The following is a 115,343-nucleotide window of genomic DNA, read 5'->3' as shown; positions in this document are numbered from 1 at the left end:
GGCAACTGCACGAGAATGATGTCAAATCGCTAGCGGCATTTGGAAAGAAAGTTAGAAAAACTTTTGAGAATAATTTAGCGCAGGGAGCGCAGATCAAAGCATCTACGATTCGTGGAAATGCCGTTAAAGATTACGGAACGCAATTCCTTTTAGATGAAGATCGCTACAGCTATTGGGCAACAAATGATGCTGAGCATCAAGCTACCTTGGATATTAAATTAAAAGGGAAACAAACTTTTGATATTGTCCAGATAAGAGAAAATATAAAACTCGGACAACGCTTGGATAGTGTAATTGTGGAGCATAAAGTTAATGGTCAATGGAAGTTATTAGCTAAAGCGACCAGCATTGGAGCGAATCGCTTGATGAAATTGGAAAATACAATTACAACAGATGAATTGCGTATGCACTTATTTGCACCTGTATCGATTACCCTAAGTGATTTTGGCTTGTATAAAGAATTTAATGAACCATTTGCTTTTGAGCATACAGGCTTAAAGAAAATGAATGCAAATCAATACATACCCGCTGTTTTTGCAGAATCAGCAAAAGCAATTGATCATAATGAGCAAACTTTTGCCTCTGTACCTGCTTATGAAGGAGGTTTTATCTTCGAAATAAAGGATGATGTCGATGGGTTTGGCTATTTGCCACGTCAAGATGGACAGACAGCAGGGATTGCTACCAAATATAAAATTTATACAAGTGACAATAATCAACAATGGAAACTCCTGAAAGAGGGTGAGTTTTCGAATATCAAAGCCAATCCAATTTTGCAACAAATTGTTTTTGATCAAGCAACGAAAGCTAAATACATCAAATTTGTGCCAACGGAAACACTGACTAAAAACGTATTCACAGTAGCAGAATTCGAATTATACTCCAAATAAAAAACCGAAGCTATCATAAGCGTATATCAGCTCGCAAACCGAGTTAGATATTCGGCTTATGATAGCTTCATTGACATAAAAACTGAGCACAGCAATAAAATTAAAGCAAGCATTATTAACACAAATTATTCTAATGAAATTTATATCTAAATCAGTATTGTTTTCGTTGTTAACCATCACTGCCTTTCAAGCGCAAGCCCAAAAAAGAGATGGTTTAACGATGTGGTATGATAAACCAGCCGTAAGATGGGAGGAAACGCTTCCACTAGGAAATGGGTTGATAGGCATGATGCCAGATGGGGGAGTACAGTCAGAATCTTTGGTTTTAAACGAAATATCCATGTGGTCTGGATCTGCCGAAGATCCCAATAACTACGAAGCCTATAAAAGCGTAAATGCAATCCAGCAGCTATTGATGGCAGGGAAAAATAATGAAGCAGAAGAATTGGTCAATAAGAACTTTGTATGTAGCGGACAAGGCTCTGCATTTGGAAACCGGAGCCAATGCCCCATATGGTTGTTATCAGAATTTCGGTTATCTGAAATTCAATCATGCGATCCAAGCAAAGGATATTTCAAAATATGAAAGGTCCCTGCAAATCGGAAATGCAACTGCGAACACTTCATTTTCTGCCGATGGAGTAGATTACAAAAGAACGTATTATACCTCCTTTGATAAAAATGTGGGTGTTATTCACTTAACGGCCTCGAAGAAAAAAAGCATCAGTTTTTCGGTTGCCCTAGAACGAGCAGAGAACATCGACTCTTACCAGATCAAAGATGGTGAAATCGTTTTGCTAGGATCTTTACCTGATGGTAAAGGTGGTAAAAACTTGCAATTTGCGAGTAAGGTAAAGATTGTTTTCAAGGGCGGTAAATTAACAGATGATGGTAAACAATTGCTATTAAAAGATGCCGATGAAGCAACTGTTCTTTTTACAGCAAGTACGAATTATTATGGGACCAATCCTCAAGAAGTAATAGCACGTAATATCGAAGCGATTGAAAAAATAACGGAAAAAAAGCGTTTTAGCAATCATACAAAAGCTTATGCGAAAAAATTTGATCGTGTTGCCCTAACGATTGCAGATGATCAGGCTAAGTTTGATATTCCGACAGCGCAGCGCTTGCAACAATTTTTTGAAACCCCGGCGTTGGATAATGGCTTAGCGGCACTTTATTTTCAATTTGGCCGTTACCTAAGCATTTCAAGCACTGCACCAGAACAAGTAAATGCGCTTCCTCCTAATTTACAAGGGCTATGGGCCCATCAGATTCAGACTCCCTGGAATGGAGATTATCATTTGAACATCAATGCACAAATGAATCACTGGGGTGTGGAAGTCAGTAATTTATCGGAATACCACAATCCTTTTATAGCGATGATTAAACGTATCGCAAAAACAGGAGAGAAAACAGCTAAAGCATACTATAATGCACCAGGATGGGTCGTGTATATGATGACAAATGTTTGGGGTTATTCAGCACCAGGAGAGAACGCCTCTTGGGGAGCGAGCACAGCCTCAGGTTGGTTATGTAATCACCTTTGGGAACATTACTTATTCACGCAGGATAAATCCTACTTAAAGGATGTATATCCAGTTTTGAAAGGTGCAGCAGAGTTTTATAACCATATCTTGGTGAAAGATCCAAAAACAGGATGGTTGGTTACTTCACCATCAGTATCACCAGAGAATGGTTTCCGTCTTCCTAATGGTAAAGGAGCTTCGGTGGTGATGGGACCTACTATTGACAATCAGATTGTAAGGGAACTCTATGAGAATTTAATACAGGCCGATAGTCTTTTGAATCTGAATGATCCTTTTGTTCAGCAGTTAAAAGGTAAGTTGAGCCAGATCCCACCTGCGGTAGTCATCAGTAAAAGTGGTCGTGTACAAGAATGGTTGGAAGATTATGCGGAAGTAGAGCCTCAGCATCGACATGTTTCGCACTTATACGGCTTGTATCCTGCGAATTTCATTTCACCGCAAAAGAATAAGGCTTGGGCAGATGCTGCTCGTAAAACGCTGGAAGTACGTGGTGATGAAGGTACAGGATGGTCACGCGCATGGAAAATTCTATTTTGGGCAAGGTTGCAAGATGGTGATCATTCTCTAGAGATTTTAAGACAATTGCTAAAACCAGCATTTGTCAATGAAACAACTTATCAAGGGGTAGGGGCAGGAACATATCCAAACTTGTTTTGTGCACACCCGCCATTTCAAATAGACGGTAACTTCGGTGGTTCGGCAGGTATTGCAGAAATGCTTCTTCAGAGTCATGCAGGCTTTATACACCTACTGCCCGCTTTACCTAAAGCTTGGAAAGATGGAGCAGTAAAAGGTTTGAAAGCAAGAGGGAACTATACCGTCGACATTTCATGGAAGGATGGTAAGGTGGTCGATTATAAAATAGCTGGACCAAACAAAGCGCTTGTTAAAGTTTTGATTGGAACGGAATACCAAGATTATCAAATAAAATAATTTATAAATAAAATTTTGTAAATTGGTTGTCAGTATATTTTGTACTGACAACCAATTTTTTATTTGTAATGAACCTGACAATCACTTATTATACCCTTTTTTTCGTCCTTTTTTTTAGTTCTTGCCAGTCAAATTCGCCGCAAGAGAAAACAGGTATGCCCATAACCTATAAAATTACAGGCTCCATAGAGCCAGAGGGTCATGGGACGGTTTATTTGCAAGATCATGAAAATCCGATGCAGCAGTTTCAACGAGCTGAGGTGAATCAAGGCAATTTTATTTTAGAAGGGGAGTTGGCCATCGATGCATTTTATGACCTCATCATCAAGTCAGATTCTGCTTCTGAACAGTCTTTTAGGTATATGTATCCGCTTTATGTAGAAGGTGGAGTAGATTATGCTATAACCGTTAAGCAAAATGGTGATAGCTATGACGTTGATGTGAAAACCAACTCTTTGACTACAAATGAACTGATTGCGTTCAATAAAAATAAAGAAAAGCAAGTTCGGGACCTAGATAAGAAATATACAGAAATTCGAAATGAAATTGGTGACCTCAATGCTAAACTAATGACCATTACCCGCGGACAAGAATCTATTTATAATCAAACGATAGATAGACTCGAAACATTGTCAAAGCAGTCGGCTGATATTAGAAGGAAAAAAGATGATAAACAGCTGTACGCAGATTATGTCTTAAATAGTAATCAAAAAGCATCTTTTTTGATTCCCTATTCCTTTAAATACATTGATGTGAATAAGGAGAATTACGAGCGCTATGAAGAAATTTTAGCAACATTAGATCCTACAATTCAGAAACACCCGCTGGTAAAAGCCGCTATCGCTAAAGTGGAGGAGGTGAAAGATTATTATGGAAACATGCCCGCTTTTCCAGAAATTACACCTCGAAATTTACAGGGTGATTCTCTGAAGTTTGACCAGTTGAAAGATAAGAAAATGATTATTGTTGCGGTCTGGTCAAGTAAGGGCAAAAATTCAAAAATGGATTTACCCGTTTTGGTTAAAAAGGAAGCTGAATTAAATAAACTTGGTGTGGAAATTGTGTATCTGACAGATGATGAAGACTATGAGCGCTGGCGAAGAAGTAACCAAGCTATCGGATTAGGCTCCAATAGTTATTTGTTAAATGTGACCGATCGCGATTTTATTAAGAATAGCTACAATATCGCATTAACCCCACGCTATCTTTGGGTCGATCCAAAATCTAGAGCCATTATAGAGCTCGCGGGAGAGGATCCAACATTGCCAGATTTTATTCAAAAGGTTAAAAATAAATTATAATACGATTTACGTTTATTGTCTACTATATTGTTTAAATTTGAATAATTAAACAATATCTGTTTTTTTTGTAGCTATTTTGGAGGATGAAAGTTGTTCAGTTTACCGTTCCTGTTCCCAACCAGGGCTCAGTCTGTGTGCAAGAGGATTTGTTGGTCGAGTTTTACAGCAACTACCATCGACATAAAGAAATCCAACTGACTTACATATTAAAAGGGGAGGGGACCTTCCTGATTGGCAATTTCACACATCATTTCAAACAAGATGAAATCTATATTGTGGATGCCGATGAACCGCATATGTTCAAAAGGTCCGAATTGATTTCGGATCCCCCCTTAAAAGAGCAAATTCATGCCATCCATATTTTCTTCGATTATGCTCGGTTTAAGGATTTTCTCCAATTACCAGAATTGGAACAGGTACGCTTTTTTCTAGAAAACATCAATGTAAGTAAAAAACTGGATGCCAGTTCAAGCCTTGCTATTAGACGTAAATTCTTGCAAATTAATGAAGAAGACGGCTTAGGTCGATTGACTGCATTTATAAGCTTAGTAGATTATTTAGCAGAGAAAGTTGATCTATGGACCTCCCTTTATACAGGTATTCCTCAAAAGAAATATTCAGATGCGGAGGGAATTCGTATCAATGAAATCTTTCAATATACATTTAAACACTTTGCAGGAAAGATATCATTAGAAGATATCTCGAGTATTGCACATATGACCCCCCACGCATTTTGTAAATATTTTAAAAAACATACTCGGAAAACTTATATTACTTTTCTAAATGAAATCCGTATTGAGCAGGCTTGCAAGATGCTGATTCATGATCTTTCTGAGAATGTGTCGGATATTGCTTTTAAAACAGGATTTAATAATGTGGTGAATTTTAATCGGGTATTTAAAAAAATCACTAAGATGTCACCCAGTGAGTACCTGGTACAGCATAAGATTAAGGACATGAATTAATCATATACTAATAACTTTTAAATGAAGATCTACTTACAAGCTTTACTTTTTAGCTTTCTCTTTTTACAACTCTCTCTTCCTATTTGTTCTGCACAACAGTATGCTATCGATACGTTACAATATCAAGGAACGGACCAAAAGGTCGTTAATCTCGTAATCCTTGGAGATGGGTATACCGAGGATGAATTGGTTTATTTTGAAGAAGATGCAAAACGTTTCACCGATTATTTTTTTCAGACAGAACCTTTTCGTCAGTATAGCAATTATTTTAATGTTTTTGCAATTAAAACACCATCTCCAGAATCTGGTGCTACACATGTTGGAAATGCAAGTGACTGTGTTCACGGGGATATGGATTTAAGTCAGTATCCAGCAAGGTATAATATGTTTACAAAAAAGTACCCTGTTCCCATTGCTTCACCCAATACCATATTTGGGAGTAGTTTTGATAACGGTGGTTTGCATCGTTTGGTCGTTCCCCAAAAATATGATGTTATTGAAAAGGTGTTAAAGGATCATCTGCCCAATTATACACAGGTCGTAATTTTGGTGAATTCCCCATTTTATGGGGGTTCAGGAGGTAAATATGCGACTGCTACCGTTAATTTTATGAGCAATGATATTGCAGTTCATGAGATTGGGCATTCCTTTGCGATTTTAGCTGATGAATATTGGGCAGGTAATCAATATGCTATTGAAGGACCCAATCGGACCCAGGAAACCGACCCTACAAAAGTCCCTTGGAAACAGTGGGTCGGCACACAGGGTGTTGGTGTGTATTCCTATGGTGGTGAAGGATCAAAATCCAACTGGTTTAGGCCACATGAGTTTTGTAAAATGCAATATTTAGTTGCACCTTTTTGTGCAGTTTGTCAGGAAGTATTTGTCGAGACAATCCATCATAAGACGAATCCAATAGTAGGTGCCAGACCTGAAAACAAGACAATAACGGATACAGATAGTCTATCGGTTTTTGCATTGAAATTGTTAAAGCCATCGCCCAATACACTCACCGTGAAATGGTATCTGAATGATGACCTAATTGCTGAGCATATAGATTCTATTTATTTGAATATAGGAATGCTTGGTTTAGGGGCGAATCAATTAAAAGCTGTGGTGAGAGATACGACTTCATTGGTCCGCATTGAAGCACATGAGCAGCATGTATATGAGACCAGTTGGTCAATTGTGAACCCTATGGTACGTGAGTTGACAGCGCCTGAATCCCAATGGGGAAATCGTTTGGAAACCTGTTTTAACGGTGGACAGGTATTGACTGTTAAGCATGCTAGTCGCGGATTGCAATATAACTGGTATACCGACTCGTTAGCTGGAACTCCTTTTGCGACAGGTGCGAATGTGCGTTTAAATCATATAAAAGAGCAAAAGACATACTTTGTGGAAAGCGTTTGGAAGAATAAGAAATCTACCAAAAGTAAAATTGTAATTCACATATTTGATCAGGTTGCAAAACCTGAAATTAAACGTATAGCATGGGATAAGAAGTTAGATAAAATCCGTATTGAGCTGAAAGACAGGTCGGATGATCGTTACAATTACCTATGGTGTAACGAGAATGGTACACAGCTCTACGAGTGGGATGATTTTAATGGTGAATATGTTCGTCCAGAAGGTAATAATAATGTTTTGTTGATGAAAAAATCAAATCATCAAACAAAAATATATGTGGTAAAAGTTAATAAATTGACGACCTGTCAAAGTGAAAAGTTGGAAATTATCGTCCCGAAGTTTTGATATACACTTGAAATTATTATGTTTAGGTTATATATTAATCTAAATAATTAATTTTTATGAAAAAGTGTTTCAAATCAAATTGGATCACCTTTTCTTTCCTATTCATTACTTTATTAGCCGCTACCTCGTCATGTCAAAAAAACAAGAAAATTTCAGATGAATTAGAAGGAGATGTGTTTTCTGTAAAGTTCAAAATTAAAAATTTTGAAAGTATTGTGACTCCATTACAAAAAAAGGCTGGAGTTAAAAAAGCAGCTTCAACAACTACCAATGGTAGTTTGAAAGAAGAAATCTTATTTCAATGGGACTTTGATTTAAGTAACGTAGAGCCAATTATCGCCTTTAACCCTTCCCCTATTATTGATTATAATAAAGGCTTGGTAGATTACAGCTTCACAGCTGGATGGCCTACTACGGGTAAAGCAATTAGTTTTAGGGCGGCGCAGTCTATCTTTTTTAAACTTCCAGTTGCAGGTATCGAATCGCTCGGCAACTTAACAATGGATGTCAATAGTTCGGGGACAGGGCCGCGGGCATTATTGATTGATTATTCTCTCGATAATGGCTTGTCTTATGAATCGCTCTCAGATACGATACATTACCCGCTTGATTTGGCGAGCTCAGGTGCTTCGAAATTATCGCTTGTCCAGTCTTTGACTGGAGTTCCCATTTTAGGCAAATCGGAAGTTTGGATTCGACTTCGTCCTCTTGAAGGAAAACGCCCCCCAGGGAATAATTTTAATCCGACAAGCGGTAGTTTTAAAATGGATAATTTAAGGATTACGGGTATTGCAGATGGGGATGCTGTGCAAAATAAATTATACTATCATATCTATGATTCCGAAAGCGATGTGCTGGTGAAGCAGGGAGGAATCTCTGCAGAAGAGGTATTTGCTATTGATCTACCGATTGGGACTTATTATCTGAGCGTACTCACAAAAAATGCCAACAGCCCCATTAGTTTTGTAAATAGTACAAATCGAAATGGATTCTATCTGAGCAATTCGTTTCAAGAAAAGGAATCTGAGCTATATGCCGTAAGAGATACATTTGAAGTCACCCAATCTATTGAAAGAACGTTGACATTAAATCGGATTTATAGTGAGATTAAAGTAGAATTTACCGATATACAGAACCTCAGTACAATTGATAGCATTCGTATTCAGCAAAAACATCCGAGCTTTTACTATTATCCGTTTAGCAATAGCAGTAATAGTCAATTGGACGGCAGTATCTTAACGATAGAGCCTAATTTTACGGTGGAGAATAAGAGTTTTTATTTTAATCAGTTTATGGGATTCCACGATACGAATAAGGCAATCAAATACGAATTACAAGTGTTTGAAAAGGGAACTATAATTCGAACTTTTGTGCTGGAGTCTGAAACTAAGAATAATATGCAGGTATTATTTAAAGGATTGTTAATAGAAGGGGGTAATCCTGGTCAGGGATTTACGATTAGAAAAAATGAAATTTGGAAAGGAAAAGTAGATGTTGATTTTTAGCGTTATTTTTGAGGTGTAGTTTACAGTCCCTAATGTGTTAAGGCCATAAAAAAAGATTGGGTTCGTTTCTATGAAACGAACCCAATCTTTTTTTTATATAAGACTATATAAGTTTTTTTAGCAAGGTGTTCCAACCGACTAAATCAGAAACAAATTTCTCTAATTCAGCAATTGCGATACGCTCTTGTTGCATCGAGTCACGGTGACGAATGGTAACCGTGTTGTCTTCCAATGACTGATGATCTACTGTGATACAGATTGGAGTACCAATAGCGTCTTGACGACGGTAACGCTTACCAATCGAATCTTTCTCATCATATTGTACATTGTAGTCCAATTTCAATACGGACATGATCTCACGTGCTTTTTCCGGTAAACCATCTTTCTTAGTCAAAGGTAAGATAGCTGCTTTTACAGGAGCAATTGCAGGTGGGAATTTCAATACTACGCGAGAATCTTGTTTTTCTGCTGTAGAAAGATCTTCTTGAACCAAAGAATTACATAAAACCGTTAAGAATAAACGATCCAAACCAATAGAAGTTTCCACTACATATGGGATATAATTCTGGTTGATTTCGGTATCAAAATATTGTAATTTTTTACCTGAGAATTCTTGGTGTTGTTTCAAATCGAAATCAGTACGCGAGTGGATACCTTCTACTTCTTTAAATCCGAATGGGAAGTTGAATTCGATATCTACTGCAGCATTAGCATAATGTGCCAACTTATCGTGATCATGGTAACGGTAGTTGTCAGGATTGAAACCCAAAGCTAAATGCCATTTAAGACGAGTTTCTTTCCACTTATTGTACCATTCCATTTCTGTTCCTGGGCGAACAAAAAATTGTAATTCCATTTGTTCAAACTCACGCATACGCATAATGAATTGACGTGCAATTACTTCATTACGGAAAGCTTTACCGATTTGAGCAATTCCGAAAGGAATTTTCATACGGCCAGATTTTTGAACATTTAAGAAGTTAACAAAAATACCTTGAGCAGTTTCAGGACGTAAATATACTTGCTCAGCTCCGTCAGCCATGGCGCCCATTTGTGTGGCGAACATTAAATTGAACTGACGTACATCCGTCCAGTTTTTTGTACCTGAGACAGGACAAACAATATTATGATCTTCAATAATAGTTTTTAAAGCAGCTAAATCATCTGCATTTAAAGCAACATTAAACTCTGCCAACAAAGCAGCAGCTTTTTCAGTTTTACCATCAGTTTCGTAACGTGCTATTTTATCTTCGATCAATTGATCGGCACGGTAACGTTTTTTAGAATCCTTGTTATCGATCATAGGATCGCTAAATCCATCAACGTGTCCCGAAGCTTTCCAAGTCATTGGATGCATAAAAATTGCAGCATCGATGCCTACTATATTTTCATTCAATTGCACCATTGATTTCCACCAGTAAGTCTTCAAGTTGTTTTTCAACTCAGAAACCTAACTGACCGTAATCATAGACAGCACTTAAGCCATCATAGATTTCACTCGATTGGAATACAAAACCATATTCCTTGGAGTGGGATACTATACTTTTAAAGAAGTCGTCTGTTTGTTTGCTCATAAGTAGCAAATATAATTATTAGTATTTAGATTTTAGATAGTAGTACCTAGATATTGCTAATTCGTATTCAGGGAGTAAGTTAAATATAACTCTTATTTAGCACCTAGCAATGCGTACATAAAAACTGTCATTACGAAAGGTGTTGTTTTTCCCATCATAATTAGCAGAAAATAACGGCAGCTATGCGATATTGCTGTTGTCGCATAGCTATAGCATCCGTTTATTTTAAGAGATCACGTATTTGTTGTGAAGCATTTTTATTGTCCACTTTTTTGATGATGTGTGCTATATTTCCCTGTTCATCAATTACAAATGTCGTCCGTGCCGTTCCCATATATTTTTTACCGTACATGTTTTTCTCTACCCATACTCCATAGTCATTGACGATTTTTTGGTCTTCATCTACCAACAATTGAAATGGTAATTCATGCTTGCTGATGAACTTTTGATGCGAAGCTTCGCTATCGATACTGACACCAATAATTTCGAATCCATCTTTCTTTAGGGATTGGTAGTTATCTCTAAAATTGCATGCTTCTGTTGTGCAGCCTGGTGTGTTGTCTTTTGGGTAGAAATATAAAATGACCTTTTTACCGATGTAATCCGATAAAGAGATGTTTTCTCCATTTTGATTTTTAGCCGTTATTTCTGGAGCTTTTTGTCCTATTTCGAGTGTTGCCATATGCGTTGTTTTTATTCTACTATCCAAGATACAGATTATCTTGTGAAACTCGCCTCATAAACTCTTACATTATCTTTCCAGTCTTTGACCTCTAGCTTAAAACTGTGTTTTCCGCCCTTTAAATTGGACTCGAAGGTATGCCATAGATGTTTGTTTTTAGAATCATACTGCATCAATACCCATGCACCATCTATATAAGCATTGAAGGATTGGATGCCCGATAGGTTATCTGAAATAGTGAAATCAATCTGTCTTTGTGCAGCAACATTTTTGTTGTTGACAAGATTACGTGCCGTGATTGTGGGCGCTACCGTATCTACGGCGATATAGAAATCACCAAAACTGCGTACCGTGGCGGTTACTAAGCCGTTTTCATATTTACCACCCTGTGAACCACCATCTTTCGACACTAAAAGTGCCTTACTAAAGAGTGCTGCGGATAATTTTTCATTTGGTCGGATACTCAAGCTGTATGAGCCAAAAACAGGGGTAAATATATTATGTATTCGATGAAGTTGAGAGTAGGCATTCACTGGCCCCTCAGTTTCACTGTATGTAAAGTTTAAATTATCGTAAAGTGTGTTTTTGGGTATTGTAATCTTAGCATTCTCAGCTTGATAAACATTGTCCATAAGGTAATTGAACGATTTTCCAGAACTGGAAGGGGTGTTTCGTACCGTATAATTTGCATCTCGCTTTACTTCAAAATTTATTTCTGTAGTATTTCCTTGTACATCTTTTACCACATAACGCACTTGGTGCAGCTGGTCATCTTTGAGCTCCATGATGCCATTGTTGTCCAAATTTTCATAGATTTCGATTGGGTTACCAGGCTGCTTGAAACTTTTTTGAACACGTACTTTTGATTTTTTCCAATACGGATAATCGATGTATGAATGGATAGCACGTGTTTTATCGAAAGGAATAGATTCAAATAATACTGTGCTTATTTTTTTATTATCTAAAAATAGTTCAATCGAATATACACCGTAGGTAAATGAAACGCCCTTGCGTCTATCGACCGTATTGATCCCCAATCCAAACTTGCCATTGACGGAAATGGGTGTATTGACAGTTAAACTATAATTGCCATTTGCCAATGCTTTAACAGTCTGATGCCTTCTGGGCGTATTCTCATCGAAAATAGGATCTGCCAGATCGTATACTGTCAATCCCCGAATAATCGGTTTTGTTTCATCGGGGAAGGTGAGTCCAAATAATTGGGTATTAAAAGGAAGCTGCTGTTTGGTGTCACGAATTTCGAAATGAAGATGTGGACCAGCAGAACCTCCTGTATTTCCCGAATGAGCTAAAAGTTGCCCCTTCTTTAAGGTAAACTGGCCAGGCTTCAAAAAGACATCAACATCAAAACGCTGTTGCTTATATTGCTCCGCTTTAATTAAAGCGTTGAGCTCCTCGTTGAAACTTTCTAAGTGTAGGTATACGGAAGTATAGCCGTTAGGGTGGTCGAGGTAGACGGAGTTCCCACCACCACCAATCTGTACACGTATGCGCGATACAAATCCATCAGCAACTGCATATACTGGGATATTGATTTTTTGCTGGGTACGGTAATCATCACCACCATGAAAATGTGTTGCTCTCAATTCCCCAAATGAACCAGAGGCCTGTGGAGCAATATCCATGGGACGTCTAAAGTAGTTTTGTGGAAACTGACGGTGTTTGATGATGTCCTGTGCTTGTATGGTCGTTAAAGGCAGCACAAGCATACTGATTATAAAACTTAATTTTTCCATTTTGATCTTACTTAATCGTGCAGCTAAACATTTTCTCTTCACCTATATACCCCGCTAATGTATCGCCAATGACTACAGGACCCACACCTACTGGTGTGCCTGTATAAATTAAGTCTCCCTTTCGAAGGGTGATGAACTTCGAGATATATACGATCAGGTCTTCATAGGAGAAAATCATATCTTTTGTATTTCCCTTTTGTACGATTTCTTTATTTTTTTTTAATGAAAATTCAAGATTTTTAAGATCTCCTAAAGTTTCTTTTGGTAGTAGGGGGCTAATGACTGCAGAACCATCGAAGGATTTGGCCAGCTCCCAAGGAAGACCTTTTTCTTTGTGCTTTTGTTGAATATCTCTAGCTGTGAAATCAATCCCCAATCCGATTGCATCAAAGTAAGTATTTGCAAATTTATGACTCACGTGTTTTCCTTCTTTACAGATACGAATGACCACTTCTGTTTCATAATGAATATCAGTTGAAAATTCTGGATAATAGAAGTCTTTATTGTCTTTTAGTAAGGCTGTATCGGGTTTCATGAAGACAACAGGTTCTTGTGGGATGGGGTTGTTCAGTTCTTTAGCGTGGTCTACATAGTTGCGGCCTATAGCAATGACTTTCATCTTGATCTTTCTTAAAGTAAAGCACCTGGAAACATGCGTTGTGGGTGCGGAATATACAAACTTAGTAAATGTAGAAAGTATTTCAAATTGATTCGGATTAAATCAATATTATCTTCGGTATTAATATAGGTTTTATAGGGAGATAATAGGGGGTTTATAGGGGGTTAGTAGGGGTATATCCCTATTAACCCCTTATAAAGGCTAACTAAAGCGTAAACTACACCTAAATTAATACCGAATTTTGTATATATTTGGTATTGAGTAGGATAGGTGTTGTTTTGAAACCAAGAAATAAACGAATTAAACTGATGGCAATTCAAGAAAACGGTCCTAATGGACTATTTAAAGGTAAAGTGGGCTCAATATATGGTTATGAGCTCAATGGTCAAAATATTATTAGGGGTGCGCGAAATAGTAATAAGAAACCTCCAACTGAAGCAATGTTAATGAATCAACAGAAAATGAAAGTTGCGAATAACTTTATTGGAACGATAAAGGCTCTTCTGCAATATGGATACCGTAATCTCGCTCCAAAAGGAAGTAGGATTGGGCCTTTTCAGTTGGCACAGCGGCATATTTTAAAGGAAACAATGGAATTGGATGCCGATTGTCAATATTATGTTAATGTCGAAAAACTATTCATTTTTAGAGGTCCTCTTGCTCCACCAGTCGGCTGTTCTGTGGATAAGCAAGGGAGTACGTTGCATTTGAAATGGGGAGTTATGCCTCATTACGCAGATAAGATATATAAAATGAATTTTGCATTTTTCAATATGAAGGACTTTATTCAGCTTGAGATTGGACCTACAGAAGTTAGTCAGGGTTTCTGTACCATACCGTTAATCGGACATTTTGATGTGGGGATCCCGATTCATGTGTACTTTGGAATTTGGGATTCCTATCATGATTTACTTTCTGATTCAGTCTATTGTGGCATAGTTGAATAGGAATTGCTCTTTGGTTTGTCTATTTTTAAAGCATGAAAGATTTGAAAGCCGTATTTTTTGATTTTGATGGAACCTTAGTGGATTCCGAACGTTTTTATTTTGAAGCATGGAAACCTATTCTTAAGTATCATTTTGCAATTGATTTAAATTTTGAAACCTGGATTCAGCATTTTGCTGGGCACACTTTGGCCCGCAATTTACTCACGATGAAAGAGCTTTGGGATGTAGAGGTAAAGGAAGAATTTATGTGGAAAACCACAAGGGAAAATTACGCTAAACAAGATATGCTAAGCATACCGCTGATGCCACATGCTCGAGAATTGATTGATTTCTTGGTTGAGCAGGATATTCAGATTGGATTGGTGACTTCCAACTTTCGGCCGACTGTGGACCGTATGTTGACACATTATAACTTACACGAGCATTTCTCCTGGTTTGTAACCCGTGAGGATGTAGTCGACCCCAAGCCGAATCCTACCTGTTATCAAAAAGCATTAATGCTTTCCGGTTTTAACAAAGATGAAGTTGTAGCGATAGAGGATACCGCAACAGGATCGAGAGCAGCTATAGATGCCGGATTGAAATGCATTGCTGTCACTAAACAAAAAGCTGAGCGGGATCGTTTGGATTTTGTGACACATCTTTTTTTAGACTTAAAGGAGGTTCATGATATCCTGAGATAGCTTTTTGCATTTTTGTTACAAAAAATTAATCGTTTTAGCTTTGTTATTTTTAATATTATCTTTAATATTACAGCAGTAAGAACACCTTATTATGATGAATCGAAGAACCCTTGTTAAGCAATTATTTATTATTGCCGGAGGAATTGCTCTATTGCCATCCTGCCTGAGAGAAACAGGGGGGAGCATCTATCGTGCTACAGAATATTAAGATAGCTGCCGCAGATGAAGATTTCCTAGCGAAGTTATCCGATATACTTATTCCTAAAACAGACTCTCCAGGAGGCCGTGAACTTAATTTACATTTGTTTGTGATGAAGATGGTAGACGATTGTGAGAGTCCTGAAAAGCAACAGGAATTTGTGAAAGGCATGCAGGTATTAAAGGATCAATATGAATCATTTACTCCAGAACAAATTTTAAGTGCTATAACCGTCTTGGAAAAAGGAAAAGAGCGTGATGAGGTTACTTTTTTTAAGATATTCAAAAGTCGGGCTATTCAAGGATATTTAAATTCTGAATATGTGATGACGAACAAATTGATTTATAAATTGATTCCAGGGCCTTATCAAGCTGCGGTAAAATTGAAAGCATAAATGGCAAATATTAATATAGACAGTCAAAAAGATAGAACATACGATGCTATTGTGATTGGCTCCGGTATCAGCGGTGGTTGGTCTGCGAAAGAGTTATGTGAAAAGGGATTAAAAACATTGGTTTTGGAGCGTGGTCGTGATGTTAAGCACATTAAAGATTATCCAACAACGAATATGAATCCTTGGGAATTTGAGCATCGTAATGAAATGCCTTATGCGGTAAAGCAAGAAAACCCAATTGTAAGCAAGTGTTATGCTTTTCATGAGGATGCAGCTCATTTTTTTGTGAAAGATAAAGAGCACCCTTATGTGGAGGATAAACCCTTTGATTGGATACGTGGCTATCAAGTAGGAGGTAAATCTTTGTTATGGGCGAGACAAACGCAACGTTGGTCAGACTTCGATTTTGAGGGTCCGGCGCGTGATGGTTTTGCTGTCGATTGGCCCATTCGTTATGCAGATTTAAAACCTTGGTATGATTATGTCGAACGATTTTCAGGTATTGCAGGCGATAAAGATGGTTTACCCGAACTGCCAGATGGTGAATTTCTGCCGGGTTATCCATTGAATATGGTTGAAAAATATTTCAAGCAATCCATCGCATCTAAATACCCTGAAAGGAAAGTGATCTCCTCACGTTGCGCTCATCTTTCCAAACCAAAGCAGATTCACTTTGATCAAGGCCGAGTGCAATGTCAAAATCGTACCTTATGTCAACGTGGCTGTCCGTTTGGTGGGTACTTCAGCTCTAATGCAGTGACATTGCCATGGGCTGCGAAAACAGGTAATATGACACTGCGTCCTTTTTCTGTTGTTCACTCGATCTTATACGATGAACAAAAAGGAAAAGCAGTAGGGGTTCGTGTAATCGATACGAATACTAAAGAAGAAATAGATTTTTATGCTCGTGTTATTTTTGTAAACGCAGCAGCAATCAATACGAATTTAATCTTATTAAATTCCAAATCCAATCGTTTCCCTAATGGGTTAGGTAATGACTCAGGGGTATTGGGTAAATATGTTGCTTTTCATAATTATAGCGCACGTATTTATGCCGAATATGAAGGATTGTTAGACTATACCACAGAGGGACGAAGTCCTGCAGGTGGAGGTTATATCCCGCGATTTAGAAATCTACATAAACAAGAGACTGACTTTCTTCGAGGATATGCTGCAGGTTTTGGAGCTAATCGAAGTAAAAATACCGATCGTTCGGGTGCTGGTGAATCATTGAAGGATAATTTGTTGAACCCTAAGTTGGGCAATTGGCAAGTTGGCTCACATATGATGGGCGAGACGATACCAAAAGAGTCTAGTCAAATCACATTAGATACAAAGAAGACAGACGATTGGGGAGTTCCATTGTTGCATATTGCAGTTGATTATGATGACAATGATGCCAAGATGAAAAAAGACTATCTTGATACGATGGAAGATATGTTCCAAACTGCTGGGTTTACGAATATCCGGCGTGACGACGGTAGTCAAGCTCCTGGACTTGATATCCATGAAATGGGTGGAGCTCGTATGGGCTTAGATTCAAAAACATCTATGCTCAATAAGTGGAATCAAATTCACTCGGTGCCCAACGTTTTTGTTACAGATGGCGCTGCCATGACATCAACATCGACACAAAATCCCTCATTGACTTATATGGCTTTTTCTGCTCGTGCAGTAGATTATGCGGTGTCAGAAATGAAAAAAGGGAATATATAAGCAATTTTAAAGATGAAGTTTTTTATTAAAAAAACTTCATCTTTAAAATTAAAAAACTAAATTTAAACCTGTCTACCTAATCTTATTTAGGATCCAATAAACCATAAATAACATTTTACAGTATCATCTTAATGGGGATGTATTGATTTGTTTTTTATAAACTAAAACGTTTTAAAAAAAAATTATGATGTAATGAATTAAATTTGCCAAATTTTCCTTTAGGGAATTGAATGCCCTGAGAGAATAATAATCAAATAAACCAAACCAAAAAACTTGTTTTAGAATATTTTACGGAAAGCTTAATGCGGCTACATTTTTCTTTAAAATAGCTAAAACGATTAAACAAATCTAAAATCACTTTAAAATTATGAACAAATTTGACGCAAGAACATTTTTGCAGTTAAAGAAAAGATCTAAATTATTTTTTTCATTAGCTGTTGTTGCCGGGGCAATGCAACAGGTCAATGCATCGACATCCACTTCTTTAGGAGTATTGGGTGAATCCGGTGTAAAAGAACTTGTTGCTATTCAAGGTCAAGTTAGCGGTAAAGTAATAGACTCGAGCAGTGGAAATCCTGTCTCTGGTGTAACAATTTCTGTTAAAGGAACTGCTGTCGGAACACAGACATCGGAGAATGGTAGTTTCAGTATTAGCGCTAAAACAAGTGACGTATTGGTCATCTCTTCAATTGGTTATCAGCCGACAGAAGTAAAAGTAACGGGTACATCTGCATTAACAATTCGATTGGTATCTGCACAAGATCAATTGGATGAAGTAATCGTTGTGGGGTATGGTACGCAGAAGAAAAGTGAGGTAACCTCAGCAGTAGCATCCGTGAAGGAGAAGGATTTTAACCAAGGTGGAATGCGTAGCCCGATGGAGTTGATTCAAGGGAAAGTTTCAGGATTGAATATTACACGTACTCAAGGAAGCAACCCAAACTCTGGGACGAGTATCCAATTAAGAGGGATGGCATCTTTAAAAGGTACGAATTCTCCTTTAATTGTCATTGATGGTATCCCAGGAGGTAGTTTAGATTTGGTTAAGCAGGGGGATATTGAATCCATTGATGTCTTGAAGGACGGTTTCTGCTGCAGCTATTTATGGTACACGTGGTAATGGGGGAGTAATTTTAGTCACGACCAAGAAAGGTAAGGCTGGTACACCTCAGTTTGAATATTTGACTTATGGACAACGCGAGTTTGTAGCGAGAAAACCTTCTATGCTGAGTGCGGATCAATTTAGAAGTTATATAGTAGATGGTTTAAATAAACCTGAATACGATTTGGGTTCATCAACAGATTTATTTGAGGAATTAATTGACAAAAATAATTTCTCACATTTCCATAACTTCATAGCAAGTGGTGGGGCTGAAAAGTCCAATTACCGTGCTTCTATAAATTATGAGGAAGCAAATGGAATTGCAAAGAAAAATGGCCGAGAACAATTTGGAGGGCGTTTCAATTTTACACAAACAGGTTTACAAGATAGATTGACCTTTGCAGCAAATATTGCAGCAAATTTTAATAAGGCTAATATGTTAGGTGGTAAAAAAGAAAATGATAGCGAGAATGTTCCAGATTTTGAACAAGCGATCCAAAGAAATCCTACAGCACCATTATTTAATCCTGATGGAAGTTATTATCAGACACAAGAATTTAATAATTACAATCCAATGAGTCGTTTGGCTTATCGTACTGATGAACGGGATCAACAGACTTTTTCAGGAGATGCTAGGTTGAAATTAAAGATTATTGAACCACTTAGTATTTCTGCATTTGGGTCTTATGTGCGTGACAATTGGAATGATCGCCAGTATCGTTCAACCCTAGATTGGGATCAGAGGTTGAACTCAGATTATCGGGGTATGGCTTATGCCTTTAAACGAAATGAGTTAAATTGGACCAAAACTTTTGAATCGACCATTGATTATAATCAAACTTTTAATGATAAACATAATGTTACGGGATTATTAGGTTATAGTTACCAGTATAGTACCTATGAACGATTCGATATGTCGAATAATGGCTTAACGACAGATGGTTTCTTGGATTGGGATATAGGTTCAGGTACAGCACTGACCAATCCCCAATTGCCTAGACCAACATTAGGTTCATTTAAAGAGGATAACACTTTAATCGCGTTTTTTGGACGGGTTAATTATAATTATGATAATAAATATTTTGTTAGCGCTATTTTAAGGCGAGAAGGTTCATCACGTTTCGGATCGAATCATAAATGGGGTAATTTTCCCGCAATATCCGGAGGATGGAATGTCACAAATGAAGATTTCTTCTCAAATAAAGACGTTATCAATAATTTGAAAATCAGAGTTGGCTACGGAGTGACAGGTAATCAAGGTATTCCAAATTATCAATCTTTATTACGTTTAGGAACAGGTGGTGTTTACCCTCAAGAAGGAATATTTTATCAAACATATGGACCATCTACTAACGCTAATCCAGATCTTAAATGGGAACAAAAGGCTGAATTAAATTTAGGAATCGATTTTGGGTTGTGGAATAATAAGATTACAGGTGCTATTGATATCTATAATAGAAAAACTAAAGATCTATTGTATGAATATTCTGCGCAACAACCATCTTATGTGCAATCTTCAATTTGGTATAATGTTGGAGAAGTTAGTAACAAAGGTATTGAATTACAACTTTCAGCAAAGGCTATACAACGTGATGATTTTTCATGGAACATAGATTTTACAGGAAATTATCAAAAGAACAATTTGAATAAGCTGTCAAGTGATATATTTCAAAGTAATTGGTTAGAATTTGGAGGTCTTCCATCTCCTGGAAATTTGGGTAATGCAATCCGGTTGGAAGAAGGTGGTGAGATTGGATCTTTTTATGGGAAAAGATTTGCAGGTTTAACAGATGATGGTAAGTGGTTGTTTTTTAAAGCTGATGGATCAACAGGAACTGCTGCAGAAATGAATGATAATGATAGAGCTTATATTGGTAATGGTGTCCCTAAGTTTCAGGCATCTTTGGGAAACCGTTTTTCATATAAAGGGTTTGACCTCACCATATTCTTTAGAGGCAAATTTAAGTATGATATTTTAAACACATCAGAAATGTTTTTTGGAAATCAAAAATGGTTGCCAAATAATGTGTTTGAAAGTGCTTTTACAACCCATGCTAATTTAAAGGACGATCCACAATATTCTGATTACTATCTAGAGAACGGTAGTTTTGTTAAGCTAGATAATATCACATTGGGATATAATTTCAAACTAAAAACAAGTTATGTGCGGAATCTCTATGTATATATGACAGGCAGAAACCTAGCAACTATTACAAGCTACAGTGGCTTAGATCCTGAACTTCAAGATACTGGATTTAGTAGTGGTATTGACTCAAGAGGATTTTATCCGAGAACTCGTTCTTGGTCTATTGGTCTAAATGTTGGATTTTAATATAAAAAAAATGAAGATTATCAATAAATATATAGCACGTGTTTTTCTCTTGTCAGTAGGGTATGTAGCCCTTCATGGTTGTACTAAATTAGATGAAAATCTGTATAGTACTTTAAAGAAAGACTCATTTTATAAAAATAAACTTGAAGTTATGCAAGCTGCTCTGCGTCCATTTACGCATATGCAGGCTTGGTTGGCACCAACAGGGGGAAGTGGATATTATTATCATTCTGAATTAAGTTCTGATCAATTAGCATGGCCTCAAAAAGGTAGACATGGATATGATGGTGGAGATCACTTTAGACAACATTATCATAGTTGGACTGCTAATGAAAGTCGAATGAGAGACGCATGGAAATTAATGTGGGGGGGTGTTGGATATGTTAATAATGCACTAAAAGATATCGAAGAAATAGATATTACTAAAATTGACATGACACAAGAGGAAATTAACGGTGTCATCGCTCAGTTAAAAGTTCTTCGAGATTTCCATTATTTAAGGATAATGGACCTTTGGGGGAATGTTCCAATTTCTTTAGAAGTTTCTATTACACCTAGCAATCCTGAAACAAAATCTCGTAAAGAAGTTTTTGACTTTGTTAAAGCAGAGCTTTTAGAAAATGTAGAAAAGCTTCCCCTGACTTCAGCAGATAATATTGGACAAGTATCTAGAGCAGCCGGATATGCCATGTTATCTGAGCTGTATCTAAATGCAGAGAAATGGACTGGAACAGCGATGTGGGACGAGTGTATTGCTGTATCGGATAAAATTATCCAAGGTAAAGGTGGTGGTGTAGGAGGAACTCCCAAATTGGCTACCGATATCAATTCATTGTTTAGTAATACGAATGATGCAAATCCAGAATCACTATTCCAGTTTCAATTCAGTAAAAGAGCAGGATTTACATTTGATTGGGGAGGTTTCTTTATGAGTTATGATTATATGAAAGAGGTCCTGGATGTCGGTTATGGAGGTTGGAATGCCTTTGTCGTTATTCCTACGGCTTTTGATGCCTATGCTGCTAATGATTTACGTAAAAAAGATTGGTTCTTGTTTGGTCCACAGTATAAGTATGGAACAACCACGCCGGTGCTAGGTACTGAAGAATATGCAAAAAAACCCTTAGTTTTCGTCAATTCAATCCGTAGGGAGTCTGAGGGTGACAAAACAAGTGAAGGAGGTATGGCTAAAGGGGAGGAAAACTCAGGTGCTCGTTTTAATAAATATAAATCTGGAAGACTCTCAGATCCCAATTATCAAGAGAATGATTATATCATCTATCGTTTGACGGAGATCTATTTCAATAAAGCAGAAGCTTTGATGCGTAAGAATGGAGGGGTGGCGAATTCTGAGGCTGTTGAATTAGTCAATGACTCTAGAAAAAGATCGTTTTCTAATGCTGATTGGCCTACTGCGCAATATACCAACTCAACGCTATCATTGAATGAATTATTGGTTGAACGTGGCCGTGAATTTATCTTTGAAGGGAAAAGACGGACTGACTTAATCCGATTTGGAAAGTATATTTCAGGATCATGGTGGGATCATAAAGCAACAAATGATGTAAACAAGGAATTATACCCTATTCCTGATAATCAATTGTCTATTAATCCTAACCTTAAACAGAATCCGGGTTATTAGAATTTAATAAAACAATAGTAGGTCTTTTCAAAAAAACCTACTATTGTTATCCATGAAATGGGGGGCTCGTATGGGTTTAGTTTCAAAAATATCCATGTTCAATAAATGGAATCAAATTCCCTCGGTGCCCAACGCTTTTGTTACAGATGACGTTGTCATGACTTCAACATCAGAACAAAATCCCTCATTGACTTATAGGGCTTTTTTAGCTCGTGCGATAGATTATGCGATGTTAGAAATGAAAAAAGGAAATATGTAAACCATTTTAAAGATGAAGTTTTTTAACAAAAAACTTCATCTTTAAAATTAAAAACCTAATTTTAAGCCTGTGTTCCTAATCTTATTTAGGATTCAATAAAACCATTAATTACATTTTCCAGTATCATCTTAAATAGAGATATTTGGATTTTTTATAAAGCTAAAACGTTTTAAACTATTATGATGTAATGGAATAATTATACTCGAATTTTCCTATAGGGCATTGGATGCCCTGTGTGGATATTAATCAAATAAGCCAAACCAAAAAACTTGTTTTAGAATAGGTTACTGAAAGCTCAATAAAGCTGCATCTTTCAGTAAAATTGCTAAAACGATTAAATAAATCTAAAATCATTTTAAAATTATGAACAAATTTGACGCAAGAACATTTTTGCAGTTAAAGAAAAGATCTAAATTATTTTTTTCATTAGCTGTTATTGCGGGGTCAATGCAACAGGTCAATGCATCGACACCCACTTCTTTGGGAGTATTGGGTGAGTCCGGTGTAAAAGAACTCGTTGCTATTCAAGGTCAAGTTAGCGGTAAAGTATTAGACTCAAGTACAGGAAACCCTGTTTCTGGTGTAACAATTTCTGTTAGAGGAACTGCTGTTGGAACACAGACATCCGAAGATGGTAGTTTCAGTGTTAACGCTAAAATAGGAGATGTATTGGGTGTTTCCTCTATTGGATACAAACCCATTGAAGTAAAAGTAAGCAGTACATCTGGGTTAACGATTCGCATGGTATCTGCCCAAGACCAATTGGATGAGGTAGTCGTAGTAGGTTATGGAACCATGCGTAAATCAGATGTTACAGGGTCAATTTCGATGGTTAAAGGTGCGGACATGATTAAGGATCAGAACTTTAGCCCTTTAGACAATTTAAGAGGTAAAGCATCTGGCGTTAATATCTTTTCAAATTCAAGTCAACCTGGAGCCTATGGTAATCGTGTTGTGATTCGTGGTGTCGCAACAATTAATTCTTCATCAAATCCGCTGTATGTGGTAGATGGTGTGGTGATGGAAGATTTTCAATTGCTCAATCCCAATGATATTGAAAGTATTGAAGTTCTGAAAGATGCTTCTTCAGCTGCTATTTATGGTGCTCGTGGAGCAAATGGCGTTATTCTGGTTACGACAAAACGGGGTAACAAAGATGGAAGTCGTACAATTAGTTACCAAGGTTCTGTTGGTATAAGTTCTGCGCAGCGTTATATGGATCTGTTGAATGCGCAAGAGTGGACGGACGCATTTATGATCGGTCTTGAAAATGAAAATAAATATGCTGCTGATTATTTTTTAAATAAAGATGATAAATGGAAACCTTGGTCTTTAGATAGAAAAGACTGGTTTAATGATAAAAATTATTTTGATTCAAATGGAAATCCGCTGTATGATACGGATTGGCAACGGGAAGCTACGCGAACAGCTGTTTCTAATAACCATCAGTTGAATATTCAACAAGGAGATGAAAAATCGTCAGTAGGTGCATTTTTAAATTTCACGGACCAACAAGGTATCATGAATAATACTTGGAATAAGCGGGTAAATGCGAAAATGGCATATGACTCAAAGCCTCTGGATTGGTTATCTACATCTGTTAATTTAACTGTTAATCACACTTGGGGTCGCTATACTCCTGAAGACGGTGGTGGGCAGGATGCTCGTCGTACGATGATCGAAATGTTACCATGGTATCCTGTAAAGGATCAACATGGTGAATATACATCATCTTCATCTTCTACAGTATCTGAAACGCTGGGATTTGAAGGTATGTCCAATCCGGTTGCAATTTTAGATTTACAAAAACGGATGCGTTACAATACGCAAATCTTTGGAAATGCGGCATTGACATTCCATCTAGCAGATGGATTAGATCTGAAGACTCAATTGGGTATTGATAACCATCAAAAAACCTATAGGGGATACTCTTCAGTATTGCTGAATAATATTTCACGACCAAATGGCTGGGCGGAGATGAATCATACGAATACGCTATATTGGCAGGAAGAATCTTATTTGACTTACAATAAAGAGTTTGATAAGCATCGTATAAATGCTATGGCTGGTTTATCGTGGCAAGCACGCACCTACGATTATGATAATTCAAGAACGGAGGGTTTTCAAGATGATTTTTACGAATATTATAATATGGGTGTAGGAACTCTTCCTTCCGCACCTGGGTCTAATTGGAATAAATGGGCTATGAATTCGTATTTCTTGAGATTTGCCTATTCTTATGATAATCGTTATTCAGCTACGGTAACAAGTCGTTATGATGGATCTTCTAAATTTGGGAAAAACAACAAATACGCATTTTTTCCTTCTGCAGGTCTAGCATGGAATGTATCTAATGAAGATTTTCTTACAGGAAATGAAACTATTAGCAATTTGAAATTGCATACCAGTTATGGTTTGACTGGTAACTCTGAAATTGATCCTTATAAATCACTTGCCAATGTTACTGCAGGTACATACCTGTTAAATAATGTTAGAACACCATATTCATATATAGGTAATATTGCTAATCCTGATTTAAAATGGGAGAAAAGTGCGCAGTTTGATATTGGAGCTGAGTTAGGCTTATTTCAAAATCGATTGAATTTCGATGTGTCCTACTACCATAAGAAGACTACTGACTTATTGTTAGACGCACCTCTACCTACTTCTTCAGGATTCAGTACTGTGATGAAAAATATTGGAGCAGTACAGAATCAAGGTTTGGATATAATGATTACCGGTACAATTGTAGATAATGAGAATTTCAATTGGAAGTCTTCATTGAATATGAACTATAATAAAAATAAAGTCCTCAAATTAGGTGATAATAATGAGGATATTTTGATGAATGATTGGGTTGGAGGGGCTAATAGTATTATTCGCGTTGGAGAGAACTTAAATAGTTTTTATGGTTACCGAAGATTAGGTGTCTTTACACAGGCTGATGTTGATGCGGGAAATGCGAAATTAGAAGATATAGGTCGCGCTAAACGTACAACAGAAAAAGAGATTATCGGAAAGGGTCTTCCAGATTGGACAGGAAGTTTTATCAACAATCTACGTTATAAGAATTTTGATTTCACGTTAGATCTCCAATTTGTAAAAGGGGTGGAAGTGATGCAACAGTTTTTCCATTCTACTTATGATCGTTTTGGAATTACAAACGGTTTGAAAGAGGTCTTGACAGATGCTTATAATGGAACCAATCCAAACACGATGCAACAAGCTATATATTTAAGTAATAGTAATCATAGGGGACAAGATACGAATGTTGATGACGCTTGGATAGCAGATGGTTCTTATTTGCGCGTCAACTTGATTCAGCTGGGATATAATTTTAAAGCTGATGGATTGAAAAAAATAGGAATGTCTGGATTACGTGTTTATGCAAATGCCAATAATCCATTTTTATTTACTTCAAGTGATTTTAAAGGCTATGACCCAGAAAGTACATCTCAAGGTGATAGCAAATTTGGACAAAACATGACCTTTTTCGCTTATCCAAGAGCAAAAACATTTTCATTGGGAGTCAATGTTACATTTTAATTCGTAGAACTTAACAAAATGAGAAATAGATTATTTATGTTGTTATTGGCCGGAATGGTAGTGACAACTTCATGCAATAAATTTTTAGAAGAGAGCCCAAAGTCAGGTATTACCCTGGATAGTTATTACAAAACTCAGGCGCAGGCTACAAATACGGTGACCTCACTTTACCGAATGGGAGCTCCAGAACGTTACGCAGTCGCTGCAAGTGCATATGTAGGACCTACTGCTTCAATTAGCACTATGTTAACAGGTTATTTCACCAATAGCTATGAGGGGCAAGAAAGGATTTGTCAATTTTCTCGAGAATTAACCAGGCAGAATAATACGGGTTTGGTTTCCAATACGATGAATACGATTTGGACAGATTCCTATAAAGCAATCAACATCGCTAATGCAGGATTGAAATATATTCCACAAATTAATATGGATGAAGCTTTAGCAAACAGTTTAATGGCTGAAGCTAAGTTTTTTAGAGCTTATAATTACTTCTATTTAGTGAAAACATTTGGTGCTATACCATTTTACACTACGCCAAATGAGTCTTTGGAGGATGAGTTATATCTAGATCGTACGGAGACATCTAAAGTTTACGAATTAATAGAGTCTGACTTGAAGAATGCTGTGGAAGTACTTCCTGCGACTAAATTTGCGAGTAATGGTCATCGAATTACGAAGTATGTAGCTGCAATGACATTGGCGAATGTCTATTTGCAACAAGGTAAATATGCTGATGCAGCTAATGCGGCGAAAATAGTAATAAACTCTGCCCATGGTATGACATTAAATACGGACCTTGGGATGAATAGTGCTTATAACAAACTGCGTACTACGGACAATTTGGACGAAGTGATCTATTCACAAGAATATAATGCTGATATTAGAGATGGAAGTTGGTGGCCATCCTATGCTTTTAATTCATCAGCTGTATCTCTTTTTAAAACATATTCTATTTTCGAACGTGTCTATGGTCCTACAAATCAATTTTTAAATGTTTATGATAAAAAAGATTTAAGGATTCAACCTAATCAGTTTTACCATTGGGAATATACGAATCCAAAAAATGGGTTAAAATGGAAATCTGCTGATGCAGGAATTTGGTATTTTGTTGATGAAGAGGCATTATTGAATTCTGGGAAAGCGACAAAAGATTGGAATCTTTACCGATATCCAGAAGCTTTATTGATTGCGGCAGAAGGTCTTGCTAAAAGTGGAAGTGTAACAGCTGAGGCAGCTGGGTATTTGGCGCAAGTTAAAGCTCGTGCGAATACCGAAAATAAGTCAATTGCTCAATTCACATCCGAGCTACAAAGTTTATCAATAGATGACTTTGTTAAGGAATGTTGGATTGAAAGATTGAGAGAATTCCCGTTGGAATTCAAGATGTGGGATGATATTTTAAGAACGAAGATGTTCCCTGTTATTTCTACTACTGATGCTGGTAAGGTTGATTTTGTTCCGCTTATTGGTGCTAAAAATGGATCTGGTGCTATATTCAAGGAGTCCGATTTACTTTGGCCAATCTCTATAGAAGAGCTACAGAGAAATAAGAAATTGACACAAAACGAAGGTTATAAATAGCATAGAAAAGGCTATCCATCTGGATAGCCTTTTTATTTTATAATACATTGATTCTTTTTCCATCCCATCCAACGGCTTTGACTTGTGTCGTCCCCGTAGGAGTATGTACAATCGTCTTAGAGACGTCTTCTGACCCAGCTCCAACAAATGCTACTTTTATCAGTTTATCGCCTGCAAAGGTCTCGAAAGCAACCGCATTTCTCCACGCATCATTTTGTATGATAATGCGGTCTTCTTTTTTCTCAAATCCAGCTCCTGCTATTCCACTTACTGCTAATTTATTTTTATAGCTATCAATACTATTTGCGGTAATATAATGTAATACCGGTGTTGTCGATTTCTTATATTTTGCTGCATATTGTTTTACAGCTGCAATGTCTGATGCTGTTATGGTCATTTGTGCACAGGTATAATCATCTACCCAGAGATCGATTGGGATAAGCATGCCTGACTGTTCAAAGAAATCGGTTAAGTCTAACTTTGCGGCATCACATGCATTTTTGATGAATTCCATTTGGTAGTAGGAATCTTGCTTGTCTGCTGTTTCTGCTGCGTTGATGGCCTTTGTGAAGATATCGCCATAAAAGTTTTTATTTTCCCAAGTATTTCCTTTTCCAGCTACATTGAAATACAATTGTAACTGCCAAAGAGGTACTAATTTTACGAAGTGATCTCCACCCCAATCACGGGGACGTTGACGATCCCATCTGTCAGGTCCAGCTTGCGTCAACCAAGGTTGACGGTGTACAAATGCAGACTCCATATAAGCGGTGATTCGACCGCCGATTTTGGGCTCATCATAATCCTTTAAACGTTCTCTTTCTAATTTTGGACTGTGACTATTGTAGCTATACTGTGTCCATACCGAATAAATGTTATTCGTTACTTCTGTTGTACCTACCCATTTCATGTTTGGACGCACTTGGTTGACATGCCCAAATTCGTGTGCTACTCCCCAAGAGTTTTTCCTAAGGTTAGGCACGTTTGCTACATCTTTCATCGTATTATCATGGAATGCAGCACCAATTCCATCGGCATGCATAAAACCTTCCCAGATTACCCGGCCAAACATCCTGTTCTTAGGAACTCTTTTTGTTTGTGCCAACCCCATGATCTGATGTTGTATACCAATAATAGAATCATATAATTGGATAAGTGCAACTCCTTGATGCGGAGCATTTTCTTTTAGTGATTGAACTGCATAGGCGAGCTGCACCTGTTTTCCGACAATGTCTAATATAGGCCCTGCAGCATTTGCTAACATTTTGTCCCAGTCTTTGTCGTTATGCTTGCCCAACTCGAATACGTCGTTTATTTTCCCTCCAAGTATATGGATAGAAATCTTTTTGGAGGAAACTTTGTCTTCAGAGAAGTATTGGATGTAAGCGTTTCCTTTATTTTCAATCTTTAAAGTATTATAGCCTTCTTTTAGGCTGTAGTCTTTTTGTTTAAAATTTTTATCATCCCAATTCGTTACGCGAAGTGCAATTGGCGCTCCATTAGTTTTTCCGACCCAAACAATAGCTTCGTCACCTTCGGAGAAATAAATACCTGTAGGGTTTTCATATTGCGAATAGGGGCTTGTTTTGAGTTGTTTACTCAAGTTTTTTGGCGAAAGATAATTTGTATAGGCACGAAGACGTTGTTGAATAGGGTAGGAAACCTTCTTTTAGTTGTCTTGCGGCTTGTTGTAAAGTGGCGTTATTAATATTCGCAATGTCTTGATCTTTGACATTCTTTTTTACTTGACTGTAATCGTCTTTAGTAAATACCTGACTATACTGTTGCTGGGCGTAAGATTGCACACATATAGCAGATAATAATAAAAAAGTAAATACTTTATTCATTGAATTGGATTAATGGTTAACCTCAAATATAAGCGAATAGACCTTATTTTTTAGGTATTGCTTTTAAGCAAACGATTGTGTAATAGAGGTTTTACTTGTGGGTTTTGGAATGTGGTGTTTTTCTATAAATAAAAAATTCCCTTTACGTTTCTGTAAAGGGAATCAATCTGATGGTTCAGTATTCTTATACGTTTACCGTTGCATCCATTTTGAAGTCGTCATCTTTTAGGTGTACGATCTCCATTGATTTTTCGTAGTTTGTGGATTTCTTTGAGAAGAAGTCATGTTGTGTCGTTTCTGTATTTAAGCCATTTAAAACGATCGGGTTCACCTGTTTCACTTCGAAAATAGGGTCGAAGCCAAGATTCATCAATGCTTTGTTTCCATTGTAACGAACATATTCCTTTACTTCAGCTGTTAAACCAACTTCGGTATAGATTTCTTCTGTATATTTCATTTCATTGTCGTACAATTCATTCAACAAATTAATGAACTTTTGTTTTACTTCTTCTTGATTTTTTATTTTTTTGAAGACCTCTTGTGCCATTAGTCCAACGAAAACACCGTGGATGGATTCATCGGCAACAATCTTCTTAATGATATCTGCAGAAGCAACCATTTGGCCTTGACCACATAGCCATAATGGCAAGAAGAAACCTGAGTAGAATAAAAATGACTCTAGGAGTACTGAAGCTCCCAATGTCATGAATAACTCCTCATTTGTTGGATTTTCCTTATCCAATACACGGTAGTAAGAATCAATCGTAGACGCCTTGAATTGCAAAAATTTATTTTGTTCAACCCAACCGAAGATATCATTGATTTCGTTTGTAGTAGATACTGTTGTAAAAATAGTTGAATATGATTTTGCATGGATTGCTTCCATCATACACATATACGATAATACGGCCTTATTTTGCAATGAATCCGTATGGTCGATGATTTTTGGCATTCCTGTATGACTTTGTAGTGTATCCAACAAAGTAAGTCCGCCTAATGCTTTTTTGTAGCATTCTTTCATCTCCCAACTTAATCCTTTCCAACTATCAATATCTTTTGAAGGGATATATTCGGTGTCAATCCAGAATTGTCTAATATTTTGCTCCCAAAACATTAAAGCATAATCATTATCTGGCGTATTCCAGTTTACAGCAGTATATTTTTTACTCATTATTTTTACAGCGAGAATTATTGAATGTTTTTGTTAATACAGCTATCCAAAGTTTTGAACCCCCTTTGAATAGCTTATTGATTTTCTTTGAATGAAGTTTATGCCGAACAAGAAACACAGTCTTCAATAGACGATTTACGTGTACGTGTGTAGTACAATGATTTCAAGCCTAATTTATGTGCATAAATGTAGTATCTCGATAAATCACGTGTATTATCTTTTGAATTTGTATGTAAAATCGTACTTACACCTTGGTCAATATGACGTTGGATAACGGAAACTAATTTTAGTACCTTGAATTGGTCCATGTCATAAGCCGATTTGAAATAGAAGTAATTGTCATTTGTCAAATAAGGCATTGGGTAGTAGGTCGTACTATCTCCGTATTCACGAACTTCGATGATGTCCACAATCGGCATAACCGAAGCTGTGGCATTCATGATATAAGAAGTAGATTGATTTGGTGCGATTGCTAATCGATAAGCGTGATAGATACCATGCTCTTTAACATCCGCTTTCAATTTTTCCCAATCTTCGATGGTTGGTATATGTACGCCTGCAAATAATTCTTTAACCTTATCCGTCTTTGGTAAATAGTCTCTTTCTGTATAGCTATCGAAGTAAGTGCCGTCTGCATAAGCAGATTTTTCAAATCCTACGAAAGTTCTTTTACGCTCACGTGCGATTTCCATGGATGCTTCTAGCGAATAGAAGTTCATCATCATGAAGAATGCATTTGCAAAATCTAAGGCTTCATCCGATTCATACATGATAAAGCTTTTTGCTAAGTACCCATGTAGGTTTCATAGCACCAAGCCCTACTGAATGGAGTTCTTTGTTTGCTTTTGCAATGGAAGGAACCATTTTAATATCTGTCACATCAGATACCATCGTTAATGCGCGCATGGCCAATTTCACACATTCTTTAACGCGCTTATTGTCCATTACAGTAGCAATGTTCAAGGAACCTAAGTTACAAGAGATGCCGTATTTGATATGATCTTCTTCACCATAAATGTTGATCTCTGAAACCTCAGATACCTGCATGATCTCTGTACATAAATTCGAGAATTTCACTTTACCTATGCCATTCAATGCGTGAACGCGGTTGGTGTTCTCTTTATAGAAGATATAAGGATATCCGGACTCTTTTTGTGTCTGTGCAACCTTCACTAACATGTGACGGGCGTTGATTTTCTTCTTCTTGATATTTGGATTGGTAATCAACTCTTCGTACATCTTGTCCATATCCATTTCGTCTAATGGTATGCCATACTCTAGCATCACGGTATGTGGATAGATGAGGTAACAAGCTTCGTCTTTTTCTGCTAATTCCATGAATTTATCAGGAATAATGATACCGATCGAAAGCGATTTGATACGTACTTTCTCATCCACGTTGATTTTTTTACAGTCTAAGAATTCTTCAATATCAGCATGGAAAATATTTAAATATACGGCACCAGCACCTGGTCGTTGTCCCAATTGGTTGGCATATGAAAAAGTATCTTCCATGATTTTCATGATTGGAAGAACACCTCCTGCACGACCTTCTACACCTTTAATTGCTTCACCACGGGCACGAATTTTTGAAATATTGAATGAAACACCACCTCCGATAGAAGATAACTTCATTGCTGAGTCAACAGCATAGCCAATTCCATTTAGATTGTCTCCAATTTCATCTAAGAAACAAGATACCAATTCACCTGAGCGTTTTTTACCCGCATTTAAGAATGTTGGTGTCGCAGGTTGATATTCTTGGTTTATAAATAATTCGGCGTAAGAAATTGCTTTGTCAATACCTTCATGACGTGCTAAGAATAAAGCTACTGCCACAACACGGTCTTCATAACGTTCCAAAAACTTTTCACCAGAATCATCTCTTAGTGCATAGTTTTGGAAAAATTTAAACGCAGCCATGAAAGAGGCAAAGCGGAATTTTTTTGAAAAAACAAAATTATATACGGTCTCCATTTCTTCGAAAGTGAACCATTCGTAGAAATTGATATAGTAATCGTGTTCAATTAAGTAATCGATTTTTTCTTTTAGTGTATAGAAGAATACCGTATTCTTATTTACATACTCTAAAAAATAGGCACGTACAGCCTCTTTATCTTTATGTAAGCTAAACTCGTCCTCATGTTTGATCATGATTTCGTTGTTAAGCAATATCCAGTTTTTTGCTACCTCGTTTGCTACCATCGCAGTTGTTCTTTATGATGTCAATAAATTGGTTAATATCCTCCATTGTACCAGACAATTCAAATTTGAAAGCCAATGGAATGTCAAAGTCAGCTGAAATCCGATCAGCGGCTAGTCCGAAATTCTGCCCCCAATTGCGGTTGCCACTTGAAGTAACCGAATAGATTTTTGAAGCGTTGGCTTTCATAAATGCTAAGGTCGTTTCAGGCATTTGTCCGAAATTAGTTGTAAAAGTCACGAGATGCCCCGATTCTTCAGCAACAAGATCGGCAGTTATTTTATGTATTTGCCAACCTGTGAACTGGGTGAGCTTGTCCATAAAACGTTGCACATTTCCTGTTTTGCTATCGTAATAAATATGTATCATGGATTATAAAAATTTGATACAGCATTAATTATAATGCGATTGCCCCTAATTCTTCAGGTTTGAATCCGATGATGCGGTGTTGAATTTCGTCATTTTCCAAAACGATTACGGTCGGAAACTGTGCGTACTTTAAATTTTGCAGCTAAATCAGGTTGGTCAAATGGGTTGATAGACTCATATTTGATACCTTTTTGATCTAGATATGCAGATACTTGAGCACAAGGTGCACAATCGTTTTTCTCGAATTTGATGATTCTTGCCATGATTATACTTTAATTTAAAACCGCGCTTCCTAAAAGAAGGCGAGTTGAGTTGAATGATTTTAATAAGTTTTGAGAAGCTGAATTCCCCAACTCTAACAAATATCACAAATTAAATCTGAAGCGTTAATTTGACTTTTCCACATTGGTGGAAAAACTTGATCGATATACGGCTTTGCGCATTGTGAATGCTTGTATTTAGCTGGTAATCAATGCTTATTTAATGTGGATAACTTTAGTCGGGTTATTTGTAGTGCTAAAACTACAATTTATTTTAATGAAAATACCGTGACAAATTGTTCTGCAAAAGTACAGCTTTTGTGATGAAAAAAATAGTAAATTAAATAGCTTTTTTTTAAGTTCTAGATTTAGTGGCTACTCACTACTAGGGGGGATGAGTTAGGGATATTGAAGCTTAAATGATTAGCCTTATAAAAGCGATATTGTCTGAATCGCTAACCCTAGTGATTGTATGTTGTATGAAAAGAAGGGGCTTACTGTTGCTTAGTAATAGAAAGCTCTTTGATTTTTCAAAAAGCTTTCTTTTTTATAACGTATCTTGTTAAACCGTACTTGGTCTAAGTAGTTTTTTGGATACCGCTTATTGATCAATAGGGCATGTGGTATATGAACTACTTTGCAGCTTTAATTTTTATAGGAAGTAAATAATCACCCCAAGTTAAGATTAGCTTACCCGATTTATCGATATCGATCTTAAATTGCTCTTCTGGCGAATTGCTCGTTTCATTGCGTACATTTATGCGCAGTGCATCTTGATTCTGATCATATTTTGTTCCCCACTGGTCCCATACTTTATTGAAAATAACAGTCGTTTCTTGTTCTCCAGGAAGGGTATATAAACCATATTTGCCTTGAGGTAAGCTTTTCCCTTCGATGAGGACATTTTTATCAAACGCTATAGTGGTTGCTTCATTTGCACCTGTGCGCCATATTTCACCGACCTTAACAATGTCTATTCCTATTTGACGTCCTTTTAAATATGGGCGGCTGTAATGGATATCTACTGTTACTCCGTCGTCAGTAGTGACTTTAACACTATCGGGTGGGCTTGGTCTTTTACTTTTATCAGTTTGTCCAAATGCCGTGGCACAAATGATTGTAAACATGAATAAAATAGCTGTTGTTTTCATAATTTTTTTTAATTAAATATACATAAAAAATTGATATCAAGCTTTTTAAAATGTTGTATTGGATATTTTTTATAAGATTTTTTGTTATTTATTGTAGAGGTTCATCGGAATGGGAAGAGCATTGTTTTCAATTTATCTACAATGTCTCTCATGTCTAAAGATAAGATTTAGGGGCGCTAGTCAAGCGTCTATAACTGAAAAGAGCTAAATCCGGATCTAGATTTTTTAGGAGCAGCTCTTGGACAACGGTAGAAAAAATACAAGTAAGTTATGGGCCCATGAATCAAATATGCATCGTTTATTACTTTTAAAACGACGATAGGACGCTTGGATGTCTTATAATAAACTAATTATATTGCAAAAAAAAGGGGATATATAGTTGCCTATTTTCCCCTTTTTTACTTGTTTATCAAAGGTATCTAAACCAAATACTCAAATAATGTTTGGTCTTTATTTAATTCGATATATTCAAATTTATTGTCTGTCATCCTTTGTAACAAAGATTGGTAATCTTCCGGATCGTTTAATTCGATACCGATCAAAGCAGGACCGCGTTCGCGTTCTGTTTTTTTGATGAATTCAAAACGAGTGATATCATCTTTGGGACTTAGTACTTCCGAGACAAATAATTTTAAAGCTCCTGGACGATTCGGGAAACGCACGATAAAGTAATGCTTATATCCTTCGTATAGGAGCGATAACTCTTGAATTTCACTCATGCGGTTAATGTCATTATTACCACCCGAGATGATACAAACGACTTTCTTCCCTTTTATTTCATCTTTATGAAATTCCAATGCCGCTACTGAGAGGGCGCCTGCAGGCTCAACAACGATTGCATCCTTGTTATAGAGTTCTAATATGCAGGTACATATTTTTCCTTCTGGAATCGAACGTATATCATCTAAATATTGACGACTGATCTCGAATGTGAGGTCGCCCACTTTTTGAACAGCGGCACCATCTACAAATTTATTGATCTTTTCAAGCTCAACAGGTTTTCCAACCGTAAATGCAGCTTGCATAGAGGCGGCACCTTGAGGTTCGACACCATAACATTTAATATTGGGATTTTTATTTTTCAAGTAGTAGCTCGTTCCTGCCGAGAGACCTCCGCCACCAATTGGAATAAAAACAGCGTCTATATCTGGTAAATCTTGTAGGATTTCGACAGCGACTGTTCCTTGACCTTCAATCACCTTTGGGTCATCAAAAGGTGGAATAAAAGTCATGTTATTTTCTTCGGTATAGATGCGTGCGGCTTTTTGGCAATCGTCAAAGGTATCACCCGTCAATATAATTTCGATATTGCCGTTTCCCCACATTTCCGTTTGTGTTATTTTTTGTTTTGGTGTAGGACCAGGCATAAAAATAACTCCCTTGATATCGAGTTTTTTACACGAAAAGGCAACACCCTGCGCATGGTTGCCCGCGCTAGCACATACCACGCCGCGTTGCTGCTCTTCTTCGCTCAGGGAAATTATTTTGTTATAAGCACCTCTTAGTTTATAGGATCTGACGATTTGTAGGTCTTCTCGCTTTAGATAGACATCAGCGCCATATTTCTCAGAAAGATAAGTGTTGTATTGCAAAGCTGTCCGATTAACGACGTCCTTGATACGATGATAAGTGCTTTCTGAGTCGATTTGTAAATTAGAAAAATCTAAACTCATTTTGTTTACTGTGATTAGGTGATTGATTTTTTTTAATAAAAAAACGTCATCTCGACTTAGAATAAAAGTAATTAAGTTTTTTGACTTTTTACTTGAAAATTTATCCTTTGTCAAAATGACGTTTTAATAAGTTTTTCTTTTATTAAACGCGCTCTGCGAATAAACTTCTTAAATCATCATCGCAGATATCTTTCTTTGCATCTGCTATGATTAAGAAACGTTCATAGGTTTGTGATAGTGCTTCTTTCTCTAACGTGTAACCGAGACGTTCCAAGTGGTACTTTAATGCATGGCGACCAGAACGTGCAGTTAGGATAATACCTGCTTCCTCTAAGCCGACATCTTCAGGACGAATGATTTCATAAGTCTCACGGTGCTTTAGGAAACCATCTTGGTGAATACCCGAACTATGTGCAAAGGCATTACGGCCAACAATTGCTTTATTCGGTTGTACGGGCATATTCATCATTTCACTCACTTTGCGTGAAAGGTAAGTGAACATTTTACTGTCAATGTTTGATGTTAAACTACCAAAAGCTTGATTGTGAACTTTCAGAATCATGGCTACTTCTTCCAATGAAGTATTTCCGGCACGTTCACCGATACCATTGATGGTACATTCTACTTGGCGTGCACCATTTTGAATTGCGGCAATTGAATTCGCAGTTGCTAATCCTAAGTCATTGTGACAATGTGCAGAAATAATCGCTTGGTCGATGTTTTTAACATTTTCTTTTAAGAATTTTATTTTTGCGCCGTATTGATCAGGTAAGCAATATCCGTTTGTATCTGGGATATTAACAACAGTAGCACCTGCAGCAATAACTGCTTCTACCATCTGTGCTAAATAAACCAAGTCGGCACGACCTGCATCTTCGGCATAGAATTCTACGTCCTCAACATGAGATTTAGCGTACTTTACTGCAGCAACAGCACGTTCTAATATTTCTTCACGAGTGGAATTGAATTTGTATTTGATATGCATGTCTGAAGCACCAATACCGGTATGGATACGCGGTCTTTTTGCATATTTCAGCGCTTCAGCAGCGACTTTAATGTCATTCTCATTGGCACGGGTTAACGCACAGATAATCACATCATTTACCGCTTTTGATAACTCAACTACGGACTGGAAATCTCCTGGACTAGAAACTGGGAAACCGGCTTCAATAACATCGACACCTAGTTTCTCCAAATCTTTTGCAATGTCGATTTTTTCAGGAGTAGTTAATTGACATCCTGGGACTTGTTCGCCATCGCGAAGCGTAGTATCAAAGATGTATAGATGATTTGGATCGTGTAACATAGCTTTACGTTTTTATATTAGAAACTCTGTTCAGTCTATTTAATAAATTCTAACACTTTAGCACCCATTTCTTGCGTGCCTAATATTTTATCCGATGGTGTATCTGAATTAGCAATATCACCTGTTCTCCAACCTGCTTTCAATGTCGCAGCAACTGCTTCAGTTACTTCTTTTGCCTCAGCCTGTAGACCGAAACTAATATCTAAAAGGAGGGCTGCAGATAAGATAGAAGCTAATGGATTCGCTTTGTTCTGTCCTGCAATATCATGTGCAGATCCGTGAATAGGTTCAAAAAACCCTGTACCATCACCGATGGATGCTGAAGCAAGCATACCCATAGAGCCAGCAATCTGTGAAGCTTCATCAGTTAGGATATCACCAAATAGGTTTGCGGTCAATACAACATCAAATTTCTTTGGGTTTTTCACTAATTGCATCGCTGCGTTGTCGATGAACATATGCTCGGTCTCTACATCAGGATATTCTTTTGCAATTTCTTGAACAACTTCTCTCCAAAGGCGGGAGGTCTCCAATACATTTGCTTTATCGACCGAACATAGTTTTTTAGAACGTGTACGCGCAGCTTCATAGGCTTTGTGTGCGATACGTTCTACTTCATATCGGTTATAGTTCATTAAATCCGAAGCGAAGTTATTGTCTTCCGAACGATTCTTTTCTCCGAAGTAAACATCACCTGTCAACTCACGAAAGAAAAGGATATCTGTGCCTTTTAAGATTTCAGGTTTAAGACTTGAAGCATCTAAAAGCTCATCAAATAATAAGATAGGGCGTAAGTTTGCATAAAGACCTAACTCTTTACGGATTTTTAATAATCCCTGCTCTGGACGAACTTTCGCAGAGGGGTCATTATCATATTTAGCGTGGCCAATTGCTCCAAATAAAATTGCATCACTTGATTTTGCTTTATCTAAAGTTTCGTCAGGCAAAGGGTTTCCAGTGGCTTCAATAGCCACGTGTCCCATGATTGCTTCGTCAAAGTTGAAATCATGGCCATATTTTTGTCCAATTTTTTCTAAAACTTTTTTACCCCAAATCGTAACTTCTTGTCCTATTCCGTCACCAGGAATAACGAGTATATTTTTTTTCATCAGAATTATTTTTCTTTTAATGGTGATGAAGCTATCATGAGCATTTTTACTTCAGTTTGTGAGTAGAGCGCTCTTGATGGTTTCATGTTATGCGTATTGTAAAATATCTTCAATGGATTTAACCATTCCCTTTTCTAATATAATTTTCTTTTCAAGGCAAGTTGGGAGTTGTGTTTCAAAATGACCTACATAAATTAATGTTTTTCCATAGGTACACAGTTCATCTACTACTGCATTGAAATGTTGTGTTTGTTCGTAGTCAAGACCCTGGCAAGGTTCGTCCAAAATCAATAATTCTGGATTCTTAATCACTGTCCGTGCTAATAATGCAAGACGTTGTTTCCCTAAGGGAAGGGTGTTGAGTAGTTTGTTTTTATCTTCTTTTAAATCAAAAAAGTCCAATACCTGATTTAGTAATTGTTGTTTTTCAAAGCTTAAATTGCGAAATAATCCAACGGAATCAAAAAATCCTGAAGCGACACTTTGCCAGACTTTAGCTGTTGGATCGAAGTACCAGTGCATCTCGGGAGAAATAATGCCCAAGTGCGATTTGATGTCCCAAATACTTTCTCCAGATCCTCTTTGTTTTCCAAAGAGGATGATATCATTGGCATATGCCTGGGGATGGTCTCCATTGATTAAACTCAATAGGGTAGACTTACCAGAGCCATTATGGCCTTGTAATAACCACTTTTCTCCTGCCTTCACTTCCCAACTGATATCTTTTAGGACTTCTTTTTCTCCATATTTGACATCAACTTGAGACATTTTAACCATCGTTTCCGAAGAAATCTGAGGGGCTTTTTGTAAAAAATGGGGAAGTACTTTTCTTGCACGTTCTTTTTCTCTTGAAAATTCAGCTTGTGAAGAGACTACTTTTAATTTTCCTTGTTGTATTTCAGCAAAATGACGGATACAGGTAGGTGTTGTTTGATCGTTACTGATCAATATTAAAGTAACTCCTGCTAATGCAAGATCATCAAATGCTTGGTTGAGTTCTTGGCGAGATTGTCGATCAAGACCTGTATAGGGTTGATCAATAATCAATACCTGAGGTTTCAACCATAGCGCCTTTAACAATTGCAGTTTTTTATGTTCTCCACTCGATAACTCGATGAGCTGTGCCGTTTGGACATCTTCAAAACCAAAAGTTTCGAGGTAGGGTTTTATAGCATCAAATTGCAAATGTTTTTCTTTTGCAAAATGCATGAATTCTGCCTGTACTGTTAAGGTATCATTCGCTTGGTGCTTGTTATACCGTTGTTGGTAATAGAAATTTTTATCACCTTCTAAATTGGTGAATTGATACCAATTTGGGACATAAAAAATTTCTGCTGGAAGAGGAGAGTTATTGTCAAAGTTGACATTAAGAAGCCCGTTGTACGGAATATGACCTGCAATTGCTTGTGCTAAAGTAGTTTTTCCAGTACCGCTTCTTCCACCTATCAACCAGTGTTGTCCAGGTTCAATTTGCCAATTCAAGTCCTGCAACACCACATGATATTGGTGCTGGACAGTTAAATTGGCAATATGGACGACAGGTTCTATCATTATCTCGTTTGTTCGAAAGTTTCAATTGCAGCTTTGTTGTCTAGGATGAAATCAATATCATCATAACCGTTAATGAGGCATGATTTTTTGTAAGGGTTGATTTCAAAAGCTTGTTGAGCACCGGTTTCAGACAAGGTGACTGTTTGGTTTTCGAGGTCAACAATAATCTCCGTGTTTGGATTTTTGAATACCGTATCAAAGATAGTTTCTAGGAACTCTTCTGTTACCTGAATAGGTAATACGCCATTGTTCAAAGCATTTCCTTTGAAAATATCTGCGAAAAAACTACTGATAACGACATCAAACCCATAATCTTGGATAGCCCAAGCAGCATGTTCACGACTAGAACCGCAACCAAAATTTTTACCTGCCACAAGGACTTTTCCTTTGTAGGTAGCATCGTTCATTACAAAATCAGCTTTAGGCTGATTGTTGCTATCAAAGCGCCAGTCACGGAATAAGTTGTCACCAAATCCTTCTCGTGTAGTCGCTTTCAAAAAACGAGCAGGAATAATCTGATCGGTATCTATATTTTCAATCGGTAAAGGAACTACCGTTGTTGTTATTGTTTCAAATTTTTTCATCCAAATAATTATTTACGAGTGTATGTTCTTAATTCTATAAATGAACTCATTTCACTCGGTTTGTTACTTAATGGTGATGAAGCTATCATGAGAAGCGTACTAATCTCTATTTGTGAGTCACTTTAAGCTCATGATGGTTTCATCCAATTCATTATTTATGAGTGTTAGCTTTTAATTGTATTATTAAGCTCGTTTCACTCTGTTTAATGGTGATTGCTAAATATTTGTGTTTAAAACTGCCCTAACTTCTCTTAGTTTCATTGTCATACTGATAGCCGACTCATCTGCCCAATCGTTATAATCTTTAATGGCATCTAAACGTTCTTGATCACTGACATATCCTTCATCTACCATTTGTGTAGAGTTGGCTACCTTGGACCATATTTTTAGTTTGTCTAGGTGCAATGGATTGCTATGCTCATAATGTTCGTCGGCATTAAAAACTTCTATCTGACCAAAACCGTGCTCTTCAAAGATGTCTTCCAGATCATAGCCAATTCTATTATTCATACCTGCATCATTTCTCCACATTAAGAACATGTGATAAAAATGTTCCATGCTCCTTGGTATTTTAGGATTCCAATCTATCGCTTCATGATTATAATCTAATATCGATACTTGCCCATTGGGTTTTAATAACGTTTTCAATTTATCAATTGCTTTATCTAATGTTGAAATCCATTGGAACGTTCTTGCTGATACAATTAGATCAAATTTCTCCAGATTTTCAAAATCTAGTAGATCGCAATGGATCAATTCTAGATTGGGTATATGAGCAAATAGACTTTTTCCTTCCGTAATAAAGGTTCCCGTATTATCAATTCCAACGACAGAAACCAGAAGGACCGACGATCGCGGCAATATCTTTTGTGATGGCGCCTGTTCCACATCCGATGTCCAAAACTCTTAATCCGGGTTTTAGAGCAGATTTCAGCGTATGATAATCCTGGTCCAAAGTTCTTTGGTTAAAGATTGTAGAAGCATTTTGTGCTTCTCTATCGATTACTTTATTTTCGGTGACTACTACTGTCTGACAAATTTGGCACATTTTTAAATGTATTAAAGAACAGCTATTATTAGCATTTAGATTATATCAACTCTCTAACATCAGTAATGACACCTGTTACGGCGGCTGCAGCAGCTGTTAAAGGTGACACGAGCATCGTACGGGCATTGGGGCCTTGACGGCCTTCAAAGTTTCTATTTGATGTGGAAACACAGTATTTACCTGCAGGAATCTTATCTTCATTCATTCCTAAACAAGCTGAACAGCCTGGCTCGCGTAATTGGAAACCTGCAGATTCAAAAATTTTATCTAAACCTTCTTCGATGGCTTGTTTTTCTACTTGTTTTGAACCCGGTACGATCCATACTTCTACTTGTTCTGCTTTTTGTTTTCCTTGTACAAAGGCAGCTACTTCACGTAAATCTTCTATACGGGAGTTGGTACAACTTCCGATAAACACATAGTCTACTGGTTTTCCTAAGATTGGAGCATCATCAGTAAAGCCCATGTAATTCAGTGCTTTTTGGTAAGATGGTTGTTCTGATTCTGGTTGTGCTTGTGTTGCAGGAACATGTTCGGTGATACCCATTCCCATTCCTGGATTGGTTCCGTAAGTGATCATCGGTGCGATGTCTGCAGCATCAAATTCTAGAACCGCGTCAAATTGTGCATCATCATCAGAATATAGTGTTTTCCAATACGCTAATGCTGTATCCCACTCTTCTCCTTTTGGTGCAAATTCACGGCCTTTTACATAATCGAAAGTAGTCTGATCAGGAGCAATTAAGCCCCCACGAGCCCCCATTTCAATACTCATATTACAAATGGTCATTCTTGCTTCCATACTTAATGCACGGATTGCAGAACCAGCATATTCAATAAAATAGCCTGTACCACCTGCTGCAGAGATTTTTGCAATGATGTATAAGATAATATCTTTTGCTCCTACACCTTTTTGCAAATCACCATTTACTTCGATTTTCATCGTTTTTGGTTTTTGTTGCAATAAGCATTGTGTTGCAAAAACTTGTTCCACTTGAGAAGTACCTATTCCAAAAGCAATCGCACCAAACGCGCCATGTGTAGAGGTATGGCTATCTCCGCAGACCATTGTTTTACCAGGTAAGGTAATCCCTAATTCTGGACCAATAACATGCACAATACCTTGGTAGGGGTGACCTAGGCCATATAAATTGATGCCAAATTCAGCACAGTTTTTAGTCAACATATCGACTTGGTAACGCGATAATTCCTCTTTTATGGGAAGGTGTTGATTTAGAGTGGGAACATTATGATCCGCTGTTGCGACAGTCTGGTTTGGACGAAATACCGGTAAGCCTCTTTTTCTTAAACCATCGAAAGCTTGCGGTGAAGTTACCTCATGAATAAGGTGTGTGTCTATATAAATAATATCTGGAAATCCTTCTTCACGTTTAACGACATGCGCATCCCAAATTTTTTCTACTAATGTTTTTGACATTTTCTTCTCTAATGTTAATTTTTTCAATTAAATTCCATTGTTTTAGGGATTTCCTAAAAACAATGGAATTTTGGTAGTCTAAATTACGAAAATTTAAACAGTTTTTATAGCTTTCATAGCAGTCATTGCTTGACGTAATTTACGACCTACAATTTCTACTTCATGATTACGTAAAATGTCATTGATCTCTACTAATTGTGCATTATCTACTGAACCATCTTTACCTGCATTGTAGTTTTTTCCTACTAAATCAGTTTGTACAGTTTTCATGAAATCAGCTAATAAAGGTTTACAAGCTTGATCAAATAAGTAACAACCGTATTCAGCCGTATCAGAAATCACACGGTTCATTTCGAATAATTTTTTACGTGCAATCGTGTTCGCGATCAAAGGAGTTTCGTGTAATGACTCGTAGTAGGCAGATTCTGGTTTAATTCCAGCTTCAACCATAGTTTCGAAAGCCAATTCAACACCAGCTCTGATGAAAGCAACCATCAGCGTATAGTTGTCGAAATATTCTTGTTCTGCAATTTTTACATCACCAGCAGGTGTTTTTTCAAATGCTGTTTCACCTGTTTCGGCTCTCCATTTTAATAGATTAGCGTCACCATTAGCCCAGTCTGCCATCATCGTCTTGCTGAATTCGCCTGAGATGATATCATCTTGGTGTTTTTGGAATAAAGGACGCATGATATCTTTCAATTCTTCTGATAATTCAAAAGCTTTGATTTTAGCAGGATTGCTTAAACGATCCATCATACCACTTACGCCACCATGCTTTAACGCCTCAGTGATTACTTCTACACCATATTGTACTAATTTAGAAGCGTAACCTGCGTCGATTCCTTGTTCAACCATTTTATCGAAAGATAAAATAGAACCTGTTTGCAATAAACCACATAAGATGGTTTGCTCACCCATTAAATCAGATTTCACTTCAGCTACGAACGAAGATTTCAATACACCAGCTCTGTGACCACCTGTACCTACGCAATATGCTTTTGCTTCAGCCCAGCCTTTACCTTGAGGGTCATTCTCTGGGTGAACAGCGATTAGGGTAGGGACACCAAAACCACGAACGTATTCAGCACGTACTTCAGATCCTGGACATTTAGGCGCTACCATGATTACCGTGATGTCTTTACGAATCTGCATTCCTTCTTCTACGATATTGAAACCGTGAGAATAGGATAATGTAGCTCCTTCTTTCATCAATGGCATTACTGCATTGATAACAGATGTATGCTGTTTATCTGGAGTTAAGTTGATCACTAAATCTGCAGTAGGAATTAATTCTTCATAAGTTCCAACTGTAAAATTGTTATCTGTAGCATTTTTCCAAGAATCTCTTTTTTGCTCAATAGCTTCTTTACGTAATGCATAAGATACATCTAAACCACTATCTCTTAAATTTAGACCTTGGTTTAAACCTTGTGCGCCACAGCCTACGATTACGATTTTTTTACCTTTTAAAGCATCTACACCGTCAGCGAATTCACTGTTGTCCATAAAATCTGCTTGACCTAATTGATGTAATTGATCTCTAAGTGGTAGTGTGTTGAAATAATTTGCCATTGTTGTTGTTAATTTCTTTATTGATGGTTTGTTGATTATTCTATTTATTGTTTTTGATCACTCTGCGTTGTGCTTGGGCATATCCCCAATGTAAATTGTCGTGCGAAAGTGTCGCTATTAATACTTCTTCGATGGTGTTCATCTCAGAACCGTATGTTGCCGTCGAATAGGGTGTAATGGTGTTGAATATACCTTTGTCATAATCACTTTGAATCTGTTCAATAGTTGATAATGCCAAGGTTTTAAATTCATCCACTTCTTCCTGGGTTACAGTGCGTGTTGGTTTGGTATCTTTTTTATAATCTTCATTGTACTTTACTCCCGAAGTATCTGCTCGGATGCCTGTGCGAACATAGCTCAAAGTTTGCGTAGAAACAACGATATGTGCAAAATTCCAAAAGATATTATTATTGAATCCGTCAGGTATCTGATTTAATTCTTCTAAACTCAAATCATCTATTAAACGTAAAAATCCTTTACGGCTATTGATGATAAATTCAAATATTTGCTGTGTCATTTTTGTGTTTTCTAAATCTCTTCGTTAAAAAAGATCTTATTGTTAAAGGGGTCATTTACCTCCACGCACCAAGTATTATAACCTGTCTTTTCTAACCCTGGCTTGTTGTATTTATACTGTTTATCGAGTAATGCTTTGTGATATGCTTTGATACCTGTGCAATTTACATGTATATGTGTACCCGGTGTTCCGTCGCCATGATGCTCGCTTAAATGTAAGCTCATTCCCGAAAATGAAACTTGCATATAGATAGGCGCATGTTTGTCAAATTGATGCTCCCAATCTATAGTGAAGCCCAACCAACCCACATAAAACTCTATCGCTTTGTTATAATCGAAGATTCTGAATATGGGAATGGTTTGGATACATTTCATTGTAATCAATCAAAGTTAGGAAGTACCGTTTTTACATGGTAAAAACACCATCTCCTTTTTCTAAGTATTCGTTTTCAACGACATCTTCAGAAGGTTCTCTTCGTTCAAATTCTTTTAATTTCGCATGAAATCCTGCGCTCTCTTTAATGATAGCTATACGTGCGCCACGTACAAATTCGATTAAGTTGTACTTGGTTAACTCTTCCGTTAACTTATCAATCTCTTCTCGGTGTCCAGCGGTTTCAAAGACCGTATAATCTTTACGGATCACCACTGCTGATGCGCCATATTGACGTAATAATCGCTCTACGTATACTTTTTCGGTAATGATATCTGTAGGAACTTTATATAACGCCTGTTCTTGCCAGATCACTTCATCATTGGTATTGTAGTATGCTTTGAGTACTTCTACCTGTTTTTCGATTTGACGACACAATTTGCGTACAACTTCTTCAACTTCCGTGATTAATATCGTGAAACGGTGAATGCCTTCGACTTCTGATGGCGAAGTGTTTAAGCTTTCGATATTGATTTTTCTTCTTGAGAATATTGTTGATATTCTACCGATCATGCCGATAGAATTTTCTGTATATATCGTGATTGTATATTCTTGTTTTTCCATTTTACTTCAATCTAATTTCTGAAACACTTGTTCCTTGGGCAACCATCGGGAATACATTGTTTTCTTTGCCAACCATTACTTCTAGGAGGTAAGCTCCATCGTGATCTAACATTGTTTTTAACGCCGTTTTCAAATGATCTCTTTCTGAAACTTTTTGTCCGTCTATATAGTACGATTTTGCTAAAGCAACAAAATCTGGGCTGGTGATATTCACAAAAGAATAACGTCTATCATTAAAAAGTTGCTGCCATTGGCGTACCATCCCTAGAAATTGATTGTTCAGGATCAATATTTTCACTTTAGCACCAAATTGCATGATGGTTCCCAGTTCTTGTAGGGTCATTTGGAATCCACCGTCACCGATAATTGCAATAACATCGCGATGTGGAGCGCCATACCATGCTCCTATAGCTGCAGGAAGACCGAAACCCATGGTACCTAGACCACCTGAAGTAACATTGGATTTAGATTGATTGAATTTTGCATAACGACATGCTACCATTTGATGTTGACCCACATCTGTTGTGATGATGGCATCTCCACCAGTCAATTCGTTTAATAAATGGATAACTTCACCCATCGTTAGCACATCGCCTGTAGGATGGAGTTCATCTTGGATGACTTCTTTAATTTCTTCTTTTTCTAACGTTCTGAATTGCGCTAACCAATCTGTATGGTCATTTTTAGTGATCAATTCGGTCAATTGTGGTAATGTTTCTTTACAATCCCCCCAAACAGCAACCGTTGTCTGTACATTTTTATCAATTTCAGCAGGGTCAATATCCAAATGGATCACCTTTGCTTGTTTTGCATATTTGTCAAGACGGCCCGTTACACGGTCATCGAAACGCATACCGATAGCAATTAAAACGTCACATTCGTTGGTCATGACATTTGGTGCGTAATTACCGTGCATACCCAACATACCCACATGTTGTGGATGATCAGTTTCAAGTGCGCTCAGTCCCATTACTGTTGCTGCGGCAGGAATACCAGATTTTTCTAAGAAATCTTTAAACTCTTGTTCAGCTCTCCCTAAGATTATACCCTGACCAAATAAGATAAATGGTTTTTGAGCACTATTGATTAAAGCTGCAGCCTCCTGTACATACTCTTTTCTTACGATAGGAGATGGACGATAAGAGCGAATGTGCGTACACTTTTCGTAACCTAAATAATCGAATAATTCCATTTGTGCATTTTTGGTAATATCGATAAGTACAGGGCCTGGACGGCCAGTACTTGCGATATGAAATGCTTTTGCTAATGCAATAGGAATTTCTGAGGCCTCTGTCACTTGATAACTCCATTTAGTGACAGGAGCTGTAATATTAATAACGTCTGTTTCTTGAAAGGCATCTGTACCCAATAAACTTGCGAACACTTGTCCGGTGACACAGACGATAGGGTTACTATCGATCATAGCATCAGCTAAACCAGTAACCAAATTTGTTGCTCCAGGACCAGAAGTTGCAAATACAACACCGGTACGGCCAGAGGTTTCTTGCATATCCCTGTGCAGCATGGATACCACCTTGCTCGTGACGGACCAAAATATGAGTCAATTTTTCATTGTAATCATATAATGCATCATAGATCGGCATGATTGCTCCTCCAGGATATCCAAATATAGTATCAACACCTTCACACAATAAGGCTTCTAATACCGCCTGCGAACCTGTTAATTGATTAATAGGTTGAGGTTGCTTTGTACATTCCTTACTTTCAGTTTTTTCCAGCGTACTCATTATTTTTAATTTATTCGATTTGTAATTCTTTTGTTTTTGTTGATTATTCGGTCTTTTGCTCTTATAGATCTGTTACACAGCCATCAGAAGCGTCGGAGACAGTTTTTGCGTATTTGTAAAGCACACCTTTCGTTACTTTTAGTGCGGGTTGTACCCATTTTGCACGTCTTGCAGCGATTATTGCTTCATCTACTTTTAAGTTTAGTGTGTTGTTGACGGAATCGATTTCAATGATATCTTCATCTTCTACCAATCCGATCAAGCCTCCTTTGTACGCTTCAGGGGTAATGTGTCCCACGACAAAACCATGCGTTCCTCCAGAGAATCTTCCATCGGTGATTAATGCAATTGATTTACCTAATCCTGCACCAATAATAGCCGCAGTCGGTTTTAACATTTCAGGCATTCCTGGAGCTCCAACAGGACCTTCATTTTTAATAACGACTACATCACCTTTTTTTACGCGACCAGAAGAAATACCAGCGATTAAATCATGCTCTCCGTCGAATACTCGAGCTGGACCTGAAAATTTTTCTCCCTCTTTTCCTGAAATTTTAGCAACGGATCCTTTTTCGGCTAAGTTTCCATACAAAATCTGTAAGTGACCGTTTGCTTTAATTGGGTCGGCTAATGTATGAATGATTTTCTGGTCGTAATCAATTACTGATTTAACATCAGCTAAATTCTCCGCCAACGTTTTTCCTGTTACAGTTAAACATTCGCCGTGCAACAAACCTTCGTTCAATAAATATTTCAAAACAGCAGGGATACCACCGTACTGATGTAAATCTTGCATTAAGTATTTTCCAGATGGCTTAAAGTCTGCCAATACTGGTGTTTCATCAGACATGCGTTGGAAATCGTCTTGTGTGATGTCTACACCTACAGACTTACCGATGGCGATAAAGTGCAACACAGCATTGGTACTTCCACCTAAGATAATGATCGCACGAATAGCATTTTCAAAGGCTTTACGAGTCATGATATCTGATGGTTTGATATCTTTTTCAAGTAGGATATGGATGTATTTACCTGCTTCTAAGCATTCCTCTTTTTTCTCTTTTGAAACGGCGGGATTAGATGATGAATAAGGCAAGCTCATTCCTAAAGCCTCGATAGCTGCAGCCATCGTATTTGCGGTATACATTCCACCACAGGCACCAGCACCAGGGCAGGTATTGCGGATTACACCATCGTAATCTTCATCGGAAATATTTCCGCATATTTTTTGTCCTAAAGCTTCAAACGCGGAAACGATATTTAAATCCTCGCCTTTATAATGTCCTGGTGCAATCGTTCCACCATAGACCATAATCGCTGGACGATCTAATCGGCCCATGGCGATAATAGCACCGGGCATATTCTTGTCACATCCTGGAATAGCTATCAAACCGTCGTAATATTGACCACCACAAATGGTTTCGATACTATCGGCAATAACATCTCTACTGACTAAAGAATAGCGCATACCGTCGGTACCGTTGCTCATACCATCGCTGACACCAATAGTACCGAATGTTAAACCAACCAAGTTGTTTGCCCAAACTCCTTTTTTAACGATTTGTGCTAAATCATTTAAATGCATGTTGCAGGTATTACCATCGTAGCCCATACTTGCGATGCCCACTTGTGCTTTCTCCATATCCGCATCTGTAAGACCGATACCATATAGCATCGCTTTTGCTGCAGGTTGTGTTTCGTCTTGTGTGAATATACGGCTGTATTTATTCAATATTTGTTCCTTATCAGATGATGACTTCATAGTTCTCGTTCTCTAATACTAAATTTTTATATCTTCTTTGAATCGAAGCACCTATTGTATGCTCCCAATCTTCTTTATATACAATATGATCGACTTGTTTTATTCCTATTATCTCCGCTGCTGTTCCTGATAGAAAAGCAGAATCTGCTTCATGAATTTCTTGAACAGTTAAGTGTTTTTCAATTAATTCAATTCCTAGTTTTTTACAAATAAGAATTACGTTTTTTCGCGTTATACCAGGGAAAATATTCTGGATAGGCGGGGTGTAGATTTTGAAATCTTTTTCTATGAACAAGTTTTCACTTGAAGCTTGTGCTACAAAACCGTCCTGATCTAATAATAGCGCTTCATCAAATCCATTTTGGATCGCTTTACTGCTCGCTAAAATGGAGTTGATATATTGTCCCGATATTTTGGATGAAGTTGGAAAGGCTTTTGAGCTTGGACGCAGAATATCTGAAATCTCTACCTTCAACAAATTTTGACCTAAATATGGTCCCCATTCCCATGCTGCCATCATGATTCGTGCTTCAGTTGCTGAAGTCAAATGCATGTTTGAACCAGAGAATACCAATGGGCGGATATATGCGGAGCGTAAATTGTTTATCGCTAATAATTCGTATGCACGATCTATTAACTCACGATTGTCCCATGCATAAGGAATGTTAATCGCTTCACATGATTTTTGTAGACGTTCGAAATGTTCTAGTGCCTTGAAAATACGAGGTCCATTATGGGTGTTATATGCCCGTAGACCCTCAAACGCTCCATAGCCATAGTGTAATGCTTGCGTATACAAGTCGAGGCCTGTAGCAAAAGCTTTCACGTATGATCCGTCTAAGTAAATTAATGTGTTCTCGTCGTAATATTTCATAAACTTGGTATCTACCCCCGTTAGTAAAAATTAAAAAATAAACTGCTTTTGTTTCCCTGGGTAAATGTAATTTTTCGCGGTAGAATGTGCCGCTCAAATTATTTCTTTAAGTTACTCCGAATAAAAATAATTGGCAATAGCCTTACCTAACTTTTTTGATTTAGTATATAATTTGGTTATATTGTTTTTTACAAAATTATATTTTAATATATTCAATTATATTGATATTTTAAAATGAAGTAAGTAGACCGTATTTAAAATCGGTCTACTTGAGTTGAGGATGAGTTTTTCTGTTTTTATCGAAAATTCTTCTTAAAAAATGATAATGTGATGATTTTTTGTTTTTATGTGCCTGATTTTTTCTTCTTTTTAATTACATGATTGTGCTGCAATATTGTCCGAAAATTGAAGGTGAAATTTTAATTTTATTATTGCTTACAGTCTGTTATACTTATCGTTGTTATAAATCCTATTTCGACAGTAAGCTGAAATTATGGATGGGTTGGTTTTATCAACATTTTGTGGATAACATTTGGTTTTTTGAGAGTTTGACTTATAACTTTCGGGTAAGAGTATTAGCGTAGCCTATTATTATGGCTTTTATTTACTACGGAGGATATATCTCTGAATAAGATTAGGGGTATTGGATACTGCTGTTGAAAACTTAAGGTATAAGGGAGATGGAAAATGGATGGCTCCTAATTTACTTGTGCTGGCTTTATTGATGGAGTTTTCTTTTTCAACATGTTCTATACATCTGTTGAAAAAAAGTCTGTAATTAGGATTTGGGATATAGTGCTGTTAAATTTTGGAGCAGGTATTTCCTGAGTTAGGTGTTCTTATTAACATATTGTTAGTAAGCTCTGAAAAACTTAAGAAGTACTGTATAATTGATACTCTGAGATAAGCTGATTTGGATATGTTATCAACATCGGGTATATGCTGTTGATAACTCGGAGGGTATCATCTATATGGGGAGATGCTGACTTTGTAATTTATATCTTTTTTAGCTTTGTTCAAAATTGTACGATTTTTTGTGCTAAAAGAAAAGCCTCTTATTATTAATAAGAGGCTTTTACTATCATCAAAAGATGATTATGCTTCAATAATTCCTTCGGCTAAAATGGTAACGACATTATTTTTAGCTTCTACCACACCACCTTTGATGTTTAAGGTTTGCTCGTCTTTACCTTGCTGAATAATTACTTTTCCGTCTTCCAAAGTAGAAATGATTGCAGCGTGATCTTTCAAAATTTGAAAAGATCCTGAAGTACCTGGAACAGTTACTGCAGTTGCATCACCTTCAAATACTATTTTGTCTGGAGTGATAATAGATAATTTCATTTTATATAATAGTATTTAGTAGTTCGTATTAAGTACTTAGACTTTACACCGTATTTAGTATGACGTATTTAGACTTTTGCTATCGATTAGCATCTAAAACCCTCATATTAAGTTTTTGAGATCTAAATACTAGCTACTAAATACTAACAACTAATTTAAACTGCTTCAGCTAATAATTTCTTACCTTTTTCGATTGCTTCTTCGATGTTACCTACTAAGTTGAAAGCTGCTTCAGGATATTCATCAACTTCACCTTCAAGAATCATATTGAATCCTTTGATTGTATCTTTGATGTCTACTAATACACCTTTTAAACCTGTAAATTGCTCAGCAACGTGGAAAGGTTGAGATAAGAAACGTTGAACACGACGTGCGCGTTGTACTGTTAATTTATCTTCTTCAGATAATTCATCCATACCTAAGATTGCGATGATATCTTGTAACTCTTTATAACGTTGTAAGATTTCTTTAACACGTTGTGCTGTATCGTAGTGTTCGTTACCTAAAATTGCAGGACTTAAAATACGAGAAGTTGAATCTAATGGATCTACTGCAGGATAAATACCTAACTCAGCGATTTTACGAGATAATACTGTTGTTGCATCTAAGTGGGCGAAAGTTGTCGCTGGAGCAGGGTCAGTTAAATCATCGGCAGGTACATATACCGCTTGTACTGAAGTAATTGATCCATTCTTAGTAGATGTAATACGTTCTTGCATTAAACCCATCTCCGTTGCTAATGTTGGTTGGTAACCTACTGCTGAAGGCATACGACCTAATAGCGCGGATACTTCAGAACCTGCTTGTGTAAAACGGAAGATATTGTCAATAAAGAATAATACGTCCTTACCTTGTCCGTCACCTTCACCATCACGGAAATACTCAGCGATAGTTAAGCCAGATAAAGCAACACGAGCACGTGCACCTGGAGGCTCATTCATTTGACCGAATACGAAAGTACATTTTGATTCTTTCATTAATTCAGTATCAATAGCATCTAATGGCCATTGACCTTTCTCCATCTCTTCCATGAAGTGATCACCATATTTGATAATACCTGATTCCAACATCTCACGCAATAAGTCATTACCCTCACGTGTACGCTCACCAACACCAGCAAATACGGATAAACCACCGTGACCTTTTGCGATATTGTTGATTAATTCTTGGATTAATACAGTTTTACCTACACCGGCACCACCAAATAAACCAATTTTACCACCTTTAGAGTATGGCTCTAATAAATCGATTACTTTAATACCTGTGAAAAGTACTTCAGTTTCAGTCGATAAATCTTCAAATTTAGGTGGAACATTATGAATCGAACGACCATTAGTTTTATCTAAATTTTTGATTCCGTCAATGGCATCACCCACTACGTTGAATACACGACCTTTAATTTCTTCACCAATAGGCATCTTGATTTGAGCACCTGTGTCTACAACCTTCATTCCACGAACCAAACCTTCGGTTGCATCCATAGAAATTGTACGAACACGTTCCTCACCTAAGTGTTGTTGAACCTCTAAAACGACACGCTGACCATTTTCTCTTTCGATAATCAAGGCATCGTAAATTTTAGGTAGATTTTCATTGTCGGCGAAGTTGACGTCAACCACTGGGCCGATAATCTGCGCTATTTTACCAATATTGGGCATATTATAGGGACTAAATATTTATTAATCAATTTTATAAAGGCAATATTAACCGCCTCTTTTTGGTCAGCAAAAATAAGGTTATTGTCGCTGAAAAACAAATAGAAATTTCAATTAAATTCTTTTTTATTTAAAAATGTCAATTTGTTATTCATTCTAATTCTATTGGATCTTGTGAAAAAATAATTTATAGCTAATATAATGGCTTCATGCTTCTTAATGGCCTTATTACTAGTTTTTTTCTTCCTGTTGGTGAAGATTAATAAAATTGAGGGATAGGGGAGAAGTAATCAGCAATTCTTATAAAAAAACAAATAAATCCTATCCTTTATAGCGCATAAAGCTTAGTATTTGAATTAATTTCACCGTTATTTGTGTGATTAGGCTTCCTGATTTACGTATAATTTAATAAAAGAGGGGCAACTACATGTTGTAATTGCCCCTCTTTTATTAAAAGGAAATCATTAAGATCTCTTATTAAGTTCATCTTGTAGCTGACGTTTCAGTGCTTGTTCTTTTTCAAGTGCTTTTTTACGGAATAGGGCTAACTCTTCTTGCGCCTGATCTGCAGTTTTTTGATATTCATCGGTATTCACTTTTGCTTTGCGAAAAGAGAATAAGAAAGTAACTGTACTGATCAGAAGTCCCGCAATGATTAACCAAACTATCGTATTGTAGGTTGATTTACTCGTGCTGATACCTAAGAAAGAAAAGCTATCTACTTTTTCTTGTTCTTGGGCTAGTTGATCTTGTAATATTTGGACACTATCCTGTAAGCCCTTTGTTGTGGAACCGTAGTTTGACGATGCTGATTTTAATGTGTTGATTTCTTTTTGAAGTTTGCTGACCGAATCAACTACATTTTTTTTGATGATATCAAGATTCGTTTTGCGTACCATCTTGTAATCATAGTTGTTTTTTGAAATGTAATTCAAATGGTCAAACTGATTTGCAAGAGTACCTTTACGTAGACCTTCTGCACTAAATTTATTTACATTCGTTGTTGCTCCTTGAGTGACTGGTGTTTGAGCTAAAGTGAAATGCTGTTGCGCACATAAAAGCGATACGGTTATAACTAGTGATTTTAAAATATGCATATATGAATAAACGTTACAAATTTTTTACAAAAATAATGATTGCTTCTAATATATACTAAAAAGTTAAGATTTTAGCTTTTAAAGTTGAAATTTATTTATAAAATGGATATTTCTCTGGGGTATATTAGGGAGAAATGAAGTCGTTTTCTACTTTTTTCACCCTATATCCTTCATTAAAAAAGCTTCATCGTGTGCGCTTTTATAATGAAGGTTTTTATAGGAGGTTAGTTTTTGGAAATCTTTAATTATCTATTGACCAACTTGGTAAATAGCGTAAGAAAGACATTATCTTTTCTTTGTAGATTTCGGTGTTTATTTTGAAATAATAAGCTCCTTTTTTTGAATTCTCTTTATCTTTTTCTTTTAATTTGATAATTAATCCCGATGATAGGAGTTTTCTGCTAAAATTTCTTTTATCCAATTCCATATTATAGACTGCTTCGTATAGCGCAGCAATTTGTGGAATTGTGAATTTTTCGGGTAGTAATTCAAAAAGGATAGGATATAATGCGGCCTTCATCCTAAGTCTATTTTGCGCTGCACTGATCATCTGATTATGATCAAAGATTAAATCTGGATGATCTCGGAGTGGAAACCAATGCGCTTCATAAGCATCGTTTAATATATGTGTATATTGATTTTTATCAATTAAGGCAAAATAACTTATACTAACAACTCGATTGGTTTTTTCTCGATTAGGTTCGCCGAAGACATTACTCTGTTCCATATAAACATTCTCTAATCCAGTTAGTTGTTTTAATACTCTGCTGGCGGCTCCTTCAGGACTTTCATTGGTTTGCACAAAACCACCCATGAGACTCCATTTATTACGTTCTGGTTCAAAATCTCTTTTGATGAGTAGAACTTCTAATGATTCGCCTGTAAATCCGAATATTATACAATCCACTGCTAATAATATTCCTTGGTCATTTTTATAAAATTCCATCCATATAAATTTTTAAAACTAAAAATGTCATTTTTCAATTCTTGTAACTACTTCTAAATTATAATCTATTACAGCTTTATAAAAGCATCAGGTTTGCTATACACAGCATAATTTATTATAAATATCACATTTTAATCCTCTCATTTCAGTTGTATTTTCCTCTTTACAAACTGTTTGTCTTTACATCATTTTGTTAAATATGAAAAAAAAGTTTCATATTTAATAATTAAATGTTAATTTGACATTAATTATAAACCTGCGTACTGATATTGAAGTAATATACTTGATTGTATTCAATTATAAAATTATAAACCAAATTCAAAATATATCATGAATAAATCTTATGTCATCGGCGTAGATTATGGCAGTGATTCTGTTCGCTCGGTGTTAGTTGATGCTAGCAATGGGGATGAAATAGCTTCTTCAGTTTTTTATTATCCGCGATGGAAACAGGGGCATTTTTGTGACAGCACATTGAGTCAGTTTCGTCAACATCCTCTCGATTATATAGAAGGACTAGCCTATACAATAAAGGAATGTTTAAGTAAATCTGGAAATATTGATAGTTCTTCCGTAAAAGCGATATCAATCGATACGACTGGATCAACTCCAATTGCTGTCAATAAGGATGGTGTACCACTAGCTTTGTTGGATGAGTTTGCTGATAATCCAAATGCCATGTTTGTTTTGTGGAAAGATCATACTGCTGTTCGAGAAGCAAAAGAGATAAATGACCATGCGAAGGAAAGTGCTATTGATTATTTAAAGTATGTAGGTGGAATATATTCATCTGAGTGGTTTTGGGCAAAGCTCCTTCATGTATTAAGGGATGATAAAAAAGTAAGGGATGCCTTATACACTTGGGTAGAACATTGTGATTATATCCCTTTCTTGCTTACTGGAGGAGAAAAAGCTGATGAAATAAAACGGAGTGTTTGTTCGGCTGGACATAAATCATTATGGGCCGAAGAATTCGGAGGGCTTCCTCCCAACTCATTCTTCAATGCTATCGATCCTTTACTAGATGGAATTACTGAGCGATTGTTTACGGAAACCTATACGGCAGATCAGTCAGCCGGCTACCTTTCATCGGAGTGGGCTGCAAGATTGGGGCTCAGTACAGATGTTCAGGTTGGGATTGGTGCGTTTGATTGTCATATGGGTGCAGTGGGAGGTCAGATTGAACCTTATTATTTAAGTAAGGTTATGGGTACTTCTACCTGTGATATGCTTGTCGCTCCTCCTGAAGAGGTTCGTGACAAGTTGGTAAAAGGAATATGTGGACAGGTTGAAGGTTCGATAATACCGGGTATGATTGGTATGGAGGCTGGGCAGTCTGCTTTTGGTGATTCTTATGCATGGTTTAAACAGGTATTACTTTGGCCTACTCAAAATTTACTCAAGGAGGTGGTAGGTATATCTGATGTTGATCTAGACAGGATAAAAGCTTTATTAGCCGAAAGGCTGCTTGAAAATTTGAGTTTGGAGGCTTCAAAAATTCCTGTGACTTTAACTTCGGAATTAGCGATTGATTGGTTCAATGGACGACGTACTCCTGATGCAGATCAAACATTAAAAGGAGCTATTCAAGGACTTGACCTAGGGTCTGATGCTCCTCGTATATTTCGAGCTATTGTAGAGGCTACTTGTTTCGGTGCTAAAAGTATTGTCGAGCGTTTTGAGGAACAGGGAATCCCTGTGAAGGGCTTGATTGGTCTGGGAGGAGTAGCAAAAAAATCTCCTTTTATAATGCAGATGATGGCGGATGTCATCAACATGCCCATTCGAATACATAAAAGCGAGCAGACTTGTGCTATTGGCGCGGCGATGTTCGCAGCTACGGTCGCAGGGATTTATACACGTGTAGAAGATGCAATGACTGCAATGGGCCAAGGTTTTGAGAAAACCTATTTTCCACAAGTAGAAATGGCAAATATTTATGCCGCCCGGTACAATCGTTACAAGAAATTGGGTGGGTTTATCGATACTAGATTATAACGTTTCTTATTCAACATTTTCTATTTAATTTTTAATATAACATGTACAGTTCAATTAAAGAAGAAGCTTATCACTGTAATATGCAACTACCAAAATTAGGTTTGGTGCTTTTTACCTTTGGAAATGTTTCTGTTTCGGATCGTGACAAAAGCGTATTCGCCATTAAACCTAGTGGCGTTCCTTATGAAGAATTATCACCAAATGATATGGTCATAGTGGATTTTGATGGTCGTATTATTGAAGGAAACCTACGACCATCTTCTGATACGAAAACGCATGCGGTTCTTTATAAACATTGGGATGGAATCGGTGGTATTACCCATACACATTCGACCTATGCAACTGCTTGGGCACAAAGTCAACGTGATATTCCAATTTTTGGGACTACTCATGCGGATCATTTGACTACCGATATTCCTTGTGCTCCGCCAATGGAGGATGATAGAATAGCTGGAAATTATGAATATGAAACCGGAATTCAGATTTTAGACCATTTTAAGAACCATAATCTTGATTATAAAGAAGTGGAAATGATGCTAGTAGGCAATCATGCTCCTTTTGCATGGGGGAAAACGGGACTAAAATCAGTGTACAATAGCGCAGTTTCTAGAGCAAGTGGCAAAAATGGCTTTTCTCACAGAACAGATTAATCCTGGTGCTCCAAAACTTAAAGATGCATTAGTGAAAAAACACTATGAAAGAAAACATGGCCGTAATGCCTATTACGGACAGTAAAAAATAATATATAAAAACAATTGTAAATAGACTGAAAATATGAATATCAATTTAAAAGAGCTTGAGGTTTGGTTTGTTGTCGGTAGTCAGGATCTCTATGGCGAAGAGACACTTCGAAAAGTTGCAGTTCATGCTGAAGAAATTGCCCATTATTTATCTTCACATGAAGTAATCCCTGTACAAATTATTTATAAGCCAATCGTTAAGAATACGGATGAAATTTATGAAACTTTAGTTGCTGCGAATCAGGAAAAAAATTGTATTGGTATCATTACTTGGATGCATACTTTCTCGCCAGCAAAAATGTGGATCAGAGGATTAAAAGCTTTGCAAAAACCATTATTGCATTTGCATACACAATATAATAGAGACATTCCATGGAGCAGTATCGATATGGATTTTATGAATCTAAATCAAAGTGCTCATGGTGATCGTGAATTTGGACATATCGTGACCCGTTTAAATATCGGTAGAAAGGTTGTTACCGGGTATTGGCAGGACGAAGAGGTTTTGGAACGTATTAGTGTTTGGTCACGTGCTGCTGCTGGTTGGCACGATTGGCAGGGAGCTAAATATGCTCGATTTGGGGATAATATGCGGTATGTAGCTGTTACGGATGGAGATAAAGTAGAAGCTGAATCTCAATTTGGTTTTTCTGTGAACACCTATCCCATTGGTGACTTGGTAGAAGTCATCAATGCAAGTACTTCTGAAGAAATAGCGGCTTTATTGAACGTATATGAGGAAACTTATGATTTAGCCGATAATGTCAGAGTTGGAGCTGAATTCCATGATAATTTGATTGAAGCTGCCAAAATCGAGATTGGCTTACGTAAATTTTTGGAACGTGGAAATTTTAAAGGTTTTACGGATACTTTCGAAGATTTACATGGTATGGTACAGTTGCCTGGCCTATCGGTACAACGACTGATGGCAGAGGGTTATGGTTTTGCTGGTGAAGGAGATTGGAAGACTCCGGCTTTGGTTCGTGCTTGCAAGGTAATGGGAGCGGGGTTAACGGGAACAACAGCATTCATGGAAGATTATACCTATAATTTTGATCCCCAAAATGAAATGGTTTTAGGTTCTCATATGTTAGAAGTAGATCCAGCTTTAGCAGCTGATAAACCACGTATTGAGGTCCATCCATTAGGCATAGGTGGTAAAGCAGCTCCTGCACGGCTTGTTTTTAACGGTCTAAGCGGTTGTGCATTGAACGCTTCTTTGGTAGATATGGGCACACGCTTCCGTTTAATTGTTAATAAAGTGGAAGGTGTGGAAGTGAACGAACCTTTACCAAATCTTCCAGTAGCCCGTGTACTATGGAAACCTCTGCCGGATATGAAAGTGGGTTGTAGTGCTTGGATTATTGCGGGAGGAGCGCACCATACAGCTTATAGTTTAAGTTTAACTCCTGAATATTTAGAAGATTTTGCTCGTATAGCAGGTGTTGAATTTGTGTGCATCGATGAAAAGACAACACTGAACAATCTTGAAAATCAATTAAAATGGAATGAATTGTATTATTTGTTGAAAAAATAATAAATTGAGCGTTCCTTTCAATAGCAATTTGAAGGGAACACTTTTCAACTAACCGATTTGGGAAATTATGGAAAAATTTGCAACGGTAGATTATCTTATTTTTATAGTCTACTTTTTTGTCGTAGCTGGCTACGGCTACTGGATATATCGTAAAAAGACAAATAACACAAGTAGTAGCAAAGATTATTTTTTAGCTGAGGGCTCTCTGACTTGGTGGGCTATTGGAGCTTCCCTCATTGCTTCTAACATCTCTGCAGAACAATTTATAGGCATGAGTGGAAATGGTTTTGAGGTGGGAATAGCTGTGGCCGCTTATGAACTTATTGCTGCGGTAGCCCTTATCATTGTCGCGGTCTGGTTTATTCCGGTGTATTTGAAGAATAAAATCTTTACAATGCCTCAGTTTTTGAATAATCGTTATAATGAGACAACGAGTTTAATTATGGCCATCTTTTGGTTGTTCCTTTATGTCTTTGTTAATCTGACATCCATATTATATCTCGGAGCTATCGCAATATCGAGTATGGCTGGTGGTGGAGATAGCTTTCATATGATTATGGTCGCATTAGCTGTATTTGCTGTTATCATTACACTGGGTGGTATGCGCGTCATTGGTTTTACAGATGTTATACAAGTGGTCGTGTTGATTATTGGTGGTGTGGCAACAACCTATGTTGCATTGACTATGGTCAGTGAACATTTTGGGCTTGGTCAGAATGTTTTAGCAGGGTTTAATAAACTTATGGAAGATTCACCCAATCACTTTAACTTAATCGTGGATAAACCAGGTCCCGGAGCCTCACAAGAAGATGTCAATAAGTATCTGATGTTACCCGGGATAGGAATGTATCTTGCGGGTATCTGGATCGTTAATCTAAATTATTGGGGCTGTAATCAATACATTACGCAACGTGCTTTGGGTGCGGATTTGAAAACTGCTCGTACGGGTATTCTTTTCGCAGGATTTCTTAAATTATTGATGCCGATTATCGTCATGCTTCCTGGAATAGCTGCTTATGTACTTTATAAAAATGGTGCATTGCAACAAGAGATGGCTCCTGGAGGAGTTTTTCATGCCGATAATGCTTATTCTGCTATTTTAGGGCATTTACCTAATGGGATGAAGGGCTTGGCCTTAGCGGCACTTACTGCTGCTATTGTTGCTGGTCTTGCAGGAAAAGCCAATAGTATAGCGACTATATTCACCTTGGATATTTTTAAAAAGTATATCGATAAAGAGGCCAGTGAATCCAAAATGGTTTGGATTGGAAAGATTACTATTGTTGTTTCTATATTGATTGCAGTACTATTTACTTGGAGTGACACGTTAGGTATTGGTGGAGCGGGGGGATTTACATTTATTCAAAAATATACAGGATTTATCAGTCCAGGGGTATTCTCCATGTTTTTATTAGGTATGTTTTGGAAGCGTACTACAGGCGCTGCAGCAATTACGGGTCTAATTACGGGATTTGTTCTGTCCATCTTTTTTAATGAGTTTGCAACAAAAGTTTTTGGAAATGAAACCTGGATCTATACTGCATATCTCAATAAAAATGGTGTATATGAAATCCCTTTCCAAATTTGTATGGGATTGGCTTTTGCCTTTACTATGATTGCGATGATATCAGTCAGTTTGTTGGGACCTAAAATTAATCCAAAGGCCTTTGTACTCGATAAGACCATGTTTAAATTAGAACCTTCAGTTATAGCCATGATTGTATTGACATTGCTTTTGGTAACAGTAGTATATGTACGATTTTGGTAGTTTTAAAACTAAACAGTTAATTTTAAATTAAATAAATATGTATAAGAAAGTTTATGGAATCCTCTTTGTCATGTCGGCACTCACGATGTCATGCCAATCTGGAAATAACAAGGAGGCTTCGAAAAGCACAGACACGACGCAATTGAATTCTTTTGATGGGACGATCGATGCAAAATCAGTTAAATTATATACCCTTCAAAATGGGAAATTGACGGTTACGTTAACCAATTATGGTGCTCGATTGGTGAGTATTGTTATTCCAGATAAGGACGGACATCCTACTGATGTCATTTTGGGTTATGATTCGGCTGAGGAATATAAAAAGAATGCGAATAATTTTTATGGAGCAGTAGTGGGTAGATATGGTAATCGAATTGGAAAAGCTTCGTTTAATTTGGATGGTAAGACTTTTCTGTTAGAAAAAAATGATGGTGAAAACTCATTACACGGTGGTACAAATGGAGTCTATAATAAGGTGTGGGATGTAGTTCGTAATACAGCAACATCCATTACTTTAGCTTATAGTTCACCAGATAAAGAAGCGGGTTATCCTGGGAATGTGAACATGGAAGTTACTTATTCTTTAAAAGATGATGGGGGGCTAAATATAGATTATGAAGCGACAACTGATAAAGAAACCATTTTAAATTTAACCAACCATGCTTACTTTAATTTAAATGGTGCGGGTGACGCAACGATCTTGGATCACCAGCTTCAAATCAATGCTAACGCAATTACGGAAGTTGATGGCACACTTATTCCTACTGGAAAAAGCTTACCTGTAGCGGGTACTGCTTTTGATTTTACCAAACCACAATTGATAGGTGCAAAAATAGATGATAAAAACAATCAATTGGAAATAGGTAAGGGTTACGATCATAATTTTGAATTGAACAAATCTGCAGAATTTGAAAAAGTAGCTTCTTTGTATGCTCCAAAAACAGGTATTGCAATGGAAATCTATACAACTGAACCAGGATTACAATTCTATAGTGGTAATTTCATGACGGATCAAGATCCTAAAGGTAAAAATGGTCATACTTATAGTTTTAGGGCAGCTTTATGTTTAGAAACACAACATTTTCCAGATGCACCTAATCATGCCAATTTTGCATCTACTGTGCTAAGTCCTGGACAAACATATTCTTCAAAGACTGAATATCGTTTCTTAACAAGATAGGGCTGACTTGGCTATCTAGCAATCTGTCATTTTGAAAAATTGACAGATTGCTAGATTCTAAGCTTGTACTACCCTAGCAGATTGTTTGTGAATTTGAATTTTATTCCCAATTGAAAATTATGGATGGTTTTGAAAATTTCTTTTAAAGTTGCTTTTTCAATTTTAGTAAGACTATCGATTCGTATATAATTATCGGGATTAGATTTTGTTGTTATGATCTCATTCGCTTGATTTTTTAATCGCAGCGCCATTAAGTAATAATAAGATTGGTGCAATTCTTCGTACTGTGACTGGTTGAAGACTTCAAGTTCGACCAATCTCTTAAGTCTTTCGCCGGTGTTTTCTTCGTAAATTCTGTTTTTTAGTGCGTATACTCGGACTAGATCGACAATTGGAGTCATCGCTTTTTTTATGTTTAGAAATTCGGAAGCACCAATGGTTTGTGTTTTAATCGCATTAAAAAATGTTAGTGGTGGTTCATACTGCAAAGCATTTTTCGCGATAAATGAAAAAAAGCGGTCATTTGGCTTTTGTAACTCCTCATTTAAAAATGACTTAAGTTGGTCTATAATTCCTTGGTCGCCATATAGTCTTCTACAATCAAAAAATGTTGAAAATTTAATTGCATTTTCAGGTATGGTGTCTTCAATCCAACTTTTGTAATTGTTTTTCCAATGCGATAAAGAATGTGTCCACTCGGGGTTACTAGCCATATATCCACCAGTGCAATAGACAAATCCAATTTTATTTAAGTCGTCGGAAACACGGCTCGCAAATTTAAGGAAATAGCTTCTAACCAGTTCACGGTGTTCATTGGCTTTATCTTCATAGATAATGGCGTTATCTTGGTCCGTTTTTAGTGTTTGTTCCTTTCTTCCCTCACTTCCAGTTACCATAAAGACGAACTTAGCGGGTGGCTTGCCCATTTCTTGGATAACTTTCTCGATCACCTTTATGGCAATGGTATCGGCTATTGTCGTTATGACTTGGTTTGTAATGGCAGCGTTTACTCCTCGACCTAACAATTGATTGATAATTTTAGGCACCTTTTCCCATTTTTCCTGCAATTCAGTTAATGACTCTGCTAATTTTACAGATTGTATAAAAACTAAAGGAGATTGTCCTTGTTCACTCAACAGGCGGTTACGACTCAAAAAGCCAACATATTTCCCTTCTTTTTCAACTAAAAGATATTTTGTTTTTGTTCGAAACATCATCAATACTGCTTCATAGAGAAAAGCTTGGTTAGAGATACTGACGATGGGATTGTCCATGACAGAAACCTATGGCCTGTGTAACGTTTATTTGTTTTCCAATAACATTATCACGAAGTGTCATATCTGTTGCGTAGCCAACAATATGATCTTTTTCTGTAATGAAAATGCAGCTCACCTTATTTTGGGACATCGTTTTTGCTACTTCATAAATAGGAGTATTGTAGGCTATAGAAACAATATCTTTATAAATGATATTGTCGATCTTACGAGAATAAAGCTGATCTGCGGCATAATAGCTTTCTTCAAATGACGCAGGTGATTTCACAAAATGAGAAAATTCTTCTTCAAGCATTTTACGTCCGAATGCATTGGTGAAGAAATGGAAGAACTCCTCATTGACATTGCAAAGTTCAATAAAATCTTTACGAGGTAACCGATATATGATGGTTCCTTTTTTGACCATGACGGATTTTAATGCTTTTTTACGATTTAAAAGCACTGAAATACCTCCAAAACAGTATGGGCTTTCATGTATTTCGATTGAACGTTTGTTCTCTACCGTATCGAGAAAAAATGTTTCATATTGCCCTTTATAAATAAGGTCAACTCCGTCAATATCAGTAATACCTTGTCTATAGATAAGTGCTTCTTTTGAGAATGTGAACCTCGTCATTAGGTCAACTAGACTTTTTTGTACAGATTCTGGTAGAACATGAAAAGGTGCCGTAGTTTTTAATAGCGCTAAAATAATGTCTGGATTATTCATAGAAACGGAATTAAGGTTGAAGTAAATTTACAAATCTTATTTGTTGATTTTCAATATCTTCTGTGGAAAGTTGATTTCTGTTAACCATTTCAAAATAACACTTTGCAGTTATTTCTGCATCCTTTTCAGCGTTATGTAGATCTTTAGGTATTTCTGTAAATAGGGTTTCATGAAGGTGGGATAGATTCATATGGACCATATTGGGATTTCTTACATACATTTTACTATGCCATAGTGTACAAAAATAGATGAGCTGTTCAAAAGGTATATTTAATTTTGATCTAACACATTCAGCTGCGATAACTTGCAAGTCGAATGCTAAAAAATGACCAACGATCAACGGCTGATATTTTTTTAAATCATGCGCTAATTTCCGTAGAACATTTTTTTTGTTCTCCCCATGTTCTCTTAAAAATTGTGGTGTTAGTCCATGAATTTGTTCGGATTCTCGACTTATAAAAATAAAGGGTTCGTAAATGTACTTGTTTGTCCGTTTGACTTCATTGAAATCTGCATCAAAAATAATCCATGATACTTGAAGTACATGTGGCCAATTTTGTGTATCACTATACCTTTTGTCCCATTTTTTTGGAAGTCCTGATGTTTCTGTGTCAAGGAATAATATATAATTTTTCAAAAGAATTGCTCGTATTTTCGTTACTAAAATTAGTGATTATTGAATAAATTATCATCATTTAATCAGCAAATATGTTGATATCTGGCGCTTTATTGATTGTTTTTTGTGTTAAATGTGAATAAGGTTGGTTTGCAAATGAGTATCTAATCAATTGGATACAGCTCATAATAGATAAGCTATAATGTGGGAATGACGGGTTTTATCCTATGGTATACGATAAAGCATTTATCTTCACCAGGTGTTTGCAATACGGCATTATGTCCGGTTCCGTAAATACCTAGTTCTGGATTTTTAGTTAAAATTAGGTTATTATCAGGTATCTGAATGGAGCCGGTTGGTGAGGTTGACGTTCCATATCGTACACGATAGTCTTCGCTTCTGGTGTCATCTTCAGACCAAAGAAAGTAATAGATGTCTTTTCTATAGAAAACATAGAATCCTTCGCGAAAGGCGCTATCTGGAGTAATTACTTTTATGCTTTCTTTGTTGATGCCCAGCATATCATCATTTAACTCTTCAACAGCAGTGTATCCATTCCCCCAGTAGAGGTAGTGTTTTCCAGTCTTCGGGTCTCTAAAAACATCAGAATCTATCTCCTGTCCATGTGTGATGTTGAATGGTTGTTCCTCTTTAATATCGTTTGCTAAAAAGTAGGCAAATATATAGGCGACGTGATCTTTTTCTGCAGGGGTGTTGTCTTGAGCAGTTGCGCATAAATAACATAAGAGAAAGGTTATTGACAAAATTTGTTTTCTCATTTTTTAAGTAAATATTAGTTAGATAAATAACTTGTTATTCCCTTTGTTCGTAAATATGAATGTGTTATTGGGTGAAATCACTTGGTTTAAATTGATTTCTTTTTTAAAGATATATACTATTTTTCAAATAAATGTAAAAGAAACATTTATTTGAAACTTTCTGTGCTAATGCAACTTAAACAAAAGAGTTATAGAAATGAGTCCAGGCTAAATACAAGCTGAAAACAGATTAGAAAAAATTAAATTCGTGAAATGTCTCCATTTTACACCTTGAATAAGCCCCAATTACACACTTGATATATCCAATTTGATTAGCTTTGGCTTAACCAATTTTAGATCTGACCAACTTTGATAATGTTATTATTTAGAGAAAGTAAGCGGAAATAAAAGAACAATTTCTAAAATATTGAAAGCAGATTTCCACTTATAACTGCATCGATCTGTATTTGGATGCTAAGCTGTTATGTATAACAGTGCATAACAGTGCATAACAGTTTAGATGTGGAAATCATTTAATTTAGTTCATGTAAAATACCTAAAAAGATAAGTATGAATGCTATTTTCGGAGTAATATTCCATTTCATCGGCGGTTTTGCGTCAGGAAGTTTTTATGTTCCTTATAAGAAAGTGAAAGGATGGTCATGGGAGTCCATGTGGATCTTAGGCGGTCTTTTTTCTTGGATTATTGTCCCACCAATTGCTGCATGGTTAACTATTCCTAATTTTTCAGAGATTATCATGCATGCTCATGCTGGTATTTTATCCTATACTTTTTTATTCGGGATGTTATGGGGTATAGGTGGGCTTACTTATGGTCTTGGGGTACGTTATCTTGGTGTTTCGTTGGGTAGCAGTATTATTTTAGGTTTAAGTATGGTATTTGGGTCATTGATGCCCAGTATTTATTATTTTTTTAATAAAACGACAGGAAAGCACGGAATAGATTACTTCTTTACTACTCAATCTGGCATTTGCATATTAATAGGTTTGTTGATATGTGTCTTAGGGGTGTGTCTTTGTGGCAAGGCAGGTGTGTCAAAAGAAAAAAGTTTATCAACACTGTCTGGTGATGCAAAGTCTGATTATAACTTCACGCTTGGCATTGTAGTGGCACTGGTTTCCGGAGTACTTAGTGCTTGTTTCAATTTTGGCATTGAGGCAGGAAAACCGCTTGCTGATGTGGCAAATTCCGTGTGGAAGAGTAGTAATCCTAACGATGGAGAATTTCTATATCAGAATAACGTTACTTACATCATTATCCTGTGGGGGGGCTTTACTACAAACTTTATTTGGTGTATCTATCTTTTATTTAAAAATAAAACCTTTTCAGATTATACTAAATCCGATGCTCCCAAAGCTAAGAATTTACTTTTATGTGCCCTGGCTGGTACGACTTGGTATTTACAATTCTTTTTTTACGGAATGGGAGAGAGTCGTTTAGGTAACGGTGCCAGTTCGTGGATTCTTCATATGGCGTTTATCATCTTGATTTCAAATGCTTGGGGAGTTGTATTAAAAGAATGGAAAGGGGTGAACCAAACTGCTTATCGTTCCATAATAGGTGGAATAGTGCTCATCATAATTTCTATTTGCATCGTAGGATTTGCAAGAACTTTAGAAAATTAATTTAATATATATGGCAGTGAAAACGTATAAACATGTAAATTACTTGTGGGACGATCAAAAAGCGAAATCATTGGAAGGTGATGAGGTTGCGTTATTATTATATCGTTCAAATATTTTAGGTGCAGATCTAAGAATTACCAATTATGGTGGTGGTAATACCTCTTGTAAGGTTTGGGAGAAAGATCCTCTTACGAATGAAGATGTTGAAGTAATGTGGATAAAGGGGTCTGGAGGGGATATTGGTACATTGAAAAAATCAGGACTTGCAGCATTATACCTGCAACGTTTGCGCAATCTTGAAAATGTCTATAGGGGGATTGCATATGAAGATGAAATGGTGGAACTATTCAACCACTGTATTTTTGATTTGAGTTCCAAAGCACCTTCAATAGATACGCCCTTGCATGGTTTTTTGCCATTCAAACATATCGATCATTTACATCCAGATGCTGCTATCGCAATAGCAGCTGCAAAAGATGGAAAGAAAATAACGGAAGAACTTTTCAATGGTTCTATCGGTTGGGTTGATTGGCAGCGTCCTGGATTTGATTTGGGCTTACAGCTGCAGTCCTGTCTAAAAGCAAATCCAGACATCCGAGGTATCATGTTGGGATCGCATGGTTTATTTACTTGGGGAGACTCTGCTTACGATTGTTATCTAAATTCATTAGATGTTATTGAAACATGTGCAACATATTTAGAACAAAATTATGGTAAAAAAAGTCCTGTATTTGGAGGGCAAAAGAATGAAAGCCTAAATAAAGAGGAAAGAAATGCTCAAGCTGCAAAATTAGCTCCTATATTACGGGGTTTTTGTTCAAGTGAGCGTCATATGATTGGACATTTTACAGATGATGACCGTGTATTGGAGTTCATCAACTCAAATGATCTAGAACGATTAGCTCCTTTAGGGACGAGTTGTCCGGATCATTTTTTACGCACTAAAATTCAGCCTTTGGTACTCACCTTATCCAAGTCTGAAAACTTAGATAATGTGGAAGAACTGAAAAAGAAGTTGGAACCATTGTTTGAAGGCTATCGGGAGATGTACGCGCAATACTATGCAAATTGTAAACATGAAAATAGTCCGAGCATTCGTGATAAAAATCCCGTGATTGTCTTATATCCTGGCGTAGGATTATTCTCATTTGCAAAAGATAAACAAACCGCTCGTGTGGCAGCTGAATTTTACACTAATGCAATCAATGTGATGAAAGGTGCTGAAGCTATTAGCGAATATACGGCCTTGCCACGTCAAGAAGCTTTTGATATTGAGTATTGGTTGTTGGAAGAAGCTAAGTTGCAGCGTATGCCAAAACCTAAAGCACTTTCAGGTAAAATAGCGTTGGTGACAGGAAGTGGGGGAGGTATTGGTAAGGCTATTGCAAAGAAGATGGCCCAAGAAGGAGCTGTCGTGGTGTTGAATGATATTAATGCTGAGCGACTTGCTGCCTGTGAGAAAGATTTTGTAGCAGAATTTGGGAGAGATGCGGTTATCACCACAATTCTTGATGTAACCAATGAAGCGCAGATTAAACATGCACTCAATGATGCTGTATTGGCATTTGGTGGAATTGATATTATTGTTAATAATGCTGGATTATCAATTTCTAAAACGATTGAAGACCATACGCAAGAGGATTGGGATTTGCTCTATAATGTCTTGGTAAAAGGTCAGTTTTTGGTTATTCAAGCTGTAGCTCCAATTTTAAAAGGGCAAAACATAGGTGGTGATATTCTTAATATTGTGAGTAAAAATGCGCTCGTTAGTGGCCCCAACAATGCGGGATATGGTAGTGCAAAAGCTGCTCAATTACATCTAAGTCGTCTGTGTGCTGCAGAACTAGGGCCAGCAAAAATACGAGTGAATGTTATCAATCCCGATGCTGTAATTTCCGACAGTAATATTTGGGCTGGCGGATGGGCCGCGGGTCGCGCAAAAGCATATGGAGTAACCATCGAGGAGTTACCGGCTTTTTATGCGAAACGTACTTTACTGAACGAGATTATCCTTCCAGAAGATATTGCTAATGCATGTTTCACTTATGTTGGTGGCTTGTTGAATAAATCTACAGGCAATGTTTTGAATGTCGATGGAGGCGTTGCAATGGCATTTGTTCGCTAATTTTTATATCTTAGATGTCGAGTGATGATGTGAAAATTCACTCGATATCTATCTACGTTATCAACCATTAACCATTTTAATTATGATTTTAGACAAGCAGCTAATAGATGCGCATAATAGTCAATTAAGAGATAAACACAAGAGAGATTTTGCATATATCTCACAGGATATTGCAGCTGTTGAACAGGTTTTAGAGAAGCTTCAGAAATTTCAAATAGCAATACCAAGCTGGGCATTGGGCACTGGAGGAACACGTTTTGGACGTTTTTCTGGTCCGGGAGAGCCCGGTACTTTAGAACAAAAGTTGGAGGATGTTGGATTATTGCATGCGCTCAATAAATCTAGTGGTGCTATTTCCTTGCATATTCCTTGGGATATCCCAAAAGATGCAGATAAGATTAAAGCATTAGCAAGTTCTTTAGCGATTACTTTTGACGCCGTTAACTCCAATACTTTTCAAGATCAAGCTAATCAAGAACATAGTTATAAACATGGGTCGTTACACCATGTTGACCCATTGGTACGCAGGCAGGCCATTGATCATAACATTGAAGTGATTCATTACGGCAAGTCATTAGGGTCCAAATCTCTGACCGTCTGGTTAGCTGATGGTTCATCTTTTCCTGGACAACTGAATTTTCGTGAAGCATTTCAAAATACTTTATCCAGTTTGCAAGAAATTTATAAACATTTGCCAGAAGATTGGAAATTGTTTGTGGAGTATAAAGCTTTTGAGCCTTATTTTTATTCGATGACTATCGGAGATTGGGGGCAATCGCTGCTCTTAGCGAATAAGCTGGGACCTCAAGCATTTACTTTAGTTGATTTGGGTCATCATCTACCCAATGCTAATATCGAACAGATAGTCTCTCTGTTGTTGATGGAGGGTAAGCTAGGTGGTTTTCATTTCAACGATAGTAAATATGCCGATGATGATTTAACAGCTGGAAGTATAAAACCCTATCAACTCTTCCTTATTTTTAATGAGCTCGTTGATGGCATGGATTTGAATGGAATGGACCATGCAACAGGTTTGGGGTGGATGATTGATGCTTCGCATAATCTCAAAGACCCCCTAGTGGATTTATTGCAATCTGTAGAAGCTATAAAAATTGCCTATGCACAAGCATTATTGGTCGATCGTGCTGCACTTAAAGAAGCTCAGCAAATGAATGATATTGTGAAGGCACAAGAAATTCTTCAAGATGCTTTCCGTACTGATGTACGACCATTAGTTGCCGAATCGCGATTACGGAGTGGTGCAGCCTTGAATCCTGTATTGCTATTTAATGAGGAGAAATTACGGGATAAATTAATAAAAGAGCGAGGTTTAAATACTATTGCAACGGGATTATAAAAGTTAAAGAATGAATAACGATAAAATTCCAGTAGTTGCTATTTTCGACGTAGGTAAAACTAATAAAAAGCTTTTTCTTTTTGATGCAAACTACCAAATTGTATTCGAGCGTTCTGCAAGATTTTTAGAAACTGTGGATGAAGATGGAGATCCGTGTGAGAACCTTGAAAGTTTGAGATTGTCAGTTTTCGACTCGCTTCATGAAGTGTTTCGGAAGAATGAATTTGAGGTTAAAGCGATTAATTTCACCTCCTATGGAGCTAGCTTTGTATATATCGACGATGATGGTAGACCTTTGACTCCTTTGTATAATTACCTGAAAGAATTCCCAGTTGCCCTTCAGCAAGATTTGTATAATAAGTATGGTGGAGAAGAGGCCTTTTCTTTGGCAAGCTCTTCGCCTGCATTGGGCAGCTTAAATTCGGGCTTACAGATTTTGCGATTAAAAAGGGAACAGCCAAAAATTTTTGAACGCGTTAGGTTTGCTTTACATCTGCCACAATATTTAAGTTTTTTAGTTTCAGGAAAGGTGTACTCTGATATGACGAGTATAGGTTGCCATACTGCTTTGTGGGACTTTAATAAAGATGAATATCATCAATGGGTACAGGAGGAAGGAATACAGGGGATATTAGCGCCAATTGTAAAGGGGGATGAGGTTTTTGATGGCGCATTTCCAGGTAGCCCTTATCGGGTAGGTGCTGGACTTCATGATAGTTCTTCTGCTTTAATTCCTTATTTGCTTAACTTTAATGAACCTTTTGTTCTTATATCTACAGGAACCTGGTGTATTTCTTTCAATCCATTTAATCATAGTGATTTAACTGTAGATGAATTACGGAAAGATTGTTTGTTTTATCAGTCTTATGCTGGTAAGCCAGTTAAAGCTTCCAGATTATTTGCCGGATATGAGCATGAGGTACAGTCTAAACGGATAGCTGATTTTTTTCATGTTACTACAGCCAAGTTTCGTAATATTCAACTCAATCCTAGAATAGTAGCTAAATTAGCTAAAGAAAGTATAGCAGGGGATTTGAAAATTTTTTCAAAGGTGGATTTGGGTCGCTATCATGATTATGAAGAGGCTTACCATAGTTTAATGCTACACTTGATCAAGGCTCAAGTTGAGTCGACAAGGCTTGTTTTGGACGCTAAAAAGGTATCTAGAATTTTTGTAGATGGAGGGTTTAGTAAAAACCATATTTACATGAATCTCTTGGCAAAAGAATTTCCTGAGGTAGAGGTTTTTGGTGCCTCCATGGCACAAGCGACAGCATTAGGTGCTGCACTTGTTATCCATGAACATTGGAACGAAAAACCTATTCCAAATGATATAATTGAATTGAGATATTTTAGAGGAAATTGATGTGTAGAAGAATAAGCTTTCCTTAGGATTGATTATAATGTTGCACTCGTATGGACATGGTATCGGAAAGAAAGTGTTGAAAAAAGGCTTTCAAACGGGGAGAATGAAAGCCTTTTAAAAAACCAATTAATCTTAAATTATGATGAAAAATAACACACTGTTCGATTCGATATTTATTATAAACACCTAGTCAAACTGTTTGCTATCAATTTATTGATGCAAGTTAAGTGTAATTTAATTGGTACTCATCCTGTGCCGTTATGGTCGTAATTAATGGTGTACTTACCAAGCAAAAGCAAGAAAAAAGAACTGTTTTATATCCCAATACCTTTAGATCTAGGATAAGTTTTTCTAAAATTTTAAGATATGATGTTTCATACATATCCTAATTAATTGTTATTTTTAATGTTCAATCTTAATTATAAAATGACCGATTCAAGCGCTCAGTTTTTACAAAAACTAGAAATTAGTGATTTCTCTGCAACTCCTAAATATTTGCAACTAGCCAATACCATCATTGATGCAGTAAAGAATGAGGTGCTTAAAAAAAATGAAATGCTACCCTCAATAAATGAGTGCAGTGCTTATCTTGAAATATCTAGAGATACGGTTGAAAAGGCCTATCGGTATTTAAAGAAGTACGAAGTTATCGCATCTATTCCTGGAAAGGGGTATTATGTCAATAAAAGTGACCTACAATCAAAATGCAAAATAGCTTTGTTTTTAAATAAGTTAAGTGTTCATAAAAAAATAGTTTATGATTCATTTGCCAAAGAGCTTGGTGACTTTGCTAATTTAGATCTGTTTGTTTATAATTCGGATCTTTCTTACCTAAAAAATTTACTCTCCAACCTGACTAAGACCTACGATTATTATGTGCTTTTTCCACATTTTAAAGAGGGCCGAGATAAAGCTCCAGAGATTATCCGTAGGATTCCAACTGATAAACTTATGTTATTAGGGAAATTTATAGATGATGTCCCAGGAGATTTTCCAGCGGTCTATGAAAACTATGAACAGGATATTTATTTAGCATTAGAGCAGGCTAATGAGGCATTAAGTAAATATAAGATGTTGAAATTGGTATTTCCAGATCATAGTGATTTTCCAAAAGCGATTATAAAGGGTTTTTATAAGTTTTGTCAGCAATATGCTTTTGATCATGAACTGGTATCTGAATTAAATAAGGAAAAGGTGGCGGTAGGTACCTGCTATATTAATATTATCGAAGATGATTTGGTTAAATTACTGAATAAGATTCTGCAAAAAAAATTGGTAATAGGCAAAGATGTTGGTATCATTTCTTATAATGAGACTCCACTAAAGAAATTTATTTTGAATGGAATCACTACGATATCGACTGATTTTGAAATGATGGGGCGTATGGCTGCAGATTTGATCAAAAACAAATCAAAAGACCGAGTTGAAGTTCCGTTCCATATCAAAATTAGGGCCTCGATATAAGTGAAATTTTACAACAAAAAAAGCCATGAAATTTTTCATGGCTTTTTTGTCATCAAGAAATTATTTTTTCAATGTAGTAGGATATTGCTTAAATACTCCTTTTACTACTTTTGCAATATTTGTAGTTGCTTTTTCAGGACTATTGACTTCACCTGAGCCTCGTGCTTGCCAAACCACTTTATTTGTTCTACGGTCTATAGCTTCCACAATTAAGTGGCTATAACGATAACGTTCTTTAGCGACAGGGTATGTAGCATATCCATAATAAGGTGAAAACCATGGTCTATACCAGCTCCAAGGTCCGCCATACGCGTACGAGGTCCCATACACTAAACGACTCTTGTTATTCACAATAGTAATATAACGAAATAACAAGTCTGGATTATCTTTACTATAAGTAAGTCCCTTTGCTTGAAGTTCGTTATTACTAGCGTCTAATATATTTGTTCTTGCGATATCGTTATCAAAATATGATTTAGAAAGGGAGTCTACAGGCGGTAACCATCCATATGTATGGTACTGCGAAAAATCTACCTTTTCGTCACGCATCGTATTATATTGATAAGATGCACAGGAAGCAAGAATTAAACTTGCAAATAAGAAATAAATTATTTTTTTCATGACCAATAGGATTTATGTTATTTTCTTAGGGTTAGACAAATAGAACTGATAAAAGTTTAATAATATGTATAAAAAATTATTGATATAAGGCAACTAACGGCATGGAACGGCCAGGGCCAAAGGCTTTTGGGCTTACACGTAATATAGGTGGAGCTTGGAATCTTTTAAACTCCGAATTATTGACAAGTTTAATTACTTTATTGACCGTTGTTTCATCTATTCCTGATGCAATAATTTCTTCTTTTGATTTTTGAAGCTCGATGTATTGGAATAATATGGCATCTAAAATATCATAAGGAGGCAATGAATCTGAGTCTTTTTGATCAGGTCTCAATTCGGCAGATGGTGCCTTTTCAATTGTATTTATTGGAATTATTTCACGATTACGGTTAATATAGCGCGCAAGGTCGTATGCTTTGGATTTATAAACATCTCCAATGACCGATATAGAGCCTGCCATATCGCCGTATAAGGTGCCATATCCAACCGCAGCTTCACTTTTGTTGGAGGTATTTAAAAGAATATGACCAAATTTATTGGATATAGCCATTAATAATGTTCCTCTGGTACGGGCCTGGATATTTTCTTCTGTTGTATCTGCTTGATAGCCTTCAAATAGGGGAGCTAATGTTGCTTCAAAAGCTTGTGTTATATCTTTTATGGGAAGGATGTGATGCTTACATTGTGTGTTTTTTACCAGATCTAGAGCATCTTGAATGGAATGGTCCGAAGAGTAGATGGATGGGAGTAGTATTGCAAGTACATTTTCAGGTCCCAGTGCTTCACATGCGAGTGCGGCTACTAGTGCGGAATCCAAACCGCCAGATAGACCTAAAATAGCCTTTTTGAAACCAGATTTATTAAAATAATCACGTAGACCCAATAACAATGCATCGTAAATGAGTGCTATTTCTGGTTGATGCTTTTCTTCGTATGGCGTGTTTGTCAGAATTGTATTGTTTGTGAATGTCACAAGCTGCATATCTTCTTCGAACTTTTTCAGTTCACAGCAAATATTTCCGTTTTCATCAAAGGCTAGCGATCTACCATCAAAAATTAGATCCATATGTGCTCCAACTTGGTTAACGTAGATTAACGGACATTTGGCTTTTACAACTTGAGCTTTTAAAACTGAAGTACGGCGCTGGTGATGAATATAAGAAAATGGTGAAGCTGCGATATTGATAAGCAGATCTGGATTTTCTTTATTTAGTTCCTGCATTGGATCGCCGACGTAAGAATTATTTCCTAAATCATCATCCCACAAGTCTTCACAAATTGTAAGGGCTATTTTGGTGTTTTTATAAGTGAAACAAGTAAACTTACGGTTAGGTTCAAAATATCGATATTCGTCGAATACATCGTAAGTTGGGAGCAGTCCTTTTTTACTGATATGTGTTGTTTTTCCATTTTCTAGGCAAACTGCAGCATTATAAAGGGCTTTCCCTTCTGGGTCAGTATTTGGAATGGGGGCACCTATAACGCATAAAATATCTTGACATACCAAAGCAATAGCAGACAGGGACTCTTGGCAGTGTTGTAAGAATGTTGTATTTAGTAATAGATCTTTCGCTGGATAGCCTCCAATTGCTAATTCAGAAAAAACAATAATATCAGCTTGTTGAGCTTTTGCATTTTCGATTGCTGCAATGATTTTTGTGGTGTTAGCACTGAAATTACCGATATGATAGTTTAACTGGGCTAGCGCTATTTTCATGTTACGATGTTGTTTAAAATAAGATTCTGATAAGAAGACCAAGATAAGAAGTTTTTTAGACTACTTTTTGTTTCGGAATATATTTTTTTCTTAACAGGTACTCAAAAAAGGCTCTTTTCATCGTAAAGATCTATTAAACATATAATGAAGAAAGATTGTAATGTTGACCCTCCCTATGGTTCCTTTTGCAAGATGAGGTTAAGTGTTTCTCTTGAATGCTAATTGCTTGTAAAATAAACCAGGCTTATTATAAATTAATAAGCCTGGTTTTGTTATTTGTTATTAGTTATTAATAGAGATAACTTCAATTTCAGAATATAAAGGAGAGTTTTTAGGAACCTTCTCATTTGCAGTTTCATCATATCCGTAAGGGGATGGAGCAACAGCTTTTATTTTGCTTCCTTTCTTTAATCCTTTTAGTGTTAATCCACCTATATTTATTTCTTGACCTTGGAAAGATAACTTTTTTGGAAAAAAAGCTAATTGCCAGAAAGGGATAACGTTACCTGTTGAAAACCTCGCAGGAGTACCCTCTTTAGATTCATCAACAAGTGCTCCAATGTTTTCACCATTTAATAACGTTACTTTATAATTTACCGTAGTAATTGGGAAGATGAGTCTGCCATCAGAGTAGAATTGGTAAGTATAAGAATCAGCTTCACCTTCTGCAATTAAATCATACCAGATCCCTGTTGCAGAGTCTATTTTTGGATTAGCAAAACTTTTAATCGCAAAAGATTTCAATTGGGGAGCCTGTTCTGCTTTAATTCTTTCAATACGAGCATTATTGATTGAATCTTTAATTCTTTGTTCTTCAGCTACTTTTGCATAGTCGTCAGATTTACTACAAGATGCGAAAGCAATAATAACTGCCAACATTGCAAATAGTATTTTTGTAAAATTTTTCATAAAATTTAATAAATAAAGTTTTTTTTATAAAACGTGTGAGATTACTGAATTGCTACAAAATGTAAAAGTAATGAAAATTAGAGATATCATTTAGTATCTATTATGTGCTAATTTAATCATCCTACATTTTCTTTTGTGGGTTGATTTTCAATATGCTAAATGTGTTTGATTCTGTAGCATTCGTATTTTAAAATAAAATATCCTGTAAATTAGCAATTCTTGTTAATTATAATTATAAAACTTATGTTATTGTTTGATACAAAAAAAGCCATTTTTCATAAATGAAAAATGGCTTAAATTTCTTAAAATAATTGAGTTAGTTTGTTGTAGCTGTTCCAAGTGCTGTAACTTCAATTGTATATACAACAGGAGTGTTTTTAGGAACTGTTACCTTTTCGCTACCTTTCGTGTACTCTTCTTGATCGAAAGTATAGTATGAAGGTGAAATGAAGCTAATTTTATCACCCTTTTGTAAACCTTTAGCTAATAATCCTTCGAATCTCACATCATTACCTTGAATATTAACAACTGTAGGTATAAATGCTTGAATCCATGCTTGTTTATAAACGGTAATTGCTTGGTTGATGTTGCTGTAATTTTTCGGAATTCCGTCTGAACTTTTGTCAAATACTTTACCGTCCATCAACTCACCTTTGAAATTTACACTTGCTGACCAAGAATTTATTTGTGGTCCATAGTAACCTATGGTACCTGTATATGCGAATGGCGTGTCGTTTCCTGTAGCTAACTCTTTAACAAACCAAATGCCTGTAGAGTCGGAATACTCTGCTTTATCACCCCATTTGTTAATTGCAAAGTCTCTTAAAATTGGAGCTTGTATCTTTTTTAAAGAGTCGATACGTGCTTTTTCTATTCTGTTTCTTTCAATTTGATCTTTTTCAGCTTGCTCATAATCGAAGTTATCTTTATTACAAGATGCGAAAACTAAGCCTATGCATAAAAATGCAAGTAAAATTTTTGTAAAATTTTTCATAAAATTATGTACGTATTAATTTGATTATATAAACTTAAACGTTCCATCACTAAAATGTGCTACAAGTTCATAAAGAAAAATTTGACATTATTGTAAATGTGTTATTAAAAATAGTGATTAGTTAGCCTTTTATTTCCTCAAAAAAAACCTCTCGATGGAAGAAACTACCCAAAGAGGCATTTATGTATCCAAAATACTAGAACGCATGGTTAATGTATTTTTAATAAGTCAAGCAATTTTTTACTGGATAAATAGGAGAATTTACGTTTGATCACTCGAAAGTTTTTATCAAAAATTAAAGTTGTGGGAAAAGCAAATCCTTCTCTTCTAGATGCTAATAGAACAACAATTTCATGTAATGATGCTTTTGATTGCAGGTTGCTGTTTTTGAGTAATTGTCCATCGAAAATAAATGACTCCTTACTTTCTGCATCAAATTTTACGGCATAAAATTGATTGTTCAATATTTTAATTACTTCTTTATTTGTGAATACATCTTTCTCCATTTTTCGACAATAACTGCACCAATCGGTATGAAAAAATAAGAATACGGGTTTTGGATTTACATCTAAAGAGTCTGAAAGTTGTGGGAATGATAGCCATTCTATTTCTTGCGCCTGTATAGGTAGGCGCAAGAAAATGAATAGTATTATTGTAAAGAAGATACGCATTAGTGAAAATGTCCAATTTTAATACCAAATGTAATCGTTCGCGGCTTTGTTGGTCCATAAACATAATTAGAATCGCGATTAGCACCACTGTCAAAATCTTTTTGAAAAGCATTGAACATATTTTGAACCCCAGCAAATAGTTCGAGATTAAAATCTTTATGTACTGCAAATGTGTACCCCAATCGTGTATTGAGTTCCATAAAATCAACCGTGTTTTTTAAGCTCATGATTTCTTGTTGTATATGCGAGATTTTCATTTTACCGGTATAAACCCCCGTTACATCAACAGCGAATTTTTTTGTTGCTTTCCAATTGGCATTTAAATAGCCATATACATTTGGTGTACGTAAGAAATCTTTGGACAAGATTGCTTCTTGACCAGTTTTAGCTTCGGCAATCAATTGTGCTGATTGAAACTGTGACCGTTGAATGGTTTCCTCCAGCTTGAAAGGTAAATACTCCTGATGGCGCAATGTTAAGTTCTAGGTTTGTACCAAAAACATGAGCATCTGTTCCATTTCGCATTTCCTCAATCATGATATCATTGGATTCAGATGTCAGAATCGTGGTAAATGGATTATTCAATTGTGTGTAGAAGCCTTCAACTAGAAGACTTGTTTGTGTCGTACCAAAGTTTTTATTGAAGTTCAATGAGCCCGTATAGGCATTAGAGTATTCGGTTTTTAGATTTTCACCAATTAGGACAAAAACTTGTTTTCCCCCAATAGAAGTTACATGCATATCCTCATTAAAGGCTTGTGGAGCTCGGAATCCACGAGCATATCCACCACGGAATTGAATGCTATTATTGATGTCGTACAAGATAGTTAAACGTGGATTCCACGAACCAAAATTCTTTTTGCTGCTACGTTCTACGTCTTGCAAATGGTATTGACCGTCGACAAATACGTGATCGTATCGCATACCAATTAATGCTTTAAAAGCAGCTAATGGTTTCCACTCGTACTGCGCATAAGTTCCTAAACCTTTTGTCTTTTGGTCGATGATACGTTGATATCCTGGAATCTGATCATTCGTGTTGTTGTAATTGAATTCGATGCCAGCAGTGAATACATCATCTTCAAAATTATTGGTGTACTGGGTACCAGTCACGAAGGATGCATCATCCGTATTGCCATAAGAATTGGCTGCTCTTAAGCTATCTACTGCTGTAGGAGACTCACCTAATCCTCCATAGAAACTTTTACGTGTTGTCTTTTGACCTGATGCATAAACTGATATTTTTTGTTTATAGTCTGCGAGATAATGATCATAGGTCAACCCTCCAATAAGCGAATTGGTCTCTAATTGTTCTGTAATTGCTGTAAAATGTGGCGATTTATTGAACTGGTCACCACCTCTTCGAAACTCTTGAACGGTACTAAAATCTACGGTTATCTTATTGACATCCGATGGCTTGAAGAATGCTTTCGTTCCGAAAGTGGTATTATTAAGTTCTGTAATCTCTGAAAATCCATCCTTATTTTTATCATAGGGCTGGCGATTGCGGTGCATGCCGTAGAAAGTGACTCCTGTCTTTAAGTCTTCGTCCACGTATGAGGTATTGAAGTCCACTGTGTTATCCCAGCTGCTGCCACCTATCAACGAATTGGTGGACTTAATTTGCCAATCATTTTCGACAGGTTCTTTCGTAATGATATTGATTGTTCCAGCAATCGCATTTGCCCCAAATAGGGCTGACCCTCCACTACGAAACCACCTCTATACGGTCAATCATACTGGTCGGAAGTTGGTCTAATCCATATACGCTATTCAATGCACTGAATACCGAACGACTGTTGATCAGAATTTGAGAATAAGCACCTTCTAAACCGTTAAGACGGACTTGTGAAAAGCCACAGTTTTGACAATTGTTCTCCACACGTACCCCAGGTTGATAGTTTAAAGTTTCGGACATAGCAACTGACTGTGTGGCTTGAAAAAGTTTAGGTCCTAAGACTTGTACGATAACCGGGGCTTCTTTTTTACTTACGCCATAGCGTGTTGCACTCACAACAACTTCATTGAGATGCAGGTTGTCCGTGTTTAAGCGGAAATGAACGGTAGAGTCCGTAAGGAATATCGTTTGTTTTAAGGTTTGATAGCCGACTGCTTTGAATTGTATACTTTGTCTTTGTTTATCTAGTTCTTGGAAGACAAAGTTTCCTGAAGTGTCAGAAAAGGTTATCTGATCACCGTTTTCGATGCTGATGGTTGCTCCAGAAATTGCTGTTCCTTCATTATTGATAACCTTACCTTTTAATGTATGTTGCGCATAGGAATGCATATTGATCATGATCATTAAGAGGATCAATAAGTTGATATTTTTCATTAGAATATAGTTGTTTTAATGATGCGTGTTAGCCCCATTGTTTTATTGGGCTCATTGCACTCGGTTTTAAATGCATGAAGCTATCATGAGCAGGTTTTTTAATTCCCGGTAATGAAATAAAGGCATAGTTTGTCTATTTCATTGCTGTTTGCTCTTGAAGGTTTCATCATTTCGTTTGAAATTATGAATATGGCATAGCAGGCCGTTGTGCGACATACTATTGCACGACGAATAACATTCATCTTAATTGGAGATGAATGCAAAATATTATATTATTTCAAGAAATTTTTGGGGGTCCCCGAAGAAAAGCATGATTGACTATACGATTGTAGGATACGGGCGTATAGACTTGATAGCTATATACATGAAAGATAGTTCGAATAGGTTCTTCAAAAACTATAAATTCACTTTGAACAAAATTTTGATGGTAGACAACATTTAGGAAATCAATCTGGTCATCGGATTCTTGCTGTCTAGGCTGATCGTTTGTAAAATCGTAAGGGTGATTGTGCATGACAATCTCCCCGTTTGATTTTACCTCTTTGTGCATAAAAATAACACCAGAAATAATAATCAAGCTGATCAATGCAAGTTGCATTGATGCTAAGATATTCCTGATATTTGTTTTATTCGACATGTAGATAATAAAAAAGCACTCGCTTAATATGAGTGCTAAATTATTGAAAATAAACGTATCTTTCTATTGAAAGTTTATTTTTAAGAGTTTATTTTATAAGTTGATTGTTGTCATCTGGAAAAACTAAGCTCGGAATATGTTTCTTGGCCTCTTCCATCTCCATCTGTGCATATGATATGATGATAACGATATCACCTACCTGAACTAATCTTGCTGCAGCTCCATTTAAACAAATAGTACCAGACGCTCTTCTTCCAGGAATAACATATGTTTCTAAACGAGCACCATTATTATTGTTAACGATCTGAACTTTTTCATTTGCAATAATATTTGCTGCGTCCATTAAATCCTCATCAATTGTGATACTACCAACGTAATTCAGCTCGGCTTGAGTAACCCGAACACGGTGGATTTTAGATTTCATTACCTCTATAAACATGTGACAAAGTTAGATTTTTCTTGTAAAAATGTAAAGCTAATAAGTATAATGTGACAATTAATTCAAAATCATATTATCAATAAGGCGTACATCCTCTACGCGTGCTGTTACAAGCGCCACATATTTTTTATTTGCGTCAATTGTATCGGCCTCCTGTAACGTGGTCGTTTCACATATAGCAAGATATTCCAATGCGATACCATCGCTTGCTTCTAACTGTTCAGTAGCTAGTATTTGTATTTCATGTAAGGGTTTGCTTGTAAAATTGTTTTTGATAAACTGGAGTGTTCGGAACAAAGCTAAAGCTTGATACTTACCTTTTTCAGAGAGGCGCATATTTCTAGAACTTAAAGCAAGTCCATGTTCATCTCGGATGATAGGGCAGAGTGCTATTGTAATCGGTAATTGCTTTACTTTAATCATATGTTCAATGACCATCACCTGTTGAAAGTCTTTTTGACCAAAACAAGCAATATCGGGTTGTACTAAACTAAATAATTTATAAACAACTTGGGTAACTCCCTGAAAATGTCCAGGTCTCATTTCACCTTCCCAAATTTCATCAAGTCCAGCTAAATTGATATGCCATTGTTCGTCTGGATCGGGGTACATTTCTTCGACGGAAGGTAAAAATAGCACATCGCATTTGGCAGCTTCTAATAAAGCAATATCTTGCTCTAATGGTCTTGGATATTTTTCTAAATCTTTGGGATCATTGAATTGCGTAGGATTTACGAAAATGCTACAAACTGTGATTTCGGATAACGGTTTTGCGTAATCCAATAACGAGATATGTCCCGCATGTAATGCACCCATTGTCGGGATAAGAGCTATTTTTTGCTTGTTGATTCGCGCTGTTTCCAGGTAATCTTGGAGCTCTTTTTTAGTCTTGAAAATTCTCACTTTTAGAAATTTTAATACAGGGCAAAAGTGGGGAATATATTTGTGATTATAAAACGATGATTTGTAATGAATTGCATAGTCGGGATATTTTATGTATCTTTGTAGACCGATTTTACTGTTCTAATAAAAAATAAAATAAATAAAAACTGGAGATGGCAAAAACGAAGATATTGTTTATAACCCACGAGATGTCGCCTTTCCTCGAATTAACTAAAATTTCTGAAATCACGCGTCAATTGCCACAGGCTATGCAAGAAAAAGGATTTGAAATCCGAATTCTTATGCCTCGTTTTGGTAATATCAATGAGCGTAGAAATCGATTGCATGAGGTGATTCGTTTGTCAGGCTTAAACATTGTGGTGGATAACAATGACAATCCGCTAATCATTAAGGTAGCTTCATTGCCTGCGGCACGTATGCAGGTTTACTTTTTGGATAATGAAGACTATTTTCAGCGGAAAAAAGTTTTTCGTGATGAGAATGGAGAATTTTTTAATGACAACAATGAGCGTTCTGTGTTCTTCTGTAAAGGAGCATTGGAAACGGTTAAGAAATTAGGTTGGTCACCGGATGTGGTACATTGCCATGGATGGTTCTCAGCGTTAGTTCCGGCTTATTTAAAGACAACATATAAAGATGACCCTACTTTTAAGGGAGCCAAAGTGATGTATTCATTGTATAATGAGGAGTTCTCAGGAACTCTAGGCGATAGATACAGAGAAATAGCTCCTGAAGGTGCGTTGACTAAGGATGATGTTGCCCCTTATGGAGATGGTAGTTATGTGAATATCTATAAAGGAGCGTTGAATTTTACAGATGTTGCAGTTATAGCAGAAGCTGGTGTAAACCCAGAGATACTTGCGTATGTAAATGAGAAGGGTATTCAAGTTTTCGAACCAAATGGTGATGATGACTATGAAGCTTTCAATGATTTGTTTGATCAATTTGCTCCTGTAGAAGAAGAAACTACAGTCTAAGGTAGCGACCATTATTGAAATTTTTAAAAGCGTCTAAGAAATTAGACGCTTTTTTTTGCTCTTTCGCAATGATGGATATAGTCCTATGTTGTAAAACATGCGGGTATAGGTCATGTTTTATTTAAAATTAGGTTATAAAATTGATGGAAGCACAGCGTATTGATGTCTGGTCTTAGAGATTTATGGGTATGCATATATGAGTATACAAATTGTTTTGGTAACCGAGTTTATGATGAGGAAGATAATTTAAAGTGTTACCTTAGCTATTATGAAAATTAAAGTTGGTTTTGGCTTTGATGTCCATCAAATAAAGGAGGGACATCCGTTTATATTAGGTGGTGTTGAATTGGATCACCATGCCGGTGCATTTGGTCATTCAGATGCCGATGTTTTAGCGCATGCAATATGCGATGCACTATTAGGTGCAGCTAATTTGGAAGATATTGGTTATCACTTTCCAAATACTGATGTGCAATGGAAAGGAATCAGTAGTTTAATTCTATTAAAGCATTGCGTTCGATTAATCGGAGATAAAGGTTATACAATTGGAAATATAGATGCAATGCTTTGTTTGGAAGCTCCAAAAATCAAGCCTTATATTGGCCAGATGAAGGAGAAGATCGCGGAAGCTGCGGGTATTTCCGTTGATGATATTTCCATCAAAGCAACCACCAATGAAACGATGGGATTTATCGGAAGACAAGAAGGTGTAGTCGCTTATGCAGTTTGTTTAATTGAGAAAGTTTAATTCTTCGTTTTATTTCTGAAAAAGAAACAGGCGACAATAAAACTTATTGCAGTGAGTACAAACCCCAAATAGAAAGGAGCTCCGGGTATATAGAGAGCTTCTTTTTTATCGGTAAAATGTGCAAATAGCCAACTCATTACCGGTGGACCAATGATGGCAGTAAGACTGATTATACTCGTCAGTCCGCCTTGTATCTGGCCTTGTTCATTTGCTGGTGTTTCATTAGAAACAAGACTTTGAATTGCTGTTCCTGTTATCCCAGCAAAAACGTAGGGGACAATGGCAACGAAAAGTAGCCAGGGAGCATATGCAGCTCCCATTAATGGCATTGCTATCATGTAGAGGGCGGATCCAATGAGAATGCTTTTTTCTAAACCCAGTTTTGGAATAATGATGCGTAGTAGTCCAGCTTGAACAATCGCAAGTAATGTCCCTATAAAACCTAATGATAGACCAACCATTCTTTCATCCCAATGATACCTTTCCATCGTATAATAAGACCATGTGCTTTGTACCGCATGAGCTGCAATATTAATTAAAAAGATACAAATAAACAGTTGTTTCAAGTGGGGGAATTTAGCGAGTTGTTTGAATGCACCAACTGGATTGGCATTTTTCCACTTGAAAGGTCTTCTATTTTCTTTCTTAAGGGATTCAGGAATGAAAAAGTAACCATAGAGAAAATTCATAAAACTAAGAATAGCAGCAGCATAGAATGGTATTCTGGCGCCATAATGCCCCAATACACCTCCTAATAATGGTCCAATGATGAACCCTAAGCCAAAAGCTGCGCCCAATAGACCAAAGTTTTGAGCTTTCTTTTCGTGCGAACTGATATCCGCAATAAAAGCAGCAGCTACGGTATAGCTCGCACCTGTTATACCTGCGATGAAACGGCCTATAAAGAGCCAAAGTATCGTAGGTGCCAACCCCATTAATAGATAATTCACTGAAAATCCTAGAAGCGAAATTAGGAGTATCGGTCTTCTGCCAAACCTGTCACTGAGATTCCCCAATACGGAAGCAAAAAAAAACTGGGTTAATGCATAACTAAACATCAGCAAACCGCCATAGCGTGATGCATCGCTTAGGGTGCCTCCAATTAACTCTTCAATTAATTTGGGCATCACTGGGATGATAATCCCCAAGCCAATAATGTCTATTAGTACAGTTGAAAAAATGAAGAATAAGCTTTTTGACGTGTTGACCTGCATACTGTTTTGTTATGGTTTTGAATAATTTAGAATCAAATCCTGAAACTTAATAAGTTAAGTATTCCTATTTATATCAATCTAAAGATAGCTGCCATAATTTATTTTTAAATCTAAACTAAATTTCTGAAATAACAAGCTAAGACTATATTCCAAATTATTATGGAGGAGAGTTGATATGGGATTTGAAATTTCGTATTTCTTATATTTATGCTTGTCTTATCGATGGGAGCCAGTTTATCAAATAATGGACACTATTTTTCAATGAAACAATGAAATCTTTTTTTGTGTTTTTTTGATGGATGTGGTGCCGAATGAAGATTCCTCAAAATATTTGTAATATCTTTGTTGTCATACATATAATCTTTGGCACATTATCTGATATTGTAGCGGGGAGTATAATTCATGAGATTTATTAAAAAGTAAAATTGAGAAAGAATAAGGTTCAATGAAGAGAGAATCAAAAAAAAACCAACTGCAACCAGAAGATATTAAGCGATACACACGTAACTTCTGGAAATTTATTATTGGAATAGTAGCTTTTGGATTTCTATTTATATTTAGTGTGCGACTGGGCTTGTTTGGTAAATTGCCATCTTTTAGTGATCTCGAAAATCCTAAAAGTAACTTAGCTTCAGAAGTTATAACAGAGGATAATCAGGTCTTAGGTACATATTACGTACAGAATCGTTCTAACGTGAAATACAGTGAGCTGTCTCCTTATTTAATACAAGCTTTGATTTCTACGGAAGATAAACGGTTTTATAATCATTCGGGAATAGATTATACACGTACTATTACAGTTATTTTCCACACATTGACAGGTAATAAACAGGGTGCTAGTACGATAACACAGCAATTGGCACTCAATTTATTTTCAGAAGGTCGGGCTAAAAGTGCCCCTAAACGTATTATACAAAAATTTCAAGAATGGATTACTGCGGTCCGCCTAGAACGTAATTATACTAAGGAAGAAATCATCACGATGTATTTTAATACTGTGGATTTTGGTGCATACAATACCTTTGGTATCAAATCAGCAGCACGTACTTATTTTAATACCACTCCAGATAAGTTAACTGCTGATCAGGCAGCTCTATTGGTTGGTATGTTAAAAGGCCCTGGGGTATACTCTCCAGTAAGGTATCCTCAAAACGCGCTAATACGTAGAAATACAGTTTTAGACAATATGAATAAAGAGAATTTCATCTCGTTAGAAGAGGAGGCCAGTGCTAAAGCTAAACCACTAGGATTAAAGTTGAGGATAGCCAACTATGGAGAAGGATTGGCACCTTATTTTCGTGCTGTACTTAAGGAAGAAATCAAAAAGGAATTTGCACGATTATCCATTACAAGGTCTGATGGTACGGCTTATGATTTGGATAGAGATGGGTTGAAAATTTATACAACGATCAATATGTCGATGCAGCAATATGCTGAAGAAGCGCAAAAAGAGTGGATGAAGTCTTTGCAGGTGAAATTCGATGCCCAATGGAAAAATAAGGATGCTTTTAAAGGGGATAAGGCTAAGCTTTTGACAACGGGAATGCGACGATCAGAGCGCTATCGCGTATTGAAGGAAAGTGGTCTTTCTGAAAATGAAATAAAGAAAGCATTTCAGGTAAAAGTACCGATGTCAATTTTTACATGGAAAGGTTCGGTAGATACAGTGATGACACCAATAGACTCCATTAGATATAATAAGTTGATGTTACGTAATGCGATGATGTCCATGGAGCCAAAGACAGGGCATATTAAAGCTTGGGTAGGTGGAATAAATTTTGAACACTACAAGTATGACCAAGTAAAGATGGGTACGCGACAAGTGGGTTCAACAGCTAAACCGTTTACATATGCCGTTGCCATTGATAATGGCTATTCTCCATGTTATAACATTCCTAATTATCAACAGACTTATGGGAAACTGGACACCAAGAGGGACCGCTGAAGGGGGAAACCCAATTACTTTGGCTAATGCGTTGGCTTTATCACAAAACTATGCTACAGCTTATCTAGTGAGTCAAGTAACCCCAGAGGCAGTTGTGGCATTAACGAAAAAAATGGGTATTACGAGTGAAATACCCAATTACCCATCCATTTCTCTTGGCGCATATGAAGCTTCGGTATTTGATATGGTGGGAGCCTATTCGGCTTTTGTTAATCATGGTACTTGGATAGAACCAAACGCAATCTCTAGGATTGAAGATAAAAATGGAACACCAATATATGAGAAGGCTCCGAAAGTGGTGAAGGCCTTGAATAGTGAGTCGGCATATATCATTGTTGATATGTTAAAGTCTGTTGTTTCCAAAGGAACAGGAAGAAGGATTCAATGGAAATATCATTTGACCAATCCTATAGGTGGAAAAACAGGTACAACCAATGATAATGCGGATGCTTGGTTTATAGGTATAACTCCCGAGTTGGTATCTGGTGTTTGGACAGGTGCTGAAGATCGCAGTATTAGTTTTGCTAATATGCAAGATGGTCAAGGTGCAGCTGCTGCTATGCCAGTATTTGCTTTATATATGCAGAAAGTGTATGCGGATAAAAAACTAAACTATACGAAAGGGGATTTTGAACTTCCGGAAGGAGGAATGAGTCGCGTTACGGACTGTTCTAAATATGGGGAAGGTGGCGGAGGTTCTGTTGATGACAGTTCTGGGGCCGAAACCTTAAACGATGACCGATTAGGATTTTAATTTTATAAAATATAAGTATTTAGCCAGGTAATTGAGTTTTTCGAAATTTGTTATCTGGCTTATTTATTGGGAATGAACGTGTTTGATTATAAAGAAGAACTTAAAAGGATACCACATAAACCTGGCGTATATCAGTATTTTGATAAGCAGGATGTATTGATATATATCGGTAAGGCTAAAGATTTAAGAAATAGAGTTGGATCTTATTTTGTAAATGAAACGCAATTAAATGGTAAGACTCGTGTTTTAGTCCGTCAGATCACTCGTATTGCTTTCACAATCGTCGATACTGAGGTGGATGCTTGGTTGTTAGAGAACTCTCTTATCAAGAAGCATCAGCCTAAGTACAATGTTTTATTGAAGGATGATAAGACCTACCCTTGGATTGTTATCAAAAATGAACGGTTTCCTCGAGTATTTTGGACACGGAAATATATTAAGGATGGGTCACGATATTACGGACCTTATGCCTCAACGGGGATGATGCATATTGTTTTGGATGTCATTCGTGACTTATTTCCTCTTAGAACCTGTAATTTAGCATTGACGCAGGAAAATATCTCAAGGGGTAAATTTAAAATTTGCCTTGAGTATCAAATAGGGAACTGTAAAGGACCTTGTGAGGGATACCAGTCTGAAGAAGATTATGATCAAAATCTTAGTGATATCAAAGATATTTTGAATGGTAAGATTGCCGTGGTTACTAATCGTATCAAAGAGCAGATGCTTGCGGCTGTTTCAGATATGAACTTTGAACAGGCACATGCATTTAAAATGAAACTGGATAAGTTGGACTCCTACCAAAGCAAATCTACGGTTGTTAATTCATCCATCACTAATGTAGACGTTTTTAGTATTGCTTCGGATGATAGTTATGCTTTTGTTAATTATTTAAAGGTTATGAATGGCGTTATTATTCAAACGCAGACCATTGAAATGAAACGTCGTTTGGATGAAACAGAACAAGAGCTTCTCGCTTTGGCTATTCCCGAAATTCGCGAACGTTTTAAGAGCTTATCGAGAGAAATTATCGTTCCTTTTGAATTGGATATACAAGAAAATGAACACATTAAATTTACGATTCCAAAGTTAGGAGAGAAACGAAAACTATTGGATTTATCTTTGAAGAATGTTGCTTTCTTTAAAAAGGAGCGATTGCTTCATTATGAAAAATTAAATCCAGATGTGCGTGTGGATCGGATTTTAAATCAGATGAAGAAAGATTTAAGGTTAAACGTATTGCCACAACATATCGAATGTTTCGATAACTCTAATATTCAAGGTAGTTATCCTGTATCGGCTATTGTTGTGTTTAAAGATGCTAAACCTTCAAAAAAAGATTATCGCCATTTTAACGTAAAAACTGTTGTAGGTCCGAATGATTTTGCAACGATGGAGGAAGCTGTATACAGGCGATATAAGCGTGTTCTTGATGAAGACGCAGGATTGCCGCAGTTGATTATAATTGATGGGGGAAAGGGGCAGTTAAGTGCAGCACTGAAAAGCTTAAGATTGCTTGGGATAGAAAAACAAGTGACTGTAATTGGTATTGCTAAAAGATTGGAGGAATTATATTATCCAGGGGACCAATATCCACTCTATTTGGATAAAAAATCGGAAACCTTGAAAATTATTCAACACTTGCGGGACGAAGCCCATCGGTTTGGGATTACCTTTCACAGGAATCAGCGCAGTCGTAAAACTTTTGTTTCAGAATTGGAGGAAATTCCAGGAATCGGGAAAACAACAGTGGAAAAATTACTGACAACTTTTAAGTCTGTTAAGAAAATCAAAGAAGCTCCAGAGGAAGAGTTGAAAAAAGTGTTGAATTTAAAACAATTACAAGCACTTTTGACTTATTTCAATCGTAATTGATCATCGTTCAAAGTTTTGTAACTATACATAAAAAGCCCCAATAAACGTTTTTCGTTATTGGGGCTTTTGTATGTTGATTGCTATATTATTTAAAAATATTACCTTGTTTTTAGTCGTCGTAACCAAATCTTTTCAAGTAATTTTTCTTACTTCTCCAATCGGGTATTACTTTAACAAAAATCTCTAAGAAAACTTTTTTGTCAATAAATGCCTCAATGTCTTGACGTGCATAGGTACCGACTTTTTTAATCATTGCACCACCCGTACCGATGATGATATTCTTTTGAGAATCACGCTCGACGATTATCTCTGCTGCGATACGTGTTATTTTTGGTTCTTCTTTGTAGGATGTAACAATGACCTCAGTACTGTATGGAATTTCTTTGTCATACAGTTTGAATATTTTTTCGCGAATCATTTCCGATACAAAGAAACGCATCGACTTGTCTGTTAATTCATCTTTTTCATAGTACGGAGCGTGTACAGGAAGTTTTTCTTTGATATAGTCCATCACCCCTGTAATGTTATGATCGAGAAGAGCTGATATAGCAAAAATAACTTCAGGATTGATGGTTTCTTTCCAGAACTCCACTTTAGCCATCACTTCTGCTTCGTTAGACTTATCAATTTTATTTATTAAAACAGCGACAGGAGAGGTTGTTTTCTTTAATTTTTCAATAACATCACTTTCATCATATTTTTCATTGATATCTGTAACAAGTAAAATAATGTCCGCATCGATTAGCGATCCTTGGACAAAATTCATCATTGATTCTTGTAACGAATAGTTTGGTTTGATGATACCCGGCGTGTCTGAAAAGACAATTTGGTGCTCCTCATCATTCACTATTCCAATAATGCGGTGTCTTGTTGTTTGAGCTTTAGGAGTGATGATTGACATCTTTTCACCCACTAAAGCGTTCATTAGCGTAGACTTACCTGCATTAGGTTTTCCGATGATGCTTACGAATCCTGCTTTATGCGCCATTTTTTTTAATTTAATTAGGATTACAAAGAAACAAAATATATCTTTGTGCTCCAATTCGGAGGTAAAGATATCTTGTTTTTTTACATTAAGAAGCAAGATTGACCAAAAATATATTGCGGGATGGAGCAGTTGGTAGCTCGTCGGGCTCATAACCCGAAGGTCATCAGTTCGAGTCTGATTCCCGCTACTATAAAGAGTCTTTGAAAGACAGGACTCTAAAAATACATTGCGGGATGGAGCAGTTGGTAGCTCGTCGGGCTCATAACCCGAAGGTCATCAGTTCGAGTCTGATTCCCGCTACTAAAAGAGTCTTTGAAAGACAAGGCTCTAAAAATACATTGCGGGATGGAGCAGTTGGTAGCTCGTCGGGCTCATAACCCGAAGGTCATCAGTTCGAGTCTGATTCCCGCTACTAAAAGAGTCTTTGAAAGACAGGACTCTAAAAATACATTGCGGGATGGAGCAGTTGGTAGCTCGTCGGGCTCATAACCCGAAGGTCATCAGTTCGAGTCTGATTCCCGCTACTAAAAGAGTCTTTGAAAGACGGGACTCTAAAAATACATTGCGGGATGGAGCAGTTGGTAGCTCGTCGGGCTCATAACCCGAAGGTCATCAGTTCGAGTCTGATTCCCGCTACTAAAAGAGTCTTTGAAAGACGGGACTCTAAAAATACATTGCGGGATGGAGCAGTTGGTAGCTCGTCGGGCTCATAACCCGAAGGTCATCAGTTCGAGTCTGATTCCCGCTACTCATGAAACCCTTAGTCAAAAGCTAAGGGTTTTTCTATTATACAAAATTTTTTCATTCCTATTTTCCTGTTTTATCCGTTTTTTATCGATTGTCGTTCCAAATTGGCTTTCCGATTCTAATTGATATTTGGATGTTTATTCGAAAGGATATACTGCTGTTAAGTATTTATTAGTTAGTTTTTTACAGTTTATTTGTATAGAATATATACATCGAATCATTGAACGCTTATTTAGTTGCTTATGCAATATGTGCAATCGATTGTTTGAAGTTGTAGCTTTTTTATATGGTAATATAAATTTAATATTGTGTTTACAAACCGTTATTTCGAGAAGTAATACAGAGTTTAAAATCATTATTTACATTTATTATATTAATCTATGAAAAGAAAAGCTACCATACTTTCTTTTGCTTTATCTTTAGTTATGAGTGCAACTTTTGCGCAAAAAATTAAAGTGAAAGGTAGTGTTACAGATGACAGGGGAAATGTTTTGTCAGGTGTAACCGTTACTGAGAAAGGTACAGGCAATGCGACCGCTACCAATACAACCGGCGTTTTTGAATTAAATGCAGAAACGGGTAAAACATTAATTTTTAATATTGTTGGTTACGATCCTAAAGAGGTTGTTTATACGGGCGGTAATTTAAACATTTCATTAACTTCTTCCAATACAGCATTAGATGAGGTTGTTGTTGTTGCTTTTGGTACACAAAAGAAAGCAAATTTAACAGGATCTGTAGCCTCGATTACACCGAAACAATTGGCAGATAGACCTGTTACCTCATTACAAAATGCTTTGCAAGGGATTTCTCCAGGTATTACGGTTTTAAACCGTCCAGGTGAGGTAGGAAAATCGTCTTCAGGTGCATCAGCAAATGCAGGCGGTATTACGGTACGTGGTCGTTCCAATTTAGGCTCTCCATCACCTATGTTTATTATCGATGGTATACCTGCAACAAGTGCTGAATTCTCCGCTTTAAGCCCTAATGATATTAATAGTATGTCGGTCTTGAAAGATGCTGCTTCAGCTTCTTTATATGGCTCTCGTGCTGCAAATGGTGTAATATTAGTGACGACAAAACGTGGTGGTGGTGATCGTGCTGTAATTGGTTTTAATGCTAATTATGGTTTTCAAAGCGCATCTTATTTACCAGAATTTGCTGATGCGGTCGGTTATGCTGAGTTGTATAATAAGGCAATGAAAAATGCGGGTAAAGCACCTACATTTTCAGATGATGTGATTAATAAGTTCAAAAATCAAACTGATCCAGATTATTATCCAAATAATGACTGGTATAAAGAGGTTTTAAGATCTTCAGCTCCTCAACGCGACTTTGGGTTGAACGTGAACGCTCCAGGTAAAATTACGAATTACTATTTGGGATTAAATTATTTTGATCAAGAATCTTTAGTACCAGGACGTAAGCAAGATCGCATCAATATTAAATTAAATACCAATACAAATGTAATAAAGGACCTGTTGACTTTTAATACTAACGTTTCCTTTTTAAAACAAGATTACGACCGTAGTGGTAGTCCGATCAGTTGGGTTGAAATGGGAAGAGCCTTGCCTTTTACAGCTATTAAACAATCTGATGGTTCATGGGGCTCTATATCAAATGGAGTACCTAATGGCAATACAACGAAGAACAATCAATTAAGAGCTATTACTGAAGGTGGAAGAGGAAATAATCGTGATAATTATTTGCAATTAGCAGCGAACGCCTCCTTAACGCCTATGAAAGGACTATCTATTGATGGAGCCATTTCATTGAAATATTCAAATGCAAATTCATTCGATTTTATTAATAGAACGCCAAATATTAATATTTTTAATACCAATACTCCTTTAGATAAAACGGGTACACCAATCAATGAATTGAAGGAGGTTTGGGGTAAACGTCAAGAATTGTTAATACAAGGTACAATTAATTACGAACGGAAGTTTGGAGATCATTATGGTAAGATGACTGTAGGAGCCTCTGAAGAGTCTAATGTATACAGAGAAGCTTTTTTAGGAAGACAAAATTTTGTGAGTAATGATGCTTCTGCTATTATTAATGGTAGCTCAGGAGAAATCAGTAAAGATGATAAAGGTTTAGCAAACCGTACCACTCAGGATGAGTGGGCATTACGTTCATTCTTTGGACGCTTTAACTATTCTTATCAAGATAAATACCTATTCGAAGCAAATGCTCGTATGGATTATTCATCTCGATTTGCACCAGAGGTTAGAAGAGCTGTCTTCCCATCGTTCTCTGCAGGATGGAATATCAACAAAGAATCTTTCATGGAGGATGTATCATGGGTTGATTTATTAAAACTAAGAGGGTCTTATGGTACTTTAGGTAATCAAGATGCTGTAGCGATTGGTAATTATTATAATTTATTGGACCGCTATGCTGCTTATAGTTTCGATGGCATAGCTGTAGATGGATTAGAACAGCAGTATGGAGCCAACCGTTTAGCACTTTGGGAAAAAGTAACGATGTCAAACATTGGTTTAGATGCAACATTTTTAGGTGGTAAAATTAATTTCGTTGCAGATTACTTTGTTAAAAAATCGGATGATATCCTATTGCAACCAGCGACTTTATTGACGTATGGATTTGACAAAAAGCATACGCCATATTACAATCAAGGAGTGACGCAGAATAAAGGTATTGAAATCGCATTAACTTACAATGGTAAAGTTGGTGAGGATTTTACATATTCCATTTCGGGTAATATGTCTAAAATTAAGAACACCATTCTTTCTCTTGGCAATGTGAACGAAATCATTGAAGGTTATTACATTAACCGTGTAGGTGGTTCAGTGGGTGATTTCTTTGGTTATAAAACAGATGGTTTATTCACTTCTGAAGATCAACTGAAAGGAATTGATTATTCAGCAGCAGGTGGTGCACCAGAAGTTGGGGATATCCGATATGTAGATATCAATGATGATAAGAAAATTGATGCTAATGACCGTACGATCATAGGTAATGATGTTCCTTGGTTTACTTATGGGTTTAATTTTCGTGCAGGCTATAAGAATTTTGACATTGATGTGTTGACTTATGGTGTTGGAGGAGTGAAAACTTATATGGAAAGTGAAGCTGTTCAACCGTTTTTTAATGGCGGTAATATTAAAAAAGCTTGGCTAAATGGTTGGTCTGAAGAAAATAATGTATCTGATGCAGATTTCCCACGTATAACTTTAACAGATGCTGCTCCTAACAATTACAAAACTTCAGATTTTTGGTTGTTTAGTGGTAATTATTTTAGAATTCGTGCCATTACTGTGGGATATACATTCCCTCAAGAGGTGTTAAGTAATATTAAAATGTCACAATTGCGCTTATTTGCCTCTTCTAACAATCCATTTACTTTTATGGCAGACAAACGTCTTGGTGATTTTGATCCTGAAACAGGTTCTGGAAGAGCAAGTTACCCGGGTGTTAAAACTATTTCCTTCGGTTTAACAGCTAAGTTTTAATTTTTTAATAGAAAAGCAATGAAAAGACATATTTTATATTCATTATTAGCAACGACATTACTTTTTGGGGCATGTTCAAAAGATTTTTTAGATCGTACACCGGCTAACAAAGTTGCAGAAGAAGAGTTTTGGCATACTGAAAATGATGTTAAACTAGCTGTAAATGCGATTTATGGTAAATTAGGAGACGCAATGTTTGATGATGGTGCTTCTGATTTAACGCATGCAAAAAATCCATGGGAAAGTGCTTCTACAGAGATTTCGGCAGGTTCAATTGGTTCCGACCGAGATGCAGGTTGGAATTATATTCCGATTCGGACGTGTAACTATTTCTTGGATAACGTGGATAAAGCGGTTATGGATAGCGAATTAAAAGAGCGTTATAAAGCTGAAGTGCGTTTCATTAGAGCTTATACTTATATTCCAATCGTTCAGAAATTCGGTAACATACCATTAGTTACTAAAGTTTTGACTAGAGAGGAGTCTAATGTACCCCAAGCGCCTAAACAAGAAGTCTTAGATTTCTTATATAATGAATTGGAAGAAGCTTCAAAAGTGTTACCTATTTCTTACTCTTCTGAAAAAGGTAGAATAACAAAAGGGGCTGCTCTGGCGTTGAAAGCGCGTCTATACTTGATGGAAAATAATTGGGAACAAGCTGCCATTTCAGCGAAAGAAGTAATGGGCTTAGGTTACTCCCTATTTAGGGCTAATACAGAAGATGCTCGAAATCAGAAAGATAATTATGCAAAGTTTGTAGATTTTGATAATGCTGCAGATGAAACTAACTTCAGATTAGGTCTTAGAAGTTATGAAGGAATTTTTCAGTATGAAAATGAAGGTAATTCTGAAGTTATTTTAGATAGACAACAAATTCGTGTTACACAGTCTCATCTTAATAATACATTACTTTTGGATGCATCAGTAGGAGGGTGGAGTTTCTTTAACACCCACTCAGAATTTGGTTAATTTATATTATAATTATAAAACTGGTCAACCAGCGCAAGTGGCAATCAATGAGATTCGTGCTGAAAATTATGCGAAAAGTGATAAGTCTGATTTTATAAAAGAATTTAAGAACAGGGACCCTCGTTTTTATGCTTCAATTTTATTTGAATCAGCACCTTGGAATGCCTTGACTTCTTCTGGAGATTATGTGTTTTCTTGGCCCAAAGGATCTACGAATACTTCTCTAACGGGTTATAATTTTAGAAAATTAGTTGATCCTTATTCACAAAGGGAAGATGTTGATTCATATGTCAATATTATTTTAATTCGCTATGCTGAAATTTTGTTAACATATGCTGAGGCTCAAAATGAATTGACAGGTCCTGATGCTTCTGTATTTGATGCTTTGGATCAGTTACGTGTTCGTGCGGGCATGCCGAAAGTGGATCGTGCTGTTTATGCTAGTCAGGATGGATTAAGAGAATTGATTCGTAATGAAAGAGCCGTAGAGTTGGTCTTGGAAGGGTCTCGTTATTATGATATTCGTAGATGGAAAATAGCAGGAGCTGTAATGAATAATATCTATGATATTACAAATGGTTTAGCTCAGAAGCGTGTTTGGGATCCTAAATTGTATTTATTGCCGATTCCACAGTCTGAAATTGACCTTTCTTATGGTGTATTAAAGCAAAATGAAGGTTATTAGTTCCTTTTAATATTGTTCAAAAAGCAGGTATCTCACAGATACCTGCTTTTTTTATGTGTTATACTTGATGCTTAAGGTGTAGTCGTCGTTATAAAGGTGCTAAAATGGTCGTTATTTTTGATGAATTGTTCTGTTAGTTCTTGTTAACTATATATTAGTTAGCATTGCAATCGATTGCATTAATTTGCGCAATCGATTTCGTTGTATATTAAATTTATATTAAGTAATCTTTACACTATTTTGCAGGATATAAATTATGATAATTAACTAATTCACTGATTATCTTGATATTAATTTTATGAAGAAAAGATTTACAAAACCTTTTTTTGCAACTAATTTTTATCCCGTAACCTCGGCTTTGATGTTGGCTCTTGTAGCTCCGACTATGGTTCAAGCTAATGATTATGGTGATTCGATTAGTGCAACAAGTAATAGTTTGCAAGAGCAAGTTTCTGGTACTGTTACTTCGAGTACTGGCCCAATAAGTGGTGTTACTATTCATGTTAAAGAAAATTCGACAACTGCTACTTCTACTGATGGAAGCGGACGATTTTCCATTAAAGTAACTGCTGGACAGACCTTAGTGTTTACCGCTATCGGATTTAATTCCGTTGAAAAGAAGGTGGAAGGTGCATTTTTAAATGTACGCTTGGATGAATCCAATCAAGCATTAGAAGAGGTTGTGGTTGTCGGTTACGGTACCCAAAAAAGGGAAAGTTTAACAGGTTCATTGCAGACCGTAAAAGGTGATCAATTAAGAGATGTTACTTCTCCTTCTGTCGAGAATATGTTGAATGGTAAAGCTTCGGGTGTATATGTGGCGCCAGGAACTGGCAAACCAGGTGCAAAAGGAGGGGTGGTTATTCGTGGTCAAGCTACTTTAAGTGGTACTACGAGTCCATTATGGGTAGTAGACGGTGTAATCTTGGGTTCAAGTGCTGGTGATTTAAACCCAGATGATATTGCTACTTTAACTATTTTGAAGGATGCAGCCTCAACAGCAATCTATGGTTCGCAAGGAGCAAATGGAGTAGTCGTGGTAACGACTAAAAATCCATCAGTAGGTAGTACTTCCATCAATATTTCTTCAAAAGTAGGCTTTAATCAGCTTACTAATGGTAATATGAAGATGATGAACGGTGCTGAATTGTACGATTATTACGCTACTTTTCCGAATCAATCAGATATTAAATTTTCACGTTGGAATCAAGATTTGAGGAATAGTGATTTTGACTGGTGGAAAGTGGCGACACAAAATGGTATTACCCAAAATCATAATGTTTCGATCCAAGGGGGTACAGAGAAGTTAAGGTCATATATGTCTGTGGGATATTATAATGAGGTTGGTGCCGTTAAAGGATATGAATACGATCGTTATAATTTCCGCTTAAACACAGTTTACAAGCCTTATGAATGGTTGACTGTTAAACCAACCTTAGTAGGAGCAAAGCGTGGGGTTGATGATAGGCAGTATTCTACTACAGCTATGTACACCAATTTGCCATGGGATAGCCCATACGATCAGAATGGTAATTTAGTGCCTCATCGTTATAACGGTTGGGTGAACAATTCAAGCACGAATTACTTATACGATCTGCAATGGAATAAAGAATCCAATACCAATTATGAATTTAATGGTAACATGGATTTTGATATCAAATTTAACAGTTGGTTGACGTTTTCATCGGTCAATAACTACCGTTATAATAGCTTTTCTAGAGCAGGTTATATCGATCCGCGCTCCAGTGATGGTTTAAGTGTACAAGGTCGTTTAACCGATTATCGATCGGAATATGCACGTCGTTATACCAGTCAGATTTTGAAATTCAATAAGTCTTGGGGTAAACATGCGGTAAACGCTTTAGCAGCGTATGAATTTAATGATTATTGGTCCAAATCGTTAGATGTTTATGGTACAGGATTTATTCCAGGTTTTGAGGTACTAGATGTTGTTTCTTTACCGGAACGTGCTCGTGGCGGAATCACGGAATGGGCAGTACAATCTGTGTTGTCTAATGTGAATTATGCTTATGATGGTAAATATTTAGGACAAGTTTCCTTCCGTCGTGATGGAGCTTCTAACTTTGGTACCAACGCACAATATGGTAACTTTTTCTCAGTAAGTGGGGGTTGGAATATCAATCGTGAGAATTGGTTTAATGCGGATTGGGTTGATAATTTAAAATTAAGAGCATCCTATGGCTCTGTTGGAAATCGCCCAAGTGCTTTATATCCACAATATAGTTTGTACTCCATTAGCCAAGGATCGGGTTATAATGGAATTCCTGGGGCATTGATCAGTCAGATTGGAAATCCGGATTTAACTTGGGAGCGTACTTTTACGACTGGTTTTGGTGTGGATGCTTCTATGTTCAATAATCGTGCTCGCGTTAGTGTAGATTATTATGACAAGAATACCGATAATATCTTATACCAAGTGCCGATTAGTGGTGTGACTGGTGTGACTAGACTTTGGAAGAATGTGGGTAAGATGCAGAATAGAGGTATCGAACTTACTTTAGGAGGTGATATCATTCGTAAAAATGATTTGACTTGGAGTTTAGATTTAAATATTGGTCACAATCAGAATAAATTGACTGAATTGATTAAAAGTAGAAATGCCGATGGTAGTTTTTCTGTTAAGCCAATTACGATTGATGATGGTCTAGGTCTTTCAGGTACTGCGGAAAGAGTCTTATATCCAGGGCTTCCGGTAGATACATATTATATGCCGATTTGGGCGGGTGTCAATACAGAGACTGGTGCACCCGAATGGTATAAAGAAGTGACAGATACAGATGGTACCATTACTCAAGTTAAGACCTCAAATTATGCACAGGCGACCTATCAAGAGGCAGGAAAAGCATCTCCAGACTTATTTGGTGGTATCAATACAAGTGTAACCTATAAAAAGTTTGACTTAAATGCTTCGTTTGGTTATTCAATTGGTGGACAAACCTATAATTACGCGCGTCAGGAATATGATTCTGATGGGGCATACATCGATAGAAATCAAATGAAATTGCAAGATGGCTGGAACCGTTGGGAAAAACCAGGTGATGTTGCGACACATCCCGTTGCTTCTTATGGTAATAAAAGCAATAGCAATAAAACATCATCGCGTTACTTAGAAGATAACGATTTCTTTAGATTACGTGCATTGACTTTGGGATATAATTTCAAATTGGAGCAGTATAAAGTTAAAAATGTACGTGTGTTCTTTACAGGAGAGAATTTGTTCACCATTACGAATTACTCTGGTGTAGATCCTGAGATCTCGATCAATGAAGATACTGGAAAAATCTTAGGTTCATCAGGACCTTCAGTCTACCCGGCTACACGTAAATTTATGTTTGGTCTTAATGTTACATTTTAATCACAACAGGTAAGATTTTTATGAAAAAGTTATTATTAATATTAGTAGCAGCAGCTACTGTTACATCCTGTGATATCGATCGCTTATCAAAAGGTTCGATGGATTCAGATGTCATTGTGAATAACCCAGATGCTATGATTACAGGTAGCTATGGGCAGTTAAAAGGGTGGTCAGATGTGATGCACCGCTTAGGCGAGTATGCAGGCGATAATATGATGATTAGAGGCTCTTCAACAGATGCTTTTTATGAATTCCTTTCGTATTCAAGAACAGCTAACAATTGGCGCTTAACAAGTTTTTGGGATGCTGGATATAAGGCTATTGCACAATCTTCCAATGTGATTAAAATGTTGGAAGAGGGAACTGATGCGACAATCGATAATCAGTTGGGTGAATGTTATTACATCCGTGGGATGATGTACTTCTATCTTTCTCGTGCTTTCGGACGTCCCTATTATCAAAACCCAGAAACCAATCTTGGTGTGCCTATTGTAAATGGGACACCAGATGATATTTTTGATTTGCAACTTCCAGATCGTTCGTCGGTGAAAGATACCTATGAACAAGCAATCAGCGACTTAAAAAAGGCAGAGACATTGCTAACTATTAATAAAGGTAATGTATATGCTTCGAAAGGTGCTGCTCAGGCAATGTTATCACGCGTGTATTTATATATGAGTGGTACATATCAATCTCCGAATGCTGAATATGCGCGACTATCTGTAGAGTATGCAGATAAAGTCATCAACTCTGGTACATATTCCTTATTGAATAGAGAACAGTTTATGAAATATAATACCTTCACTCCTGAGAGTAATAACGAGACCATCTTTGCAATTAAAAGAGTTGCCTCTGAATTCTCTGGTGGTGACCATTACGGTGGTATTGGTGGAATGTATTCGAATATCAATGGAGTTGGTTATGGAGAAATGTACGCGAGTGAAAAGTACATTAATTTGTTGAATGAAACTGGTCGTAACGATTGGCGTTCGGATCAGTTCAATTTGGTAGATGCTCGTGCAGCATTTATTGAGCCTACCTATGCTCAAGATGAAATAACAGGTAAGAATACAGAGGTTTTCCGTTTTGTAAAAGGAGGTAAGGAAAGTTCATTGAGTTATGCACAGTTTGTAGTTGAACGAACAGGAAATAGCATTATCGCAGTTGAGGTAATACCGAAAACAGCGACGAAAGATGAGGAAAGAATACCATATGTAATGACAGTTATTGATGCTTCTCAAGGCTTATATAGTGTGAAATACAAAGATGGCAAGACATATGAAGGATTATTGGATTATTATATTTCATTGAATAATGGTTATCCTCAGTTTTACATCACAAAATGTTCTAAAGAAGGAGAGAACACGCAATTACATTCTCCAATTATCAGTAGGTTGGGTGAAGTCTATTTAAATCGTGCTGAAGCACAGGCGAAGCTAGGAAATTACAGTGCTGCACTTTCAGATTTAAATACGATCAGAACACGTTCGATTGTCAATGGTGCATATGCTTCTTTGAATGCTTCAAATGCAAGCAAGTTGATCGATAAAGAGCGCGAATTGGAATTAGCGTTTCAGGCAGAGCGCAGTTATGATGTTTTCCGTAATGGTGAAGCATTAACGCGCCATTATCCTGGACCTCATAATCAATTTGAGGATATAGCAGCTACCGATTTCCGTGTCGTATACTTTATACCACAGACTGCGATCAATTCGTATTCAGGAGTATTAACCCAAAATCCGACACAATAGTATTTGAATTTCTGATTATTATATGAATGGCTTTGCAGTTTTGCAAAGCCATTTCTTGTTAGTACTATTTTAGTATGGTCTGTTATTTTATGCAAACGATTTCATGACTTTTCTACTTGTGACATTCAGCCTATAGCGTTATACTTGTTTTTACTTTAATCAATACTCAATTTTCAAAAATGACCATATTACCCAAATTTTTAATTTTATTTTTTGTCACGCTATGCCTATCTATAAAGAGTCAAGCGCAACAAATTTATCCCATACCGCAAAAAACAATTTTAAAAGTAGGGCGTATACCTTATCAAGGGATACAATTAAAAGGGAAAATGGGTACTCATGTTTCTTCGGTGCTCGCTTCTTATGTAGAAAAATCGGGTATTCCAGTTCGTTTTAAGAAGTCAAAAAAAGCAATTGGTAAGGAGGGATATGAGCTGCAGGTTCATTCAAAGTTCATTCTGATAAATTATACAACCGAGCGGGGTGCTTTTTATGCTGCCCAAAGCCTAAAACAACTTTTAGATGATGCCAAACGGACTTCATTTTTGCAGAAACAGACCATACAGGATTTTCCTGATGTTGCCTTTCGTGGTACAGTAGAAGGGTTTTATGGGGAACCTTGGAGTTTTGAAGATCGTGTTGCTCAATTGAGATTTTATGGTGAATGGAAAATGAATACTTACCTTTATGGTCCTAAAGATGATCCTTATCATTCATCACCCAGTTGGAGAGAAACCATATCCATTAGATGAAGCGAAGCGTTTACAAGATTTAGTGCGTATTGCAACGGAAAATGAAGTTGATTTTTATTGGGCAATTCATCCAGGAAAAGATATTAAATGGAATGAGGCGGACAGTTTGGCTGTATTGCATAAGTTTGATTTAATGTATAATTTGGGTGTGCGTCACTTTGCAGTATTCTTCGATGATATCTCTGGGGAGGGAATAAAAGCAGAGAAGCAAGCTGGTTTATTGAATTATTTACAAAAAGAATTTGTAGATAAAAAGCATGATGTGGGTGCATTAATCATGTGTCCAACGGAATATAATAAATTGTGGTCAAATCTAGAACCGAATACTTATCTGGATATTTTGGGAGATCAATTGGATAAAAGGGTTGAGATTATGTGGACTGGTAATTCTGTCATTCATGATATCACCAAAGAAGGCCAAGTTTGGGTAAATAATAGAATTAAACGCCCTTCGTTTGTCTGGTGGAATTTTCCAGTAAGTGATTATGTTCGTAATCATCTTTTATTAGGACCTGTTTATGGATTGGATAAAGATATAAAATCTGACATGTCGGGTTTTGTTACCAATCCGATGGATAAAGCCGAAGCTTCTAAAGTAGCAGTTTTTTCAGTAGCAGATTATTCTTGGAATACACAAGCCTTTGATTCAAAAGCCTCTTGGTTGCGCGCCATACATGAAGTACTGCCTGATGTGGAGGCATCTTATGCCTTATTTTCAAAACATAATACAGATCCTGGACCGAGTTATCATCAGTATAGACGTGTTGAATCTGAAGACATTAGTCCGATACTAGACAGTTTATTGGCTAAAACGCCACAATTAACGGATTTCCCCCTTGAGTTATCTCCGTTTAATTTAGCTTTATTGCGAACTGAGTTTTCGAAATTCGCTCCAGCGGTTCATGATATTTTGAATAATTCGAAAAATCAAAATTTGATAACTGAGATAAAACCTTGGTTATTACATTTCGAAAGTTTAGGCCATGCAAGTTTAGCATTGTTGGATTTATTGGCTGCGAACGACGACCAGCATGCTTATGCTCACTTTTTGAAGTTACAAACTGAGCGGAACAAATTGGTGGATATTGACAAAAACAATAATCGAAATCCATACCAACCGGGTATAGTTACGGGGAGTCGTCATATATTACCATGGGTTGAAAAGTCCTATTTTCATTTTGCGCAATTATTCCGTAAAAAGGGCTTCTCAGTACCTGACGCTATTGACCAGGCTATTGGGAAAGTACTAACAAGTTTAGCGCCATTAAAGGCTTTGCCTGTTTTAAACGATGTAATCGCAGGAAATAAACCACAGCCCGTACTGAAGCTAAGTCCATTGTTGGAAGTTATTAAATTAAGCCCTCAAGATTTTATTGGTCTAGAAATTACTTCTCCTCAATTTTTAAAAGAAGTGCATCTTGATATTGTGCCAAAACAAGAAGTTTTGAAATTGGAATATAGTGAGGATGGTAAAATTTGGTCTCCAAAGAAAACATCTCAATCGAAGATGGTCAGGATAATTAATTTGTCAGATCATGTTGTTGATATAAAACTTCAGAAATTTGAAATCGTATTGCAATAAGTAAATCCTTTATCAAAATGTAAAAAGCCCTCCAAAATAAGCGAGGGCTTTTTTTTGCATCCTAGGTTAAGATATGCATAGGAGTACTGTAAAGATAAAAAATGACGTTAAAGAAAACTTTACATTACTTACTGGTAGCAAGCTTGTTCAATCTCGAATCGCATTATAGGGAAGTTCCGCAAAAAAATGCTATTGTTTACGATTAGATTAGATTGGTTTCCAAAAATACCAGGTATAATGTGTAACTTTGCCAACTGAGTTAAATCGTATTTAAATAAGTTGCCGTGAGGTAACGAGAATAATATATAGTAAAAATATGGCAAATATTGTTGCAATTGTAGGTCGTCCAAATGTTGGGAAATCCACGCTTTTTAATCGTCTGACGGAGAGTAGAAAAGCTATTGTTGATGACTTTAGTGGAGTGACGCGCGACCGTCACTATGAAACGGCAGAATGGATTGGGAAAAAGTTTACAGTAATTGATACTGGTGGATTTGTACATGGCTCGGATGATGTATTCGAAGAAGCAATTCGTGATCAGGTCCATATCGCAATAGAAGAAGCATCTGCGATTATTTTTATGGTAGATGTAACAACAGGTATTACGGATCTAGATGATGAAATCGCGGATCTTTTAAGAAGAAGTTCTAAGCCTGTATACGTTGCTGCAAATAAAGTTGACCATGCAAAATTACACCATGATTCTGCAGAATTCTATGCCTTTGGTTTAGGTGAAATTTATAATGTTTCTTCTGCTACAGGTTCTGGGACAGGAGAGTTATTAGATGCTGTTGTGTCTACTCTTGAAGCTGAATTTGAAGATGACACCTCACTACCAAAATATACGATTGTAGGTCGTCCAAATGTTGGTAAATCCTCTTTGACAAATGCTTTGTTAGGTGTGGAACGTAATATTGTTACGCCAGTAGCTGGTACTACGCGCGATTCGATTCGTATTCATTATAAGCAATTTGGTCATGATTTCTTGCTTATTGACACCGCTGGATTACGACGTAAATCAAAGGTGAACGAGGATATTGAGTTTTATTCTGTGATGCGTACAATCAAAGCACTGGAAGATTCAGACGTTGTTATTTTGATGTTAGATGCGAATGATGGCATTGAAGCTCAGGATATCAATATCTTCCATTTGGCTGAGAAAAATAGAAAAGGAATTGTAATTGTTGTCAATAAATGGGATACCATTGAAAAAGACAATAAAACGATGAAAGATTTTGAAGCGCGAATCAAAGAAAAATTAGCTCCATTTACAGATGTGCCTATTGTTTTTACTTCAGTTACAGAAAAACAGCGTATTTTCAAAACATTAGAGGTAGCTGCTAAGGTATATGAAAATAAAACGAAAAAGATACCAACTTCAAAACTGAATGAAGTGATGTTGCAGGTAATTGAAAATTACCCGCCACCAGCTTTAAAAGGTAAATATATCAAGGTAAAATATGTAACACAGTTACCTGGACGTACACCTATGTTTGCATTCTTCTGTAACTTACCACAGTATGTGAAAGATCCTTACAAACGTTATATTGAGAACAAATTACGTGAACACTTCGATTTTGAAGGTGTTCCACTTCAAATTTATTTTAGACAAAAATAGAAACTGATATTTTCTAGACATGGAAAACAATCTTTATTTATACAATACGCTAACACGTAAAAAAGAAAAGTTCCAACCATTACATCCCTCTTTAGTAGGGATGTATGTTTGTGGGCCTACGGTATACAGTGATGTTCACCTTGGAAATTGCCGGACTTTTGTGTCTTTTGACTTGATTTTTCGTTATTTAAAACATCTTGGATTTAAAGTCCGATATGTGCGGAATATTACAGATGCCGGGCATTTGGAGGGGGATAATGACGAAGGAGATGACAAATTTGCAAAAAAAGCAAAATTGGAACAACTGGAGCCAATGGAGATTGTGCAGAAGTATACACTTGGTTTCCATGATGTATTACGTCTATTCAATACACTTCCTCCAAGCATAGAAACCTACTGCTACAGGACATATTTCTGAACAAATTGAAATGGTGCAAAAAATCATCAGCAATGGATATGCTTATGAGCGTAATGGTACTGTTTACTTTGATGTGGAAAAATATGTTAAGGATTACGATTACACTATTTTAACCAATCGTAAGCTAGAGGATATGTTGAATAATACACGTGAACTTGGTGGCCAAGATGAAAAACGTGGAAGATTGGACTTTGCACTTTGGATAAAAGCCAAACCTGAGCACATCATGCGTTGGCCTTCACCATGGAGCGTTGGTTTTCCAGGTTGGCACATTGAATGTTCGGCGATGAGTCGCAAATATTTAGGTGACCAATTTGATATTCATGGCGGTGGCATGGATTTAGCAGCTACGCATCATACGAATGAAATTGCACAGTCTGAGGCTTGTAACCACACAGCTCCAGCCAAATATTGGATGCATACCAATATGCTGACGGTAAATGGAGCTAGAATGTCCAAATCTTCTGGTAATGGTTTTTTACCTCATCAGTTGTTTACTGGTGATCATCCTTTGTTAGAACGGGGATATTCACCGATGTCCGTTCGTTTCTTTATGCTTCAAGCACATTATAGAAGCACGCTAGACTTTTCTAATGAAGCCTTGGATGCGGCAGATAAAGGATTTAAACGCTTAATGACAGCTATTAGTCTGCTGGATAAATTGAAGCCTTCTAAAGGGAAATCTGCAGTAGATATAGCTGATTTACGTGCAAGATGTTATGCGGCAATGGATGACGATTTTAATAGCCCTATTCTAATTGCAGAGCTGTTTGAAGTTGTTCGGTTGATTAATTCTATCTATGACGGAAAATCTGCAATCAGCGCAAGTGATTTGGAAGAGTTGAAATCATTCTTGCAACATTTTGTTTTTGATATTCTTGGTCTTGAAAATGATTTAATATCAAATAATGATGGTATTGATGAGGTCATGGATATTGTTATTAAATTGCGTGATGGAGCAAAGCAAAATAAGGATTTTGCAACTTCAGATCGTATTCGCGAAGAGTTGAATGCTATCGGAATTCAATTAAAGGATAGCAAAGATGGCACACTTTGGAATAAGATTTGATAGTTAGTGTCCAAATTAAATAAAGACATTACATGAATATATGGAATAAATTATCGGCGGTAGTTTTTATGAGTGCATTATCTGCACAAGTATTTGCACAAATACCCGATAAAGTAGGTAGTTTGATCAGTGCGGATAAAGAAGCTGCACTGATTTCCAAAACAACCACCCCACATCAAGCATTTTTATCCATAATCGATAAAGAGTCAAAGTTTTTTGTCCCTTCTGAAGTCAATGCTCTTGACTACCTTAACAATAGGCCTAATATCCCCGATGTTATGACATGGGAAACCTGCATTGGCTATGGTTTCAAAAAGTCAAGATTTTGGGATAACAACTGGCCCTATGGAGTTTCAAAAGGTAGGGGCAAGAAAACGATTTGGACAATATTTAACGGTTTGGAAAAGAAATAAAAAAGGCAAGTGGCTGGTAGATATACGTGCTGAAGTAGAAAACTTAGGTAATAAGGAAGCTTCGGAATTGGCATTTTATGAACCTAGTGAATCATGGTATTTAAAACATCGTTCACAAGTGCGATTAGGGCAACGTAAAGAGATCGTTTTTGAGACGGATAAGCTTATGTCTGCCGTGCTTAAAGCTGATAATCAAGCAGGTTATAAGGAGTTTTTAAATGATGATGCACGTCTTCTCTTCCCTTGGATTCAACCAATAGAAGGGAAAAAGAACATATTAGCCTATTTAAAAAAATCTCGCATGGACATAACCACCACTCCTGAGCAGGTAGGTCGAGCTTATAGTGGTGAGTATGCATACTCTTTTGGTACTGCTACAATCAAACTAAAAGATAAAGTAGTTAAGTATAACTATATCCGTGTATGGAAACTGAGCGAACTAGCAAAGGATGATGTCACTAAGGCAAATTGGAATGTATTAGTTGAAATGATGTTTGAACGATAGCGTACTTATATTGTATTCATGATATAAAAAAGTAAGGGCTTCAAATTCAATTTGAAGCCCTTACTTTTTTATATAGAAATCCATTAACTTATTTGGTGATCCATACCTTAAGTTCATCACAATTTTGAAAGTCATCTGCAATATCGATATAGGTATTTGCTCTTTTCGATTCAAACCAGGTATTCAATTTACGGTTAACCTTATCTTGTCTTGCAGCTTCTTTAATTTTAGAAAAATCTTCATCTAAATTCGCTTTATGAGGTGCAATACGAGATTTTAAATAGTTAAAACGTAATCCAACTTCTCCTGTACGATCTGTAAACTGTGCGGGTTTCGAATATTCTCCAGGTTGAAGCGTGTCTATGGCTTGAAATACCGAAGCTTCTAATTGATCAACTGGTATTAAGGTAGTACGTGTTTCACCACCTTGATTTAAGACCATCCCACCATTGAAACTTAGTTTCCTCACTATCCGAATTCGTTGTAGCCGCATGATAGAAATCTAATTTACCCGTTGTGACTAAATTATAGATACTATCAATTTTCGCTTGTGTGCGTTCTATACTAGCAGCAGTTGGTTTAAATTTGATTAGTATATGTCTTACATGAACTTCTTCACCACGTCTTTCTAGCACCTGTAAGAAGTGAAATCCATATTGCGTTTCGAATACGGGCGAAATGTCGCCAGCTTTCAATTTAAAGGCCATCGCTGCAAATTCTTTAACCCAATTATCACGGGTATTAAAGCCTAAATCTCCTCCATAAGGTGCTGATCCATCTTCAGAGTATAATCGAGCAATCGTACCAAATTCAGACCCATCCATGACTTGTTTTCGAAGTCCCTCTGCTTTATCTTTAAATTCTGCTTTTTCCTCAGTAGTTAATTTCGGAAACATGACAATTTCACCAATCTCTACTTCAGTAGTAAAGTAGGGTAAGCTGTCAGTGTTGAGTGATTCAAAATAACGTTTTACTTCGATAGGAGTAACATCTACTTTTTGAACGATATTTTGACGCATTTTATTTGCTTTTAATTGCTCAGCAATACTTGGTCGCATATCTTCTTTATATTGTAGTAAAGATCTGTTTAAAAATTTCTCTAATCTTTCTTGACCACCCGCTTGCTGCGACATATATCTCAATCGACTATTTAGGTTATCATCTATTTCGGCTTCCCCAACTTCGATAGAGTCAATAACCGCTTGTTGGGAAAGAAGCTTTTGCGTAAGGAGCTGTTGTAGCATTTCGCATTTGAAATTTTCATTTGGTTTATTGCCGCCTGAAAGATATTGTGCATATTGCAAATCAACATCAGATTGTAATATAATACCCGACCCAACTGTCGCAACTACTCGATCAATTACTTGTTTTTGCGCAAATACTGTTTGTGCTGTCACAAATACCAATAATAGCAACGTATATATGTTTTTTTTCATTAGAATAATATGTCTTTTTAAAGGTGATGAAGCTATCATGAGCGGATTACTATTTTCAATTGTTAGCTATTCTAAGCTCATGATGGTTTCATTCGTGGAATGTAAATTAAATTCTTTTTTTAAATAAATCAGTCCAAACTAAAAGTTCTGAAAGCTTGCACAAAATTATTAGAATATCTTAATTATTCTTAATTTTATTTCAATAATATTTCCAAGTGATTATAGCATTTAGAAGTTCAATGATAACAAAAGAATACTGAACATCCATGGAACAGCTAAAATAAGTATTTACAATGTAGAAAATGTAGTTTTAACCAATTTTAACACTACATTTTAACACAAAGTTTTAATTTTGAAATCATGAAAAAGATTATATTTTTTATTTTGACCTGTTTTCCTTTTTTAGGCTGGTCTCAAACTATTCCGATGTTTATCGGGACCTATACCAACGATTCGGAGAGTAAGGGTATTTATGCTTTTGATTTCAATGTTAAAACGGGTGAAATAGCAATGGTTGCAACGACTCCAATGGTTAATCCTTCTTTTTTAGCCCGTAAGGATAACATTATTTATGCGGTTAGTGAACAAGGAAATAATAAAGGAAATTTAACAGCGTATTCATACAGCAAAGGTCAATTTACAACCCTGAATACGGTTCCTACAAAAGGCGACGATCCTTGTCATGTCTCAGTAAGTCCTAATAAAAATTTAATAGCAGTATCCAATTATTCAGGTGGATCATTTGTATTGTATAAATTAGAGTCCAATGGTGTGATTGGTGATCTTGTAGATTTTGTACAACACGAAGGAAAGGGAGTTGATAAAATAAGGCAAGAAGCACCACATGTACATTCGGCTTTTTTTTCAAAAAAAGGAAATGAAATCTTTGTCCAAGATTTGGGATTAGATCAAGTTTCAATTTATAATTTGATTAATCCTAAAAAAAATGATGTTTCTTTACACAGTGATCCAGCTGAGGTATTCACTTCTGCTGGAGGAGGACCAAGACATATTGCTTTTGGAAAGAAAGAGCATTATATGTATGTCGTTTTGGAAATGACTGCAGACATCGCAGTTTACAAGCGCGATGGGCAAGATTGGCTTTTTCATCAGTCTATTAATATTAATCCAGATGGGTTTGCTGGCAAGAATGGCGCAGCAGATATCAAAGTATCTCCAGACGGTAAATTTATATATGCTACAAATAGAGGAGATGCAAATACCATAGGTGTTTTTTCTATAGCGAAGGATGGTAAATTAACGAAGGTTGCGAATCAACCTACTTTAGGCGAAGGGCCACGAAGTTTTAACTTCAGCCCTGATGGTAAGTTTCTTTTGGTTGCGAATCAAACAACCAACGAGGTCGTAACGTTTGCAAGAAATGAAAAAACAGGTTTATTAAAAGAGACTGGAAAACCTGTTCGTATTCCAGCCCCAGTGTGTATTATTTTTTAGTCAATTCATCGTTTGATGGAGAGTCGTCTGGAGTTCCTTTCAATTCATGCGTCTCTTCATCATACATCCCTTCCAATTCATCCGTTACAGTCCCTTTCCACACCTTAATTCCCGTAATATAAGCAACCCTTCCAATCATATGTGCTGCCACAGGAGCCGTTAATACAAGGAAGAAAGCGATTGCAATTGTTTTCGTAGTAACAGACACATCTGGAAAGACTATTGCAGCGCAAAGCAGGAGTAAGCCGACGCCCAATGTCGCAGCTTTTACGGTTACGGAAAGACGTAAATAGAAATCAGGCATCCGTAAAATACCAATTGAAGCAAAAAGAATGGCCAATGCGCCAATCGTGCTCAGTATAGCAATGATGATATCAGTCATGGTGATCTTGTTTTTCTAAATAATAGGCAAAAGCAACGGTTCCTAAAAATGCAATCAATGCTAAAATCATGGCTACATCAAGGAAAATTTCCTGCGATGTAGTGATACTATAAACAGTGATGATACCGATGCCAGTAGTAATGATTAAATCGAGGGCGATGACACGATCTGCAACGTGTGGCCCTTTAAATAATCGTATAAAAGTGATTACAGTTGCAAGAATCAATATGGGTAAAACCACGTAATCTAAATATTCAGTTAAGCTCATCTCAGAATTTCTAAAAGTTTACGTTCAACATTATTTTTCAACTGCATCATGAATTTTTGTTTATCATGTAGATACATCACATGGATATATAAAATCTTTTTGTCGTCACTAACATCAAGAATCAAGGTGCCAGGGGTAAGGGAAATAAAAGTGGACAGGAGATTGATTTCAAAGTCCGACTTGGCATCCATTCGGTATTTAACAATGCCGGGTTTGAAAAAATATTTAGGTGTAATTACATCGTATGCCACCTGCAGGTTTGCAATAATCATTTGATAAAGAAAGAAAAAAAGGAAACTTATCGTTTTTGGAACCCGATAAAAGTAACGTTGGTCAATTTCGTTTCGATTCATCACCCATAGGATAAAGAATCCGAGCATGAAACCAAATAGAAAATTTGTATAGTACATGGAACCTGTTAGTGCTACCCAAATAAAAGAAAGCAGCAGGTTCATTAAAAACTGTTTAATCATATGTTTCTCTATTTACCTAATACAGCCTGTATATAAGGTTCGGTGTTTAACATTTCAGATGATATACGGTCGGCAACTTGAATAATACTTTCGGCATTTAATCCAATATATAGTGAACTTGCTGCCAATATACAAATTGGTAAAATCAAGGCTATTTTTCGAATACCGATGAGGTCCTTGAATTTATCTTCAATCATATCTGGCTCTGGCAATTTCTTCCAAAAGACTTCGGACCAGAATTTTGCAATTACAAATAGCGTCATAAAACTTCCTAATATCAGTGCTCCAGCATAAAAATAATGTTCTGTTTGAAAAGCTCCTTGCAACAAATATATTTTCGCCCAAAATCCGGATAAAGGAGGAATACCAGCTAATGAGAAAAGAACGATTGCAATCAGCAAGGATATTTTAGGGTATTCGCCATACAAACCGCCCAATTTTTTTAAATCCATTGAACCTCTCATTTGACGAATTAATCCGGCTATGAGAAAGAGATTTGTCTTGACCATTATATCATGAATCAAGTAGAATACGGCGCCAAGAAGAGCCAATTTACTATACATACCCAATCCGCCAATCATAAAACCAATATGACAAACAATGAGATAAGAAAAAATTCGTCTCACATTAGTTTTAATCAGCATACCAAAAGCACCAGTCAAAATGGTTAGAATAGCCAGTATTACAAATAGATTTCGAATAAATTCATTCGGAATAAATATCAATGTAAAAACTCGGAATAGTGCGTAGATACCTACTTTTGTCAATAATCCACCAAATATTGCAGCAACAGCAGAAGGAGGTGTGTGATAAGAGGAGGGCAACCAAAAGTAAAGTGGGAAAATTGCCGATTTGATGCCAAAACCAATCAAAAAGAAGGTTGCCGTTATATCAACAATTGCACGATTTTCTATCTTGGGAACAATGAGTGCTAGATCAGCCATATTCAAAGAAACCTGATATACCATAAAGAAGACCAATGCCAGTCAAGAAAAAGGTGGATGCCAGAATATTCATGGCCATATATTTTACAGCACCCTCTAATTGCGCTTTACGCCCCCCTAAGGTCATTAGAACAAAAGATGATATAATAATAACCTCAAAAAACACATAAAGGTTAAAAATATCTCCTGTTAAAAATGCACCATTTAGGCCCATCAATAAGAAATGGAAGATGGGGAAGTATCCGTATAGTACCCGTTGACGACCGATACCAGTAGCTGAGTATATAGAGACGGATAATCCTGCAATGGCTGTTAAAAGTATCAATGTGGCGCTTAATAGATCGGCAACAAATACAATTCCGAATGGAGCTTCCCAATTGGCTGCATGCATAATAAGAATATTTCCATCGAATACTTTAGCAAATAATTTGATTGCAAAAATTAAACTGATGAAGCTACCGCCGATGCTTAAAACTCTTTGTGTTGCAGTTTTTCGCCAAAAACCAAGCTGTATGATTGCTGTAAATAAATGTACAAGTACTGTTGCTATAATTTGATTGTCAATCATATATCTTCGTCTTCGGGAGTGTTTAAGTTATCTA

The 115,343-nt window shown here is 36.6% G+C and carries 95 protein-coding genes, 6 tRNA genes and 4 pseudogenes (2 of these 105 only partly in view); 49 read left to right on the top strand and 56 right to left on the bottom strand.

What is annotated here, in order from left to right:
- The 7 genes from ACFX5U_RS19110 to ACFX5U_RS19080 form a co-directional block, all read left to right on the top strand.
- Positions 1 to 890, top strand: partial view of an alpha-L-fucosidase gene (locus tag ACFX5U_RS19110; RefSeq protein WP_400261761.1) — the 3' portion only. Its footprint begins 1,006 nt before the window's first position; the window shows 890 of its 1,896 coding nt (coding positions 1,007–1,896); the start codon falls outside the window, past its left edge; its stop codon occupies positions 888 to 890.
- A 133-nt stretch (positions 891 to 1,023) separates the two neighbouring features.
- Positions 1,024 to 1,476 carry a glycoside hydrolase N-terminal domain-containing protein gene (locus tag ACFX5U_RS19105; protein ID WP_400261760.1) on the top strand — a complete coding sequence of 151 codons (453 nt, stop codon included), beginning with the start codon at positions 1,024 to 1,026 and terminating at the stop codon, positions 1,474 to 1,476.
- A complete protein-coding gene (locus ACFX5U_RS19100) occupies positions 1,379 to 3,373 on the top strand; it encodes a glycosyl hydrolase family 95 catalytic domain-containing protein (RefSeq protein ID WP_400263616.1) in 1,995 nt (664 codons plus the stop codon). Before ACFX5U_RS19105 ends, ACFX5U_RS19100 begins: the two co-directional genes overlap by 98 nt.
- A gap of 68 nt (positions 3,374 to 3,441) precedes the next feature.
- Entirely contained in the window at positions 3,442 to 4,674 is a 1,233-nt protein-coding gene (locus tag ACFX5U_RS19095; RefSeq protein ID WP_400261759.1) for a hypothetical protein, read from the top strand.
- A gap of 83 nt (positions 4,675 to 4,757) precedes the next feature.
- A complete protein-coding gene (locus tag ACFX5U_RS19090; RefSeq protein ID WP_280565364.1) occupies positions 4,758 to 5,639 on the top strand; it encodes an AraC family transcriptional regulator in 882 nt (293 codons plus the stop codon).
- 21 nt (positions 5,640 to 5,660) lie between these two features.
- Positions 5,661 to 7,394, top strand: coding sequence for a M64 family metallopeptidase (locus tag ACFX5U_RS19085; RefSeq protein ID WP_400261758.1), 1,734 nt, complete (start codon positions 5,661 to 5,663; stop codon positions 7,392 to 7,394).
- A gap of 56 nt (positions 7,395 to 7,450) precedes the next feature.
- Positions 7,451 to 8,899: a hypothetical protein gene (locus tag ACFX5U_RS19080; RefSeq protein ID WP_400261757.1), complete on the top strand. Its 1,449-nt coding sequence runs from the start codon at positions 7,451 to 7,453 to the stop codon at positions 8,897 to 8,899.
- Positions 8,900 to 9,002: 103 nt separating this feature from the next.
- Here ACFX5U_RS19080 and ACFX5U_RS19075 read toward each other — a convergent pair.
- From ACFX5U_RS19075 to ACFX5U_RS19060, 4 genes and pseudogenes are all read right to left on the bottom strand, one after another.
- Positions 9,003 to 10,473, bottom strand: a pseudogene (locus tag ACFX5U_RS19075) (glycine--tRNA ligase).
- A 220-nt stretch (positions 10,474 to 10,693) separates the two neighbouring features.
- Positions 10,694 to 11,155 carry a thioredoxin-dependent thiol peroxidase gene (gene bcp, locus ACFX5U_RS19070; RefSeq protein WP_038701068.1) on the bottom strand — a complete coding sequence of 154 codons (462 nt, stop codon included), beginning with the start codon at positions 11,153 to 11,155 and terminating at the stop codon, positions 10,694 to 10,696.
- A gap of 35 nt (positions 11,156 to 11,190) precedes the next feature.
- The gene (locus ACFX5U_RS19065) at positions 11,191 to 12,912 is read right to left on the bottom strand and encodes a M23 family metallopeptidase (RefSeq protein WP_280565373.1); all 1,722 of its coding nucleotides are present in this window, start codon (positions 12,910 to 12,912) and stop codon (positions 11,191 to 11,193) included.
- Between the two features lie 7 nt (positions 12,913 to 12,919).
- Complete coding sequence (locus ACFX5U_RS19060; RefSeq protein WP_280565375.1) at positions 12,920 to 13,531, bottom strand: fumarylacetoacetate hydrolase family protein; 612 nt, start codon at positions 13,529 to 13,531, stop codon at positions 12,920 to 12,922.
- Positions 13,532 to 13,839: 308 nt separating this feature from the next.
- Here ACFX5U_RS19060 and ACFX5U_RS19055 point away from each other — a divergent pair, with 308 nt between their 5' ends.
- From ACFX5U_RS19055 to ACFX5U_RS19010, 10 genes are all read left to right on the top strand, one after another.
- The gene (locus ACFX5U_RS19055) at positions 13,840 to 14,478 is read left to right on the top strand and encodes a DUF6266 family protein (RefSeq protein ID WP_400261756.1); all 639 of its coding nucleotides are present in this window, start codon (positions 13,840 to 13,842) and stop codon (positions 14,476 to 14,478) included.
- A 32-nt stretch (positions 14,479 to 14,510) separates the two neighbouring features.
- Positions 14,511 to 15,161 (top strand): HAD family hydrolase, encoded by a 651-nt coding sequence (locus tag ACFX5U_RS19050; RefSeq protein ID WP_400261755.1) that lies wholly within the window; start codon positions 14,511 to 14,513, stop codon positions 15,159 to 15,161.
- Positions 15,162 to 15,352: 191 nt separating this feature from the next.
- The gene (locus ACFX5U_RS19045; protein WP_400261754.1) at positions 15,353 to 15,754 is read left to right on the top strand and encodes a gluconate 2-dehydrogenase subunit 3 family protein; all 402 of its coding nucleotides are present in this window, start codon (positions 15,353 to 15,355) and stop codon (positions 15,752 to 15,754) included.
- Positions 15,755 to 17,470, top strand: a complete 1,716-nt coding sequence (locus ACFX5U_RS19040; RefSeq protein ID WP_400261753.1) for a GMC oxidoreductase — start codon at positions 15,755 to 15,757, stop codon at positions 17,468 to 17,470.
- Between the two features lie 367 nt (positions 17,471 to 17,837).
- Positions 17,838 to 18,590: a carboxypeptidase-like regulatory domain-containing protein gene (locus tag ACFX5U_RS19035; protein WP_400261752.1), complete on the top strand. Its 753-nt coding sequence runs from the start codon at positions 17,838 to 17,840 to the stop codon at positions 18,588 to 18,590.
- Complete coding sequence (locus ACFX5U_RS19030; RefSeq protein WP_400263615.1) at positions 18,571 to 20,904, top strand: SusC/RagA family TonB-linked outer membrane protein; 2,334 nt, start codon at positions 18,571 to 18,573, stop codon at positions 20,902 to 20,904. The genes ACFX5U_RS19035 and ACFX5U_RS19030 overlap by 20 nt, the downstream gene beginning before the upstream one ends.
- Positions 20,905 to 20,914: 10 nt before the next feature.
- Positions 20,915 to 22,546, top strand: a complete 1,632-nt coding sequence (locus tag ACFX5U_RS19025; RefSeq protein WP_400261751.1) for a RagB/SusD family nutrient uptake outer membrane protein — start codon at positions 20,915 to 20,917, stop codon at positions 22,544 to 22,546.
- A 52-nt stretch (positions 22,547 to 22,598) separates the two neighbouring features.
- Positions 22,599 to 22,805 (top strand): hypothetical protein, encoded by a 207-nt coding sequence (locus ACFX5U_RS19020; protein ID WP_400261750.1) that lies wholly within the window; start codon positions 22,599 to 22,601, stop codon positions 22,803 to 22,805.
- A 363-nt stretch (positions 22,806 to 23,168) separates the two neighbouring features.
- Positions 23,169 to 26,351, top strand: coding sequence for a SusC/RagA family TonB-linked outer membrane protein (locus ACFX5U_RS19015; RefSeq protein WP_400261749.1), 3,183 nt, complete (start codon positions 23,169 to 23,171; stop codon positions 26,349 to 26,351).
- An 18-nt stretch (positions 26,352 to 26,369) separates the two neighbouring features.
- Positions 26,370 to 27,932 (top strand): RagB/SusD family nutrient uptake outer membrane protein, encoded by a 1,563-nt coding sequence (locus ACFX5U_RS19010; protein WP_400261748.1) that lies wholly within the window; start codon positions 26,370 to 26,372, stop codon positions 27,930 to 27,932.
- A 37-nt stretch (positions 27,933 to 27,969) separates the two neighbouring features.
- Here ACFX5U_RS19010 and ACFX5U_RS19005 read toward each other — a convergent pair whose 3' ends face one another.
- From ACFX5U_RS19005 to ACFX5U_RS18875, 27 genes and pseudogenes are all read right to left on the bottom strand, one after another.
- A complete protein-coding gene (locus ACFX5U_RS19005) occupies positions 27,970 to 29,535 on the bottom strand; it encodes a M60 family metallopeptidase (protein WP_400261747.1) in 1,566 nt (521 codons plus the stop codon).
- Positions 29,528 to 29,779, bottom strand: coding sequence for a hypothetical protein (locus ACFX5U_RS19000; RefSeq protein ID WP_400261746.1), 252 nt, complete (start codon positions 29,777 to 29,779; stop codon positions 29,528 to 29,530). The genes ACFX5U_RS19005 and ACFX5U_RS19000 overlap by 8 nt, the downstream gene beginning before the upstream one ends.
- Before the next feature lie 184 nt (positions 29,780 to 29,963).
- Entirely contained in the window at positions 29,964 to 30,950 is a 987-nt protein-coding gene (gene nrdF / locus ACFX5U_RS18995; protein ID WP_280565401.1) for a class 1b ribonucleoside-diphosphate reductase subunit beta, read from the bottom strand.
- 98 nt (positions 30,951 to 31,048) lie between these two features.
- Positions 31,049 to 31,720 carry a hypothetical protein gene (locus tag ACFX5U_RS18990; RefSeq protein ID WP_400261745.1) on the bottom strand — a complete coding sequence of 224 codons (672 nt, stop codon included), beginning with the start codon at positions 31,718 to 31,720 and terminating at the stop codon, positions 31,049 to 31,051.
- Complete coding sequence (locus ACFX5U_RS18985) at positions 31,713 to 33,155, bottom strand: ribonucleotide reductase N-terminal alpha domain-containing protein (RefSeq protein ID WP_400261744.1); 1,443 nt, start codon at positions 33,153 to 33,155, stop codon at positions 31,713 to 31,715. The genes ACFX5U_RS18990 and ACFX5U_RS18985 overlap by 8 nt, the downstream gene beginning before the upstream one ends.
- Complete coding sequence (gene nrdI / locus ACFX5U_RS18980) at positions 33,115 to 33,522, bottom strand: class Ib ribonucleoside-diphosphate reductase assembly flavoprotein NrdI (RefSeq protein ID WP_051960085.1); 408 nt, start codon at positions 33,520 to 33,522, stop codon at positions 33,115 to 33,117. The genes ACFX5U_RS18985 and nrdI overlap by 41 nt, the downstream gene beginning before the upstream one ends.
- 89 nt (positions 33,523 to 33,611) lie before the next feature.
- Positions 33,612 to 33,785 carry a glutaredoxin domain-containing protein gene (locus tag ACFX5U_RS18975; protein ID WP_400261743.1) on the bottom strand — a complete coding sequence of 58 codons (174 nt, stop codon included), beginning with the start codon at positions 33,783 to 33,785 and terminating at the stop codon, positions 33,612 to 33,614.
- A 629-nt stretch (positions 33,786 to 34,414) separates the two neighbouring features.
- Positions 34,415 to 34,933: a DUF2911 domain-containing protein gene (locus ACFX5U_RS18970; protein WP_280565419.1), complete on the bottom strand. Its 519-nt coding sequence runs from the start codon at positions 34,931 to 34,933 to the stop codon at positions 34,415 to 34,417.
- A 419-nt stretch (positions 34,934 to 35,352) separates the two neighbouring features.
- The gene (gene ilvA, locus ACFX5U_RS18965; protein ID WP_280565421.1) at positions 35,353 to 36,606 is read right to left on the bottom strand and encodes a threonine ammonia-lyase IlvA; all 1,254 of its coding nucleotides are present in this window, start codon (positions 36,604 to 36,606) and stop codon (positions 35,353 to 35,355) included.
- A 142-nt stretch (positions 36,607 to 36,748) separates the two neighbouring features.
- A complete protein-coding gene (locus ACFX5U_RS18960; RefSeq protein WP_400261742.1) occupies positions 36,749 to 37,912 on the bottom strand; it encodes a 2-isopropylmalate synthase in 1,164 nt (387 codons plus the stop codon).
- A gap of 35 nt (positions 37,913 to 37,947) precedes the next feature.
- The gene (leuB, locus tag ACFX5U_RS18955) at positions 37,948 to 39,021 is read right to left on the bottom strand and encodes a 3-isopropylmalate dehydrogenase (RefSeq protein ID WP_400261741.1); all 1,074 of its coding nucleotides are present in this window, start codon (positions 39,019 to 39,021) and stop codon (positions 37,948 to 37,950) included.
- A gap of 87 nt (positions 39,022 to 39,108) precedes the next feature.
- Positions 39,109 to 40,572 (bottom strand): ATP-binding cassette domain-containing protein, encoded by a 1,464-nt coding sequence (locus tag ACFX5U_RS18950; RefSeq protein WP_400261740.1) that lies wholly within the window; start codon positions 40,570 to 40,572, stop codon positions 39,109 to 39,111.
- A complete protein-coding gene (gene leuD, locus ACFX5U_RS18945) occupies positions 40,572 to 41,156 on the bottom strand; it encodes a 3-isopropylmalate dehydratase small subunit (RefSeq protein WP_038701041.1) in 585 nt (194 codons plus the stop codon). Before leuD ends, ACFX5U_RS18950 begins: the two co-directional genes overlap by 1 nt.
- A 216-nt stretch (positions 41,157 to 41,372) precedes the next feature.
- Positions 41,373 to 42,017, bottom strand: a complete 645-nt coding sequence (locus tag ACFX5U_RS18940; protein WP_400261739.1) for a class I SAM-dependent methyltransferase — start codon at positions 42,015 to 42,017, stop codon at positions 41,373 to 41,375.
- On the bottom strand, positions 41,974 to 42,204 hold the full coding sequence (locus tag ACFX5U_RS18935) for a hypothetical protein (protein ID WP_400261738.1): 231 nt from the start codon (positions 42,202 to 42,204) through the stop codon (positions 41,974 to 41,976). The genes ACFX5U_RS18940 and ACFX5U_RS18935 overlap by 44 nt, the downstream gene beginning before the upstream one ends.
- 40 nt (positions 42,205 to 42,244) lie before the next feature.
- Positions 42,245 to 43,642 (bottom strand): 3-isopropylmalate dehydratase large subunit, encoded by a 1,398-nt coding sequence (gene leuC, locus ACFX5U_RS18930; RefSeq protein ID WP_400263614.1) that lies wholly within the window; start codon positions 43,640 to 43,642, stop codon positions 42,245 to 42,247.
- Between the two features lie 93 nt (positions 43,643 to 43,735).
- Complete coding sequence (gene ilvC / locus ACFX5U_RS18925) at positions 43,736 to 45,217, bottom strand: ketol-acid reductoisomerase (protein ID WP_280565435.1); 1,482 nt, start codon at positions 45,215 to 45,217, stop codon at positions 43,736 to 43,738.
- Positions 45,218 to 45,257: 40 nt separating this feature from the next.
- Entirely contained in the window at positions 45,258 to 45,734 is a 477-nt protein-coding gene (locus ACFX5U_RS18920; protein WP_400261737.1) for a DinB family protein, read from the bottom strand.
- Between the two features lie 11 nt (positions 45,735 to 45,745).
- Positions 45,746 to 46,108 (bottom strand): glyoxalase superfamily protein, encoded by a 363-nt coding sequence (locus tag ACFX5U_RS18915; RefSeq protein WP_038701033.1) that lies wholly within the window; start codon positions 46,106 to 46,108, stop codon positions 45,746 to 45,748.
- A gap of 31 nt (positions 46,109 to 46,139) precedes the next feature.
- Positions 46,140 to 46,730 carry an acetolactate synthase small subunit gene (gene ilvN, locus ACFX5U_RS18910; RefSeq protein WP_038701031.1) on the bottom strand — a complete coding sequence of 197 codons (591 nt, stop codon included), beginning with the start codon at positions 46,728 to 46,730 and terminating at the stop codon, positions 46,140 to 46,142.
- 1 nt (position 46,731) lies between these two features.
- Positions 46,732 to 48,478 (bottom strand): annotated as a pseudogene (ilvB, locus tag ACFX5U_RS18905) (biosynthetic-type acetolactate synthase large subunit).
- A 61-nt stretch (positions 48,479 to 48,539) separates the two neighbouring features.
- Entirely contained in the window at positions 48,540 to 50,240 is a 1,701-nt protein-coding gene (gene ilvD, locus ACFX5U_RS18900; protein WP_038701027.1) for a dihydroxy-acid dehydratase, read from the bottom strand.
- A complete protein-coding gene (gene ilvE, locus ACFX5U_RS18895; RefSeq protein WP_038701025.1) occupies positions 50,224 to 51,114 on the bottom strand; it encodes a branched-chain-amino-acid transaminase in 891 nt (296 codons plus the stop codon). The genes ilvD and ilvE overlap by 17 nt, the downstream gene beginning before the upstream one ends.
- A 1,095-nt stretch (positions 51,115 to 52,209) precedes the next feature.
- Complete coding sequence (atpC, locus tag ACFX5U_RS18890; RefSeq protein ID WP_038701021.1) at positions 52,210 to 52,458, bottom strand: ATP synthase F1 subunit epsilon; 249 nt, start codon at positions 52,456 to 52,458, stop codon at positions 52,210 to 52,212.
- A gap of 155 nt (positions 52,459 to 52,613) precedes the next feature.
- A complete protein-coding gene (gene atpD, locus ACFX5U_RS18885) occupies positions 52,614 to 54,116 on the bottom strand; it encodes a F0F1 ATP synthase subunit beta (RefSeq protein WP_038701019.1) in 1,503 nt (500 codons plus the stop codon).
- Between the two features lie 461 nt (positions 54,117 to 54,577).
- Positions 54,578 to 55,210, bottom strand: coding sequence for a hypothetical protein (locus tag ACFX5U_RS18880; RefSeq protein ID WP_038701017.1), 633 nt, complete (start codon positions 55,208 to 55,210; stop codon positions 54,578 to 54,580).
- A 241-nt stretch (positions 55,211 to 55,451) separates the two neighbouring features.
- Positions 55,452 to 56,156 carry an NrtR DNA-binding winged helix domain-containing protein gene (locus ACFX5U_RS18875; protein WP_038701015.1) on the bottom strand — a complete coding sequence of 235 codons (705 nt, stop codon included), beginning with the start codon at positions 56,154 to 56,156 and terminating at the stop codon, positions 55,452 to 55,454.
- 330 nt (positions 56,157 to 56,486) lie between these two features.
- Between ACFX5U_RS18875 and ACFX5U_RS18870 the strand changes: the two genes are divergently transcribed.
- From ACFX5U_RS18870 to ACFX5U_RS18850, 5 genes are all read left to right on the top strand, one after another.
- Complete coding sequence (locus ACFX5U_RS18870; RefSeq protein ID WP_400261736.1) at positions 56,487 to 58,154, top strand: ribulokinase; 1,668 nt, start codon at positions 56,487 to 56,489, stop codon at positions 58,152 to 58,154.
- A 41-nt stretch (positions 58,155 to 58,195) separates the two neighbouring features.
- Positions 58,196 to 58,804 (top strand): L-ribulose-5-phosphate 4-epimerase AraD, encoded by a 609-nt coding sequence (gene araD / locus ACFX5U_RS18865; RefSeq protein WP_400261735.1) that lies wholly within the window; start codon positions 58,196 to 58,198, stop codon positions 58,802 to 58,804.
- Positions 58,805 to 58,928: 124 nt separating this feature from the next.
- Positions 58,929 to 60,431, top strand: a complete 1,503-nt coding sequence (gene araA / locus ACFX5U_RS18860; protein ID WP_280565445.1) for an L-arabinose isomerase — start codon at positions 58,929 to 58,931, stop codon at positions 60,429 to 60,431.
- A gap of 67 nt (positions 60,432 to 60,498) precedes the next feature.
- Positions 60,499 to 62,199, top strand: a complete 1,701-nt coding sequence (locus ACFX5U_RS18855; protein WP_400261734.1) for a sodium/solute symporter — start codon at positions 60,499 to 60,501, stop codon at positions 62,197 to 62,199.
- Positions 62,200 to 62,236: 37 nt separating this feature from the next.
- The gene (locus ACFX5U_RS18850) at positions 62,237 to 63,379 is read left to right on the top strand and encodes an aldose epimerase family protein (RefSeq protein WP_400261733.1); all 1,143 of its coding nucleotides are present in this window, start codon (positions 62,237 to 62,239) and stop codon (positions 63,377 to 63,379) included.
- Positions 63,380 to 63,447: 68 nt separating this feature from the next.
- On the opposite strand, the gene ACFX5U_RS18845 is transcribed toward ACFX5U_RS18850, so the two are convergent.
- The 4 genes from ACFX5U_RS18845 to ACFX5U_RS18830 all read right to left on the bottom strand — a co-directional run bounded on the left by ACFX5U_RS18845 (position 63,448) and on the right by ACFX5U_RS18830 (position 66,757).
- Positions 63,448 to 64,653 (bottom strand): DUF294 nucleotidyltransferase-like domain-containing protein, encoded by a 1,206-nt coding sequence (locus tag ACFX5U_RS18845; protein ID WP_400261732.1) that lies wholly within the window; start codon positions 64,651 to 64,653, stop codon positions 63,448 to 63,450.
- Positions 64,625 to 65,362 (bottom strand): CBS domain-containing protein, encoded by a 738-nt coding sequence (locus ACFX5U_RS18840; RefSeq protein WP_400261731.1) that lies wholly within the window; start codon positions 65,360 to 65,362, stop codon positions 64,625 to 64,627. The genes ACFX5U_RS18845 and ACFX5U_RS18840 overlap by 29 nt, the downstream gene beginning before the upstream one ends.
- 10 nt (positions 65,363 to 65,372) lie before the next feature.
- Positions 65,373 to 65,999: an exonuclease domain-containing protein gene (locus tag ACFX5U_RS18835; RefSeq protein WP_400261730.1), complete on the bottom strand. Its 627-nt coding sequence runs from the start codon at positions 65,997 to 65,999 to the stop codon at positions 65,373 to 65,375.
- A gap of 176 nt (positions 66,000 to 66,175) precedes the next feature.
- Complete coding sequence (locus tag ACFX5U_RS18830) at positions 66,176 to 66,757, bottom strand: family 43 glycosylhydrolase (protein WP_400261729.1); 582 nt, start codon at positions 66,755 to 66,757, stop codon at positions 66,176 to 66,178.
- A gap of 549 nt (positions 66,758 to 67,306) precedes the next feature.
- Here ACFX5U_RS18830 and rhaT point away from each other — a divergent pair.
- The 5 genes from rhaT to ACFX5U_RS18805 all read left to right on the top strand — a co-directional run bounded on the left by rhaT (position 67,307) and on the right by ACFX5U_RS18805 (position 74,695).
- Positions 67,307 to 68,383, top strand: a complete 1,077-nt coding sequence (rhaT, locus tag ACFX5U_RS18825) for an L-rhamnose/proton symporter RhaT (RefSeq protein ID WP_400261728.1) — start codon at positions 67,307 to 67,309, stop codon at positions 68,381 to 68,383.
- 10 nt (positions 68,384 to 68,393) lie between these two features.
- Positions 68,394 to 70,508, top strand: coding sequence for a bifunctional aldolase/short-chain dehydrogenase (locus ACFX5U_RS18820; protein WP_280565451.1), 2,115 nt, complete (start codon positions 68,394 to 68,396; stop codon positions 70,506 to 70,508).
- A gap of 82 nt (positions 70,509 to 70,590) precedes the next feature.
- Positions 70,591 to 71,865, top strand: coding sequence for a TIM barrel protein (locus ACFX5U_RS18815; RefSeq protein WP_280565452.1), 1,275 nt, complete (start codon positions 70,591 to 70,593; stop codon positions 71,863 to 71,865).
- Positions 71,866 to 71,875: 10 nt separating this feature from the next.
- A complete protein-coding gene (locus tag ACFX5U_RS18810) occupies positions 71,876 to 73,231 on the top strand; it encodes an FGGY-family carbohydrate kinase (RefSeq protein WP_280565453.1) in 1,356 nt (451 codons plus the stop codon).
- Between the two features lie 405 nt (positions 73,232 to 73,636).
- Positions 73,637 to 74,695, top strand: coding sequence for a GntR family transcriptional regulator (locus tag ACFX5U_RS18805; RefSeq protein ID WP_235212293.1), 1,059 nt, complete (start codon positions 73,637 to 73,639; stop codon positions 74,693 to 74,695).
- Positions 74,696 to 74,755: 60 nt separating this feature from the next.
- Here the strand turns inward: ACFX5U_RS18805 and ACFX5U_RS18800 are convergent, their stop codons facing one another.
- The 11 genes from ACFX5U_RS18800 to panC all read right to left on the bottom strand — a co-directional run bounded on the left by ACFX5U_RS18800 (position 74,756) and on the right by panC (position 83,918).
- Positions 74,756 to 75,316 carry a DUF4136 domain-containing protein gene (locus ACFX5U_RS18800; protein ID WP_038700989.1) on the bottom strand — a complete coding sequence of 187 codons (561 nt, stop codon included), beginning with the start codon at positions 75,314 to 75,316 and terminating at the stop codon, positions 74,756 to 74,758.
- A 76-nt stretch (positions 75,317 to 75,392) separates the two neighbouring features.
- Positions 75,393 to 77,033: an NAD+ synthase gene (locus tag ACFX5U_RS18795; RefSeq protein ID WP_038700987.1), complete on the bottom strand. Its 1,641-nt coding sequence runs from the start codon at positions 77,031 to 77,033 to the stop codon at positions 75,393 to 75,395.
- A gap of 282 nt (positions 77,034 to 77,315) precedes the next feature.
- Complete coding sequence (locus ACFX5U_RS18790) at positions 77,316 to 77,942, bottom strand: FKBP-type peptidyl-prolyl cis-trans isomerase (RefSeq protein WP_280565456.1); 627 nt, start codon at positions 77,940 to 77,942, stop codon at positions 77,316 to 77,318.
- Between the two features lie 316 nt (positions 77,943 to 78,258).
- Positions 78,259 to 78,936 (bottom strand): FKBP-type peptidyl-prolyl cis-trans isomerase, encoded by a 678-nt coding sequence (locus ACFX5U_RS18785; RefSeq protein WP_280565458.1) that lies wholly within the window; start codon positions 78,934 to 78,936, stop codon positions 78,259 to 78,261.
- Positions 78,937 to 79,145: 209 nt separating this feature from the next.
- Positions 79,146 to 79,571 (bottom strand): thioredoxin family protein, encoded by a 426-nt coding sequence (locus tag ACFX5U_RS18780; protein ID WP_400261727.1) that lies wholly within the window; start codon positions 79,569 to 79,571, stop codon positions 79,146 to 79,148.
- Between the two features lie 35 nt (positions 79,572 to 79,606).
- Entirely contained in the window at positions 79,607 to 80,008 is a 402-nt protein-coding gene (locus tag ACFX5U_RS18775) for a hypothetical protein (protein WP_400261726.1), read from the bottom strand.
- Entirely contained in the window at positions 79,992 to 81,161 is a 1,170-nt protein-coding gene (locus ACFX5U_RS18770) for a TonB-dependent receptor plug domain-containing protein (protein ID WP_400261725.1), read from the bottom strand. Before ACFX5U_RS18770 ends, ACFX5U_RS18775 begins: the two co-directional genes overlap by 17 nt.
- A gap of 154 nt (positions 81,162 to 81,315) precedes the next feature.
- Entirely contained in the window at positions 81,316 to 81,939 is a 624-nt protein-coding gene (locus tag ACFX5U_RS18765) for a carboxypeptidase-like regulatory domain-containing protein (protein WP_400261724.1), read from the bottom strand.
- Between the two features lie 277 nt (positions 81,940 to 82,216).
- Entirely contained in the window at positions 82,217 to 82,576 is a 360-nt protein-coding gene (locus tag ACFX5U_RS18760; protein ID WP_235212292.1) for a hypothetical protein, read from the bottom strand.
- Positions 82,577 to 82,664: 88 nt separating this feature from the next.
- Positions 82,665 to 83,015: an aspartate 1-decarboxylase gene (gene panD / locus ACFX5U_RS18755; protein ID WP_038700979.1), complete on the bottom strand. Its 351-nt coding sequence runs from the start codon at positions 83,013 to 83,015 to the stop codon at positions 82,665 to 82,667.
- A 57-nt stretch (positions 83,016 to 83,072) separates the two neighbouring features.
- On the bottom strand, positions 83,073 to 83,918 hold the full coding sequence (gene panC / locus ACFX5U_RS18750; RefSeq protein WP_400261723.1) for a pantoate--beta-alanine ligase: 846 nt from the start codon (positions 83,916 to 83,918) through the stop codon (positions 83,073 to 83,075).
- A gap of 152 nt (positions 83,919 to 84,070) precedes the next feature.
- Between panC and ACFX5U_RS18745 the strand changes: the two genes are divergently transcribed.
- Both ACFX5U_RS18745 and ispF read left to right on the top strand, forming a co-directional pair.
- Positions 84,071 to 84,895, top strand: coding sequence for a glycogen/starch synthase (locus ACFX5U_RS18745; RefSeq protein WP_038700976.1), 825 nt, complete (start codon positions 84,071 to 84,073; stop codon positions 84,893 to 84,895).
- Between the two features lie 268 nt (positions 84,896 to 85,163).
- On the top strand, positions 85,164 to 85,643 hold the full coding sequence (gene ispF, locus ACFX5U_RS18740; RefSeq protein WP_038700974.1) for a 2-C-methyl-D-erythritol 2,4-cyclodiphosphate synthase: 480 nt from the start codon (positions 85,164 to 85,166) through the stop codon (positions 85,641 to 85,643).
- Here ispF and ACFX5U_RS18735 read toward each other — a convergent pair.
- Entirely contained in the window at positions 85,640 to 86,857 is a 1,218-nt protein-coding gene (locus tag ACFX5U_RS18735; protein ID WP_038700972.1) for a TCR/Tet family MFS transporter, read from the bottom strand. The two genes, ispF and ACFX5U_RS18735, sit on opposite strands and share 4 nt — an antisense overlap.
- 445 nt (positions 86,858 to 87,302) lie before the next feature.
- On the opposite strand from ACFX5U_RS18735, the pseudogene ACFX5U_RS18730 reads away from it, so the two are divergent.
- Positions 87,303 to 89,556 (top strand): annotated as a pseudogene (locus ACFX5U_RS18730) (transglycosylase domain-containing protein).
- Between the two features lie 72 nt (positions 89,557 to 89,628).
- A complete protein-coding gene (gene uvrC / locus ACFX5U_RS18725) occupies positions 89,629 to 91,431 on the top strand; it encodes an excinuclease ABC subunit UvrC (RefSeq protein WP_400261722.1) in 1,803 nt (600 codons plus the stop codon).
- Between the two features lie 109 nt (positions 91,432 to 91,540).
- Here uvrC and era read toward each other — a convergent pair whose 3' ends face one another.
- A complete protein-coding gene (gene era / locus ACFX5U_RS18720; protein WP_280565473.1) occupies positions 91,541 to 92,419 on the bottom strand; it encodes a GTPase Era in 879 nt (292 codons plus the stop codon).
- 114 nt (positions 92,420 to 92,533) lie between these two features.
- Between era and ACFX5U_RS18715 the strand changes: the two genes are divergently transcribed.
- The 17 genes and pseudogenes from ACFX5U_RS18715 (at position 92,534) to ACFX5U_RS18635 (ending at position 109,783) form a co-directional block, all read left to right on the top strand.
- Positions 92,534 to 92,606, top strand: a tRNA-Met gene (locus ACFX5U_RS18715).
- A gap of 40 nt (positions 92,607 to 92,646) precedes the next feature.
- Positions 92,647 to 92,719: transfer RNA gene (locus ACFX5U_RS18710), tRNA-Met, on the top strand.
- Positions 92,720 to 92,758: 39 nt separating this feature from the next.
- Positions 92,759 to 92,831, top strand: a tRNA-Met gene (locus ACFX5U_RS18705).
- A 39-nt stretch (positions 92,832 to 92,870) separates the two neighbouring features.
- Positions 92,871 to 92,943, top strand: a tRNA-Met gene (locus ACFX5U_RS18700).
- Positions 92,944 to 92,982: 39 nt separating this feature from the next.
- Positions 92,983 to 93,055: transfer RNA gene (locus tag ACFX5U_RS18695), tRNA-Met, on the top strand.
- Between the two features lie 39 nt (positions 93,056 to 93,094).
- Positions 93,095 to 93,167: transfer RNA gene (locus tag ACFX5U_RS18690), tRNA-Met, on the top strand.
- 379 nt (positions 93,168 to 93,546) lie between these two features.
- Complete coding sequence (locus tag ACFX5U_RS18685) at positions 93,547 to 96,645, top strand: SusC/RagA family TonB-linked outer membrane protein (RefSeq protein WP_400261721.1); 3,099 nt, start codon at positions 93,547 to 93,549, stop codon at positions 96,643 to 96,645.
- Positions 96,646 to 96,663: 18 nt separating this feature from the next.
- Positions 96,664 to 97,614, top strand: coding sequence for a RagB/SusD family nutrient uptake outer membrane protein (locus tag ACFX5U_RS18680; RefSeq protein ID WP_400261720.1), 951 nt, complete (start codon positions 96,664 to 96,666; stop codon positions 97,612 to 97,614).
- Positions 97,607 to 98,299, top strand: coding sequence for a RagB/SusD family nutrient uptake outer membrane protein (locus ACFX5U_RS18675; RefSeq protein WP_400261719.1), 693 nt, complete (start codon positions 97,607 to 97,609; stop codon positions 98,297 to 98,299). Before ACFX5U_RS18680 ends, ACFX5U_RS18675 begins: the two co-directional genes overlap by 8 nt.
- Before the next feature lie 298 nt (positions 98,300 to 98,597).
- Positions 98,598 to 101,675, top strand: a complete 3,078-nt coding sequence (locus tag ACFX5U_RS18670; protein ID WP_400261718.1) for a SusC/RagA family TonB-linked outer membrane protein — start codon at positions 98,598 to 98,600, stop codon at positions 101,673 to 101,675.
- Positions 101,676 to 101,695: 20 nt separating this feature from the next.
- The gene (locus tag ACFX5U_RS18665) at positions 101,696 to 103,426 is read left to right on the top strand and encodes a RagB/SusD family nutrient uptake outer membrane protein (RefSeq protein ID WP_400261717.1); all 1,731 of its coding nucleotides are present in this window, start codon (positions 101,696 to 101,698) and stop codon (positions 103,424 to 103,426) included.
- Positions 103,427 to 103,605: 179 nt separating this feature from the next.
- A complete protein-coding gene (locus tag ACFX5U_RS18660) occupies positions 103,606 to 104,178 on the top strand; it encodes a beta-N-acetylglucosaminidase domain-containing protein (RefSeq protein ID WP_400261716.1) in 573 nt (190 codons plus the stop codon).
- Positions 104,126 to 105,760 carry a beta-N-acetylglucosaminidase domain-containing protein gene (locus tag ACFX5U_RS18655; protein ID WP_400261715.1) on the top strand — a complete coding sequence of 545 codons (1,635 nt, stop codon included), beginning with the start codon at positions 104,126 to 104,128 and terminating at the stop codon, positions 105,758 to 105,760. The genes ACFX5U_RS18660 and ACFX5U_RS18655 overlap by 53 nt, the downstream gene beginning before the upstream one ends.
- A 316-nt stretch (positions 105,761 to 106,076) precedes the next feature.
- The gene (gene der / locus ACFX5U_RS18650) at positions 106,077 to 107,378 is read left to right on the top strand and encodes a ribosome biogenesis GTPase Der (RefSeq protein WP_038700961.1); all 1,302 of its coding nucleotides are present in this window, start codon (positions 106,077 to 106,079) and stop codon (positions 107,376 to 107,378) included.
- 19 nt (positions 107,379 to 107,397) lie between these two features.
- Positions 107,398 to 108,865, top strand: a pseudogene (cysS, locus tag ACFX5U_RS18645) (cysteine--tRNA ligase).
- Positions 108,866 to 108,897: 32 nt separating this feature from the next.
- A complete protein-coding gene (locus ACFX5U_RS18640) occupies positions 108,898 to 109,278 on the top strand; it encodes a hypothetical protein (protein WP_400261714.1) in 381 nt (126 codons plus the stop codon).
- Positions 109,211 to 109,783 carry a hypothetical protein gene (locus ACFX5U_RS18635; protein WP_400261713.1) on the top strand — a complete coding sequence of 191 codons (573 nt, stop codon included), beginning with the start codon at positions 109,211 to 109,213 and terminating at the stop codon, positions 109,781 to 109,783. The genes ACFX5U_RS18640 and ACFX5U_RS18635 overlap by 68 nt, the downstream gene beginning before the upstream one ends.
- Before the next feature lie 88 nt (positions 109,784 to 109,871).
- Here ACFX5U_RS18635 and ACFX5U_RS18630 read toward each other — a convergent pair whose 3' ends face one another.
- Both ACFX5U_RS18630 and ACFX5U_RS18625 read right to left on the bottom strand, forming a co-directional pair.
- Positions 109,872 to 110,225: a hypothetical protein gene (locus ACFX5U_RS18630; protein ID WP_400261712.1), complete on the bottom strand. Its 354-nt coding sequence runs from the start codon at positions 110,223 to 110,225 to the stop codon at positions 109,872 to 109,874.
- Positions 110,203 to 111,219 carry a peptidylprolyl isomerase gene (locus ACFX5U_RS18625; RefSeq protein ID WP_400261711.1) on the bottom strand — a complete coding sequence of 339 codons (1,017 nt, stop codon included), beginning with the start codon at positions 111,217 to 111,219 and terminating at the stop codon, positions 110,203 to 110,205. The genes ACFX5U_RS18630 and ACFX5U_RS18625 overlap by 23 nt, the downstream gene beginning before the upstream one ends.
- Positions 111,220 to 111,579: 360 nt before the next feature.
- On the opposite strand from ACFX5U_RS18625, the gene ACFX5U_RS18620 reads away from it, so the two are divergent.
- Positions 111,580 to 112,674, top strand: coding sequence for a lactonase family protein (locus tag ACFX5U_RS18620; RefSeq protein WP_400261710.1), 1,095 nt, complete (start codon positions 111,580 to 111,582; stop codon positions 112,672 to 112,674).
- Here ACFX5U_RS18620 and mnhG read toward each other — a convergent pair.
- The 6 genes in view from mnhG to ACFX5U_RS18590 are tightly spaced (at most 8 nt apart) and all read right to left on the bottom strand, a layout consistent with a single transcriptional unit that may run on beyond the window.
- Positions 112,664 to 113,056, bottom strand: a complete 393-nt coding sequence (gene mnhG / locus ACFX5U_RS18615; RefSeq protein WP_038700950.1) for a monovalent cation/H(+) antiporter subunit G — start codon at positions 113,054 to 113,056, stop codon at positions 112,664 to 112,666. The two genes, ACFX5U_RS18620 and mnhG, sit on opposite strands and share 11 nt — an antisense overlap.
- Positions 113,049 to 113,324: a cation:proton antiporter gene (locus ACFX5U_RS18610; protein ID WP_038700948.1), complete on the bottom strand. Its 276-nt coding sequence runs from the start codon at positions 113,322 to 113,324 to the stop codon at positions 113,049 to 113,051. Before ACFX5U_RS18610 ends, mnhG begins: the two co-directional genes overlap by 8 nt.
- Entirely contained in the window at positions 113,321 to 113,797 is a 477-nt protein-coding gene (locus tag ACFX5U_RS18605; RefSeq protein WP_038700946.1) for a Na+/H+ antiporter subunit E, read from the bottom strand. The genes ACFX5U_RS18610 and ACFX5U_RS18605 overlap by 4 nt, the downstream gene beginning before the upstream one ends.
- A gap of 8 nt (positions 113,798 to 113,805) precedes the next feature.
- Positions 113,806 to 114,741 (bottom strand): proton-conducting transporter membrane subunit, encoded by a 936-nt coding sequence (locus tag ACFX5U_RS18600; RefSeq protein ID WP_400261709.1) that lies wholly within the window; start codon positions 114,739 to 114,741, stop codon positions 113,806 to 113,808.
- Positions 114,734 to 115,309 carry a proton-conducting transporter membrane subunit gene (locus ACFX5U_RS18595; RefSeq protein WP_400261708.1) on the bottom strand — a complete coding sequence of 192 codons (576 nt, stop codon included), beginning with the start codon at positions 115,307 to 115,309 and terminating at the stop codon, positions 114,734 to 114,736. Before ACFX5U_RS18595 ends, ACFX5U_RS18600 begins: the two co-directional genes overlap by 8 nt.
- Positions 115,306 to 115,343, bottom strand: partial view of a Na+/H+ antiporter subunit C gene (locus ACFX5U_RS18590; RefSeq protein ID WP_038700942.1) — the end only. 319 nt of this gene lie beyond the right edge of the window; the window shows 38 of its 357 coding nt (coding positions 320–357); its start codon lies beyond the right edge, outside the window — the gene reads right to left on this strand; the stop codon is at positions 115,306 to 115,308. Before ACFX5U_RS18590 ends, ACFX5U_RS18595 begins: the two co-directional genes overlap by 4 nt.

It is taken from the genome of Sphingobacterium sp. SG20118 (genome assembly GCF_044740685.1).
Taxonomy (GTDB): domain Bacteria; phylum Bacteroidota; class Bacteroidia; order Sphingobacteriales; family Sphingobacteriaceae; genus Sphingobacterium.
Note: the sequence above shows the minus strand (reverse complement) of the source record. Positions and strands in the feature narration are given on the sequence as shown.

Bases quoted from the DNA above. Each gene is read 5' to 3' on its own strand.
- ACFX5U_RS18985 (WP_400261744.1), bottom strand. From the start codon at position 33,155: ATGGTAGCAAACGAGGTAGCAAAAAACTGGATATTGCTTAACAACGAA.
- ACFX5U_RS18640 (WP_400261714.1), top strand. From the start codon at position 108,898: ATGAATATATGGAATAAATTATCGGCGGTAGTTTTTATGAGTGCATTA.
- ACFX5U_RS18950 (WP_400261740.1), bottom strand. From the start codon at position 40,572: ATGATAGAACCTGTCGTCCATATTGCCAATTTAACTGTCCAGCACCAA.
- ilvC (WP_280565435.1), bottom strand. From the start codon at position 45,217: ATGGCAAATTATTTCAACACACTACCACTTAGAGATCAATTACATCAA.
- ACFX5U_RS19055 (WP_400261756.1), top strand. From the start codon at position 13,840: ATGGCAATTCAAGAAAACGGTCCTAATGGACTATTTAAAGGTAAAGTG.
- ACFX5U_RS19025 (WP_400261751.1), top strand. From the start codon at position 20,915: ATGAAGATTATCAATAAATATATAGCACGTGTTTTTCTCTTGTCAGTA.
- ACFX5U_RS18685 (WP_400261721.1), top strand. From the start codon at position 93,547: ATGAAAAGAAAAGCTACCATACTTTCTTTTGCTTTATCTTTAGTTATG.
- ACFX5U_RS18785 (WP_280565458.1), bottom strand. From the start codon at position 78,936: ATGAAAAATTTTACAAAAATTTTACTTGCATTTTTATGCATAGGCTTA.
- ACFX5U_RS19020 (WP_400261750.1), top strand. From the start codon at position 22,599: ATGAAATGGGGGGCTCGTATGGGTTTAGTTTCAAAAATATCCATGTTC.
- ACFX5U_RS18880 (WP_038701017.1), bottom strand. From the start codon at position 55,210: ATGCATATTTTAAAATCACTAGTTATAACCGTATCGCTTTTATGTGCG.
- ACFX5U_RS18815 (WP_280565452.1), top strand. From the start codon at position 70,591: ATGATTTTAGACAAGCAGCTAATAGATGCGCATAATAGTCAATTAAGA.
- ACFX5U_RS18855 (WP_400261734.1), top strand. From the start codon at position 60,499: ATGGAAAAATTTGCAACGGTAGATTATCTTATTTTTATAGTCTACTTT.
- nrdF (WP_280565401.1), bottom strand. From the start codon at position 30,950: ATGAGTAAAAAATATACTGCTGTAAACTGGAATACGCCAGATAATGAT.
- ACFX5U_RS19065 (WP_280565373.1), bottom strand. From the start codon at position 12,912: ATGGAAAAATTAAGTTTTATAATCAGTATGCTTGTGCTGCCTTTAACG.
- leuB (WP_400261741.1), bottom strand. From the start codon at position 39,021: ATGAAAAAAAATATACTCGTTATTCCTGGTGACGGAATAGGACAAGAA.
- ilvA (WP_280565421.1), bottom strand. From the start codon at position 36,606: ATGAGTTTAGATTTTTCTAATTTACAAATCGACTCAGAAAGCACTTAT.
- ACFX5U_RS19040 (WP_400261753.1), top strand. From the start codon at position 15,755: ATGGCAAATATTAATATAGACAGTCAAAAAGATAGAACATACGATGCT.
- ACFX5U_RS18620 (WP_400261710.1), top strand. From the start codon at position 111,580: ATGAAAAAGATTATATTTTTTATTTTGACCTGTTTTCCTTTTTTAGGC.
- uvrC (WP_400261722.1), top strand. From the start codon at position 89,629: ATGAACGTGTTTGATTATAAAGAAGAACTTAAAAGGATACCACATAAA.
- ispF (WP_038700974.1), top strand. From the start codon at position 85,164: ATGAAAATTAAAGTTGGTTTTGGCTTTGATGTCCATCAAATAAAGGAG.
- ACFX5U_RS19060 (WP_280565375.1), bottom strand. From the start codon at position 13,531: ATGAAAGTCATTGCTATAGGCCGCAACTATGTAGACCACGCTAAAGAA.
- ACFX5U_RS19105 (WP_400261760.1), top strand. From the start codon at position 1,024: ATGAAATTTATATCTAAATCAGTATTGTTTTCGTTGTTAACCATCACT.
- bcp (WP_038701068.1), bottom strand. From the start codon at position 11,155: ATGGCAACACTCGAAATAGGACAAAAAGCTCCAGAAATAACGGCTAAA.
- ACFX5U_RS18850 (WP_400261733.1), top strand. From the start codon at position 62,237: ATGTATAAGAAAGTTTATGGAATCCTCTTTGTCATGTCGGCACTCACG.
- mnhG (WP_038700950.1), bottom strand. From the start codon at position 113,056: ATGACTGATATCATCATTGCTATACTGAGCACGATTGGCGCATTGGCC.
- ACFX5U_RS18670 (WP_400261718.1), top strand. From the start codon at position 98,598: ATGAAGAAAAGATTTACAAAACCTTTTTTTGCAACTAATTTTTATCCC.
- ACFX5U_RS19050 (WP_400261755.1), top strand. From the start codon at position 14,511: ATGAAAGATTTGAAAGCCGTATTTTTTGATTTTGATGGAACCTTAGTG.
- nrdI (WP_051960085.1), bottom strand. From the start codon at position 33,522: ATGATACATATTTATTACGATAGCAAAACAGGAAATGTGCAACGTTTT.
- araA (WP_280565445.1), top strand. From the start codon at position 58,929: ATGAATATCAATTTAAAAGAGCTTGAGGTTTGGTTTGTTGTCGGTAGT.
- ilvD (WP_038701027.1), bottom strand. From the start codon at position 50,240: ATGAAGTCATCATCTGATAAGGAACAAATATTGAATAAATACAGCCGT.
- ACFX5U_RS19015 (WP_400261749.1), top strand. From the start codon at position 23,169: ATGAACAAATTTGACGCAAGAACATTTTTGCAGTTAAAGAAAAGATCT.
- rhaT (WP_400261728.1), top strand. From the start codon at position 67,307: ATGAATGCTATTTTCGGAGTAATATTCCATTTCATCGGCGGTTTTGCG.
- ACFX5U_RS18935 (WP_400261738.1), bottom strand. From the start codon at position 42,204: ATGTGCCAAATTTGTCAGACAGTAGTAGTCACCGAAAATAAAGTAATC.
- ACFX5U_RS18665 (WP_400261717.1), top strand. From the start codon at position 101,696: ATGAAAAAGTTATTATTAATATTAGTAGCAGCAGCTACTGTTACATCC.
- ACFX5U_RS18745 (WP_038700976.1), top strand. From the start codon at position 84,071: ATGGCAAAAACGAAGATATTGTTTATAACCCACGAGATGTCGCCTTTC.
- ACFX5U_RS18630 (WP_400261712.1), bottom strand. From the start codon at position 110,225: ATGGTCTTAAATCAAGGTGGTGAAACACGTACTACCTTAATACCAGTT.
- ilvN (WP_038701031.1), bottom strand. From the start codon at position 46,730: ATGGAAAAACAAGAATATACAATCACGATATATACAGAAAATTCTATC.
- ACFX5U_RS18915 (WP_038701033.1), bottom strand. From the start codon at position 46,108: ATGAAATGTATCCAAACCATTCCCATATTCAGAATCTTCGATTATAAC.
- araD (WP_400261735.1), top strand. From the start codon at position 58,196: ATGTACAGTTCAATTAAAGAAGAAGCTTATCACTGTAATATGCAACTA.
- ACFX5U_RS18795 (WP_038700987.1), bottom strand. From the start codon at position 77,033: ATGAAAATAGCGCTAGCCCAGTTAAACTATCATATCGGTAATTTCAGT.
- ACFX5U_RS18800 (WP_038700989.1), bottom strand. From the start codon at position 75,316: ATGAAAAAAATAATTTATTTCTTATTTGCAAGTTTAATTCTTGCTTCC.
- ACFX5U_RS18600 (WP_400261709.1), bottom strand. From the start codon at position 114,741: ATGGCTGATCTAGCACTCATTGTTCCCAAGATAGAAAATCGTGCAATT.
- ACFX5U_RS18680 (WP_400261720.1), top strand. From the start codon at position 96,664: ATGAAAAGACATATTTTATATTCATTATTAGCAACGACATTACTTTTT.
- ACFX5U_RS18810 (WP_280565453.1), top strand. From the start codon at position 71,876: ATGAATAACGATAAAATTCCAGTAGTTGCTATTTTCGACGTAGGTAAA.
- ilvE (WP_038701025.1), bottom strand. From the start codon at position 51,114: ATGAAATATTACGACGAGAACACATTAATTTACTTAGACGGATCATAC.
- ACFX5U_RS18990 (WP_400261745.1), bottom strand. From the start codon at position 31,720: ATGTATGAATCGGATGAAGCCTTAGATTTTGCAAATGCATTCTTCATG.
- ACFX5U_RS19090 (WP_280565364.1), top strand. From the start codon at position 4,758: ATGAAAGTTGTTCAGTTTACCGTTCCTGTTCCCAACCAGGGCTCAGTC.
- ACFX5U_RS18660 (WP_400261716.1), top strand. From the start codon at position 103,606: ATGACCATATTACCCAAATTTTTAATTTTATTTTTTGTCACGCTATGC.
- ACFX5U_RS18845 (WP_400261732.1), bottom strand. From the start codon at position 64,653: ATGGACAATCCCATCGTCAGTATCTCTAACCAAGCTTTTCTCTATGAA.
- ACFX5U_RS18960 (WP_400261742.1), bottom strand. From the start codon at position 37,912: ATGTTACACGATCCAAATCATCTATACATCTTTGATACTACGCTTCGC.
- ACFX5U_RS18790 (WP_280565456.1), bottom strand. From the start codon at position 77,942: ATGAAAAATTTTACAAAAATACTATTTGCAATGTTGGCAGTTATTATT.
- ACFX5U_RS18625 (WP_400261711.1), bottom strand. From the start codon at position 111,219: ATGAAAAAAAACATATATACGTTGCTATTATTGGTATTTGTGACAGCA.
- era (WP_280565473.1), bottom strand. From the start codon at position 92,419: ATGGCGCATAAAGCAGGATTCGTAAGCATCATCGGAAAACCTAATGCA.
- ACFX5U_RS19035 (WP_400261752.1), top strand. From the start codon at position 17,838: ATGAACAAATTTGACGCAAGAACATTTTTGCAGTTAAAGAAAAGATCT.
- ACFX5U_RS18830 (WP_400261729.1), bottom strand. From the start codon at position 66,757: ATGAGAAAACAAATTTTGTCAATAACCTTTCTCTTATGTTATTTATGC.
- ACFX5U_RS18595 (WP_400261708.1), bottom strand. From the start codon at position 115,309: ATGATTGACAATCAAATTATAGCAACAGTACTTGTACATTTATTTACA.
- ACFX5U_RS18820 (WP_280565451.1), top strand. From the start codon at position 68,394: ATGGCAGTGAAAACGTATAAACATGTAAATTACTTGTGGGACGATCAA.
- ACFX5U_RS18875 (WP_038701015.1), bottom strand. From the start codon at position 56,156: ATGGAATTTTATAAAAATGACCAAGGAATATTATTAGCAGTGGATTGT.
- ACFX5U_RS18735 (WP_038700972.1), bottom strand. From the start codon at position 86,857: ATGCAGGTCAACACGTCAAAAAGCTTATTCTTCATTTTTTCAACTGTA.
- leuC (WP_400263614.1), bottom strand. From the start codon at position 43,642: ATGTCAAAAACATTAGTAGAAAAAATTTGGGATGCGCATGTCGTTAAA.
- ACFX5U_RS18635 (WP_400261713.1), top strand. From the start codon at position 109,211: ATGGAGTTTCAAAAGGTAGGGGCAAGAAAACGATTTGGACAATATTTA.
- ACFX5U_RS18975 (WP_400261743.1), bottom strand. From the start codon at position 33,785: ATGGCAAGAATCATCAAATTCGAGAAAAACGATTGTGCACCTTGTGCT.
- ACFX5U_RS19010 (WP_400261748.1), top strand. From the start codon at position 26,370: ATGAGAAATAGATTATTTATGTTGTTATTGGCCGGAATGGTAGTGACA.
- ACFX5U_RS18870 (WP_400261736.1), top strand. From the start codon at position 56,487: ATGAATAAATCTTATGTCATCGGCGTAGATTATGGCAGTGATTCTGTT.
- ACFX5U_RS18760 (WP_235212292.1), bottom strand. From the start codon at position 82,576: ATGTCGAATAAAACAAATATCAGGAATATCTTAGCATCAATGCAACTT.
- atpD (WP_038701019.1), bottom strand. From the start codon at position 54,116: ATGCCCAATATTGGTAAAATAGCGCAGATTATCGGCCCAGTGGTTGAC.
- ACFX5U_RS18605 (WP_038700946.1), bottom strand. From the start codon at position 113,797: ATGATTAAACAGTTTTTAATGAACCTGCTGCTTTCTTTTATTTGGGTA.
- ACFX5U_RS19080 (WP_400261757.1), top strand. From the start codon at position 7,451: ATGAAAAAGTGTTTCAAATCAAATTGGATCACCTTTTCTTTCCTATTC.
- ACFX5U_RS18765 (WP_400261724.1), bottom strand. From the start codon at position 81,939: ATGAAAAATATCAACTTATTGATCCTCTTAATGATCATGATCAATATG.
- ACFX5U_RS18970 (WP_280565419.1), bottom strand. From the start codon at position 34,933: ATGAAAACAACAGCTATTTTATTCATGTTTACAATCATTTGTGCCACG.
- ACFX5U_RS19085 (WP_400261758.1), top strand. From the start codon at position 5,661: ATGAAGATCTACTTACAAGCTTTACTTTTTAGCTTTCTCTTTTTACAA.
- ACFX5U_RS18920 (WP_400261737.1), bottom strand. From the start codon at position 45,734: ATGACACAGCAAATATTTGAATTTATCATCAATAGCCGTAAAGGATTT.
- atpC (WP_038701021.1), bottom strand. From the start codon at position 52,458: ATGAAATTATCTATTATCACTCCAGACAAAATAGTATTTGAAGGTGAT.
- ACFX5U_RS19095 (WP_400261759.1), top strand. From the start codon at position 3,442: ATGAACCTGACAATCACTTATTATACCCTTTTTTTCGTCCTTTTTTTT.
- ACFX5U_RS18655 (WP_400261715.1), top strand. From the start codon at position 104,126: ATGATCCTTATCATTCATCACCCAGTTGGAGAGAAACCATATCCATTA.
- ACFX5U_RS18840 (WP_400261731.1), bottom strand. From the start codon at position 65,362: ATGAATAATCCAGACATTATTTTAGCGCTATTAAAAACTACGGCACCT.
- leuD (WP_038701041.1), bottom strand. From the start codon at position 41,156: ATGAAAAAATTTGAAACAATAACAACAACGGTAGTTCCTTTACCGATT.
- der (WP_038700961.1), top strand. From the start codon at position 106,077: ATGGCAAATATTGTTGCAATTGTAGGTCGTCCAAATGTTGGGAAATCC.
- ACFX5U_RS18610 (WP_038700948.1), bottom strand. From the start codon at position 113,324: ATGAGCTTAACTGAATATTTAGATTACGTGGTTTTACCCATATTGATT.
- ACFX5U_RS19000 (WP_400261746.1), bottom strand. From the start codon at position 29,779: ATGAATAAAGTATTTACTTTTTTATTATTATCTGCTATATGTGTGCAA.
- panD (WP_038700979.1), bottom strand. From the start codon at position 83,015: ATGTTTATAGAGGTAATGAAATCTAAAATCCACCGTGTTCGGGTTACT.
- ACFX5U_RS18805 (WP_235212293.1), top strand. From the start codon at position 73,637: ATGTTCAATCTTAATTATAAAATGACCGATTCAAGCGCTCAGTTTTTA.